This window comes from Pseudonocardia xishanensis (genome assembly GCF_039541715.1).
GTDB lineage: Bacteria > Actinomycetota > Actinomycetes > Mycobacteriales > Pseudonocardiaceae > Pseudonocardia > Pseudonocardia xishanensis.
Genome location: NZ_BAABGT010000069.1, coordinates 1 through 113,642 on the forward strand (window position 1 = coordinate 1; position 113,642 = coordinate 113,642).

The following is a 113,642-nucleotide window of genomic DNA, read 5'->3' on the forward strand; positions in this document are numbered from 1 at the left end:
TCGCGCGCAGGGCGTCGGCCGCGTCCGCCGTGCGCCGGGCGGCCGGGTCCGGCGTCGACGGCGGCCGGACGTCCGCGGGCTCGACGGCCGCGCCCGGGGGCGGTACCGGGTGCGGTACCGGCTGCAGTACCGGGGGCGGGCCCGCCCAGGTCGGCCCGGTCTCCCGGACCTCGGCGAGCAGCGCGGGCACCCGCTCGGGCGGGAGCGGACCGTCGGCGCACCGCGCGTCCAGCAGCCGGAAGCGCGCGAGCACCGCCGGATCCCCGATCTTCACGCGCCTGCCGCTGACCAGCTGCGACAGCATCGCCGGGCTCACCCCGACGGCCGCGGCCAGCTGCGCCTGGGTCAGGCCGAGCGCACGGACCATCCGGTGCACCTTCTCGCCGATCGGCGCACCGTAGAGCGCGCGCTGCCGCGCCCGGCTCTCGGCCAGCCGCCGTTCGGGATCCACACCGGCGATGCTGACATCCGGACCCCCGTGCGCGGGGCGGAACGGAGAAACCGCTCAGGCCCCGAGCAGCTTCCGGGTCTGCGCCACGTCGTCCTTCATCTGCGCGATCAGCGGCTCGATGCCGTCGTAGCGCTCCATCCCGCGCAGCCGGTGGGCGAACTCGATGCCGACCTCGTGGCCGTAGAAGTCCTCGTTCACGTCCAGCACGAAGGCCTCCACGGTCCGGACCCGGCCGGAGAACGTCGGGTTCGAGCCGACCGACACCGCCGATGGCAGCCGCCGGTCCCCCAGCAGGAACCAGGCCGCGTACACGCCGTCCGCCGGGAGCGCGGTGTGCGCCGCGCAGGACACGTTCGCGGTGGGGAAGCCCAGCTCACGGCCGCGCTTGTCGCCGTGCACGACCACGCCGTCCACCCGGTGCAGGCGGCCCAGGGCGGCCGCGGCGGCGTCCATGTCCCCCGCGTCGATGCACGAGCGGATGTAGGTCGAGGAGAAGGTGACCCCGTCGTCCGTGATGAGGTCCAGCCCGTCCACCGCGAAGCCGAAGCGGGTGCCGAGCTCGCGCAGCGTGTCCAGGTCCCCCGCGGCCTTGTAGCCGAAGGTGAAGTTGGTCCCGACGACCACGACCGCGGCGTGCAGGGTGTCCACCAGCACCTCGTGGGCGAACTCCGCGGGATCCATCCGGGCCAGCTCGCCGGTGAAGGGCAGCACGCAGAAGGCGTCCGCGCCGATCTCGGCGACCAGGTCCGCGCGCCGCTCGAGGGTGGTCAGCGCGGCCGGGTGGGAGCCCGGGCGGACCAGCTCGGCGGGGTGCGGGTCGAAGGTGACGACGACGCTGCGCAGGCCGCGCTCGCGCCCGACCTCCACCGCCCGCTCGATGAGCTGCCGGTGCCCGCGGTGCACGCCGTCGAAGACCCCGATGGTCACGACGCTGCGGCCCCATCCCGAGGGCACCGCCTCGAGTCCACGCCACCGTTCCACGATCGCCAAGCCTACGGAACGGGCCGGCTCACGACCCCGCGGGGGCGAGGACGACGACCGGCTTGGCCGCCTCGCCCGCGTCCGCCATCAGGGCGAGCACCCGGCCGTCCGGCGCGAAGACCCCGTACGTGCCCGGCAGGCCGGCCGCCACCAGCCGCTTCCCGTGCGAGACGTCCGTGGCGCCCGCGGCGTCGACGTCCCGCCGCGGGAAGGCGGTCGCCACCGCCCCGGCCAGGTCCAGCGACAGCGAGGGATCGGCCTCCAGCTGCTCGAGCGTACGGGCGTGGGTGAGGTCGAAGGGCCCGACCCGGGTGCGGCGCAGCGCGGTCAGGTGCCCCCCGACGCCCAGCGCCGCGCCGAGATCGCGGGCGAGCGCGCGGACGTAGGTCCCCGACGAGCACTCCACGACGACGTCCAGGTCGGCGCCGCGGCGCTCGAGCAGGGTGAACGCGGAGACGGTGACCGGACGGGCCGGGATCACCACGTCCTCCCCCGCGCGCACCCGGGCGTAGGCCCGCTGCCCGTCGATCTTCACCGCGCTCACGCTCGACGGGACCTGCCGGATGTCGCCGGTCAGGGCGGCGATCCCGGCCGCGACCGCCTCGTCCGTGACGCCCGCCGGATCGGTCTCGTGGACCGGTGAGCCCTCGGCGTCGTCCGTCGTCGTGGACACGCCGAGCCGGATGGTCGCGGTGTACGCCTTGGTGTCCAGCGCGAGGTGCCCGAGCAGCTTGGTGCCGCGGTCCACCCCGCAGACCAGCACGCCGGTGGCCATCGGGTCGAGCGTGCCCGCGTGGCCGACCTTGCGGGTGCGCAGGATGCGGCGCAGCCGCGAGACGACGTCGTGCGAGGTCATCCCGCCGGGCTTGTCGACGACGACGAGTCCACCTGCGACGAGATCACGGTCCGGCACAGGGGGAGGCTACTTCCCGAGCCGGTACCCCACCCCACGCGCCGTCACGATGACCTCGGGCCGCCCCAGCTTGGACCGGACCAGCCCGACGTGCGCCTCCAGGGTCCGCCGCGCCGAGGCGTCCGCCGAGCCCCACACCTCGTCGAGCAGCTCGTCTCGGGCCACCACGGCGCCCTCCCGCCGGGCGAGTGCCGCCAGCAGGTCGAACTCCTTGCGCGCCAACGCGATCTCGGCCCCCGCGACGGCGACCGACCGGCGCGCCAGGTCGATCTCGACGTCCCCCGCGACGACGGACGGCGCCACCCCGAGCCCCCGCGTGCGGCGCAGCACCGCGTCGATCCGGGCCAGCAGCTCCTCGATCAGGAAGGGCTTGACGATGTAGTCGTCCGCCCCGTTGCGCAGCCCGGCCACCCGCGCCTCCACGGCCCCGCGCCCGGTGACGGCGAGGATCGGCACCCGCGAGACCTCGCGGATCCCGCGGCACACCCCGATCCCGTCCCGGTCCGGCAGGCCCATGTCCAGCAGCACGACGTCCGGCGCGGACTCCCCGACCGCCGCGAGGGCCGCCGCCCCACTGGTCACGTGGTGGACCCGGAAGCCGTTCGCACCCAGCGCCTTCGCCACGGCGGCGCCCAGCACGGGATCGTCCTCCACCAGCAGTGCCCGCACGTCCGATTGCTCCCGTCCCGCGCCGAGGGTCTCTCCGCAGGCCCTGATCCTGCGAAACCTCAACGCCCGCCCAATTATGGACGCGCACACCCTGACATGGCGGGCGTCACGTTCCTACCGTGCCGAGGAGCAGCGGACGTCGAGGAGGACGAGTGGCTACCACCGAAGCAGTGCAGGGAACCCCGCGGAAGAAGCGCTTCTACACCCAACTCTGGTTCTGGGTGATCGTCGGCATTCTCGGCGGCGTCCTGTTCGGCATGATCGCACCCGACGCGGCCAAGGGCGCCAAGTGGCTGGCCGACGGCTTCATCCAGATGATCAAGGTGATCGTCGCGCCGGTGATCTTCTGCACCGTCGTCGTCGGGATCGCGTCGATCGGCAACCTGGCCCGCGCGGGCGGGCTGGCCCTGAAGGCCCTGTTCTACTTCCTCGTCGCGACGGTCGTGGCGCTGACCATCGGGCTGCTCGCCGCGAACGTCTTCGACGTCGGCGGGGGCTTCACCGGGCAGCCGTCGGAGTCGGCGCTGGCCTCGGCGGCCAAGCAGGTGGAGAGCGGCTCGAGCGCCGACCAGGGCGGCCTGACCGGCTTCCTGCTCAACGACCTGCTCCCGACCAGCTTCCTCGGCCCGTTCGTCGAGAACGAGGTGCTGCGCGTCCTGGTGCTGGCCATCCTCACCGCCTGCTCCGTCTCGCTGCTCGCCGCGCCGCTGCGCAAGCGGGTGGTCGGCTCGATCGAGACCATCGCCAAGGTCATCTTCGGCATCATCAAGCTGATCATGTGGGCCGCGCCGGTCGCCGCGTTCGGCGGCATGGCCTACACCGTCGCGCAGTTCGGCACCCAGTCGCTCGGTGAGCTGCTGAAGCTGATGGGCGTGTTCTGGGGCACCTGCGCGTTCTTCATCTTCGCGGTGCTCGGCCTGGTGTCCCGGTGGGCCGGGTTCAACATCTTCAAGGTCATCCGGCTGATCAAGGACGAGCTGCTGATCATCGTCGGCACGTCGTCGTCGGAGTCGGTGCTGCCGCGGCTGCTCACCAAGCTGGAGGCGGCGGGGGCGTCGAAGCAGACCGTCGGCCTGGTCATCCCGACCGGCTACTCGTTCAACCTCGACGGCACCTGCATCTACCTCACCCTCGGCGCGCTGTTCATCATCCACGCGGGTGGCGAGACGCTCCCGATCGGCCTGCAGATCGGCCTCGCCCTGCTCATGGTCCTGACGTCGAAGGGCGCGGCGGGCATCACCGGCGCCGGCCTGGTGACCCTCGCGGCCTCGCTGCAGGCCTTCGGCGGCCAGTTCTTCACGGCCGAGGCCATCGCCGTCGGGATCGCGCTGATCATCGGCATCGACCGCGTGATGAGCGAGGGCCGAGCCATCACCAACTGCATCGGCAACGTGGTGGCCACGCTGGTCATCGCCCGCTGGAACGGCGAGCTCGACCGCGAGCGGCTCGCCGCGGTGCTGGACGACCCGTCGCTGGTCGACGCGGCGATGGAGCTGGAGCACGGGTCCGGTACGGACGTCGAGCCGTCGACGGACAAGGAGCTGGTCGCCGCCGGATCCGACACCGCGCGCTAGCCGGCACGGGCGACAATCCCGCCATGCCCCGCCGATCCTCCCAGCGCAGAAGGTCGGACCCTGCGAGCAGGTCCTCCGGCCGACGGTCGGACCCTGCGAGCAGGTCCTCCGGCCGACGGTCGGACCCTGCGAGCAGGTCCTCCGGCCGCCGATGGCCGGACCCTGCGAGCAGGTCCTCCGGCCTGGTCCGCCGCCTCCTGCTCCTGCAGGTGGTGACGGTGCTGGTGACGGTCGGCGGGGCTGCGGCGTTGGCGGTGGTCGGCGCCCAGCGGCTGGAGACCGACGCCGCCGAGCGGCTCACCGCCGCGACCGCGCAGACCGTCGCGACGGACCCGGCGGTGGTCGCCGCGGTGACCGCGGGCGGGGACCCGCTCGTCGTCGGGCGGAGCATGCAGCCGCTCGCCCTGCGGGTGCAGGCCGCGACGAACACGGCGTTCGTCGTGGTGATGAGCCCGGACGGGATCCGCTACAGCCACGCGGAGCCGGACCGGATCGGGCAGCGGTACGTCGGCACGATCGCCGAGGCCCGCGCCGGGCGGGTCTACTCCGAGCACTACCTCGGCACCCTCGGCCCCTCGGTCCGCACCGTCGTCCCCGTGTGGTCCGCGCCGACCGTCGGCCCCGCAGGCTCCGTCTCCGGAGGCCGGGTGGTCGGGCTGGTCAGCGTCGGCGTCCTGGAGACGCGGATCAGCGAGCTCGTGGCGCGCGAGCTGCCGTGGATCGTGGCCGTCGCGCTGGTCGCGTTCGCGGTCGGGTCCGTGCTCGCGTGGCTGCTCGCCCGCCGTGTCCGCAGGCAGACCCTGGGCCTGGAGCCCGAGGAGATCGCCGCCGCGTACACCCACCACGACGCCGTGCTCCGGGCCGTCCGCGAGGGCCTGATGGTGCTGGACGCCGACGGGCGGATCGTGGTGCTCAACGCCGAGGCGCGCAGGCTCCTCGGCTTCGCCCCCGACCAGCCGGTGGAGGGCAGGCGGCTGGTGGAGCTGGGCGTCGACCCGGCGCTGCGGGCGGTCACCCGGCTGGCGACGGGCGGCGCCGCGGACGTCCGGGACGCGCTCGCCCTCGCCGGCGAGCGGGTGCTGCTGCTGTCCCGCAGCTCCGCCGGGCCCCGCGCGGGCGAGGGGACCCGCGTCGTCACCCTGCGGGACCGGACCGAGCTGGCCGAGATCCTGCGGGAGCGAGACGCCGCGCGCGACCGGGCCCGGGCGCTGTCGAGCCAGGCGCACGAGTTCGCGAACCGGATGCAGACCGTGCTGACCCTGGTCCAGCTCGGCGACACCGAGGACGCCCTGCGGGCGGGCACGGCCGCCGTCGACCGGGCGCGCGGGCCGTCCGACCTCGTCGTGCAGGACCCCGTGCTCGCGGCGCTGCTGCTGGACAAGGTCTGGACCGCGGCCGAGCGGCAGATCGCGTTCACCGTCGCGGACGAGACCACCCGGGACGCCCCCGTCGGTGCGGACGACCTGGTGTCGCTGCTGGGCAACCTCGTCGACAACGCGCTCGACGCGGCCGCCGACGGCGGGCCCGACCCGGCCGTCCGGGTCACCCTGCAGGACGGCGCCGACGGCGGCTGGGTGGTCGAGGTGGCGGACACCGGGCCGGGCATCCCCGCCGCGGCCGCCGACGACGTCTTCGAGCACGGCTTCTCCACCAAGCCCGCCGCCCCGGACCGCCCCCGCGGCATCGGCCTCGCCCTGGTGGCCCGCATCCTGCGCAGGCTCGGCGGCGCGATCGAGGTCCGCCCGGCCGACCCCGGCACGGTCTTCCGGCTCACCCTCCCGGCCGCGGTGACCGGCGCGGTCCCGGTCAGCCCCGCACCGCGCCGGTGACGGCCCAGCGGCCGGAGCGGGCGCGCAGGCCCACCGCCACGAACCGGACCAGCATGAACATCGCCAGGCCCGTCCAGATCCCGACCAGTCCCCAGCCCGCGACCAGCGAGATCCAGATCAGCGGCAGGAACCCCAGGAGCGCGGCGGCCAGGGTCGTGGTGCGCAGGAACGCGGCGTCCCCGGCGCCGAGCAGTACGCCGTCGATCGCGAAGACCACCCCCGCGACCGGCTGCAGCGCCACGAAGAACCACCAGGCCTGCGGGACGGTCGCGAGGATCTCGGGATCGGCCGTGAACACCGCGGGCAGCACCGGGTAGAGGGCCGCGAACAGCACGCCGAACCCGATCCCCAGCCACAGCCCGTACCGCGTGACCTGCGCTCCGACGACCTTCGCGCGGTCCGCCCCGCCCGCCCCCAGCGCCGCGCCGACCAGCGCCTGTGCGGCGATGGCGACGGCGTCGAGCACGAGGGCCTGGAAGTTCCACAGCTGCAGGACGATCTGGTGCGCGGCCACGCTGGACGCCCCGAACCGGGCCGCCACGGCCGTCGCGGAGAGGAAGCAGGCCTGGAAGCCCGCGGTGCGCAGGATGAGATCGCGGCCCATGGACAGCTGGGCGCGGATGAGGTCGAACCGCGGCCGCAGCGGCACACCCTCGCGCAGCAGCGCCCGCAGGAACAGCGCGGCCACGATCACCTGCGCCGCGACGTTCGCGACGGCCGACCCCTCCAGCCCCCAACCGACGACGTGCACCAGGACCGGACAGAGGACGGCGGAGAAGGCGTTGCCCGCCAGCACGTACCGCAGCGGGCGGGCGGTGTCCTGCACGCCGCGCATCCAGCCGTTGCCCGCGAGGGTGACCAGGATCAGCGGCGCGCCGAACAGGGCGATCCGCAGCCAGCCGACGGCGGCGTCCGCGACGGGCCCGCCGTCCCCCAGCGCGTCCGCGACCGGCCGCGCCACCAGCTGCCCCACGCCCAGCACCAGCAGCCCGACCGCGAGCGCGACCCAGGTCGCCTGCACGCCCTCGACCACGGCCTCCGACCGGCGACCGGCCCCGTGCAGCCGGGCGGAGCGGGCGGTGGTCCCGTAGGACAGGAAGTTCAGCGCGGTCGTGACCTGCGCGAACAACACCCCGGCGACGGCGAGCCCGGCGAGCGGCACCGCCCCCAACCGCCCGACGACGGCGGTGTCCACCAGCACGTACAGCGGCTCGGCCGCCAGCACGGGCAGGGCCTGCAGCGCCAGCCGCCCCACGTCCCGTGGCGACGCCCCCGATCTCACGGGGTCATGCTGTCACGGGCCGCCTGCACACGTAGGCGTAGGCGGGCGGCACGTTGCGCCACACCGTGCGGGTGATGACGACCTCGTCGAACGCCTCGTGCAACAGCCTGCGGAAGCGGCGCGCGGAGCTCATCGCCAGCGTGTGGGTGTAGGCGAAGGTGGTGAACGCGCCCTCACCGCCGATCACCGCGCTGACCTGCGCCAGGATCGCGCGCTGGTCGGCCTGGCCGAACAACGACCACGGCAGCCCGGAGACCACCGCGTCCACCCGGCCCGCCTCGCGCGCGGCCAGCAGCGAGGTGAGCTCGCGGGCGTCCCCGTCCACGACCTCCATGCCGGGGCGGGACCGGCGCAGGTAGGCCGCCAGCGCGGGGTCCAGCTCCACCGCCAGGTGCCTGCCGCCCGCCGGCAGCCGGTCGGCGATCGGGGCGGAGACCGACCCGCTGCCCGGGCCCAGCTCGACGACGACGGGTGCCCCGTGCGAGGGGACCACGGACGCCAGGAGCCCGGCCAGCCGCGGCGAGCTCGGGAAGACGGCGCCGATCTGTCCGGGGCGGCGGACGGCGGCGGCCAGGAAGGCCCGTCGGGCGCCGGTGGTCGGGGTGCTCCCGGCCACGCCCGGATGGGCGGGGGCGGGAAGGGCGTGCTCAGAAGTCAAGCTGTCCTCCTCGTCACCCTCACCGTACGCACCGACGGGCGTGGTCGGGGTGAACACGGGGTGTCAGGTTCGTCCGGTATCGCCCAAAGCGGTGCGGATCGCCGCGAGGATCTCGGTCCGGCTGCCGGAGCGGGAGAACCCGGCCGCCCGGGGATGGCCGCCCCCGCCCAGCGCGACGGCCGCGGCCGCCACGTCCACGGCACCGCGCGAGCGCAGCGACACCGTCCACCGGTCCCCCGCCACCTGCTTGAGCACGGCGGTGACCTCGGCCTCGGTCGCCGTCCGGACGTGGTCGACGACGCTCTCGACCTCCTCGGGCCGGAACGCCTCGACCACCGCGCGCGGCACGGTCGCGTGCACCAGCCCGTGGCCGGCCCGAAGCCCGGGCTCCAGCTCGGCGGCCTGCAGGATCGCGCCGAGCGCGTGCAGCCAGGCGAACGGGTGGGAGTCGACGAGCCCGCGCATCAGCGGCTCGACCTCCACCCCCGCCTCGACGAGCTCCGCCGCGAGCCGGTGCGGCCCGGGCCCGCCGATCCGGAAGCCGACGGTGTCCGTGGCGAGCCCCGCGTACAGGCACGCGCCGACGGCCGGGTCCAGGTCCACGTCCATGAGGTCGAGGATGCGGTGCACCAGCACCACGGTGGCCTCGACGGTCGGGTCGAGGACCTGCACGTCCCCGAACCCGGGGTTCGACGCGTGGTGGTCCACCAGGATCGTGGTCTCCGCCGCGTCCACCCGGTCGGCCAGGATGCCGAGCCTGCGGCGGTCCGCGGTGTCGCAGCAGACCAGCACCTCGGGGGCCTCCGGGACGTCCGAGGGCCGGTGCAGCAGGCCCGCCACGTCCAGCGCCCGCAGGCTCTCCGGCGGGAGCTCGTCCGGTTCCGCGGCGCCGTAGGACACCATGACCTGGACCCCGCGTCGGTGCAGCGCCAGCCCCAGGGCCAGCGCCGAGCCGAGCGAGTCCGCATCCGGGTTCACGTGGCCGAGCAGGACGACCTGGGTGGCGGCGTCGAGGACGTCCGCGGCGGTCTCCACGGCCTCGTCCACGTCGCGGGCCCGGTCCGCGGCCAGCGCCCGCGCGACCTCGCGGGCACGGTCCGCGGCGCGGGCGCGAGCCCACACGGTCTCCCGCCCGGTGCTCACTCGTCGCCGTCGTCCGCGGCCTCGCGAGGGGCGCGGTAGGGGTCGGGGTCACCCGCCGGGCGCGCACCGGCTGCGAGCCGGGCCACCTCGGCGTCCGACGCGCGGGTGCGCGCCAGCAGCTCCTCCATGCGGCGGGCCTCGTCCGGGACCTCGTCGGTCACGAACGCCAGGCTGGGGGTGTGCCGGATCCCGGTGGCCTGGCCGACCATCGTGCGCAGCACGCCCTTGGCGCTCTCCAGCGCCGCGGCGGCGCCCGCGTTGTCCGGCGCCTCGTCGACGGTGCGGCCCAGCACCGTGTAGTACACGGTGGCCTCGCGCAGGTCCCCGGTCACCCTGGTGTCGGTGATGGTCACCATCTTCAGGCGCGGGTCCTTCACCTCGTGCTCCAGCGCCTCCGCGACGATCTGCGAGATCCGCTTCGACAGCCGTCGGGCACGGGCCTGGTCCACCATGACGCGCTCCTTACTCGTCCTCGGGTCCGAGCATCCGGTGCCGGGCCGACAGTAGTTCCAGCTCGGGGCGGCCTGCCACCAGGCGCTCGCACGCGGCGAGCACCTCGATGACATGGCCGTGGTCCGCCGCCACGCACGCGACCCCGATCAGGGCACGGCGGTGCAGGTCGAGATGCCCCGCCTCGGCGACGGACACCTCGAAGCGACGACGCAGCTCGGCCACGACGGGCCGCACCACGGAGCGCTTCTGCTTGAGCGAATGGACGTCCCCGAGCAGGACGTCACACTCCAGTGCTCCTACATACATGGGCGAGATGCGGCGGGGGCGGCCCGGGCTCGATCTCCCGGGCCGCCCCGCCGACTTGCTCAGGCGCGAGGCTTCTCGCGCATCTCGAACGTCTCGATGACGTCGCCGACCTTGATGTCGCTGTACGTGCCCAGGGTCAGACCGCACTCGAAGCCCTCGCGGACCTCGACCACGTCGTCCTTGAACCGGCGCAGCGAGCTGATCGGCAGGTTCTCCGCGATGACCACGGAGTCCCGCAGCAGGCGCCCGCGGGCGTTGCGGCGGATCTCCCCGCTCATCACGAGGCAACCGGCGATCGTGCCGAACTTCGAGGACTTGAACACGTCCCGCACCTCGGCGCGGCCCAGCTCGACCTCTTCGAACTCCGGCTTGAGCATGCCCTTGAGGGCCTGCTCGATCTCCTCGATCGCCTGATAGATCACCGAGTAGTAGCGGATCTCGACGCCCTCGCGGTTGGCCAGCTCCGTGGCCTTGCCCTCGGCACGGACGTTGAAGCCCATGACGATGACGTTGTCCGCGATGGCGAGGTTGATGTCGCCCTCGGTGATGCCACCGACGCCGCGGTGGATGACCCGCAGCTCGACGTCGTCTCCCACGTCCAGCTTCATCAGGGCGTCCTCGAGGGCCTCGACGGTACCCGAGTTGTCACCCTTGATGATCAGGTTGAGGGTGCTGGTCTCCCGCAGCGCGGCATCGAGGTCCTCGAGCGACACGCGCTTGCGGCGGCTGGCCAGCTCGGCGTTGCGCTCGCGCGCCCGCCGACGGTCCGCGATCTGCCTGGCCACCCGGTCCTCGTCCACGACGAGGAACGTGTCGCCCGCACCCGGGACCGAGGTCAGGCCGATGACCTGCACCGGACGCGACGGGAGCGCCTCGGTGACGTCGTCGCCGTGCTCGTCGACCATCCGCCGGACACGCCCGGAGGCGTCTCCCGCGACGATCGAGTCGCCGACCCGCAGCGTGCCGCGCTGGACCAGCACGGTCGCCACCGGGCCGCGGCCGCGGTCGAGGTGGCCCTCGATCGTGACGCCCTGGGCCTCCATGGACGGGTTGGCCCGCAGGTCGAGCGCCGCGTCCGCGGTGAGCAGCACGGCCTCGAGCAGCGCGTCGATGTTCGTCCCCTGCTTCGCGGAGATGTCGACGAACATCGTGTCGCCGCCGTACTCCTCGGCGACCAGGTTGTACTCGGTGAGCTGCTGGCGGATCTTGGCCGGGTTGGCGCCCTCGACGTCGATCTTGTTCACCGCGACCACGATCGGCACGTCGGCCGCCTGGGCGTGGTTCACCGCCTCGATCGTCTGGGGCATGACGCCGTCGTCCGCCGCGACCACGATCACCGCGATGTCCGTGGACTTCGCGCCGCGGGCACGCATGGCGGTGAACGCCTCGTGACCCGGGGTGTCGATGAAGGTGATCGGCCGGATGTTGCCGTCCAGCTCGGTCTGCACCTGGTAGGCGCCGATGTGCTGGGTGATCCCGCCTGCCTCGCCCTCGCGGACGTTCGCCTTCCGGATCGTGTCCAGCAGTCGGGTCTTACCGTGGTCGACGTGACCCATGATGGTCACGACCGGCGGCCGGACGACCCAGTCCTCCTCGTCCCCGTCGTCGCCGAAGGAGATGTCGAAGCTGTCGAGCAGCGCACGGTCCTCCTCCTCGGGGCTGACGACCTGGACGTTGTAGTTCATCTCGGTGCCGAGCATCTCGAGGATCTCGTCCGCGACCGAGGCCGTGGCCGTGACCATCTCGCCCAGGTGGAACAGCACCTGGACCAGGGCGGCCGGGTTGGCGTTGATCTTGTCCGCGAAGTCGGTCAGCGAGGCGCCGCGGGCCAGCCGGATCGTCTCGCCCTGGCCCTTGGGCAGGCGGACGCCACCGACCGAGGGGGCCTGCATCGAGTCGAACTCCTGGCGCTTCTGCCGCTTCGACTTGCGACCCTTGCGCGCCGGACCGCCGGGACGCCCGAAGGCACCCGCCGTGCCGCCGCGACCACGACCGCCGCCGCCACCGGGACGACCGCGGAAACCGCCGGCCGCGGGGGCACCGCCACCGCCGCCACCGGGACCGCCGCCACCGGGACGGAAACCGCCGCCACCGCCGCCGGGACGACCGCCCGGGCCGCCGGGACGACCACCGGGACCGCCACGACCCGCACCGGGGCCACCACGGCCACCGGGCGCGGGACGACCGCCCGCCGGGCGGGCGGGCATCATGCCGGGGTTCGGCCGCGGGGGCATGTTGCCCGGGTTCGGGCGCGGGCCACCGCGAGGAGCGTCACCGGAGCGCTGCGGCGGACGGGGTCCGCCGGGCGCACCGCCACCGGGCGCACCCGGACGCGGGGCGCCACCGGCCTGACCGCCACCGGTCTGGCCACCCTGGGCGGGCGGCGGGCCGGGACGCGGGGCCGCCGGACGCGGCGGGGCGCCGGAACCGACGCCGAACGGGTTGTTGCCGACGCGCGGCTGGCGCGGGCCGGGCCGCGGACCCGCGGAACGCGGGGGCACGGTGCCTGCACCGGAGCCGGTCGACGCGGCCGCCGGGCGCGCACCCTCGGTGCGCGGGCCTGGACGACCGCCCTCGGGACGGCCGCCCTGCTGACCACCCTGACCACCCTGCTGGCCGCCCTGGGGCGACTGCGGGCGCTGGGCCGGGCCGGGACGCGGTGCGGAGCCCGGACGGGGTCCGGGTGCCGCGGCGGGTCGCTCCTCGCGAGCGGGGGCCGCCGGAGCGGCACCGGCCGCCGGGGCCGCGGGCTGCGCGGGGGGCTCGGGGGTCGCCTGCTCGGGCTGGCGCGGACCGGGCCGCGGGCCTGGCGTGGCACCCGGGACGGGCGCCGGGCCCGGACGGGACGGGCCGGGGGTGGGCACGCCGGAACGCGGACCCGGCTTGGGGCCGGGACCGGGCGCACCGCCGGTGGGACGCGGACGGCCGCCACTGCCGGGGACACCCCGGGGCTTGCCGCCGCCGTTGCCCGCGACCGAGTCGCGCAGCTTGCGCGCGACGGGGGCCTCGACGGTGGAGGAGGGGGACTTCACGTACTCCCCCAGGTCCTGGAGCTTGCTCAGGACCTGCTTGCTGCTGATGCCGAGCTCTTTCGCGAGCTCATGCACGCGGGCCTTGCCTGCCACTGCTCTCCTTAGTCTGGATCAAGGAGGCCGGGCGGCAGGATCCGCTCGACCTCGAACCTAGAGTCGATGCACGTTCATGGTGCGATCTTCACGACTGGCTCATGACGGGTCGACCTTGTCTTCTGTGAGTGCCGGAGCCGGGACTGTCCCGACCCCCTGCTGTCGCTCGATGTGCGCCCGGACCGCCGCTCCGACCAACGGTCCCGGGACACGCAGTGCCCGTGGGAACGCCGACCGACGCTCGGCCCGGTCGAGACACTCCGACCGGAGGTGCAGCCAGGCACCCCGACCGGGGAGGCGTCCGCGCGGATCCGGGACCAGGGCCCCGTTCACCGCGACGACACGCAACAGACCGGTGGCCAGCTCCCGGGAACGACACCCGACGCATGTGCGAACGGGTCCCGCCGCCCGAGTGCGGGCCGCGGTCGAGTGTAGCGCGTCGTCCCTCAGCCGACCGACTCCGTCCCGGACGTCCCCGTCACGTCCGCCGCGACGGGACCGTCGTGCGCGTCGGAGTCGGCGGGCCTCTCCCGCGGGTCGGCGTCGCTGCGGATGTCGATCCGCCAGCCGGTCAACCGGGCGGCGAGGCGGGCGTTCTGCCCCTCCTTGCCGATGGCCAGGGACAGCTGGAAGTCCGGCACGACGACGCGGGCGGTGCGGGTCTTGGCGTCCACGACCGTGACGGACACCACCTTCGACGGCGACAGCGCGTTGCCGACGAACGTCGCCGGGTCGGCCGCCCAGTCGATGATGTCGATCTTCTCGTCGTGCAGCTCGCTCATCACGTTGCGCACCCGCTGGCCCATCGGGCCGATGCACGCGCCCTTGGGGTTGACCCCGGAGACCGTGGACCGCACGGCGATCTTGGACCGGTGCCCGGCCTCCCGGGCCACCGCGACGATCTCCACGGACCCGTCGACGAGCTCGGGCACCTCGAGGGCGAACAGCTTGCGGACGAGGTTCGGGTGCGTGCGGGACAACGTGATCTGCGTCCCGCGCATTCCCCGGCTGACGCCGACCACGTAGCAGCGGATCCGATCGCCGTGCTGGTAGGACTCGCCGGGGACCTGCTCGGTCTGCGGCAGCACGCCCTCGGTCTTTCCCGCCCCGCGGCGCGAGCCGTCCTCGAGCTGGACCACCACGACCCCGCGGGCGTTCGCCCGGGCGTCCCGCTGGATGACCCCGGAGACGATCTCGCCCTCCTGCGCCGCGAACTCGCCGTAGGTGCGCTCGTGCTCGGCGTCCCGCAGGCGCTGCACGATCACCTGGCGCGCGGTGGTGGCGGCGATCCGGCCGAAGCCCTCGGGGGTGTCGTCGAACTCGACGCCCGCCGTGCCGTCCTCGCCCACCTCGTGGGCCATCACCCGGACCAGGCCGGACTTGCGGTCGATGTCGATGCGGGCCAGCGGCTGGTGGCCCTCGGTGTGCTTGTAGGCGGTGAGCAGAGCGGTCTCGATGGCCTCGATCACGGTGTCGAACGGGATCTCCTTCTCCCGCTCGATCGCCCGTAGGGCGGCGATGTCGACGTTCACGCGTGCTCTCCGTTCCCGGCGCCCAGCGCCTCGACCTCCGCCGCGGGCGGCGGGTTGAACTCGACCTGCACCACCGCGCGCCGCACGTCGGCGTAGCGCAGCTCGCGGGCCTGCGGCCGCCTGGCCCCCGCGTCGACCACCGTGGCCGACTCCGGGCCCGCCGCACCCACCCGGACCTCGACGGTCTCACCGGACTCCAGCGTGACGCGGACCAGCCGCCGGTGCGCCCGCCGCCAGTGCAGTGGGCGGGTGAGCGGACGGTCCACCCCGGGCGAGGTGACCTCCAGTGTGTACGACCCGGCGATCAGGTGCTCGTGGCGGTCCAGCTCGGCGGCGGCCGAGCGGGAGACCACCGCGATGGCGTCCAGCGGGACGGCCGTGGCCTCGCCCTGCTCGGGCACGTCCACCACGACCTTCACCGTGTGCTTGCGACCGGCTGCCCGGACCTCGAGCTCGTCGAGCTCGAGCCCGGCGTCGGCGACGACGGGCTCCAGCACGCCGCGCAACGAGCCGGCGAGCTGCTCGGGTACTCCGGGGGGCATGGGTCTCCTCGGTCGGGGGTCGTGGCGAGATCAGGTCGGACGGCCGTCCAGCCTATCGCGCGCGGCCGGGCGGAGGGTCGGACCCGTCGCGCCGGCGGTGAGCCCCCGTACGGCAGGATGGCTGGCCGTGTCCCCCGTCGGTGTCGCCCCCCGCCTGTCCCGGCGGCGGGCGCTCGTGCTCCTGGGGGCCGCCGTCCCGGCCCTCGCGGCCTGCAGCACCTCCGCGGCGGACGCCGGGCCGGACCCGCTGATCCCCCTGGCCGAGCGCGCCCGCACGGACGTCGCGCTGGTCACGGCCGCGATCACCGCCGACCCGGGGCTCACCGGCGTCCTGGACCCCCTGCGCTCGGCGCGGGTCGACCACGCCGACGCGCTGCAGAAGGAGATCGACCGGCTCGCGGGCGCCACCACGCCGACGGCGGCCCCGCAGGCCGCGGCCCCCTCGGGCGCCGCGGACATGGCGGCGGTCCGGCAGGCGGTGGACGCGGCGGCCCGCGAGGCCACCGGGCTGATCGGGGGCCTGCCCGTTGAGCGGGTCGGGCTCGTCGGCTCCGTCGCCGCGTGCTGCTCCGCGTACGCGACCGTCCTGGGGAGCCCGGCGTGAGCGGCACCCAGCTGGACGCGGGGGCCGTCTCGGCCCTGCAGGGCGCGCTCGCCGCCGAGCACGCGGCGCTGTGGTCCTACACGCTGATCCTGGCGTTCGTCCCGGCCGACCAGGCCGCGGTGGCGCGCACGGACATCATCGCGCACCGCACGCTGCGCAGCCAGATCGAGCAGACCCTGACGGACGTCGGGGCCCGCCCGGTGTCCGCGCAGCCCGCCTACACGACCCCGGTCCCGGTCACGGACGTGCTGTCCGCGGGCAGGCTGGCCGTCACCGCGGAGGCGGACGCGCTCGGCGCATGGCGGTCGGTGCTGGAGCACACCACGAACGTCCAGCTGCGTGCCGCGGCCTTCAAGGCGCTGGCCGAGGGCACCGCCCGCGCGGCCCGCTGGCGGCTGGCCACCGGCACCACCCCGGTGATCCCGAGCCTGCCCGGCATCACCCGCTGAGCGCCCCCAGGGCGCGGTCCACGTCCTCCTCGGTCGAGTAGAGCGCGAAGGACAGCCGCGCGCCCCCGCCCCGGGTCGTCGCCGCGACGCCCGCCTCGGCCAGTCGCGCGGCCGCGTCCGGCACGGTGACGTGCACGATCGCCGAGCCCGCCTGCTCCAGACCCAGCCCCGCCCGGAACCGGTCCGCCAACCCGACGCAGTGCTCGCGGACCTTCTCCCGGTCCAGCTCGGCGAGCCACCCGAGCGACTCCGCGGCGCCGACGTGGCAGTACCAGGCGGGCGAGGCGTCCAGGCCGCGCGCGGTGGCGGCGAGCACCGGCGGCAGGCCCGACGTGCTGCCCCAGGCGTCCTCGGCGGCGTACCAGTTCGCGGCGTGCGGCACGAGCTCCAGATCCGGCCGCACGGCCATCCAGGCGGCTCCGCGCGGCGCGAACAGCCACTTGTAGCAGGCCCCGACGACGGCGTCCGCCCAGTCCAGGCTCAGCGGCAGCCAGCCCGCGGCCTGCGTGACGTCCAGCAGGACGGTGGTGTCCCGCCGGGCCCGCAGCGCGTCCAGGTCCACCAGCCGCCCGTCGAGGGACTGGACGACGCTCACCGCGATCACGTCCGCGTCCGCCTCGGGCAGCCGCTCCAGCGGCACCTCCGTCACCGTGATCCCACGCTGCTGCACCGCGAACGGGAACGAGACGCTGGCGAACTCACCCTCCGCGACCGCGACCCGCGACCCCGCCGGGGTGGCCGCCGCGACCAGCCCCACCAGGGGCGACACCGACCCGCCGACCGCGACCCGGTCCGCGGACACGCCGACCAGCTCGGCGAAGGCCGCCCGGGCGCGGGTGACCACGCCGTCGAAGTCCGTCGCGCGGCCCACCCCGGTGCGCCACTCCTGCAGGGCCGCGGAGACGGCGTCCGCCGCCTGCCGGGGCGGGACACCCACGCTCGCGGTGTTCAGGTAGCCGTCGCCCACATCGAAGGACTGTCCGAAAGCCTCGCGCACGGATCGACCCTACGCTCGGGCCCATGCACACCGAGCTGATCGAGATCCGGACCGGCGGCACGGAGCGGGTGGTCGACCTGACCCGGCGGATCGAGGAGTTCCTCGGCGGGCTCGGCGACGGTCTGGTGAACGTCTGGGTCCCGCACGCCACCGCGGGCGTCGCCGTGATCGAGACCGGCGCGGGCAGCGACACCGACCTGCTGGAGGCGCTGCGCTCGCTGCTGCCCGCGGACGACCGCTGGTCCCACCGGCACGGCTCCCCCGGCCACGGGCGCGACCACGTGCTGCCCGCGATCATCGCCCCGTCCATGTCCGTGCCGGTGCTCGACGGCCGGATGGCGCTGGGTACCTGGCAGTCCGTCTGCCTGGTGGACACCAACGTCGACAACGCGGTCCGCACGGTGCGGCTGTCGTTCCTGGCCGGATAGTGATCACGCCGAGACCCGGCCGGGTTAACCTCCCAGCGTGACCGACCCGGCAGGACCAGAGGGGGACGAGACCCGTGTGGTCCCCGCCGGCGACCCGACTTCCGTCGGGGTGCCGCAGTACCCCGGGCAGGCCCACGCGGGGCAGCCGACCGACACCTCCTGGCGGCCCCCGCCCCCGCCGCCGGCCCCGGTCCGCGCCGAGCACACCGGCCGCTGGATCGCCGCGCTGTCCGCGGTGGTCGTGGTGGTCGCTGGGCTGCTCGGCGCCGGGATCTGGCTGGTCACCCGCTCGCTCGGGCCGTCGGTGCCCGCCGGGTACCGGGCCGTCGACACCCCGTACCTGAGCTACGCGGTGCCCGAGGACTGGGCGCCGGTCGAGGGGGAGGCCTCGCGGATACTGGGCGTCACGTTCACCGGCGGCGCGGACGGGCCGCCCTACACCTGCCGCGGGGACGGCTACCGGCGCGGGCTGGTCACCAGCACGCTGGTCCGCAGCGACTCGGACCCGGCCTCCGTCGCCACCCGGTTCGCCACCCAGCTCGGCCGGACGTTCTACACCGACACCGCCGGTCAGGCGCCGCAGGTCGAGCTGTCCCCGCCCCGCACGACGGCGGCGGGAACCGTCGTCGAGGCCACCGTCACCACCGCCGTCGACGACGGCTGCCTGGCCACCCGCGGCGTCGTCGCGGTGCTGGCCGCCCCCGTCGAGGAGGCGGGCGGGACGGCCGTCCTCGTCGCGAACGTGGACACCGTCGGCGGGCCCGCGGACTCGCCGCTGCCGGACCCCGCCATCGTCACCGAGGTCGTGGACAGTGCCGGCTGAGCGTCGGCACGGGTAACACCGGTGCGCGATCGGCCGAGAGCCGGGGAGGGAGGCGGTGTGGAGGGCAGCACGTTCGGCCCGTACACGATCGAGGAGCTGCTCGGTCGCGGCGGGATGGGGGAGGTCTACCGGGCCTTCGACACCGAGACCGACCGCGAGGTCGCGCTGAAGGTGCTACCCCCGCACCTCGCGGACGACCCCGAGTACACGGAGCGGTTCCGCCGCGAGTGCCGCTCGGCGGCGAAGCTGCGGGACCCGCATGTCGTGCCGATCCACCGGTACGGCGAGATCGACGGCCGGCTCTACCTGGATATGCGGCTGGTCTCCGGCAGTGACCTCGGCACCCGGCTGGCCGAGCGCGGTCCGCTCTCCCCCGCCGCCGCGGTGTCGGTCGTCTCGCAGATCGCCTCGGCGCTGGACTCCGCGCACGCCGAGGGCATGGTGCACCGGGACGTCAAGCCGTCGAACATCCTGCTGACGGGGCCCGAGGACAACCCCGTCGAGCTGTTCGCCTACCTGTTCGACTTCGGCATCGCCAGCTCGACGGGTGTGTCGGCGGGCGACGAGCAGCTCACCCGCAGCGGCACCGTCCCCGGGTCGGTCGCCTACCTGGCCCCGGAACGCTTCCACGGCGTTCCCGCCGACCCGCGGGTCGACGTGTACGCGCTGGCCTGCGTGCTCCACCAGTCGCTCACCGGCAAGCCCCCCTTCGCCGGCGACCTGCCCACGCTGATGCACGCGCACCTGCACCTGCCGGTGCCGCTGATCGACCGGGCGGACGTGCCCGCCGGGCTGGACGACGTCGTCGCGCGCGGGATGGCCAAGGACCCCGCCCACCGCTACCCGACGGCGGGGGCGCTGGCCGCCGCCGCCCGCGCCGCCGTCGACACGGGGCCGGTCGCCCTGGCGCCGCCCACCGCGACCGACACCCCGCGGCCGTCCACCTTCGGCGCCGGCACCTGGACCCCGGGCGCCCAGGGCCCCTCGGACCCGCGGGGCTCGGCCGGGTCGAACCCGCAGGGCGCCTGGGCGGGCTCGGACCCGCAGGGGCGCGCGCCCTCCGGTCCCGGGTGGGGACAGCAGAGCGGGTCCGGCTGGGGCGGCCCGTCCGATCCCCGGTGGTCCTCGCCGCAGAACCCGGTGGAGACCCGCCGCTCCGGGATGTCGACGGCGGCGCTGGTGGTCCTGGTCGTCGCGCTGGTCGTGCTGCTCGGCGGGCTCGGCACCGCGGGCTGGTTGCTGATCGGGCGGGTGAGCGGCGGGGGCACCCCCGCGACCCCCACGGCGCCCCCCACACCGACCCCCACGCCGACCCCGCAGACCGTCCCCGGCGCGGAGCCCGGCTCCGGGGACGCCGCACTGCTGGCCGCCCTCCCTGCCGGTTTCTCCGCGACCAACTGCACCCCGGACGTCGGCGTGGCCGCGAGCATCGGCGGCACGTCCTACCTGGCCTGCGAGAACGGACCCGCGGACGGCCCGGACGGCGCCACCTTCAGCCGCTACGACCAGCAGAGCCTGCTCGACGCCGGGTTCGACGGCGCCGCCACCGCCGCGAACGTCCCGCAGAAGCAGGACGCCCAGCACGCGGACTGCCGCACCGGCGTCTCGCTCGCCACGGGGTACGCGGTGAACGACAAGTTCGCCGGGCGGGTGGGCTGCTACCTGGACCCGAGCGGCGCCGCCTACCTGTTCTGGTCGGACAACGCCGCCCTGTCCTTCGGCTACCTGCGCCGCACGGACGGCAACGCGGCCGTCCTCTACGACTGGTGGGTCGCCCACGACTTCGCCCGCTGACCCACGGGGTCAGGCGCTGCGGGACAGCTCCGCGATCTCCCCGATCCGCTTCCGCTCGTGCTCGTCCCTCCGCAGCCGGCCCTCCCCCGTCGTGTAGTCCACGCCGCGCTCCGCCAGCAGCTCGACGACGGCGGCCGGGTCCGGGACGGGGGCCGGGGCGAGGGTGTCGGCCAGCAGCGACCCGACAGTCTCCTGCACACAGCCCCTGGTGTGCCCGATCAGCCCGCGCTTGATCCGGCCGACCGCGTACACCCCGGGAACGGGCTGCCCGTCGAAGTCCCGGACGCGCCCGGCCGAGTGCGGCAGCGTGCCGGTGAGCCGGTCGAACGGCAACTCGGGCAGCTCCGAGCCGATGTACCCGACGGCCCGGTAGACGGCCTGCAGCGGGTGGTCGGTGACGACGCCGGTGCCACGGACTCCCCCGCTGCCGTCGAGTTGCATGCGCTCGGTCCGCAGCCCGGTCACCCGGTCCGTGCCCAGGACCGCGACCGGGTCGGCCAGGAGGTGCAGGTGCAGCCGGCGCGGGGCGGGCCTGCGGTCCCGCAGGGTCCTCCCGACCGTCAGGGGCTGCGTCGACTCGCGCAGCGCGGCCGGGCACCCCTCGTCGAACTCGACGTCCTCGGGGTCGACCACGACCTCCACCCCGGGCACGTGGTCCAGCTCGCGCAGCTCCCTCGGCGTGAACCCGGCCTGCGACAACCCGCGCCGGGCGAAGACGTGCACGGTGTCCGGGAGCTCGGCGTCCGGGAGCTCGGTGCGGAGCCGGTCGTCGGCGTGCGTGGCGAGCACCCGGGCCACGTCCAGCACCACGTTCCCGGCGCCGATCACACCGACGTGGGCGGCGTCGAGCGTCCGGTTCCGCGGGAAGACCGGGAGCCCCCCGAACCCCGACGCGAACTCGGCGGCGCCATGGCTGCCGGGCAGGTCGATCCCCGGGATGTCGAGGTCCCGGTCCCCCTCGCACCCGGTCGCGACGATCACCGCGTCGTAGAGCATGCGGACGTCGGACAGCGACAGGTCGCGCCCGTACTCGACGTTGCCGAACAGCCGTACGCCCGGCCTGCTCAGCACGGTGCGCAGCCCCTCGACCCCGAAGCGGACCAGCCCGAACGGCGCGGGCAGCCGGTCGAACAGGTCGACCGAACACGGTGTGCCGGACGTCGTCAGCGTGTCGGCGGCCGAGATCCCCGCCGGTCCCGCCCCGATGATCGCGATCCGCAGCGCGCGCATGATCACACCGTAGCGGAAAGGTGAGCCTTACCTAATGACTCACTCACACCCCACCCTTCACCCCACAAACGGCACTCTTGTGCGGACCTAGCGCACAAAAGTGCCGTTCGTGCGGAAGGGGGTCAGGCGCGGACGAGGGCGGCGATGGTCTGCGCGGCACCGTCGCGATCGATCTCCGACCGCTCCCCGGTGGCCCGGTCCTTGAGCTCGAGCTTCCCGTCGACCAGCCCGCGCCCCACGACGACGATCGTGGGCACGCCGAGCAGCTCGGCGTCGGCGAACTTCACGCCGGGGCTGGCCTTGCGGTCGTCCAGGATCACCGACAGGCCCGCGGCCTCCAGCTCCGCCGCGAGGGCCTCGCCGCCCGCGAACAGCTCCGGGTTGTTCTTGTGCGCGATGACCACGTGCACGTCGAACGGCGCGACGGCGCGGGGCCAGACCAGGCCCGACTCGTCGTGCGACTGCTCGGCGATGGCCGCGACCAGCCGCGAGACGCCGATCCCGTACGAGCCCATGGTGATCCGGACGGGCTTGGAGTCCGGGCCCAGGGCGTCGAGTGAGAAGGCGTCCGCGTACTTGCGGCCCAGCTGGAAGATGTGCCCGATCTCGATGCCGCGCGCGGCCTCCAGGACCCCGGTCCCGTCCGGCGAGGGGTCCCCGGCGCGGACCTCGGCCGCCTCGATGGTGCCGTCCGGCGTGAAGTCCCGGCCGACCACGAGGTCGACGACGTGGTGGTCGGCCTTGTCCGCGCCCGTCACCCAGGCGGTGCCGGTGACGATCCGGGGATCGACGACGTACCGGACCCCGTTCGACTGCAGGGCGGAAGGCCCGATGTACCCCTTCACCAGGAAGGGGTTGGCGGCGAAGTCCTCGTCCTCCAGCAGCGCGACCTCGGCGGGCTCCAGCCCGGCCTCGACCCGCTTCATGTCGACCTCGCGGTCCCCGGGCACGCCGATCGCCAGCAGCTCCCAGTCCGCCGAGCCGGGCTGCCGGGTCTTGAGCAGCACGTTCTTCAGCGTGTCCGCCGCGGTGAACTTGCGATCGGTGTGGGTGTTGAGGAAGTCCACCAGCGTCTCGATGGTGGGGGTGTCCGGCGTGTGGTGCACGACGGCGGCGGGCTTGTCCTCGACCGACTGCGCGGGGGGCGCGGGGGTCGTCACGGCCTCGACGTTCGCCGCGTACCCGCCGGGGCCGCGCACGAAGGTGTCCTCACCCGTCTCGGACTCGGCCAGGAACTCCTCGGAGGCGGACCCGCCCATCGCGCCGGACGTCGCCGCCACGATGACGTACTTCAGCCCGAGCCGGTCGAAGGTCCTGATGTACGCCCCGCGGTGCTTGGCGTAGGACTCCGACAGCCCCTCGTCGGTGAGGTCGAAGGAGTACGAGTCCTTCATCAGGAACTCGCGGCCGCGCAGGATGCCCGCGCGGGGCCGCTCCTCGTCCCGGTACTTGGTCTGGATCTGGTACAGGATGACGGGGTAGTCCTTGTAGGACGCGTACTCGCCCTTCACGGTGAGCGTGAACAGCTCCTCGTGGGTGGGGCCGAGCAGGTAGTCGCCGCCCTTGCGGTCCTTGAGCCGGAAGATGTTGGGCCCGTACTCGGTCCAGCGGTTCGTGGCCTCGTAGGGCTCGCGGGGCAGCAGCGCGGGGAACTGGATCTCCTGGGCGCCGATGGCGTCCATCTCCTCGCGCACGATCTCCTCGATGCGCCGCAGCACCTTCAGCCCGAGCGGCAGCCAGGAGTAGACGCCCGGAGCAACGCGCCGGACGTAACCGGCGCGGACCAGCAGCTTGTGGCTGGGCACCTCCGCGTCGGCCGGGTCCTCGCGGAGGGTGCGGAGGAACAGCGACGACATCCTGGTCAACACCCTGGGCAGCGTACTGAGGGGCGTCGGGCGGCTTCATCCCGGTTACGCGATCGGCGGTGTAGCGCGCTCGTCGCGTCCGACATCCCGGTTCGCCTCGGCCCGACCGGGACGCCGCCGTGACCGACGTCCACACCCGGCCCGACGTCGTCGGGCGTGCGGGCGAGCTCGCCCGGATCGGGTCCGCGGTCGCCGACGCGGCGGCGGGTCGAGGCGGGTTGCTGCTGGTCGCCGAGGAGCCGGGGATCGGCGAGACCACCCTCCTCGGCGTCGCCGCGGACCGGGCCCGGGCCGCCGGGTTCGACGCCGTGCGCTGCCGGTGATGCGCGACGGCGGCGGCATCGTCATCGCCTCGAGCGGGGGGTCTCACCGGTCTCCCCTCTGAGACCTCGCGGCGCGGGTCGGTGGCGGTCTGGGACGAGAGATCGCCGACCTCACCGGGCAGCTGCTCCACCTGCTGGGCGCGACGTGGAACAGCCGGGACCCGACGGCGGTTGGGCAGGACGTGACCGACACCACCGACCTGCACGCTCTGTTGGCCGAGGCCCGGCTCGGCGTCCTCGCGACCATCAAGGCGGACGGCCTGCCCCAGCTCTCCCCCGTCACCCCGTTCTACGACCGGGACTCCGGCTCGATCCTCGTCTCGATGACCGAGGGCCGCGCGAAGACCGCGAACCTGCGCCGCGACCCCCGCGCCGCCCTCGAGGTCACCAGCCCCGACGGCGGCACCTGGGCCACCGCCGAGGGCACCGTGGCCCTCGTCGGCCCCGGCGCTGCCGAGGACTCCCCCGAGGTCGAGGCGCTCGTCGACTACTACCGCAAGGCGGCGGGGGAGCACCCCGACTGGGCGGAGTACCGGCAGGTCATGGTGGCCGACCGCCGGGTGCTGATGACGCTGACCGTCACGAGGGTCTACGGGGCGAAGATCTTCTAGGTCCTCCTCCGGGCTCGACGACCACCCGGAACCGGCCGAGCGCGCGCGGCTCGTCGAGCGGGTGGACCATCCGCAATGGGACCGGAGCGGTCCCCGCGGGCGTCCGGACCGGGATCGTGTGCGTGACCCGTCCGGGGCTCACCCGACCGGGCCGCACCGCGTCCCCGACGGGTGACATCGGCCCCCCACTCTCGCTCACTGTGGTCACATCCGCCCCGACAGTCACATTCCTCGGGGGGACGAATGCGGGTCGGACGACTGGCCGTGACGGTCGGTGCGGCGCTGACGCTGATGGCGCCCGCGGCGCACGCGGCGGCGCCCGAGATCCCGGAACCGATCATCGAGTCGATCGGCGCGGCGGCCGAGGTCGCCCCGGGGATCACCCACCGCGAGCTCACCACGAGCACCGCGGCGGGCCAGGTGATGGCGGACGTGGTGGAGGTGGACCTGGCCGATCCCGCCGTGCGCGTGGACCTGCTGTGGCCCGGGTCGGTGGCGGCCCGCGGGCCGGTGAAGGGCATGGCCGACCGGATCGGCGCCGTGGCCGCGATCAACGGGGACTTCTTCGACATCGGGCGGACCAACGCCCCCGCCGGACCGGCCGTGCTGGCCGGGCGACCGCTCAAGGGGGCCGTGCCCCAGGGCCGCCGCGCCGCGCCCGCGGTGCCGGGCGCGGAGACGGACTACGTCTTCGCCGTCGACTCGACCGGGGTCGCCCGGGTGGACCGGCTGCCGCTGCGGGGTGAGGTGCGGCGGACCGGGATCGTCGCGGCGTCCACGCAGCCCCCGCTGCCGATCGTCGCGCTCAACCAGCACGCGGTGCCGCAGAACGGGATCGGGGTGTTCACCGCCGACTGGGGCGAGGCCGACCGCGCCCGCACGCTCTGCGGCTCCGACGTCGACCGGGACGCGCAGTGCGCGATCGACCAGATCGAGCTCGCCGTCCGGGACGGCAGGGTCGCCGAGATCCGCCCGCCCGGCGGCGGGGTGATCCCGCCCGGGGAGACCGTGGTCGTGGGGCGCGACATGGGCGCGGTGTTCCTGCGCTCGCTCGCGGTCGGTGACGAGGTCTCCGTGGACTACCGGCTCGAGCCCGCGAGCGGCGTGGCCCCGTTCATGGCGGTCGGCGGCAGCCCGATCCTGCGCGACACCCGCCCCACCGAGGGGCTGAACGACTCGGCGCGGGCGCCGCGCAGCGGTGTCGGCGTGACCCCGGACGGCCACCGCATGGTCCTGGTGACCGTCGACGGGCGGCAGTCGGACAGCGTCGGCGCCACCCTGCTGCAGTTCGCGCGGCTGCTCGGCGAGCTCGGCCTCGACGACGCCCTCAACCTCGACGGCGGCGGCTCCTCCACCCTCGCCTTCCGCCCCCCGGGCGCCCCGTCGACGACGATCGTCAACGACCCCTCCGACCCCTCCCCCCGCCTCGTCCCCAACGGCATCGCCGTCTGGACCGTCTGACCCCAGTCCCGCGAGTCCCCCACTCCCGACACGCGAGCCGACCATGGCCGGGTCGCTCCTGCGGCTATCATTCGGGCAAACCGGACACGCCTGCGAGGAGCCCGCATGCGCACCGCCCGCCGCCCGACCCTCGCCCTGGTCGCGGCGGTGCTCCTGATCGGCGCGGTCGTGGTCGGCGCGGTCGTGGCGGCGGTGCGGTTCGAGGCCCTCGACCGGATCCGGGAGCGGGTCGCACCCGAGCCGTCCCCCGGCTGCATCGCCGACGACCGGGACGGCTGGGGTCGCGCCCGTACGACGGCGGCGGCGTCTACGACCCCGAGGACGCGACGGGCGGCCACTTCGACCACGTCCACATGTCCGTGCGCCGCTGATCCGCGGCTCGGGGGCACGAGGGCCCCGTGACGCTCGTGCCCACGGGCGTCACGCCTCGAGCAGCTCGCCCACCAGCCGCGAGACGGTCTCCCACTCGACGAGGAACCCGTCGTGCCCGTAGGGCGACTCGATCACCTCGAGCCGGGCGCCGGGGATGCCCGCCGCCAGCTCCTCCTGATGCTCGACCGGGTAGAGCCGGTCCGAGCTGATCCCCACGACCGTCGTGCGCGCGGTGATCCCGGCGAGGGCCGCGCCGACCCCGCCGCGCCCCCGCCCGACATCGTGCGCGTTCATCAGCTCGGTCAGCCGGACGTAGGACCCGGCGTCGAAGCGGCGCACCAGCTTCGCCGCGTGATGGTCCAGATAGGACTCGACGGAGTAGCGGCCGCCGTGGAAGGGGTCCTCGCCCTCCTGGGGCTCGCGGCCGAAGCGGGTGGCCAGCTCGAACCCGCTGCGGTACGACAGGTGGGCGATCCGGCGCGCCACACCGAGGCCGAGGTGCGGCCCCTGTCCGGCGGGCAGGTGGTGGTAGTCCCCGCCGTGCCAGCCGGGGTCGGCGCGGATCGCGGCGATCTGCGGGGCGGCCCACCCGATCTGGTCCGCCGCGGACGCCGCGGGCGCGGCGAGCAGCATCAGCCGCTCCACGCGCGCGGGCTCCGACGCCGCCCACTCGAGCGCGCGCATCCCGCCCATCGAGCCGCCCACGACCAGGGCCCACCGGCCCACCCCCAGGGTGTCCGCGAGCAGGGCCTCGGCTCGGACCACGTCCCGCGCGGTGACCAGCGGGAACCGGCTCCCCCACGGCCGTCCGTCCGGCGCCGTGGACGACGGGCCGGTGCTCCCCTGGCACCCGCCGATCACGTTGGGCGCCACGACGAAGTACCGCGACGGGTCCAGCGCCCGGCCGGGACCGATCAGGTCCCCCCACCAGCCGGGTGTGGGATGACCGGGCCCGGCCGGGCCGGTGACGTGCGTGTCCCCGGTCAGGGCGTGCAGGACCAGGACCGCCGGGGAGTCCGGCGAGCCCCAGGTCTCGTAGGCCAGCCGCACGCCGGGCAGCTCCCCGCCCCCCTCCAACGGGAGGGGCGCGGGGAGCGGGAGGAACCGGCGTCGACCCGGGTCCGAGCCCTCCCGCCACGCTCCGGTGACCGGAGGGGTGTCCACCAGGGTCAAGACTTGGCGGCCCGGAACCCGGCGTCGAGGTCCGCCTTGATGTCCTCGATGCCCTCGAGCCCGACCGACAGGCGGATCAGGCCCGGCCCGACACCCGTCGACAGCTGCTCCTCGCCGGAGAGCTGGCTGTGGGTGGTCGACGCCGGGTGGATCACCAGGCTGCGGACGTCCCCGATGTTGGCCAGGTGGCTGTGCAGCTCCAGGGCGTCGACGAACCGCTTGCCCGCCTCGACCCCGCCGCGGATGTCGAACGCGACGATCGCGCCCGCGCCCTTGGGCAGGTACTTCTGCTGCAGCGCGTGCCACGGGCTGGACGGCAGGCCCGCGTAGTAGACCTGCTCGACCTCGTCCCGCGCCTCGAGCCACTCGGCCACGGCCAGCGCGTTCTGCACGTGCCGCTCGATCCGCAGCGACAGCGTCTCGATGCCCTGGATCAGCAGGAACGAGTTCAGCGGGGCGATCGCCGGGCCGAGGTCGCGCAGCAGCTGGACCCGGAACTTGATCAGGAACGCCAGCGGGCCGAGCGCCTCGTGGTAGTTCAGCCCGTGGTAGCTCGGGTCCGGGGTGGTGAGGCCCGGGAACTTCGCGGCCTGCGAGCCCCAGTCGAAGTTGCCGGAGTCGACCACGACGCCGCCGATGCTGGTGCCGTGCCCGCCGAGGAACTTCGTGGCCGAGTGGATCACGATGTCGGCGCCGTGCTCGAAGGGCCGCACCAGGTACGGGGTGGGCACGGTGTTGTCGATCAGCAGCGGGACGCCGGTCTCGTGCGCGATGTCCGCGACGAGCCGGATGTCCAGCACGTTGGACCGCGGGTTGCCGATCGTCTCGGCGTAGAAGGCCTTGGTGTTCGGCCGGACCGCGGCGCGCCACTCGTCCGCGTCGTCCGGGTTCTCGACGAACGTGACCTCGATGCCGAGCTTCGGCAGCGTGTAGTGGAACAGGTTGTAGGTGCCGCCGTAGAGCGACGCCGACGACACGAAGTGGTCCCCGGCCTGCGCGAGGTTGAGGATCGCCAGGGTCTGCGCGGCCTGCCCGGACGCGACGGCGACCGCCCCGATGCCGCCCTCGAGCGCGGCGACCCGCTGCTCCAGGACGTCCTGCGTCGGGTTCATGATCCGGGTGTAGATGTTGCCCAGCTCGGCCAGCCCGAACAGCGCGGCGGCGTGGTCGGTGTCCCGGAAGGTGTAGGACGTCGTCTGGTAGATCGGGGTCGCGCGGGCGCCCGTCGCGGTGTCGGGGGCGGCGCCGGCGTGGACCTGCTTGGTCTCGAAGGACCAGGCGGCGGTGGGGTCAACGGGGTCGGACACGGTGGTCTCCAGAGTGTGATCTTCGATGGGTGCGGGGTGGGTCAGCGCGCGGGACACGCGGCGCTGGTCACGCGCAGGAGGTCGACGTGCCTGCGTGACACGAGACGGATCACGAGGGCGACCGTAACGGGGCCGTCATACGGAGACAACTACCCTCGGCCCGTGCTCGTCCTGCTTCCCCCGTCGGAGACCAAGTCGGCCGCCGGGGACGGTCCCCCGCTCGACCTCGCCGCCCTCTCGCACCCGGAGCTGGACGGGGTGCGCAAGGGCCTGCTGGACGAGCTGGTGGAGCTGGCGGGCGACCTGCCCGCCTCCCGCGCGGCGCTCGGGGTGTCGGAGCGGCAGGACGCCGAGATCGCCCGCAACGCCGCGCTCTGGACCTCCCCCACGGCCCCCGCGATCACCCGCTACACCGGCGTGCTCTACGACGCGCTGGACGTGCGGTCGCTGCGGGGCGCGGCCGCGGCCCGCGCGCGCGAGCGCCTCGCGATCGGCTCGGCGCTGTTCGGCCTCGTGCACGCGGGCGACCCCATCCCCGCCTACCGGCTCTCCGCGGGCTCGTCCCTGCCGAGCGGCGGGACGCTGGCGGCGCGGTGGCGACCGGCGCTGGAACCGGTCCTCGCCGGGGTGGACGACCTGGTCGTCGACCTGCGCTCCGGCTCCTACGCCGCCCTCGCCCGCGTCCCCGGCGCGGTGACGGTCAACGTCCTCGCCGAGCGCCCCGACGGGTCGCGCTCGGTGGTGAGCCACCACAACAAGTCCCACAAGGGCGCCCTGGCCCGACTGCTCGTGCAGTCCCGCGCCGAACCGCAGGACGCGGGCGGCGTGGCCCGCATCGCCCGCAAGGCGGGCCTGACGGTCGAGCGCAGGGGCGCCCACCTCGACCTCGTCCTCCCCGCCTGACGCCCGACTCGCCCGCCAGGACCCGCGAGTCCCCCACTTCAGGTCATCGCAGCCGGGTCACCGCCCGCGACGAGCGTCGAGGGTTCTGCGACGCCCTGCTCCCCGCCCGGTGGCTCACGCGCCCCACTCGCAACGATCATCGCGGCACGAGCGGCCGCCTCACCGGCCCGCCGCATATCCCTGCGCCCCGCGGGGGTTCGCCGCCGCGCCCAGCGCCCCGGTCGCGGGGTCGCGTGTCACCACCGAGAGCCGACCCAGGCTCCACGGTCCCGCGTCGGTGACCGCGTGCCCCCGCGCCCGCAGCCCGTCGAGCACCGCCGCCCCCAGCCGCGACTCCGCGACGACGCCGAACGGCGTCCAGGTCCGCGGGTGGAAGGAGCCCGGCATCGCAGTGGTGTGCAGCGCCGGCGCGTCGATCGCCTCCTGGGGGCTCAATCCCCCGACGAGTGTGCGCAGCAGGTAGAGCAGCTGCCACTGGTCCTGCTGGTCCCCACCGGGCGTGCCGAGCGCCGCCACCGCCTCGCCGTCGCGCAGCAGCAGCGTCGGGCTCAGCGTGGTCCGCGGCCGGTGGCCGGGGGTCAGCGCGGCCGGGGACCGCGGGTCCAGCCAGGTCATCTGCAACCGGGTGCCGAGACAGAACCCGTACCCCGGGACCGTCGGCGAGGACTGCAACCAGCCGCCCGACGGCGTCGCGGAGACCATGGTCCCCCAGCGGTCGACGACGTCCAGATGACACGTGTCACCGCGCGTCTCCCCATCCCTCGCGACGGTCGGCTCCCCCGTCCCCGGTGCCGCCACACCGTCCGTGACCAGCGGCGGGAGGTACCCGCCCGCGCTCACCCGGTAGTCCGCGGCACGCTCGCCGACCAGGGCCGCGCGGGCGCCGTCGACCGCGAAGGAGCGCCCCTCCCCGTAGAACCCCTCGCGGTCCGCGAGCGCGAGTTTCAGCACCTCGAGGACCGTGTGCGCACCCTCCACCGTGGACGGATCGAGGTGCGTGTCCGGGAAGGTGTCCAGCATCGCCAGGCTGTGCAACAGCACGGGTCCCTGGCTCCACGGCCCCGCCTTCACGACGGTCGTCCCGCGGAAGTCCAGCGTCTGCGGCTCCTCCAGGGCGGGCCGGAACGCCGCGACGTCCGCGGCCGTCAGGACGCCGGCGTGGTCGCGGCCGTCGGAGTGCCGGTGGGCCTTCCCCGCGGCCGCCGCCATGGCCTCCGCGAGCTCGCCCTCCTGCCAGACCCGGCGGGCGGCCTCGATGCGGCCCTCCCGGTCGGACCCGCCCGCGTCCCGCAGCAGCCGCAGGGACCGCGCCCAGTCCGGGTTGGTGAAGGTGCCGCCGTGCTGCGCGAGCCACAGCGCGGCGGAGGACGTCCAGTGCTCGCGGAACAGGTCCTCGACGGCCGCGATGGTCTGCACGAGCTTGGGCAGTGCCGGGAACCCGGTCTCGGCGTAGTGGATCGCGTAGTCCAGGACGTCCGCGAGCTCCCAGGTGCCGTGCTCGGCGAGCAGCCACAGCCAGGTCGCCGTCGCCCCGGGGACGGCCGCGGCCAGCGCTCCGGCGCCGGGGACGTGGTCGAGCCCCTCCCGCGCGAAGTGCTCCCTGCTCGCTCCCGCGGGCGCGACCCCCTGCCCACAGATCACCTTCGGGTCCCGGCCGCCGGGCGCGAAGAGCGCGACCATGTCCCCGCCGGGCCCGTTGAGGTGGGGCTCGACGACCTGCAGGACGAACCCGCCCGCCACCGCCGCGTCCACCGCGGTTCCGCCGCGCTCGAGCACGGACTGGGCCGTGGCCGTCGCGAGCCAGTGGGTGGAGGCGGACATGCCGAAGGAGCCGCGCAGGGTCGGACGGGTGGTCTCGCTCATCCCCCGACCGTAATTCGCTGGACGCGGTTCGTAATCTCGGAGCCGAGACGTGGAGAGAAGGTGTGCCCGCTATGACGACCGCCGCCCGGGTGGCGGCGCGCTCCGGCGCGCCCTTCCGCCCCCACACCCCGCGCTGAGGTGCTCTCGCGTGGGGTGATCACCCACGCTTCTTCGGAGATACCTTCCATGCGCGAGCGCATCCCCCGTCGCCGTCCCCGTTTCGACGACGACGAGCCCATCCGTCCCGTCCCACGCCCCGACCACCAGGTCGACCCCGCCCTGGACGGGCGCGCGGGCACCGACATCGACGGCCCGCCCACGGGCGACCGCTGGTCCACCTGGACCGGCGCGCAGCACGGACCCGAACCCCGCCCGGACTGGGTGGTCACCGCGCACGCCGCGGTGGACACCGAGCTGGGCGTGCTCAAGACCGGCAAGGAGGCCGACGTCCACCTGATCGACCGGTCCGGCGTCGTCCTGGCCGCCAAGCGGTACCGGGTGCACAAGTCCTTCCACCGCGACGGCGCCTACCAGGAGGGGCGCCGGGTCCGCCGTTCCCGCGAGACGCGGGCCATGGCGAACCGGACCACCTTCGGCCGCGAGCTGCTCGCCGGGCGATGGGCGGCGGCGGAGTTCGCGGCGCTGGGCACGCTGTGGTCGGCGGGGCTGCCCGTCCCCTACCCCGTCCAGCTCGACGGTACGGAGCTGCTGCTCGAGTTCGTCGGGCACGGGGAACGGGCCGCACCCCGGCTCGCCCAGGTCCGCCCGACGGCGTCGGAACTGGGCGAGCTGTGGGACCAGCTCGGTGAGGCCCTACGCGGCCTCGCGCGGCTGGGCTGGGCCCACGGCGACCTGTCCGCCTACAATCTGCTGGTGCACGAGGGGCGGCTGGTCCTGATCGACCTCCCGCAGGTGGTGGACCTGGTCGGCAACCCGCACGGTGCCGAGTTCCTGGTCCGGGACGTCCGGCGGGTCGCGGAGTGGTTCACCGCGCGCGGCCTGGACGCCGACGCGGGCGAACGCCTCTTCCACGACCTCGTGGCGGAGGCGGGCCTGGCGTGACGCCCGGGTGGCACGAGCGCCGCTCCGACCTCGCGGAGCGCGCTCGTGCCACCCGAGCCCGCGAACGTCACAGGCCCCGGGGCGGCCGCTCACCGAGACGGTGGCCTAGACTGAGTCGGAACGCCCGGGCAGAGGCCCGGCGTACCCGTACTCATTCGTCGGGCGCACTCCCCATCCGCGCCCGGGCTCGTCCTCCAGGTCCCGACCGCGCAGCGTCGCCGTGTCGCTCCGTGTGACGTGCCATCGTCCCGGAGGTCTCGTGACCAGTCCGTCCCGCCGTCCTGCCCAGAGCTCGTCCCGTGGCAGCCGGCCCCGCCGTTCCACCGGCGGCGCCCCGCGCCGCACCGGCGGCACCCCCCAGCGCAACCTGGCGTCCGCCATGCCGACCGAGGTCCTGTGGACCCTGCCGGAGTCGGGCCTGCCCACCTTCGCCGAGCTCGGCCTGCCCGAGCCCGTGCTGCGTGCCCTGGAGTCCGAGGGCTTCACCGAGCCCCGGCCGATCCAGGCCGCCACCCTGCCCGAGACCCTGCGGGGCCAGGACCTGCTCGGCCGCGGCCAGACCGGTTCGGGCAAGACCCTCGCGTTCGGCCTCGCCATCGTCTCCCGGCTCGCCGGCGGCCGGTCGCAGCCGAAGCGCCCCCGCGGGCTGGTCCTCGTCCCCACGCGCGAGCTCGCGCAGCAGGTCGTCGACGCCGTGGAGCCGTTCGCGAAGGCGTTGGGGCTCAAGCAGACCGTCGTCGTCGGCGGGCTGTCGATGAACCGCCAGATCGACGCGCTCGCCCGCGGTGTGGACCTGCTCGTGGCCACCCCCGGCCGGCTCGCCGACCACCTGGCCGAGGGCACCTGCGACCTGTCCGCCGTCGAGGTCACCGCGCTGGACGAGGCCGACCGCATGTCGGACATGGGCTTCCTGCCCCAGGTCAAGCGGATCCTCGACCGCACCCCGACCGACGGCCAGCGGCTGCTGTTCTCCGCCACCCTCGACAACGAGGTGGCCACCCTCGTCGACCGCTACCTGCACGACCCGGTGACCCGGGCCGTCGCGTCGGCGACCGCGCCCGTCGAGACCATGGACCACCACGTGCTGCTGGTCGACCGGGACGACAAGAACCGGATCGTCCAGGAGATCGCGGCCCGCGAGGGCCGCACGCTGTTCTTCGTGCGCACCAAGCACGGCGCCGACCGCGTGGTGAAGCAGCTGCGCCGCGAGGGTGTCCAGGCCAGCGCGCTGCACGGCGGCAAGGCCCAGAACGCCCGCAACCGCGCGATCGACGCGTTCAAGGACGGCAGCATCCCGGTGCTGGTGGCCACGGACGTCGCGGCCCGCGGGATCCACGTGGACGACGTCAGCCTCGTCGTGCACGTCGACCCGCCCGCGGACCCCAAGGACTACCTGCACCGCGCGGGCCGCACGGCCCGCGGTGGCGAGTCCGGTGTGGTCGTCACGCTGGTGACCTCGGACGAGCGCCGAGACGTCGACACGCTGATGCGCCAGGCCGGTGTCCGGCCGGAGATCGCGAACGCCCGGCCGGGCTCGCCCGCGCTGGTCGAGGTGACCGGGGCGCGCCAGCCCAGCGGCGTCCCCGTCGCCGCCCCCACTCCCCCGGTGCAGCAGCCCTCCGCGGGCAGGCGCAGGCGCAGCGGTGGCGGTGCCGGCGGCGCGGGCCGCAGCCAGGGTGCGCCCGCCGGGGGTCGCCGCGGCGGGGGTGGCGGCGGAGGCCGCCGCCGCGCCGCCTGACCCACCCGCAGTCCCGACACGGCCGCACCCGGTATTCCCGGGTGCGGCCGTCGGTCGTGTGCAGGCCGTCGTCGTGTGCAGGCCGTCGACGTGGCACGTTTCGTGCGCTCAGCGCGGCATGATCGTCGGTTCCGTGCTCACAGCGCGACCGTCACCGCGCTGCCGGCACGAAACGTGCGCCCAGCGCAGCCGCCACCACCCCACCAGCAGCACGAAACGTGCGCTCAGCGCAGCCGCTTCGCCTCGCGCTTCGCCGTCCGGCGCAGCTGCACGATCCGCGCACTGCCCGGGATCGCGACCAGCAGGATCCCGGCGATCGCGCCGAGCAGCAGGGCCACACCCGTGGGCAGCGTGCCGGTCGCGCCGAGGAAGTAGATCCGGACCGGGTCGAGGTTCTGCAGGATGAAGATCAGCAGGAACAGCAGGACCACCGCGGACAGGATCAGCCCCACCCACACCCCGCTCACCCGCGACCGCGAGGGCGCAGGCGCGTGTCGGGTCGGCGCGGTCGGCGGTGCCGCGGGTGGCGCCGTATCGGCCGGGACCGCGACGGTCGCCCCCGGCTCCGTCGACCCCACCGGCTCCGCCGGACCCGCCGCGCCCGTCCCGACCGCCCCGGTCCCGACGCCACCCGCCACGGCCCCGGGCTCCGCCCGCCCGTTCGACGCCCCGTGCTGGTCGCTCATCCCAGGAACCCCCCTCCGCGCCCGGCCCACTCGCCCGGCGTGCGCGCAGTATCGCGCAGCACGCGCCCCCGCGCGTGTGGTGAACGGTCACCGGAGCGGGTGGTGTCGCACCCGATTAGCCTCGTCCCCGTGGCTCATCACGATCTCGTCGTCATCGGCACCGGTTCCGGCAACACCTTCGTCGACGAGCGGTTCGCCGACTGGGACGTGGCGATCGTCGAGCACGGGGTGTTCGGCGGCACCTGCCTGAACGTCGGCTGCATCCCCACGAAGATGTACGTCTACGCGGCGGACGTCGCCGACGCCGTGCGCGGCGCCGCGCGGTACGGGATCGACGCGAGCCTGGACAAGGTGCGCTGGGGAGACATCCGGGACCGCGTCTTCGGCCGGATCGACCCGATCTCCGAGGGCGGCAGGGAGTACCGCGTCGAGCGCAGCCCGAACGTGACCGTCTACTTCGGCCACGCCACGTTCACCGGCCACCGCACCCTGGACGTCGACGGGCGGGAGCTCACCGCCGACCACGTCGTCGTCGCCGCGGGCGGGCGCCCGATGATCCCGAGGGCCGTCGCGGAGTCCGGCGCGCCGTACGAGACCTCCGACACGATCATGCGGATGGACGAGCGCCCGGAGCGGCTGGTGATCATCGGCGGCGGCTACATCGCGGCCGAGTTCGCCCACGTCTTCTCGGCGCTGGGCACCGAGGTCACCGTCGTCGTGCGCGGCAGCAGGCTGCTCCGCTCGCACGACGAGACGATCTCCGCGGCCTACACCGACCTGGCCTCGCAGCGGTTCGACGTGCGGCTGGCCACCCAGGTCACCGACGTCGCAGGCACCACGGGCGACCTCACCGTCACCCTCGACGACGGCAGCTCCCTCGCCGCGGACGCGCTGCTCGTCGCGGCGGGCCGGATCCCCAACGGGGACCGGATGAACCTCGGCGCGGCCGGGATCGCCACGCACTCGGACGGGCGCATCGAGGTGGACCGCTTCCAGCGCACCAGCGCGGAGGGGGTGTTCGCGCTGGGCGACGTCAGCTCGCCGTGGGCGCTCAAGCACGTCGCGAACCGGGAGGCGAAGGTGGTGGGGTACAACCTGATCAACCCCGAGGCGCCGATCGAGACCGACCACCGGTTCGTCCCGTCGGCGGTGTTCACCGAGCCGCAGGTCGCGTCCGTGGGCAAGACCGAGGAGATGGTCCGGATGATGGGCCTGGACTACACGGTCAAGGTGCAGCGCTTCGGGGACGTGGCGTTCGGTTGGGCCATGGAGGACACCACCGGCCTCTGCAAGATCATCGCAGAGAAGGGCACCGGGCGGCTGCTCGGCGCGCACCTGATGGGCCCGCAGGCGTCCACCCTGATCCAGCCGCTGATCCAGGCCATGTCCTTCGGCCTCGGCGCCCGCGAGATGGCCACCGGGCAGTACTGGATCCACCCGGCCCTGCCCGAGGTCGTGGAGAACGCCCTGCTGGGGCTGGAGATCACCTAAGCTGGTCGGGCCGATCCGCCGCGGGCCCGCCGGACGAACGTGAGGGTGGACCCGCCGACCGACCCGCGAGGTGGACCCGCATGACCCTGGCCGCCGACCGCCCGGGCGCCAAGCCCGTCCTCGCCGGAACCCGCGGGCTCCCCCAGCAGCTCGGCGTGTACGTCTTCGTGTTCGTGCCGCTCGCGGCCCTGCTGGCCGCGATCCCGCTGGCCGTGACCGTCGGCTTCCTCGGCTGGGCGGACGTCGCGGTCGGCGCGGTGTTCTACGCGGTCAGCTGCCTCGGGATCACCGTCGGCTACCACCGGTACTTCACCCACGGCTCGTTCAAGGCCGCCCGCGGGCTGAAGATCGCGCTGGCGGTCGCGGGCAGCCTGGCCATGCAGGGTCCGGTGATCAAGTGGGTCGCCGACCACCGCCGCCACCACGCCTTCTCCGACAAGGCGGGCGACCCGCACTCGCCCTGGCTGTTCGGCACGGGCACGAGGGCGCTGGCCAGGGGTTTCTGGCACTCGCACACCGGCTGGCTGTTCGACCGCGACCTCACCAACGAAGAACGCTTCACCCCGGACCTCCTCGCGGACGCCGACCTCCGCCGCGTCGACTCGCTGTTCGGGCTGTGGAGCGCGTTGACCCTGCTCCTCCCGGCGCTGGTCGGCGGGCTGGTCACCTGGTCCTGGTGGGGGGCGCTGACCGCGCTGTTCTGGGCGGGGCTCGTCCGGGTGGCGCTGCTGCACCACGTCACGTGGTCGATCAACTCGATCTGCCACATGTGGGGCGAGCGCCCCTTCGCCGCCCGCGACCGCTCGGCCAACGTCTGGTGGCTGGCCGTCCTGTCCGCGGGCGAGTCCTGGCACAACCTCCACCACGCCGACCCCACCTGCGCGCGGCACGGCGTCGGGAAGGGCCAGATCGACCTCTCCGCGGTCACCATCCGCGTCTTCGAGAAGCTGGGCTGGGCGACGCGGGTCCGGTGGCCCACCACCAAGCGCCTGGAGCGCCTGGAGCGCCTGGCCGGGGAATGACCCCGGCGGTCCTGCGGGCGAGTATCAGCCCGCCAGCGGCTCCGGCGGGCCCTCCGGGAGGGCGGGCCGGGCGGCGGGGTCGAAGGGGACCGCGGGCGGTGTCTCGCCGCGCAGGTCCGCGACCAGGTCCGTCACCGCGACCATGATGGCGGCGGTGGCGGCGTCGAGGTTGCTGCGGGTGCGCGGCTTGCCGACGAACTCCGAGAGGTCGATGGGCGGTCCCGCCACCACGCTGACCCGCTTGAACAGGCCGATCCTGCCCTTCGGTGAGAGGAAGTCCTGGGTGCCCCAGTTCGCCAGGGGGATGACCGGCACGCCGGACTGCACCGCGATCCGCCCGATGCCGTTCTTCGCCTTCATCGGCCAGCCCGCGGGATCGGCGGTGTACGTGGCCTCCGGGTAGAAGACCACCACCTCGCCGCGCTCCAGGGCCTCGACGGCGCCGCGGAAGGCGTCCATGGCCTTCGCGGACTCCCGGTAGACGGGGATGTGTCCCCCCTTGCCCAGCACGGACCGCACGATCGGCACGTTCCACAGCTCCGACTTGGCCAGGTAGCGGGGCATTCGCCGGTGCGAGGTGACGAAGGCCGTGTCGAAGATCGGGTCCGCGGACGACACGTGGTTCGCCGCGATGAGCAGGCCGCCGGTCGGGGGGATGTGCTCGCCGCCCCGCCAGCCGATCTTCGTGAAGGCCATCACGATCGGCCAGATCAGCTCGATGGCCAGGCCGAACCAGAAGCCGGAGGTGCGCCGCCTGCGGCGCAGGGTGAGCAGCAGCTTCTGCCGCGCACCGAGCGCCGGGGGAAGGTCGGGTGTGGGCACGGCGCTCCTCCAACGGTCGGACGTCACCCCCGATCCTCGCCCACGATCGACGAGCGGAGTACGGCGGGTGGCGCGATGATCCCGTCGGTGTGACATGACGGACAGCTCACCATCCGCGGGCGGCCTGCGGATCGGAGGTTCTACGGAGAGTCCGCGACGAGGAGTGAGGTGGTCCGTGGCGCAGAGCCTGCCCCGACTCGAACCGGTGGGTCGAGCACCCGCACAGCTCCGCGCGCTCGTCGTCGTGGCGCACGGCGGCCGTTCGCAGTCCACCGAGTCCGGCGAGCGTCGTCGCCTCACGTACTGGCGGATGCTGCCCTTCGCCCAGCTCCTCGCGCTGACCGACGGCCTCGCCGTGGCGATGGTCCGCTACCGCCACCGCGGCTGGAACGGGTCCGCCCGCGACGCCGCCCGGGACGTCTCCGCGCTACTGACCGCCGAGCTGCCGACCGTGCTCGTCGGGCACTCCATGGGAGGTCGGGCTGTGCTGCACTCCGCCGGTGCCCCGCAGGTCAAGGCGGTCGCCGCGCTCGCCCCCTGGCTCGACGGCAGCGATCCCGTCGCGCAGCTGGCCGGGCGCAGCGTGCTCATCGCCCACGGGGACCGGGAGCGGATGACCGATCCGCGCCAGTCCCTCGCCTACGCCGTGCGGGCCAAGGCCGTCACCGACCGGGTCGCGCGCTTCGACGTGCACGGGGACGGGCACGCGATGCTCCGGCACGCCGCGACGTGGCACGACCTCGTCCGCCGGTTCGTGCTCGGCGAGCTCGGCTTCGAACCGGAGGACCCGGCGATCACGAACGCCATGCGGCAGCCCATCCCGGGCGGCCTCGAGGTTCCCCTGGGGAGTGTCTAGATGACCAGTGTCGCCGTGATCGGGAGCGGGGTGTCCGGCCTGACGGCCGCCTACCTGCTGCGCCGCACGCACGACGTCACCCTGTTCGAGGCGGACGACCGGCTCGGCGGGCACGCCCACACCCACGATCTCGCCGGCACCTTCGTGGACTCCGGGTTCATCGTCCACAACGACCGGACGTACCCGAACCTGCTGCGGCTGTTCGCCGAGCTCGGCGTGGCCACCCAGGACTCGGACATGTCGATGAGCGTGCGGTGCGAGGGCTGCGGCCTGGAGTACGCGGGCGGCCGCAGGTTCGGTGGCCTGTTCCCCACCGCCGCGAACGCCCGCAACCCCCGCTACCTGCGGATGCTCGCCGAGGTCGTCCGCTTCCACCGCCACGCCCGACGGGTGCTGGCGGAGGCGGAGCGTGCGGAGCCGACCCGCGGCGGGGTCCCCCGCGCCGGGGACGTCACCCTGGGCGCGTTCCTGGCCATCGGGGGCTACTCGCAGTACTTCGTGGACCACTTCATGATCCCGGTCGTGTCCTGTGTGTGGTCCGCGGGCGCGGCGCTGTCGCTGGAGTACCCGGCGCGGTACCTGTTCACCTTCCTCGACCACCACGGGATGCTCGCGATCGGCGGCTCGCCGCAGTGGCGCACGGTCGTGGGCGGATCACGGTCCTATGTGGAGCGGATCGCCAAGGAGCTCCCTGTGGTGCGCACCGGCACCCCGGTCCGCTCCGTCGTCCGCGGGGCGACCGGCGTCGAGGTCGACGGCGAGCGGTTCGACAGGGTCGTCGTCGCGACCCACCCCGACCAGGCCCTGCGCCTGCTGGCCGATCCCACCGACGCCGAGCGCGCGACCCTCGGCGCCTTCGCCTACTCCCGCAACGAGACCCGGCTGCACGGGGACGACTCGCTCCTCCCCCGCGCCACGGGTGCCAGGGCCAGCTGGAACTACCTCAAGCCGGGCTGCGCGAGCGAGCAGGAGGTGCTGGTCAGCTACGACATGAACCGGTTGCAGCACCTGGACGGCGGGCCGTACGTCGTCACGCTCAACGGCGCCGGGTACCTCGCCGAGGACCGGGTGATCGCCCGGATGTCCTACGAGCACCCGATCTACACCCCCGCGTCGGTGGCCGCGCAGCGGGCGCTGCCCGGGCTCAACACCGGGGTCACGGCCTTCGCCGGGGCCTACCACGGCTGGGGCTTCCACGAGGACGGCTGCCTGTCCGGAGTGAAGGCCGCCGAGTCCCTGGGGTCCGCGTGGTGACCGTGCGCGGCGAGTCACGGCAGAGCACCACGTCCCGCGCACAGCTGTTCGACGCCGAGGTGCGCCACCGCCGTCGGGAGGCGCTGGACTACGGCTTCGCGCACCGGACCTACCTCTGGCTCGTCGACCTGGACGCCCTGCCCCGCTGGGCCGGGGTGTTCGGCCGCTTCGCGGCACGGGACCACCTCGGCGACCCGGACCGCTCGATCCGCGAGAACGTGGACGCGTACCTGGCCACGCAGGGCGTCGACCTGCGCGGCGGCCGGATCCTGATGCTGGCCAACGCCCGCGTGGCCGGGTACGTGTTCAACCCGCTGTCGGTCTTCTGGTGCCACCGGGACACCGGCGAGCTGGCGTGCGTCGTCGCGGAGGTGCACAACACCTACGGCGAGCGGCACTGCTACCTGCTGCGGTCCGAGCGGGCCGAGCTGGAGAAGGACTTCTACGTCTCGCCGTTCTTCACCGTCGACGGCGGCTACCGCATGTCCCTGCCCGAACCCACCGACCGCCTCGCGCTGGCCATCGCGCTGGAGCGCGGCGGCACCACCGCGTTCACCGCCACCCTCACCGGCACCCGCCGGGAGGCGACCCCGCGGGCGCTCGCCGGGATGCTGCTGCGCCGCCCGTTCGTCACCCAGCGGACCTCGGCACTCATCCGTCTCCACGGCATCCGGCTGTGGCTTCGGCGGCTGCCGGTCGTGCCGCGCCCACAGCACCACCCGCAGGAGGGGGTCTGAGTGACCGTCCAGCAGCCGATTCCGCACGAGCACACCGCGAGCCGGGTGATCCCGCGCCCGAGCGAGGGCGTGTGGCCCGGCCTGGCCGCGGTGCCGCACACCCGGGTCAAGGGCCGGATCGCCGAGGGCCTGTTCCGGCGCGCGGTGCGGTCCCTCCCGGTGCGCGTCGAGCTGGGTGAGGAGGTGCTCGGGCTCGGGGGTCCCACGATGCGGATCGTCCGGCCGGACGCCTTCTTCCGCCGCCTCGGCAACGACTCGAAGATCGGGTTCGGCGAGGCCTACATGGTCGGCGACTGGACCACCGACGACCTCCCCGGCCTGCTCACGCCCTTCGCGGCCACGCTGTCGACGCTGATCCCGCCCTCGCTGCAGCGCCTGGCGCGGCGGTGGGTGGAGGCCCGGCAGCCCACGGAGGAGATGAACACGGTCGAGGGGGCGCGGGAGAACATCCACCGCCACTACGACCTGTCCAACGACCTCTTCCAGATCTTCCTCGACGACACCATGTCCTACTCCGCGGCGTGGTTCGCCCCCGGCTCCGACGACCTCGTCGAGGCCCAGGAGCGCAAGATCGACGGCATCCTGGACATGGCCGGGGTGACCGCCGGGCAGCACGTCCTCGAGATCGGGACCGGCTGGGGCGGGCTCGCCATCCGGGCCGCGCAGCGCGGCGCGCGGGTGACCACGCTGACCATCTCCGCCGAACAGGCCTCACTGGCCGAGCGGCGGATCGCCGAGGCCGGTGTGGCGGACCAGGTCCAGGTGCTGCTGCGGGACTACCGCGAGGCGCAGGGCTCCTACGACGCCGTCGTGTCCGTGGAGATGATCGAGGCCGTGGGCGAGAGGTACTGGCCCACCTACTTCGAGGCCCTGGACCGGCTGCTCAAGCCCGGCGGCAGGGTGGGCCTGCAGGCCATCACCATGCCGGACGACCGGATGCGGGTGGCCAAGAACGACTACACCTGGATCCACAAGTACGTCTTCCCCGGCGGACTGATCCCGAGCGTCGAGTCGATCGAGCGCAGCCTCGCCGACCACGCCACCCTGCGGATCGCCGAGCGCCGCTCGCTCGGTCAGGACTACGCCCGCACGCTCAACCACTGGAACCGGCGCTTCCAGGAGCGCTGGGCGGAGGTCTCGGCGCTGGGGTTCGACGAGACCTTCCGCCGGATGTGGGAGTTCTACCTCGGTTACTGCGAGGCCGGCTTCCGGGTCGGCTACCTCGACGTCTTCCAGCTCGCGCTCACCAGGGAGAACCACTGATGGCCCCCGCCGCACCCCGTCTCGCCGCGTTGCTCGAAGGCGTGCTCGGCGCCGCGCTGCCCGTCCGGATCCAAGCCTGGGACGGGTCCGTCGCCGGGCCCTCGGGCCCCGGACCGACCGTGCTCGTCCACAACCGACGGGTGCTGCGCAGGCTCCTGTGGAACCCGGGCGAGCTCGGGCTGGCCCGCGCCTTCGTCGCGGGCGACCTGGGGTTCGAGGGCGACATCGCGGACGGGCTCTCCCGCTTCTGGAAGCTCGGCCGGTCCTCGCCCGTGTCGCTGGACCGGCGCCAGAAGCTGTCCGCGCTGCGCACCGCCGCCGCGCTCGGCGCCATCGGGCCGCGGCCGCGCCCGCCCGCGTCGGAGGCCCGGCTGTCCGGAGGGCTGCACACCCGCCGCCGGGACCGGCAGGCGATCGCGCACCACTACGACCTGTCCAACGAGTTCTACGAGTTCCTGCTGGACCCGCGGATGGCCTACTCCTGCGGGTACTGGACCCAGGAGGCGTCGGCGGACTACGGGCTGGTCGACGCGCAGCGGGACAAGCTGGACCTGATCTGCCGCAAGCTGGACCTCGAGCCCGGCATGCGGCTGCTGGACGTCGGCTGCGGCTGGGCGTCGCTGCTGATCCACGCCGCGCAGCACTACGGCGTGGACGCGGTCGGGGTCACGCTCTCGGCCGAGCAGCGCGCCCTGGGCCTGCGCCGGGTCCGCGAGCTCGGCCTGGAGGACCGGGTCGAGATCCGCCTGCAGGACTACCGCGAGATCCCGGACGAGCCGTTCGACGCGATCAGCTCCATCGAGATGGGCGAGCACGTCGGCCAGGACAACTACCCCGTCTACGCCGGACAGCTGCAGAAGCTGCTCGTCCCCCACGGGCGGCTGCTGCTGCAGCAGATGTCGCGCGGGGCCTCCGGCGAGAACACCGCACCCGGCGGCGGGGCGTTCATGGAGTCCTACGTGGCGCCGGACATGTACATGCGCCCGCTCGGGGACACACTGAACCTCCTGGAGGCCGCGGGCCTGGAGGTGGTGGACGTGCACTCGCTGCGCGAGCACTACGTCTGGACGGTGCGGCCGTGGCTGGACACGTTGCAGGACAACAAGTCCGAGGCGATCTCACTGATCGGTGAGGAGCAGTACCGGGTCTGGCTGCTCTACCTCGCGGGGGCGGCGCTGGCCTTCGAGGAGAACCGGATGGGCGTGCACCAGATGCTGCTCGTCCGGCCCTCGGAGGACGGCCGGTCCGGGCTCCCGCGCAGCCGCGCGGCCACCCTGGGCGCGGATCCCGCGCTGGACCGGCTGCGGCCCGACGTGCCCGCCGAGGACACTGTGGACCCGGCTCGCGAGTCCGTGCCCGCTGTCGGAGACTGATCGGCGTGAGCTTCCCCTGGGGTGCCTTCGCCACCAACCTCTGGATCACCGCGGTCGCGGTGCTGGTCGTGATGCTCGGCGCGCTCGCGGTGGCCTTCGTCCGCAAGCGCCATGACGGCATCGACGTGGTGTGGGGCAGCGGGTTCGGCGTGATCGCGATCGTCACGCTGGTCGCCGCGCAGGGGTCGGGGGACGCCTGGCGGCAGTGGCTGATCACCGCGCTCACGGTGGTCTGGGGCGCCCGGCTGGCCATTCACATCGGGCGCCGCAACCACGGGCAGCCCGAGGACCAGCGGTACGTGGAGCTGATGATCCGGGCCCGCGGCAACCCCTGGCTGTACGCCTTTCGCAAGGTCTACCTCACCCAGGGCGTGGTGATGTGGTTCGTGTCCCTGCCGGTGCAGGTGGGGCAGTACGGCTCGGCCTCGGGCGTCTGGTCCACGGTGATCACCGTGCTCGGCGTGCTGGTGTGGGCCGTCGGCATGTTCTTCGAGTCGGTCGGGGACGCCCAGCTGTCCGCGTTCAAGGCCGACCCGGCGAACAAGGGCCGGGTCATGGACCGCGGCCTGTGGCGGTACACCCGCCATCCGAACTACTTCGGCGACGCCTGCGTCTGGTGGGGCCTGGCCCTCCTCGCCCTGCACCATCCGGCGGGCCTGATCGGGCTGGCCGGGGCGCTCGCGATCACCGTCAACCTGGCCGAGGGCACCGGCGCGAAGCTGCTGGAGAGCACCATCGGCGAGCGCCGCCCCGGCTACGCCGAGTACGTCAAGCGCACCAGCGGGTTCCTCCCGCTCCCCCCGAAGAAGGAGGTCGACGCATGAAGGTCGGCACGGAAGTCAGCGACTTCGAGCTCGAGGACGAGACCCGCACCCCGCGGAAGCTCTCGACCCTGCTGGGGTCCGGTCCCGTGGTGCTGTTCTTCTACCCGATGGCGAGCTCGGGCGGCTGCACGCAGGAGGCCTGCCACTTCCGCGACCTCGCGGGCGAGTTCGCCGCGGTGGGCGCGCAGCCGGTCGGGATCAGCTCGGACAACGTGACCAAGCAGAGCGTGTTCTCCTCCGCGCACTCGCTCGGGTATCCCCTGCTCTCGGACCCCGACCACGCGGTGTCCAAGGAGTTCGGCGCCTATCGGGCCTGGCTGCCGGGCGGGCTGCACACCCGTCGTCGGACGTACGTGATCGGGCAGGACCGCCGGATCGTCGCGGAGTTCGCCGGCGAGTCCAAGTTCGACCAGCACGCCGACCAGGCCCTCGAGGCCGTGAAGAGGCACGCCGCGGCATGAGGGCCGCCATCGCCGACGGGCGGCTGAGGGCCTCCGCGGTCGTCACCGCTCCCCCCGGCGGAGGTGTTCGCGCTGCTCGCGAACCCGCACCGACACCACGAGTTCGACGGCTCCGGCACCGTGCGGTCCGCGGTCTCCGGGCCCCGGCGGCTCGCCCTCGGGGACACCTCCGGCGCGCAGATGAGGATCACGCTGCCGTACCGGATCACCGACCGCGTGGTGGAGTTCGAGCCGGACCGGCGGATCGCGTGGTGTCACTGGGCACGGGCGGTGTGGCGCTACGAGCTGGAGCCCGTCCCCGCCGGGGAGCGGCAGCCGTCGGGGAGCGGCAGCCGTCGGGGACGGCGGCTACGGGCACCCGGCTCACGGAGACCTCTTCCTCGCACGGGACGTCGCGCGGGTCGTGATGCTCGTCGGGCGCTACCCCCGCAGTCCCGGGAGGCCGTCGAGGCTCGTGCCGTTGCGCTCCCGGTGGTAGGTGGCCATGACCTCGGGAGACTTCTTCGCCAGCGCGAGATCCAGGACGTCCCGCTCCTCGCGGAGGTCCATGCGCGGCACCGCGAACCCGCACGAGTCCGACACCCGGTCCAGCGCGACCGTGATCACCGAGCGGGCGCCGTGCCTGCGCGAGGTGCCGGGCTCGCCGAAGGCGGCCAGCGCCTCGTCGAACCCCGGCTCGCCGAGCGCCAGCACCGAGCCGGTGCCGTGCAGGCGGACGATGGTCGGCCTGCCGTCGAAGGCACAGAACATCACGCAGATCCGGCCGTTCTCCCGCAGGTGCGCGACGGTCTCGATGCCGCTGCCGGTGAGGTCGAGATAGGCGACCGTGTGCTCGTCGACCACCCGGAACGTGCCGCGTGTGCCCTTCGGGGAGAGGTTCACCAGCCCGTCGGCGGCCAGCGGTGCGGTGGCGACGAAGAACACCGGCTGCTCCTCGAGCCACCTGCCGAGCTTCCCCGAGACGCCGTCGTAGACCTTGCTCATGCTATCGAGCGTAGGCGTGACACTCGGGCGGCCCAAGAGTCGCCGAGGGGCACTCGGGCCGCCCGGGAGTCACCAGGCCCGGCGCCCGATCGCGGCCAGGAGGCGGGTCTGTGCATCCGCGTCCGCGGGCGGCTCGAGGGCCGGGCCGAACACCTTTCCGGACGCCCGCGCCTCGGCGGGCATCTGCTCGACGAACCCGGCGATCCGGGCGATCTCGTCCGGCGGGATCTCGATGTCCAGGCCCGCGGCGGTGCCCAGGTCCCAGCGGTGCAGCACGAGGTCCTGGGTGACGAACCCGTCGACCGACCACTCGAAGGTCTGGGTGCCGAACATGCCGTCGTAGGTGGCCTTCGCCCGCTCCGGGTCCTCCAGGTCCGCCTGCACGAGTGACCTGACGTGCGCGAACGCCCCGGCGGGATCCGTCGGGCCCGGCTCCGGCGGCCTGCCGACCATGCCGAGGAACATCCCGTGCACCTCGACGACGTGGTCGACGACCTGGCGTGCCGTCCACTCGCTGCACGGCGACGGCGCGGACCACCGGTCCTCCGGGACGGCCGCGATCGTCGCGGCGAAGGCGTCGGCGTGCCGGGCGTAGCGCTCTGCGATGTCGCTCATCGCCCCATTCTGGCGGGCCCGTGCCGCGGCGCCTTGGAGAAATCCGACAGAACATCAGGTCCGCGGGGGTGGGCGGGAGTACTCCACGCCGATCAGCACCAGTGCTGATCTCGCCTGCGCGCGGGAGCTGATGGACTGACCCGCGAGGTCGGGTCTCCCCGCCCCTCAGGGCAGGGTGAGGATCTCGGCGCCCGAGTCGGTGACCAGGATCGTGTGCTCGAACTGCGCGGTGCGCTTGCGGTCCTTGGTCACCACGGTCCAGCCGTCCGGCCAGATGTCGTAGTCGATCGTGCCCAGGGTGATCATGGGCTCGATGGTGAAGGTCATCCCGGGCTCGAGGACGGTGTGCACGTCCGGCTGGTCGTAGTGCAGCACCACCAGGCCGCTGTGGAAGGCGCGGCCGATGCCGTGCCCGGTGAAGTCGCGGACCACGCCGTAGCCGAACCGCTTGGCGTAGGATTCGATGACCCGCCCGACGACGTTGAGCTCGCGGCCGGGCCGGACCGCCCTGATCGCGCGCATGGTCGCCTCGTGGGTGCGCTCGACGAGCAGCCGGTCCTCCTCGGACACCTCGCCCGCGAGGAAGGTCGCGTTGGTGTCCCCGTGGACGCCGCCGATGAACGCGGTGACGTCGATGTTCACGATGTCGCCGTCCGAGATCACCGTGGTGTCCGGGATGCCGTGGCAGATGACCTCGTTGAGGCTGGTGCAGCAGGACTTGGGGAAGCCGCGGTAGCCCAGCGTCGACGGGTAGGCGTCGTGGTCCAGCAGGTACTCGTGGACGACGGCGTCCACCTCGTCCGTGGTGACGCCCGGCTTCACGGCCTCGCCGCCCGCCTGCAGCGCCCGGGCGGCGATCCGGCTCGCGACACGCATGGCCTCGATGACCTCGGGGGTCTGGACATCCGAGTCGCGGCTCGGCGTCGGCGCCTTCCTCCCGACGTACTCCGGGCGCGGGATGTGCGCCGGCACGTCGCGGATCGGGGTGGGCGTACCGGGGGCGAGAACTGCGGTCACGCCCTCAGCGTACGGAAGTGCGCCGGTGCGAGAGGTGGGCGGTGAGGGCGGACACCCCGCGCCAGCCGAGCAGGAACACCGCCAGGCTCACGGTCGCCACGATCGCGAAGCTCAGCGGCAGGCGCCCGGTGAACGCCGCGCGCAGCACCAGCCCGATGCCCGCGGTGCCCACCACGACCAGCGCACCCGCCTTGAACCCGGACGGCTGGGCTCGCACCCACGGGGTCGCCCATGCCGCGGCCAGGCCCACGAGGAAGGGCGCGGCCGTGCCGACGAGGCCGAGGATGCCGCCCGCCTCCTCGTGGCTCGCGCGGCCGATCGCCGCGAAGACGACGACGGCGACCGCGTCGGCGGCCAGGGCGAGACTGGCGATCCGGGGAGGGCGCACGAGTCCAGAGCGTACGCGCTGCGACAACCCGGGGCCGCACGCCGACGCCTGTGCGACCCCGGAGTCACTCAGCGGCTCCCGGGCCACACGAGTGGCCGCCCGGGTGGCACGGGCGCGGGCTCAGAAGCCGGCGAGGAAGCGTTGGGCGATGCCGACCGCGGGGCTGGAGGAGCCCGCGTCGACCGCCAACACCGCGAAGGCGACGTCTCCCCGGTAGCCCACGAACCACCCGTGCGCCCGGTTCCGCCCGCCCTGGCTGAACTCCGCGGTGCCGGTCTTGCCGAACACCTCCCCGGAGCCGCGCAGCGCCGTCGCGGTCCCGTCGGTGACGACCTGGCGCATCATCGGGCGCAGCTGTTCCAGCGCCGCGGGGTCCGGGGCGGTGGCGGCGGTCGTCGTCTCGGTCCGCTGCCCGCGGATCAGCTGCGGCACGACGGGCCCGCCGTGCGCCACCGACGCCGCCACCAGCGCCATCCCGAACGGCGTGGCCACGACCTGCCCCTGGCCGAACCCGTCCTCCGCGCGCTGCACCGGATCGTCGGCGGGCGGGACGTCACCGGTCACGGTGGTCAGGCCGGGTACGGCGTAGTCCGCGCCGAAGCCGAGCTGTAGGCCCGCGGCGGGCAGGGCGTCGGCGCCGAGCTGTGTGGCCAGGGTGGCGAAGGTGGTGTTGCACGAGCGCGCGAACGTCTGGGCCAGCGGCACCGTGCCGAGTGCGAACTCGTTCTCGTTCGGCACCATCCGGCCGCCGATCACGGTCGTGCCCGGGCAGGGCTCGGGGGTCGCGGCCGTCACCCCGAGGTCCTGCAGCGCGGCGTTGGCCGTGACGATCTTGAAGGTCGAGCCGGGCGGGTAGCGCCCGGTGAAGGAGATGGCGCCTGCGGCGTCCGCGGCGTCGTTCTGCGCCGCGGCCAGGATGTCCCCGGTGGAGGGCTGCACGGCGACGATCGCGACCTGGTTGGGCAGCGCGTTCACGGCGTCCTCGGCCGCGGCCTGGATCTGCCGGTCCAGACTGATCTGCACGGTGGTCCCGGGGGTGACGGGCACCTCGGTCAGGGTCTTCTGGGGATTGCCGAGCGCGTCGACGGCGTCGACCTCCCAGCCGTTGCGCCCGTTGACCTGCGCGGCGACGTGGGTCCGAACGGCGGGCAGCACCTGGCTGGCGAACCCCGCGTCCGGGCCGAGCAGCCGGGTGGAGGTCGTGAACCGGACGCCGGGCAGGTCGTAGACCGCGGAGCGGATCGTGTTGTAGTCGCCCTCCCGCAGCACGGCGACGGTGTAGGCCTGCCCCTCCGGCGTGGCGGTGGCGCCCGCGGCGACGGACTGCGCGGTGATCTCCGGGTCGATCGGCCCGAGCGAGCGGGCCAGCGCGGCGGCCACGGCCCCCAGGTCCCCGGCGGCCCTGCGGTCCAGCAGGATCGTGACGACGGGGGTGGCCGCCAGCAGCGGCGATCCGGCCCGGTCGGTCACCGGGGCCGGGTCGGGGCTGGTGGTGCGCAGGGCGAGGGACTGGCCCGCCTGCAGGTCCGGGTGCACCGAGGCGGAGCTCCAGTCGATGACCCAGCCGGTGTCGGCGGCGTCGTCCGGGCGCAGGTCCAGCGGCACCAGGTAGGTCCAGCGGCGGTCCTCGCCGAGGTCCCAGGTGAGGTTCACCGAGGCGGCGGACCGCTCACCCGCCGTGCGGACCTGCGCGACCTCGCCGGTGACCGCGGTGGGCCGCAGGGCGGTGCGCACCCCGGCGAGGGTCTCCCGGGCCTGGTCCGGGGTGTCCGTGCGGGCGGCGGCGCCGGCGTCGTCCCCCGCGGCCAGGGCGGCGAGGTAGGCGGTGACGGTGTCCTCGGGCCCGCTGTCGCCGAACAGGCCGCACCCGGCGGTGGCCAGCACGGTAGCTAGGGCGGCGAGCAGGGCCGGGATCCGGGGAGCGGGTCGGGGCACCGCCCGAGTATGCCGGGCGGCCCCCCGCACCCCGGGTATGGGCGCGCCCAGCACCCCCCGCGGCACGAACGCACACCCCTGGTCGCACGAACGCACACCCCTGGTCGCACGAACGGCACTCTTGTGCGGACCTACCGCACAAGAGTGCCGTTCGTGCAGTTCACGGGGCGGACGCGAGCAGCGAACCCGAGGCGTCGATCACGTCCAGGACCTCCACGGTGGGCTCGGTGCCCGGCCGGTTCCCGCCGAACGCCCGGTCCACCGCGGGGTGGATGCGCTCGTCGAAGGCCCGCGCGCACGCCTCCTTCGACTCCCACACGTCGATGTAGCGCAGCCCGCCCTCCCGCCGGACGCAGAGGTGCAGCAGCGAGCCCGCGACGGGCTCCGGGCCGATCTCCTCGACGATCCGCCGGTAGAGGGGCTCGCCGATCGGGACGTCCTGGACGAACACGTACATCATGGCCCCCTGGTAGATTGATCCGAAAGCACTTCGGATGAAATGAAGGTAGGGCCGATGACGGACGAGGTCAAGCCCCGCCGCTACCACTCCCCGCGGCGCGCGCGACAGGCCGCGGACACCCGCGCGGCGATCCTGGCGGCGGCCCGCGAGCTGCTGGCGGCGCAGGGGTGGGCGGCGACGACCGTCGCGCAGGTCGCGCGCCGGGCGGAGGTGTCGGTGGACACCGTGTACGCGAGCGTCGGGCGCAAGCCGCAGGTGCTGCGGGCGCTCGTCGAGACCGCGCTGTCCGGCACGGACGAGCCGGTGCCGGGCGAGCAGCGGGACTACGTCCAGCGCGTGCTGGCGGCGTCCGGCGCGCGCGCGAAGCTCCGGCTCTACGCCGCGGGGATCGGGGCGCTGCAGCAGCGGCTGGCGCCGATCTTCCTGGCCCTGCGGGACGCGGCGATGACCGACCCGGACTGCGCGGCACTGTGGCGGGAGATCGCGGAGCGGCGGCGGGTCAACATGCTGCGCTTCGCCGCGGACCTGCGGGCGACCGGCGAGCTGCGCGCGGACCTGTCCGACGAGCACGTGGCGGACGTGGTCTGGAGCATGAACGCCGCCGAGTACTGGGTGCTGCTGGTCCACGAGCGGGCGTGGACGCCGGAGCGGTTCGTCGAGCACCTGGCGGACACGTGGAGCCGCACCCTGCTCGGGTGATCGGGTCGGGACAGGTCGGAACAGGTCAGAACAGGATGGTGGCGAAGCTCGCGACCTGGGTGAAGCCGATGCGGTCGTAGGTGCGGCGGGCCGCGGTGTTGAAGCCGTTGACGTACAGGCTCGCGATCCGGCCCATCCCCCCGAGCCGCTCGACGACCGCGGCGGTGCCGATCGCGCCCAGCCCGCGGCCCCGCCGGGACGGGTTGACCCACACGCCCTGGATCTGGCCGACCCGCGCGGACATGGCGCCGATCTCGGCCTTGAACACGACCTCGCCGTCTTCGAACCGGGCGAACGCCCGGCCCGCGGAGATCAGCTCGGCGACGCGCGCGCGGTAGCCGGCGCCGCCGTCCCCCGCCCGGGGGTCGACGCCGACCTCCTCGGTGAACATCGCGATCGCCGCGGGCAGGTAGCGGTCCAGCTCCTCGAGCCGCACGGGCCGCACGAGCGGGTCCGGCGCGATCGTGGGCGGGCCCGCGAGCACCATCAGCGGCTGGTCGGCGCGCACCTCGCGGGCGGGCGCCCACGACGGGGCGAGCTCCTCCCACAGCGGCAGCACCAGCTCGGCCCGCCCGACCAGCGACGAGCACGAGCGCCCGTGCCGGCGCGCCCGGTCGGCGAAGGCGCGGATCGCGGGCCGCTCGCCGCGCAGCGGGACGAGGTTGGCACCGGAGAAGCACAGCCCCTCCAGCCGGGAGCCGGAGGCCCAGACCTCGCCGCCGAGGCGCCACGGGTCCAGCCCCGCCGCCTCGACTCGGGCGGCCACCATGCACGCCGCGACGGGATCGGCATCGAGGGCGGCACGGACACCACCACGGTCCCGATCATCGAGCAACCGCGCACCGGCGACCCTCAGCACTCCCCTACGGTGCCACAACCGCGGCGAGCTGCCTATGCCGGGCTCGTCGGAACCCCGCAGCACGTTCACCCCACCGACACCGAGGGCTCGCCCGCCTCCTCCATCGTCTCGGCGATCTTCAGCGCCTCCTCGATGAGGGTCTCGACGATCGCGTGCTCGGGGACGGTCTTGATGACCTCGCCCTTGACGAAGATCTGGCCCTTGCCGTTGCCCGACGCGACCCCGAGGTCGGCCTCGCGCGCCTCGCCCGGCCCGTTCACCACGCAACCCATGACGGCGACGCGCAGCGGCACCTCCATGCCCGTGAGACCGGCCGTGACCTGCTCGGCAAGGGTGTACACGTCCACCTGGGCGCGCCCGCACGAGGGGCAGGAGACGATCTCGAGCCTGCGCGGCTTGAGGTTGAGCGACTCCAGGATCTGCCGCCCGACCTTGATCTCCTCGACCGGCGGGGCGGACAGCGAGACCCGGATGGTGTCCCCGATCCCCTGCGACAGCAGCGCCCCGAACGCGACGGCGGACTTGATGGTGCCCTGGAACGCGGGCCCGGCCTCGGTCACTCCGAGGTGCAGCGGGTAGTCGCACTGCGCGGCCAGCAGCTCGTAGGCGCGGACCATGACGACCGGGTCGTTGTGCTTGACCGAGATCTTGATGTCGTGGAAGTCGTGCTCGGCGAACAGGCTCGCCTCCCACATCGCGGACTCCGCGAGCGCCTCGGGCGTGGCCTTGCCGTACTTCTGCAGCAGCCGCTTGTCCAGCGACCCCGCGTTGACGCCGATCCGGATCGGGGTGCCGTGGTCCTTCGCGGCCTTCGCGATCTCCTTGACCTGGTCGTCGAACTTGCGGATGTTGCCGGGGTTGACCCGCACCGCCGCGCAGCCCGCCTCGATCGCCGCGAACACGTACTTCGGCTGGAAGTGGATGTCCGCGATGACGGGGATCTGCGACTTGCGCGCGATCGCGGGCAGCGCGTCCGCGTCGTCCTGGCTCGGGCACGCCACGCGCACGATGTCGCAGCCCGCCGCGGTCAGCTCGGCGATCTGCTGGAGCGTGGAGTTGACGTCCGAGGTCAGGGTGGTGGTCATCGACTGCACCGAGATCGGGTGGTCACTGCCCACGCCGACGGCACCGACCTGCAGCTGCCGCGTCTGCCGGCGCGGGGCCAGGGTCGGGGCGGGTGCGGACGGCATTCCCAGGGAGACGCTCACGACCCCCAGTATGCGCCTGTTCGCGCCGGAGATCCGTGTGACCCGAGACGGTTCACCCGGCGTTCAGCTCCGGCGCCCGGACCGCCGCGGGCTGGGGTGCACTCCACCGCCGGAGTCACGACCGGCTCCGGCGACGCGCCCGGGCGCAGCGGCCGCGATCACGTGCGGCCCTTGTTCTCCTGCGCGTCCTGCAGCGTGGAGGAGTGCGGGAGCCAGGTCGCCAGCTCGATCGGCCAGCCGTCCGCCTCCAGGACGCGGAAGACGGCGGGATCGTCGTCCAGCACCGACGCGATCTCGTGCTCCTCGGCCAGCCACCGGAGCACCTCGCGCTTCATCTCGCGCGCGGGCCGGTAGTCGTAGTCGTCTCGCATGTGCAGCGGGCCGGTCGGCAGGTCGTGCCGGGCGAGCCAGCGCTCGGTCAGCCGCCGGTTCCGCTCGGGGCGGCCGGTGAGGTAGACGACGTCGTGGTCCACCTGCGCCTTGCGCAGCCGGTTCGCGCCCTCCTCCAGCAGCGGGTCCACGTCCGCGGCCGCGAAGAACCGCTCCCACCGCTGCGGACGGGCGCGCAGGTGGTGCAGTCGGTGCGTGACGTCCGCCAGGACACCGTCGATGTCGAAGACGGCCAGGGAGCGGGAGAGCACCTCGACAGTATGGCTAACCGAGTTTCACGGGGTTGATGACGTCCGCCACGAACACCAGCGCACTCCACCCGATGAAGATCAGCGCGACGGTCATGGCCACCGGCATCAGCTTCGCCGCATCCACCGGGCCGGGGTCCGGCCGCCCGCGCAGCGCCGCGAACCGCCGCCGGATCGCCTCCCAGATCGCCGGGAAGATCTGCCCGCCGTCCAGCGGCGGGATGGGCAGCAGGTTGAACAGGAACAGCGAGATGTTGACCAGCGCCAGCAGCATCAGGAACGCGGAGATCTCCTGGCCGGGCGGGGCGTCCGAGGCGAGGATCTCGCCGCCGATCCGCGAGGCCCCGACGATCCCGACGGGCGAGTCCTGGTCCCGCTCCTGGCCGAGGAACACCGCGCCGAACAGGTTCGGCACGCGCTGCGGCATCTCGACGAGCTTCTGCCCGACCTGGCCCACGATGTCCACCATCGTGCTGCCGACGGCGCCGATCCCCTGCCGCTGCACCTCCTGCAGCGGGGAGAGGCCCAGGAAGGAGGCCTGCACGGTCGTGTTCTGGTCGTCCAGCGAGGGCAGCTCGGTGGTGATCAGCGTGGGGGTCAGGGTGACCTGCTGCCCGCCCCGGTCCACGACGACGGACACGGTGCCGGTCGCCGCGCGGATGGCCCGCTGCATGTCCGCCCACGTGTCGTAGGTCCGCCCGTCGAACGAGACGATCCGGTCCCCCGGCTGGAACCCGGCCGCCGCGGCGGGGGTCAGCGGGGCGCCGGGCGGACAGACGTCCGTGCGCGCGGCGGTGGCCGGGAGCACGCACTGGCTGACCGAGCTGACCGTGGACGTGGCCGTGAGCCGGCCGAAGCCCATGAGCACGATGGCGAACAGCACGACCGCGAGGATCAGGTTCATGACCGGGCCCGCGGCCATCACGATGATCCGCTTCCACGGCCGCCGCGTGTAGAACTGCCGCTCCGCGTCCTCCGGTCCGACGTCCATCGCCGAGGCCTGCCGGGCGTCGTCGATCAGGCCCTGGAACGGGCCGGTGCGCCTGCTGCGGCCGTACAGCTCGCCGCGGGCGGGCGGGAGCATGCCGATCATCCGGATGTAGCCGCCGAGCGGGATCGCCTTGAACCCGAACTCGGTCTCGCCGACCCGGCGTGACCAGATCGTCCTCCCGAAGCCGACGAAGAACTCGGGCACCTTGATCCCGAACCACTTCGCCGTGGCGAAGTGGCCGAGCTCGTGCCAGGCGACCGAGAACAGGATGCCGAGGAAGAACACGACGATCCCGACGATCGTCCAGACGACAGTCATGCGATTCGCTCCTGTGCATGGGCGCGCGCCCACTGCTCCGCGGCCAGGACGTCGGCCACGGTAGCGGGGTCCGCCGACCAGCCGTCGGCGGCCTGCAGGACGCGCTCCAGCTCGTCGGTGATGGCGGTGTAGCCGATGCGGCCCGCGACGAACCCCGCCACGAGCTCCTCGTTGGCCGCGTTGAACACCGCGGGCAGACAGCCCCCGGTCTCCCCCGCGTACCGGGCCAGCCGCACGCCGGGGAACGCCTCGTGGTCCAGCGGCTCGAAGGTCCAGCTCTGCGCCGTGTCCCAGGTGCACTGCGGGGCCGCGCCGGGCACCCGCTCCGGCCAGCCCAGCGCCAGGGCGATCGGCAGCCGCATGTCCGGTGGGCTGGCCTGGGCGATCGTGGCGCCGTCGGCGAAGGTGACCATGGAGTGCACGATGGACTGCGGGTGCACGACGACGTCGATCCGGTCGTAGGGCACCGCGAACAGCAGGTGAGCCTCGATCAGCTCCAGGCCCTTGTTGACCAGCGTGGCCGAGTTGATCGTGACGACCGGGCCCATGTCCCAGGTCGGGTGCTTGAGCGCGTCGGCGACCGAGACGTGCTCCAGGTCGGTGCGCGGTCTGCCGCGGAAGGGCCCGCCGGACGCGGTGAGCACCAGCCGGGCGACCTCGTCCCGGGTGCCCGACCGGAGGCACTGGGCCAGCGCCGAGTGCTCGGAGTCGACCGGGACGATCTGGTCCGCCTTCGCCGCCTTCGTGACGAGCGGGCCGCCCGCGACCAGGGACTCCTTGTTGGCCAGCGCCAGCGTGGCGCCGGACTCCAGCGCCGCCAGCGTCGGGCCGAGACCACGCGATCCGGTGATCCCGTTCAGCACGACGTCCGCGGGGGTGGTGGCGACCAGCTCGGCCGCCGCGCCCGGCCCGTCGAGCACCTCGACGCCCGACACCTCCGCGCGCAGGCGGGCGGCGGCGCCCCCGTCCGCGACGGCGACCCGGCGCACGCCGGTGGCCCTGACCTGGGCGGCGAGCAGCGCGACGTCGCCGCCGCCCGCGGCGAGCCCGGCCACGACGAAGCGCCCGGACGCGTGCTCGACGACGTCCAACGCCTGGGTGCCGATGGAGCCGGTCGAGCCCAGGACCAGCACCGACCGCGGAGAGAACTCGTTCATCACGCCCCATCATCCTCGTCTCGGTGTTGTGCGAGGATGAGCCCCGGGTTTCACGTCTTCAGGAGGAACGCATGGCAGGCCGCGAGCTGGCGAAGGTCGATCCCGCGGACGAGCCGTCGGCCGAGTGGGGCTGGCACGGGGAGTTCCCGAAGGCCACGTCGATCGCGGGCGTCATCGTCGCGATCCTGCTGCCCGTCGTGCTCATCGGCCACCACGTCAGCTGGACCGAGATCCTCTTCGCCGTGGTCCCCGCCGTCGGGATCCTGGCCGCCGTGGTGTGGGGCAACCTGCGCAAGCGGAACGACTGGCGACGCTGAGCGCCTGATGGCGGACGCCGTCGAGCTGGAGGTCGGGGACCGCACGGTCCGCCTCTCCAGCCCCGATCGCGTCTACTTCTCCGCGCGCGGGGAGACCAAGCTGGACCTCGCGCACTACTACATGGCCGTCGGGGACGGGATCGTCCGGGCGCTGCGGGACCGGCCGTGCATGCTGCACCGCTTCCCCAAGGGCACCGACGGGGACAAGGTGCACCAGAAGCGGCTGCCGCGCGGGGCTCCGGACTGGGTCCCGACCGTGCGGGTGCACTTCCCCCGCTACCACCGGCACGCGGACGAGCTGGCCGTCGCGCACCTCGCGGACGTGGTCTGGGCCGTGCAGATGTCCACGGTGGAGTTCCATCCGTGGAACTCGCGTGCGGCGGACACGGAGTCGCCGGACGAGTGGCGGATCGACCTGGACCCCATGCCGGACGCGACGTACGCGGACGTCCGCCGGGTGGCGGGGGTCGTGCGGGAGGTGCTCGACGAGCTGGGGGCGGTGGGCTACCCGAAGACGTCCGGCGGCAAGGGGCTGCACGTGTACGTGCGGATCCCGCCCACCCACGGGTTCGGTGAGGTGCGACGCGCTGCGCACGCGTTCGCGGTGGAGGTCGGACGGCGCTGCGCGCTGGTGGACCTGAACTGGTGGCGCAAGGACCGCGACCCGAATTCGATCTTCGTGGACTACAACCAGAACGCCCGCGACCACACCATCGCCTGCGCCTACTCCGTGCGCGGCACCCCGGAGGGGCGGGTGTCGGCGCCCCTGGCCTGGGACGAGATCGACTCCGCCGAGCCCGGAGACTTCACGATCGCGACCATGCCCGCGCGGTTCGCCGAGCTGGGGGACCTGCACGCGGAGATCGACGACTCGGTCTTCGACATCGCTCCGCTGCTGGGGTGGGCGGAGCGGGACGCCGCGGACACCGGCGCGGAGATCCCGGACCTCGACGAGGTCTGACCTGCCCGAGGGTCTCCTGACCGAGCCCGGTGGAGATCAACGGGGTTCTGCAGCCCGACATCCTGCGCGAGGGTCTGCTGATCTCCAGGAGGCTGGATCGGGTGGGCCCGCGTCAGAGGGCCGCGGCGCGGAGCCGGGCGAACTCCTCGACGAGCCGCTGTTTCGGGTAGTGGGCGTTGAGCCCGCTGGGGTTCGGGAGCACCCAGATCCGCGTGGGGCCGATGGTGGGCTCCTGCGCCCCGACGATCGCGGCCCGGTCCCCGAAGGCCGTCCGGTACGCCCCCATCCCGACGACCGCGAGCCAGAGGGGCACGTACCGCTCGACCAGGTCGTGCAGGATGCGACCGCCCTCGACGAGCTCGGCGTCGGTCAGCTCGTCCGCGCGGGCGGTCGGCCGGGCCGCCATGTTGGTGATCCCCATCCCCCACCTCGGGAGCTCGCCCTGCTCGGCGGGCAGCAGCAGCCGGGGCGTGAACCCGGCCTCGTGCAGCACCGGCCAGAACCGGTTGCCGGGCCGGGCGAAGTGGTGCCCGGTCGCGGCGGAGACGAGACCGGGGTTGATCCCGCAGAACAGCAGGCGCAACGGCGGGTCGGCCGGCCCGGGCAGGACGTCCGGCAGCAGGCGCGCGCGGGCCGCCTCCAGCTCGGCGGCGGTCGGCAGGGCCACGCGCGCATCATCCCCCCGCGACGATCACCGCGCGCGCTCAGGTCAGGTTGCGGGCGATCCGCTGCAGCGTCTCCACGGTGGTGCGGTAGTCCGCCTCGGACACGCCCTCGGTGATCCGCGCGCGGTAGTCCCGGATCGCCACGACCAGCCTTCCGCGCGCGGCGGAACCGGTGGGCGTCACCGTGATCCGCCCCGCCGCCTGCTGCACCCAGTGCCGGGCCAGCAGCTGGTCCAGCACCAGCCGAGCCGCCGGGCCGGAGCCCGCGAAGGGGGCGAGCGCGGCGTCCAGTGCCGCCGCGGTGTCCGCCCCACCCGCGATCGCGTTGAGCGCCTGCCAGTGCCGCCGCCCGATCCCCTCGTCCGCCAGGACCCGGTCCATGGACGACTCGATCAGCCCGTCCACGCGTCTGAGCCACCACCCGATCGGCTTGTCCGCCGAATGGTCGCAGTTCGGCCCGTGTACGTGGGCGGGAGCGGGGTCCACGAGATCAGGATGCCCCAACCGCGCCCGTCCTACCAGGTCAGACGCCCAGCACGTCCGCGAGGTCGAAGCTCACGGGGCGCTCGAGCTGGTCGTAGGTGCACGACTCGGGGGTGCGGTCGGGGCGCCAGCGGACGAACTGCGCGGTGTGCCGGAACCGCGCCCCCTCCATGTAGTCGTAGCGCACCTCGACGACCCGCTCGGGCCGCAGCGGCGTGAACGACAGGTCCTTGCCGTTGTTCCAGCGGCTGCCCTCATTCTTGCGCGGGGTCCGCTCCCCCTCCATGTGAGCGCCCCAGTTCCACGGATGCCCCTCGAACTCGGTGACCAGCGGCTGGAGCTCGGTGAACAGCTCCTTGCGCCGGGCCATGGGGAACGCCCCGATGACGCCGACGGACGCGAGCACCCCGCGCTCGTCGTACAGCCCGAGCAGCAACGAGCCGATCGTGTCCGGCCCGGACTTGTGCACCCGGTACCCGGCGACCACGCAGTCGCAGGTCCGCTCGTGCTTGATCTTGGTCATCACGCGCTTGTCCGGCTGGTAGGTCTGGTCGGCCCGCTTGGCGATCAGACCGTCCAGCCCCGCGCCCTCGAACTGCTCGAACCAGCGCCGCGCCTCGGCGACGTCCCGGGTGAGCGGGGTGATGTGGATCGGCGCCTTCGCCTCGGCCAACGCCTCCTCCAGCCGCGCCCGCCGGACCTCGAACGGCTCACCGGTCAGGTCCTCGTCCCCCAGCGCGAGCAGGTCGAACGCGACGAAGCTGGCGGGCGTCTGCTCGGACAGCAGCGTGACCCGGGACGCGGCCGGGTGGATGCGCTGCTGGAGGGCCTCGAAGTCCAGTGCGTTGCCCTCGACGTCCGCGACGATCACCTCGCCGTCGATCACCGCGCGCTCGGGGAAGTTCGCCCGCACCGCCTCGACGACCTCGGGGAAGTACCGGGTCATCGGCTTCTCGTTGCGGCTGCCGATCTCGACCTCGGCACCGTCCCGGAAGACGATCGAGCGGAAGCCGTCCCACTTGGGCTCGTACAGCTGTCCGGCGGGGATGTCCTTCACCGGCTTGGCCAGCATCGGCTTGACGGGCGGCATCACGGGCAGGTCCACGCGGGACAGTCTGCCCGGCGTGGCAAGGGTCGGCCTCAGCAGCCGCAGGAGTCGCGGTGCACGAACCGCGGGGGGAGACGGACCGTCCGGGGCGGCGCGTCCGGCTCGGCCATGCGGCGCAGGAGCAACCGCACCGCCTCCCGGCCGATCTCGGCGAACGGCTGCGCGACGACCGTGAGCCGCGGGGCGAACAGGTCCGCCCAGGGGAAGTCGTCGAAGCAGGCGAGGGCCATGTCGCCCGGCACGCTCACCCCGGCCTCGCGCAGGGCCTGCATCGCCCCGATGGTCATCGAGTTGTTCGCGGTGATCACCGCGGTGGGCGGGTGCTCCCGGGCGAGCAGGGCGTGCACGGCGACCCGCGCGGGCTCCTCGGCCGAGCGCCCGTCGACGAGCAGCTCGTCGGACAGGCCCGCCCGCGCCAGGCCGAGCCGGTACCCGGCGACGCGCTCGACGGTCGTCTGCAGCCCGGGCTGCCCGGCGACCAGCGCGATGCGGCGGTGACCGGCCCCGGCCACGTGCGCGACGAGTCCGGCGACGGCCTCGATGTTCTCGCTGCCGACCTGGTCCATCCGCTCGTCGATCAGCCGGTCGACCAGCACCGTCGGAATCCCCTGGGCGGTCAGGAAGCTCAGCGCCGCACCGGGTTCGGCCGACGGGGCGAACAGGACGCCGTCCACCCGGCGGGCGTGCAGGCGCCGGACGACGGTGTGCTCGTACTCCGGGTCCTCGTGCGGGTCGACGAGCAGCAGCGTGTAGCCGCGGCGCGCCGACTCCGCCTCGATCGCGTGGATCAGCTCGCCGAGGAACGGGTTGGAGATGGCGGGCAGCGCGAGGCCGATCGTCGTGGTGCGCGCGGTGGCGAGCGCCTGCGCGACCGTGTTGGGGGTGTAGTCGGCGGCCCGCACGGCGTCGAGCACCAGGTCCCGGGTCTGCGGGCGCACCGTGCGGGTGCCGTTGAGAACGTGGGAGACCGTGGCGATCGACACCCCGGCGAGCCGGGCCACATCGGCCATCGTCGCCACGGCCGCCTCCGTCCTGCCGGATGTCCGGCGCGCTGTCATGATCCCGGGACGAACTCACGACGAGTGAGTTGCGTCACCGACGACTAGCAAACCACAGGAGTTAAGCGGTTGCGCAAGCGCTTAACTTGGCCTTACCGTGCTAGGCGACGTGACATGGAACACGCCAACGCCGGGAACTCGTACGACGACACCCGAGGAGGAGGGCACCGTGGCCCCACCGCCGAGCAGGTCGCCCGACCGACCCCACCGCCGACTCCGCAGGATCGCCCGGTCGGGGCCCCTCGCCCTGCTGGCCGGGTTGGCCGTGACCCTCTCGGGTTGCGCCGGGGCGGGCGCCCTGGGCGGCGGCGGCGAAGGACAGCAGACGATCACGATCGCGATCGTCTCCAACCCGCAGATGAAGGACGCGATCGAGCTCTCGCCGCAGTTCGAGGCGGCGAACCCGGACATCCGGCTGAAGTTCGTCAGCCTGTCCGAGAACGAGGCCCGTGCGAAGATCACCGCCTCGGTGGCGACGAACAGCAGTGAGTTCGACGCGGTGATGATCTCCAACTACGAGACGCCGCAGTGGGCCGCGAACGGCTGGCTGACCGACCTGGACCCGCTGATGGCGCAGACGCCCGGCTACGACGAGAACGACTTCATCCCCGCCGTCCGCGGGGCGCTCTCCGGGCCGGACGGGCACATGTACGCGGTGCCGTTCTACGGCGAGTCCTCGTTCCTCATGTACCGCAAGGACCTGTTCGAGCAGGCCGGGATCGTCATGCCCGCCCAGCCGACCTGGCAGGACGTCGCGGCGGCGGCCCGGAAGCTGCACGACCCGGCGAACGGGATGTCCGGCATCTGCCTGCGCGGCAAGCCCGGCTGGGGCGAGGTGATGGCCCCGTTCGACACCGTGGCCAACACGTTCGGCGCCCGCTGGTTCGACCCGCAGTGGAACGCGCAGCTGACCTCGCCGGAGTTCAAGGCGGCCGCGAACTTCTACGTCGACCTGGTGCGCGACTACGGCACCCCGGGCGCGGCCACCAGCGGCTTCTCCGAGTGCGGCACGCAGTTCAGCCAGGGGAACGCGGCCATGTGGTACGACGCCACGGTCGCCGCGGGCATCGTCGAGAACCCGGAGGAGTCCCGCGTCTCGGGCAAGGTCGGGTACGCGCCCGCCCCGGTCGTGGAGAAGCAGGACGCGGGCTGGCTCTACACCTGGTCGCTGGCCATCCCGAAGACCTCCGAGGAGAAGGGCACCTCCGCGGCCGCGTGGAGGTTCCTGTCCTGGATGACCAGCAAGGAGTACGGCCCGATGGTCGGCAGGCAGCTCGGGTGGGAACACGTCCCGCCGGGCGCGCGCCAGTCGACCTACCAGATCCCGGAGTACGTCGAGGCCTCCAAGGCCTACGCCAAGCCGACGCTCGACGCGATCGAGGCCGCCGACCAGAAGAAGCCGACCGTCCAGCCGGTGCCCTACACGGGGATCCAGTTCCTCGCGATCCCCGAGTTCCAGGACCTGGGGACGCGGGTGAGCCAACAGCTCTCGGCGGCCGTCGCCGGGCAGCAGACCGCGGACGAGGCGCTGGAACAGGCCCAGGTCTACGCCGAGACCGTCGGCCAGTCCTACCAGAGGGAGGGACAGTGACCACGACCGTCGAGAGGCCGGCGGAGATCGTTCCCCGGCAACCCGCGAGTGCGGGTCGTGAGGGCTGGGTCCGACGGGCCCCGCTGCTCCCGGCGCTGATCTTCACGATCATCGTCACGCAGCTGCCCTTCATGTTCACCATCTACTACTCCCTGCAGAGCTGGAACCTCGTCCGGCCGGGCGGGCCCCAGTTCGTCGGGCTCGACAACTACGTCAAGGTCTTCACCGACAGCGCCTTCCGCGGCGTCGCGGTCAACACCGTGGTGCTCACCGCGGGCGCGGTGCTGATCTCGATGGTGCTGGGCCTCGCGTTCGCGCTGCTGCTGGACCGGCAGTTCCGCGGCCGCGGCTTCGTGCGGACGCTGCTGATCACGCCGTTCCTCATCACGCCGGTCGCGGCCGCGCTGCTGTGGAAGACGGTGCTGTTCGACCCGACCTACGGCCTGATCAACTTCGTGCTCTCGCCGTTCGGGGTGGGCCAGACGGACTGGATCTCGACCTTCCCGCTGACCTCGGTCATGGTCGCGCTGATCTGGCAGTGGACGCCGTTCATGATGCTGCTGACCCTCGCGGGCCTGCAGAGCCAGCCGCACGACGTGCTCGAGGCCGCCCGCGTGGACGGCGCAGGCAGCTTCGCGATCTTCCGCGAGGTCACCCTGCCGCACCTGCGCCGGTTCATCGAGCTGGGCATCGTGCTCGGCGCGATCTACCTGGTCAACACGTTCGACGCGATCTACATGATGACCCAGGGCGGCCCGGGCACCGCCAGCGCGAACCTGCCCTTCTACATCTACCAGCGCGCGTTCCTGGGCTTCGACGTCGGACAGTCCGCGGCGATGGGCGTGGTGGTCGTCATCGCCACGATCATCGTCTCCACGTTCGCCCTGCGGCTGATCTTCCGCAGCTTCCAGACCGAGGAGGGATGATGGCCGCACCGACCACGGAACGCCCGGCCTCCACGAGCGAGACCCGGGAGCTCGCGCCCGCGCACCGCGGCAACCGCGCCGGGCCCGCGCTGCTCACGGTCCTGACCTGGATCCTCGGGATCGGGTTCTTCTTCCCGATCCTGTGGATGGTCCTGTCGGCCTTCAAGAAGGAGACCGACGCCTACACCAGCCCGCCGACGCTGTTCTTCACGCCGACCCTGGAGCAGTTCCAGACGGTGTTCAGCTCGGGCATCGGGCCGTACCTGCTGAACTCGCTGTTCGCCACGGTCATGTCCACCGTGTTCGTGCTGCTGTTCGCGGTGCCCGCCGCCTACGCGGTGTCGCTGCGGCCGGTGAAGAAGACCCAGGACGTCCTGTTCTTCTTCATCTCGACGAAGATGCTGCCGGTCGTGGCGGCCATCGTGCCGATCTACGTCGTCGTCAACAACATCGGCATGCTGGACAACATCTGGACGCTCGTCGTCCTCTACACGGCGATGAACCTGCCCATCGCGGTGTGGATGATGCGGTCGTTCTTCCAGGAGGTCCCCAAGGAGCTCCTCGAGGCGGCGTCGATGGACGGGGCGTCGCTGTGGCGCTCCATGCGGGAGGTCGTGCTGCCGGTGGTCTCCCCCGGCATCGCCGCCACCTCGCTGATCTGCGTGATCTTCGCGTGGAACGAGTTCTTCTTCGCCGTCAACCTCACCGCCGCGACCGCCGCGACGGTGCCGGTGTTCCTCGTCGGGTTCATCACCTCCGAGGGGCTGTACTTCGCCAAGCTCTGCGCCGCGGCCACGATGTGTGCGCTGCCGGTCGTGATCGCGGGCTGGATCGCCCAGAACAAGCTCGTCCAGGGCCTCTCCTTCGGGGCCGTCAAGTGAAGGGGGCCCTTCGTGGCTGACGTCGTGTTCGACCATGCGTCCCGGGTGTACACCGTCGGGGCCAAGCCCGCTGTGAACCGGCTGGACCTCGAGATCGCCGAGGGCGAGTTCGTCGTCCTCGTCGGCCCGTCCGGGTCCGGCAAGTCCACCGCGCTGCGCATGCTCGCCGGCCTCGAGGAGATCGACGACGGCGAGATCAGGATCGGCGGCCGCAACATGGTCGGCGTGCCGTCGCGGGACCGGGACATCGCGATGGTGTTCCAGAACTACGCGCTGTACCCGAACAAGACCGTCGGGGACAACATGGCGTTCCCGCTGAAGATGCGGGGGGTGGACAAGGCGACCCAGCAGGAGAAGGTCAGGGCAGCCGCGGACATCCTCGGCCTGACCGATTACCTCGACCGCAAGCCCAAGGCGCTGTCCGGCGGGCAGCGCCAGCGCGTGGCGATGGGGCGGGCGATCGTGCGGGAGCCGCAGGTCTTCCTCATGGACGAGCCGCTGTCCAACCTCGACGCCAAGATGCGCGTGTCGACCCGCACCGAGATCGCCGCCATGCAGCGGCGGCTCGGGGTCACCACGGTCTACGTCACGCACGACCAGGTCGAGGCCATGACCATGGGCGACCGGGTGGCGCTGCTGGCGGACGGGAAGCTCCAGCAGTTCGCCACCCCCTCGGAGCTCTACGACAAGCCGGCGAACGCGTTCGTGGCCGGGTTCATCGGCTCGCCCGCGATGAACCTGTTCACTCTGCCGGTGTCCGCGGAGGGTGTCCGGATGGGCTCGTCGGAGCTGCGGCTGCCGCGCGAGGTGCTCTCGCGCATCGGCGGGCACGAGCGGGTCACCCTGGGCATCCGGCCGGAGCAGTGGGCGGTGGCCGACGGGGTGGGTGGACACGGCTCGTCGTCGGGGGTCAAGGCACAGGTGGACGTCGTCGAGGAGCTCGGCAGCGACGCCTACCTCTACGCCCACCTGGACGACGAGGCCCAGACCGCGGTCGTGGTCCGCACCGCGGGCCGGTCGGGGGCGCACCGGGGCGACCAGATCGTCCTGACCCCGACGAGCGAGGAGCTGCACCTGTTCGACGCGGACTCGGGCGACCGCCTGTAGCGGCGCTCACGAGGGCCTGTCGACCACCCCCAATCGGTGATCAACAGGCCCTCACGCGTGTCGGGTCGAGGTGAGACCCTGGAGTCAGGGCAGACCGCGGTGCAGGCTCAGGCCTCGCGGGCGGAGGCGGCGAGCTGGCCGCAGGCCGCGTCGATCTCCTGGCCGCGGGTGTCCCGGACGGTGCAGGAGACGCCTGCGGCCTCGACCCGGCGCACGAACTCGCGCTCGACGGGCTTGGGGCTCGCGTCCCACTCGCTGCCCGGGGTGGGGTTGAGCGGGATCAGGTTCACGTGCACCCGCTTGGTGCCGATCCGCTGCCGCAGGAGCTTGCCGAGCAGGTCGGCGCGCCACGGCTGGTCGTTGACGTCCCGGATCAGGGCGTACTCGATGCTGACCCGTCTGCCGGTCGTCGTGGCGTAGCGGCGGCCTGCGTCGAGGACCTCCGCGACCTTCCACCGGTTGTTGACGGGGACCAGGGTGTCGCGGAGCTCGTCGTCCGGGGTGTGCAGCGAGATCGCCAGCGTGACGGGCAGGCCCTCCGCGGCCAGCTTGTCGATGGCCGGGACCAGGCCCACCGTGGAGACGGTGATGCCCCGCGGGGAGATGCCGAAGCCGTTCGGCGCGGGTTCGGTGATGCGGCGCAGGGCCGCGACCACGCGCTTGTAGTTCGCCAGCGGCTCGCCCATGCCCATGAAGACGATGTTGGAGAGCCTGCGGGACTCCCCCAGCGCGCCGTCCTGCGCGGCCTTCGCGGCCTGGCGCACCTGGTCGACGATCTCGCCGGTCGAGAGGTTGCGCTGCAGCCCGCCCTGGCCGGTGGCGCAGAACGGACAGGCCATGCCGCAGCCGGCCTGGCTGGAGATGCAGACGGTGGCGCGGTCCGGATAGCCCATGAGGACCATCTCCGACAGCGTGCCGTCGTGGCCCTTCCAGAGGGTCTTGCGGGTCTGCCCCGCGTCGCAGACCTGCTCCTTGATGCTGGTCACCAGCGACGGGAGCAGGGTCTTCGCCAGTTCGCGGGCGGCGGCGGGTAGATCGGACATCTCCGCGACGTCCGCGGTCAGCCTGCCGAAGTAGTGCCGGGCCAGCTGGTCGGCGCGGAAGCCGGGCAGGCCGAGCTCGCCGACGGCCGCCTTGCGCTCGGCGGGATCGAGGTCGGCGAGATGGCGGGGCGGGGTGGCGCGCTTGGGTGCGTCGAAGACGAGCGGCAGGGGTGTGGACATCGCGTCGTCCAGGCTACCTGCCGACCCGCTCCCGCAGCTCACCGAGCACACCCGTGCGACGGGCGGCCGCCGCCCAGAGGACGACCGCGCCGCCGAGCCCGACGACCCCGTAGGGCACCGAGGTGCCCACGGTGTCCAGCGCGAGCAGCGCGCCCGCCGCGCCCAGCACGACCAACGCCCCGCCCGCGGCGAGGAACGAACGGTCCACCAGCACGGACGATAGCGCGATCAGCCCGGCCCCGATCACCGCCCCGCCGAGCGGCACGGTCAGCTCGCCCCAGCCGTTGCCGATCAGCGGCAGCCCGATCCCCAGCCCGACGAGCAGCACCGCGACGATCACGGCGATCCGGATCAGGCGCGTCCGCAGGTCCCGTGGCGGCCTCGCGCCGCGCCCGTGCCTGCGCCGGACGGTGGTGAACAGCCAGCCCGTGCCCAGCAGCCCGGCAGCCATGAGCAGCGTCCCGCCGCCCGTCCCGAGCCCGAGCGACCCGGCGACCCACGCCGCGCCGGCGAACAGGACCTCGAGCTGCGGCAGCGGGATCCCGGCGGGGGCACGCAGGGTACGGCTCATGGCTTCACGGTAGCGAGGTCGTCACCCGGTGGGGTGTGTGGGGCGCCCGGGCCGCACGTTTCGTGCGCTCGGGCCGCACGTGTGGGGCGCTCGGGCCGCACGTTTCGTGCGCTCAGGCCGCACGTTTCGTGCGCTCAACGCTGCATGATCGCCGAGAGTGTGGGCTCAGAGCGGTCACGCCAACTCTGGAAGCACGAAACGTGCGCATTGGACGCGCCTCAGCCGACCGGTTCGAGCTCCCGGACGTGCCCGACCTCGTGGCGGCCCTGCGGAACCTCGCGACGGGCGCGGGCCCACGCGGTGAGCAGGGCGACCGCGACCCCGCCCACCGCCCACGCGCCCGCGACCAGCAGTGGGCCCGTCGTCCCGGCCGCGTCGAAGTAGACGATCCGGCGCAGCGCGTCGACGCCCGCGCCGTTGGGCAGCCGGGACCCGATCTCGCTCCAGAACGCAGGCAGCACCCCTGCCTGGTACGCCCCGCCGGCGCTGGGGTTGCCGAGGATCACGAAGAGCAGGATGGTCACGCCGATCCCGACCACCCCCAGCAGCGCCGACAACGCCACGGTGACCGCCGCGGCGGCGAACGTGAGCAGGGTGCCGAGCCCCCAGAGCGCGAGGACGTGCCCGGTGAGCGCGCCGAGCACCGGCCCCGCGATCAGCGCGCCGCCCAGCCCGCCGAGGACGGCGAAGCCCAGGGCGACACCCAGTCGTCGAGCGGTCGTGCGCAGGTCCGGCCGGGCCGCATCGGTCAGGCCGAGCAGCGCAGCGAGCAGATATCCCCCGACGATCCAGCCGGTGACCAGGTAGAACCCGCTCAGCCCGCGCGCGTCTCCGTCCTGCGGGGCGACCAGGTCGGTCACGGTGAGCGTCCGCCCCTGACCCGCCTCGGCCCGTCCGACGACGGCCTCGACGGCGCTCGCCTCGGACGTCCCCGCCGCGCTCGCGACCAGCAGGGTGTCCCGCGTGCCGGTGGGGTCCACGATCAGCACGCCCGCCGTCTCGTCCGCCGCGAGCGCCGCCCGGGCCGACGACTCGTCCGCGCCGGTGACCGTGAGGGTCCCGTCCAGGCCTGCCGCCAGCCGGTCGACGACCGCCGCGGGCGCCACCACCTGCACCGGGATCTCGTGCGGGGCGGGGTCGTGGAAGGCTCCGACGTAGCTGAGCACGAAGCCGAGCTGCAGCCCCAGCACCGCGAGCACCAGGCCCAGGGTCCGGCCGATCCGTCCCACGACGTCCTCCTCGATGTACTCCTGTATCCGATGCATGACTGTATTCGATGCATTCATGTATCGTCACTGTTCAGGAGGTCACATGACGACCAGGCGGCGGGCTGAGACCCGGACACGACTGCTGGACGCGGCGGCGGCGGTGTTCGCCGAACGCGGGTTCGGCGCCACGAGCGTGGAACAGGTGTGCGAGGCGGCGGGCTACACGCGCGGCGCGTTCTACTCGAACTTCTCCACGCTGGACGAGCTGCTCCTCGCCCTGTTCGCCCGCAGGCACACCGAGGTGGTCGCGGGGCTGACGGCCGCGCTGGACCGGTTGACCGGGCCGACCCCCGTCGGCGACCTGGCCGATGTCGTGGACGACCTGGTGGCGGCCCACCTCGCCGACCGGCGGTGGCAGGTCCTGCAGACCGAGCTGGCCCTGCACGCCCTGCGCACCCCCGCCATCGCGCCTGCCGTCGCGACGCAACGCGCGGAGCTGCGCGGACGGGTGGGCGAGCTGATCGAGCACGCCGCGACACGCGCGGGGCGGCGCATCACGGTGCCGGCGGACGAGCTGGCCCGTGCGGTACTCGCGCTCGTCGAGGGCAGCAGGCTGCAGGCCTACCTGGACCCGGAGCCCGTCCGGACCGACCGGCTGCTGCTCACCGCGCTGCTGGAGCAGGTGACCGAAGCCGTGTGAGCGCCGCAGCAGTGCGTCAGGGGTGGAGCAGGCCGGTGGGTCGGCGGCGGGTGTGGAGACGGTATCCGACGGGGATGGTCAGGCCCGGGGTCGCGGCGATCGCGCGCTCGGCGGTGGCCGGGGCGAACTCGATCCGCAGGACCGCCTCCAGGGTGGCTCGCTCGGCGAACCGCCAGGTGGAGGTGATCCGCCGCTGGTCGAAGCCCTGCCGGGCGAAGAACCGTTCGACCCCGGCCGGGTCGTAGCGGGGCAGATCGGCACGCAGCCAGTCGCCGTAGGGCGGGACCGTGAAGTCCAGGTCGATGATCGCGAGGATCCCGCCGGGCCGCAGCACCCGGTCGGCCTCGGCGAGACCCGGCTCGCAGCCCGCACCGAAGAAGTAGGCGGTGCGGGCGTGCACGACGTCCGCCGAGCCGTCCGGCAGCGGCAGCGCCTCCGCTCCCCCGCGCCGGACGTCCAGCCCGCGGGCCCGCGCCCGAACGACCAGCGGCGGGTGCGGCTCCACGCCGACGACCGAGCGGGCCTGCTCGGCGAAGCGCGGGAGGTGGAACCCGTCCCCGCAGCCGACGTCGACGACGTCCAGCCCGGCCCACGGCGCCGCCTCGGCGAGCGCGGCCCAGAGCACGCCGTCCGCGTCCTGCGCGCGGTTCTCCTGCTCGTAGACCTCGGGCCAGTGCCAGATGTTGGGGCTCGGCAGCGCGGGCCCGGACTTCAGCTGCCCGCCGAAACCCGGGTACCTCACGGGAGGGGGACGAAGGCGCTGAGCAGCGCCCACGAGACGAACGCGGCGGGCAGCATGGAGTCCATGCGATCCATCAGCCCGCCGTGGCCGGGCAGCAGCGTGCCCATGTCCTTGAGACCCAGGTCCCGCTTGATCATCGACTCGGTGAGGTCGCCCAGGGTCGCGGTGACCACCAGGACGACGCCGAGGATCGCCCCGAGCCACCACCTGCCGTCGAGCAGGAGCAGCACCGACAGCGCACCGGCGACGCCGCCCGCGACCAGCGATCCACCGAAGCCCTCCCAGGACTTCTTCGGGCTGATCCGGGGGGCCATGGGGTGGCGGCCTGCGAGGACGCCCGCCGCGTACCCGCCGACGTCCGACGCGACGACGCAGATCATGAAGGTCAGGACCCGACCGACGCCGTCCTCCGGCATGACCAGCAGCACCGCGAAGGAGACGAAGAACGGCACGTAGGCGGCGGTGAACACGCCCGAGCCGACGTCCCGGACGAAGCCGTCCGCCGCGGTGGCCCCGCTCGTCCCGCTCGATCCGCCCATCCGCCAGAGCAGCGAGACCAGCACGGTGACGGCGAACGCGATGGCGGACCCCCGCAACCCGAACGGCCACGCCAGCCACACCATCGCCTGACCGCCCACCAGGAGCACCGGCAGCGGGATCTTGATCGACTGGTTGCTGCGGCGCAGCGCGCCGCCGAGCTCCCAGGTCCCGACGGCCGCGGCCGCGGCGAGCACGATCACGAACGCCTGCCGCTGGATCAGCAGCGACGCCAGGATGACCGCGCCCATGGACAACCCGACCGCGATCGCGGCGATCAGGTTGCGGCCCAGCCGGCCCTGCTGCGCGGGCGGGGCGGACGGCGTGCCGGGAAGCCCCGACCCGGGGAGGTCGGAGGTCACCGGGGGCTCGTCCTGCGGCCCGGAGGAACCGGCAGCGGGATCGGCGGTGGGTTCGGTGCCGTGGGAGGTGGTCATTCAGACCTCGAGGAGCTCGGCTTCCTTGTGCTTGACGAGCTCGTCCACCTGCGCGACGTACCTGTCGGTGGTGCCCTGCAGCTCCTTCTCGGCGCGGGTCACCTCGTCCTCGCCCGCCTCGCCCTCCTTGACGATGCGGTGCAGCTCGTCCATCGCCTTACGGCGCAGGCTGCGGATGGTGACGCGGGCGTCCTCGCCCTTGCTACGGGCGACCTTGACCATCTCGCGGCGCCGCTCCTCGGACAGCTGCGGGATGATGCAGCGGATGATCTGCCCGTCGTTGCTCGGGTTCAGGCCCAGGTCGGAGTCCCGGATGGCCTTCTCCATGGCCTTGAGCGACGCGGCGTCGTACGGCTTGATGACCGCCATCCGCGCCTCGGGGATGTTCACCGAGGCGAGCTGGTTGAGCGGGGTGTACGCGCCGTAGTACTCGACGACGACCTTCGAGAACATCGACGGGGTCGCCCGGCCGGTGCGCACGCTCGCCAGGTCGTCCTTGGCCACCTCGACGGCCTTCTCCATCTTCTCCTCGGCGTCGAAGAGGGTTTCGTCGATCACGGCTGCTCCCAGGCTCGTACTCAGTTCTCGGGCGTGCTGACCAGCGTGCCGATCCTCTCACCCCGCACCGCGCGGGCGATGTTGCCCTCGCTGAGCAGGTTGAACACGACGATCGGCATCTTGTTGTCCATGCAGAGGCTGAACGCGGTCGCGTCCGCGACCTTGAGCCCGCGTTCGAGCACCTCGCGGTGGGTGATCTCGTGGAACATCTCGGCCGACGGGTCCGTCTTCGGGTCGGCCGTGTAGACCCCGTCCACGCCCTTGGCCAGCAGCAGGGCCTCGCAGCCGATCTCCAGGGCGCGCTGGGCGCCCGCGGTGTCGGTGGAGAAGAACGGCATCCCGACACCCGCGCCGAAGATCACCACGCGGCCCTTCTCGAGATGCCGGATGGCGCGCCGCGGAATGTAGGCCTCGGCGACCTGGCCCATGGTGATCGCCGTCTGCACCCGCGTGTCCAGGTGGTGCTCGCGCTCCAGGAAGTCCTGCAGCGCGAGGCAGTTCATCACGGTGGCGAGCATGCCCATGTAGTCCGCGCGGGACCGGTCCATCCCGCGCTGCTGCAGCTCGCTGCCGCGGAAGAAGTTGCCGCCGCCGATCACGATCGCGATCTGCGCGCCGCTGGCGACGACCTCCGCGACCTGCCGCGAGACCGTCTCCACGACCTTGGGATCGACGCCGAGGCCGCCCCCGCCGAACATCTCGCCGCCGAGCTTGAGCAGCACGCGGCGAAAGCCCGTCCGGGGGCCCTTCTCGACGTCGATCCCGTGGTCGTCCATCAGGCCTGGCCGACCTCGAAGCGGACGAAGTCCTTGACGGTCAGCCCGGCCTCGTCGACCAGGGCCTTGACGGTCTTCTTCGAGTCGATCACCGACGCCTGCTCCAGGAGCACGACGTCTTTGTAGAAGCCGGTGATCCGACCCTCGACGATGCGGTCGAGGATCTTCTCCGGCTTGCCCTCCTCGCGCGCGGTCGCCTCGGCGATGCGCTTCTCGTTCTCCACGACCTCGGCCGGGACCTGGTCACGCGTGGTGAACTGCGGGCGGGCGGCGGCGATGTGCATCGCCACGTTGCGCGCGGCGTCGGCGTCCTCGCCCTCGTAGGCGACGAGCGCGCCGATGGCAGGCGGCAGGTCGTTCGACCGGCGGTGCAGGTAGATCGCGACCGGGCCGTCGACGTGGATGTAGCGCTTGAGCTCGAGCTTCTCGCCGATCCGGGCGCTGAGTGCCTGGATGGCGTCCGCCACGGTCCCGCCGTCCAGCGGGGCCTTGGCCAGCGCCTCGACGTCCGCGGGCTTCTGGTCCACGGCCACGCCGAGGATCTTGGTGGCGAGCCCGATGAAGTCGTCGCTCTTCGCGACGAAGTCCGTCTCGCAGTTCAGCTCGACCATGGTGCCGCCCTCGGCGACGACCAGGCCGTTCGACGTGGCGCGCTCGGCGCGCTTGCCCACGTCCTTGGCGCCCTTGATGCGGAGCAGCTCGACGGCCTTGTCCAGCTCGCCGTCGGACTCCTCGAGCGCCTTCTTGCAGTCCATCATCCCGGAGCCGGTGAGCTCACGGAGCCGCTTGACGTCGGCGGCGGTGTAGTTCGCCATCTCGGTGTCTTCTCGTCCTTCGCGGAAGTGGGACCGAACCGGCGGCCGGAGCGCGCGCTGCGCGCCCCGGCCGCCCGGGGTTCGGAGGGTCAGCCTGCGGTCTGCTGGGTGCCGTTGCTGGTGGTCGCAGGAGCGGCGGCCGCAGCCTCGGGAGCGGGCTCGGCGGCGGGTTCGGCCGCGGGCTCGGCGGCCGCGGTCGGCAGGCTCGCACCGTCCGACCCGCCGCCGGTCAGGAGCTCCTGCTCCCACTCGGCGAGCGGCTCGTCCGCCGGCTTCTCGCTGTCGTTCCGGTTGCCGCCGGAACGGGCCAGCAGGCCGTCCGCCGCCGCCTTCGCGATCACCTTGGTGAGCAGCGCGGCGGAGCGGATCGCGTCGTCGTTGCCCGGGATCGGGTAGTCGACCTCGTCCGGGTCGCAGTTGGTGTCCAGGATGGAGACGACCGGGATGTGCAGCTTCCGGGCCTCGCCGACGGCGATGTGCTCCTTCTTGGTGTCCACGATCCAGACCGCGCTCGGGACCTTCGACATGTCACGGATGCCGCCGAGGGTCTTCTCGAGCTTGTCCTTCTCGCGGGTGAGCATGAGGATCTCCTTCTTGGTGCGACCCTCGAAGCCCCCCGTCTGCTCCATCGCCTCGAGCTCCTTGAGGCGCTGCAGGCGCTTGTGCACGGTCTGGAAGTTGGTGAGCATGCCGCCCAGCCAGCGCTGGTTGACGTACGGCATGTTGACCCGGCCCGCCTCCTCGGCGATGGCCTCCTGGGCCTGCTTCTTCGTGCCGACGAACATGATCGTGCCGCCGTGCGCCACGGTCTCGCGGACGAACTCGTAGGCGCGGTCGATGTACGACAGCGTCTGCTGCAGGTCGATGATGTAGATGCCGTTGCGCTCGGTCAGGATGTAGCGCTTCATCTTCGGGTTCCAGCGCCTGGTCTGGTGCCCGAAGTGCACGCCGCTGTCGAGCAGCTGCTTCATGGTGACGACGGCCATGGCCGGTGTACACCTCTCCGTAGGGCGCGGGGGGCTCCCGCGCGGGCGGTTACTCGCGGGACCGCCGGTGGAGGCCCCGCCCTGGCGCCGCGTCGGCTCCCGGACCCGCTCCCCCGACGTGAGATCGTGGGATCGGGACCGCCCGGTCACCGTGGGCCCCGTTCGACACGAGGCACGCGAGCGCGCGAAGTCACCTCGATCGCTCGAGGTGCGGTGTCGAGTGTACGCCCGGCCCGTGGGACGGCTCACCCGGGATCACCCGCGTGACCGGTGGTTGTCCACCGTTTCGCGCGCCTGTGGACGGATCCGCCGCCCCCGCGCCGCACACCCCCGTCCGCGGGCACGCTCCCGGCATGAGGCGGTGGCGGGTGGGGCGCTCGACGGGAGTCCGGACGGTCGTCGCGGTGCTGGCCCTCACCGCCGAGCTCGGTGGGGTGGAGGCGGTCGCGGCGGCCCCGGCGGCTCCCGCGGCTCCGGCGGTCGAGTACGGGTGGCCGCTCGTGCCCGCGCCCGGCATCGCGCGTCGGTTCGAGGAGCCGCCCTTCCGCTACGGCCGCGGGCACCGCGGGGCGGACCTGGTCGGAGCACCCGGGCAGGCGGTCGTGGCGGCGCGGGGCGGGGAGGTGGTGTTCGTGGGGCCGGTGGCCGGGCGCGGCGTGGTGTCCGTGCTGCACGCCGACGGGCTGCGCACGACCTACGAGCCGGTCACCGCGACCGTCGCGCCCGGGACCCGGGTGCTCCGCGGCGACCCGATCGGCACGTTGGACCCGGGGCACCCGGGATGCCCGGCCGCAGCGTGCCTGCACTGGGGCGTACGCCGCGGCTCGGGATCGAGCTCGGACTACCTCGATCCGCTGGTCCTGCTGCGACCACGGTTCGTCCGGCTCCTCCCACTCCCGTGACCGCTACCCCGCGACGGTCTCGCGGAGCCTGCTGCGCAACCGCGTGACCAGCCGGGAGTGCAGCTGGCAGACCCGGGACTCGGTCACCCCGAGCAGCCTGCCGATCTCGGCGAGGGTGCGGTTCTCCAGGTAGTACAGCCGGACCACCTCCTGGTCCCGCTCGCCCAGGCCGCCCACCGCGACGACGAGCTCGCGCACGGTCTCGGCGTGCTCGGCGACCTCGGCCGGATCCGGGGCGGTGTCGTCCGGTACCAGCTCGGCCAGCGACACCGGGCCGGTCCAGCCCGTCTCCAGCGCCTCGACGCTCACGAGCTGGCGGTGCAGTAGCGATCCGCGCAGCTCGCGCAGACCCAGGCGGAGCTCCTCGGCCACCTCCCGGTCGCTGACGGTCCGGCCGCGGACGCTCTCCAGCCGTTCCCGGGTCCGCTCGATCTCGCGGTGCCGGGAGCGGGCGCTGCGCGGCACCCAGTCCTGGGCGCGCAGCTCGTCCAGCATGGCGCCGCGGATGCGCTGGGCGGCATAGCTCTCGAAACGCACCTCGCGCTCGGGATCGAACCGCTCGACGGCGTCGAGCAGACCGAACATGCCGACCTGCACCAGGTCGGACACGTCCACGTGGTTCGGCAGGCCGCCCGCGAGCTTGCCCGCGACCCCGCGGACCAGGCCGCGGTAGTGCACGACGAGCCGGTCCCGCCCGGACCGGGAGCGGGTGGTGAGGTAGTCCGCCCACAGCGTGGAGGTGATGTCCGCGGCGTCCGCGAGATCCGCCGGGTGGACGGGGGTTGCGCTCTCGGCGTCCGCGGGCGACGCGATCGGCACCTCCTGCGACGGATGGGACGACCCGCCACTCGGCGCACCGTCTGGCCCGATCGGGCGAACGACGACGGCCTCGGGCGTGTCGGCCCACCTCGCGAGGGCCGTCGGGGGGATGTCGGCGACCGCGGAGACCGCGGCGGGGGCGCACGTCGGCTCGTCCCACTCGGGCGCCACCCCGGACCCGACCGGGACCGAGCGCAGTGACACCCTGTTGTCGGGGACGACGGCCCCCGACGGGTCCTCCAACGCCCTGGCGAGGGCACGGGCAAGGGCCCCGGCTGATGCTACGGCCGAGGCCGCGACCTGCGAGGACTCGACGTCAGGAGCGTCATGCCCGGGGATGAGCCTGGTCATGGACCACCTTCAGACGGTCGACTGTCACGTGCGTGTAGAGCTGAGTGGTCGACAGCGTAGCGTGACCAAGCAACTCCTGTACGTGACGAAGGTCGGCGCCGCCGTTCAACAGATGGGTGGCCGCCGCGTGCCGCAGACCGTGCGGTCCGATGTCCGGCGCACCCGGGACGGCGGTCATCGCGCGGTGCACGACCGTGCGGGCGACCCGCGGGTCGATCCGACCGCCGCGCACCCCGAGGAACAGCGCGGGCGGGGTCTGCGGACCGACCAGTGCGGGCCTGCCGAGCCTGCGCCAGCGATCCAGCGCCCGGGCCGCGGGCACGCCGAACACCACGGTGCGCTCCCGGTCGCCCTTGCCGACCACGCGCAGGGTCCGACGGGAGTCGTCGACGTCCGCGAGATCCAGCCCGCAGGCCTCGGCCACCCGGATGCCCGTGGCGTACAGGACCTCCAGCAGCGCGAGGTCCCGCAACGCTTCGGGGTGCTCCTCGGCGGCCCCGGAGACGGCGGCGTCGAGGACGGCGGCGGCCTGGTCGGCGCGGACGACCTCGGGCAGCGCGGGCCGTCCCCGCGGTGAGCTGAGCCGGGCGCCGGGGTCGGTCCCCAGCACCCCGACGCGCACCGCCCAGGCCGTGAAGCTGCGCACGGCCGCGGCGCGCCGGGCGAGCGTGGTGCGGGCGGCACCTGCCGAGTGCGCTTCGGCGAGCCGTCGCCGCAGGTGCGCGAGATCGAGCTCGGCGGGCTCGCCCAGCCCGTCGAGCATCGACCGCAGGTCCGAGCGGTAGGCCCGGACGGTGTGGGGTGAGCGACCGCGCTCGAGGCTGAGGTGGCGCAGGAACCGTTCAAGCGGCTCGGCCAGCGCGGGAACGAGCCCGCCTCCTCCCCCCGCGTCCCCCTCCACCCCGGACCCCGCGTCGGAGGACCCCGGCGCGGCCGAAGGCCCCGACCCGTCGGGCCCCGACACGGGAGACCCGGACCGGGCAGGCCCCGACTCCGCAGGCCCCGACCCACCGACCGCTGTCCGGCCGGGCGGCGTCTCGGCGGGCTGCGGCGAGCGCGAGCGGTGGTCCGTGGCCATCCGCCGACCGTGCGGGCTCGCTCGGGCCCGGTCAACCCGCCACGCCGCCCGGTGCCCCACACGGTCCCCTGCACTCGCCGCGACCACACGGGCTCGAGCCGGGAGGTGCTGGGCCGATTCCACCCGAGTGACGGTCAGAGATCTCGACGCCCGGCCCAGTCCCACCCCGGCGGCAGCCGACGGTCCCCGCGCCCGGCCTCCCACCCGGGCGGCAGCCGGAGATCCGGCGCCCGGCGCGATCCGGCGGCCGGGGCGCGCCCGGACCGTCCGAGGCGGACACGGTCCTGGCCGCGGCACCCCTCACTCGGGCTCCTCCGGTCGACCCCGCTGCCACCGACCCTCCCGGTACTGCGCCAGCCCGCGGTGCTCGAGCTGGACGAGCGCGGCGCGGACCGTGTCCTGCTCCAGGCCCGCCTCCTCGGCCAACCAGCGGACGTCTCGCGCCGCGCGCGGTGGCAGCGCGTCGTGCACCCGGGTCTGGTCGGGGTCGAGCTCGTCCGTGGGCCGCCGGGGGCGGTCCGGCTCGCGGGCGAGCTCGATGCCCAGCCTGCCGGTGGCCTCCGCGATCTCCTCGGCTCGGGTGACCAGCAGCGCCCCGGCCCGGATCAGCTCGTGGCAGCCCGCCGACACGGCGGACCCGACCGGGCCGGGCACGGCCATGAGGACGGTGCCCAGCCTGAGGGCGTCGCTCGCCGTGCGCTGGGCCCCGCTGCGCCGGGCGGCCTCGACCACCACGGTGCCCGCGGACAGCGCCGCGATCAGCCGGTTCCGCACCAGGAAGCGGTGGCGGGCCGGGACGGCGCCCGGCGGGTACTCGGACACCACCAGGCCCTGCTCGGCGATCCGCCGGATCAGACCGGCGTGGGACCCCGGGTAAGCCCGGTCGATGCCGCACGCCAACACCGCCAACGTGGGTCCGCCCGCGGCGAGCGCCCCGCGGTGCGCGGCCCCGTCGATGCCCAGGGCCGCCCCCGACACCACGGTGAAACCGGAGACGCCCAGCCCGCCTGCCAGATCGGCCGCCGTGTGCGTGCCGTACCCGGTGGCCGCCCGGGCCCCGACCACGGCCACGGCCCGTTCGACCAGCCCGGCCAGCGGGCCCCGGCCGCGGACCCAGAGCGCCAGCGGCGGGACCAGGTCGTCGCTTCGGGCGAGAGCGAAGGCGGCGAACGGCCAGTGCGGCCACTCGGGGTCCTCGGGGCACACCAGCCGGGCGCCGCACGCGGCGGCCGCGTCCAGGTCCGCGTCCACCCGGTCCGCGGTGCGCCGAGCCGACGTCTCGCCGGACACCTCCCGCGAAACGTCCCCGCGGCGGATGGCGGCTGCGGCCTCGACCGGCCCGACCAGCTCGACTAACCGTCCGGTGTGCGCCGCGGGCGGCTCCGCGACCCGGAGCAGGTAGGCGCGTGCCCGCACGACCTCGTCGGCCAAGGCGGTTCCGCCCACCATCGACCCCGTCGCCGGCGGCTCCGCCGACACGGCGGCTCCGCGGGCCACCACCGGCGACGACACCGCCCGTGCGGACACCGCATTCCGCGACATCGCGGACTGCGACCCCCCGGGTCGCACCACCTCCGGCCGCACCGCCTCCGGTCGCACCACCTCCGACTGCACCACCTCCGACTGCACCACCTCCGACTGCAGCGGCGTCGACTGCAGCGGCGCCGACTGCATTGCAGGCTGCGTCGACCCCGGCACCACTGCGGCGGACGGCGGCCCTCCGGACCCCGGTCCCGGCCTCATGCCGCACCCCGTTCCCGGAAGTAGAGGGCGCTGTCGACCGTGTCACGGTCCGGCGAGGTCGCCCCGGCCAGGTCGGCGAGCGTCCACGCGACGCGCAGTGCCCGGTCCGCTCCGCGCGCCGAGAGGTCTCCGGTCCGCATCCGCTGTTCCAGTGGCCGCACCGCGGACCGCCCCAGGCCGGAGAGGCGGCGCAGGTCCGGGCCCGGGATCTCGGCGTTCGTGCGCCAGCCGTGAGCGGCCCAGCGCGCCGCGGCGGCCTCGCGGGCGGCGAGCACCCGGGCGCGCACGCGGGCCGTGTCCTCACCCCGCACGGCCGGGTCGCCGAGCTCGGTGATCGGGACCATCCGGGCCCGGATGTCCACCCGGTCCATGAGCGGGCCGGACAACCGCGCCCGGTAGCGCCTGCGGTCGACCGAGGTGCAGCAGCAATCCTGCTCCCGCGGTTTCGCGCAGGGGCACGGGTTCGCGGCGAGGATCAGCTGGAAGCGCGAGGGGTACCGCATCGCCCCGTCGGCGCGGGCCAGCCTGACCTCGCCCTCCTCCAGCGGGGTGCGGAGGGCGTCCAGCACGTGCCGGGGGAACTCGGTGCACTCGTCCAGGAACAGCACACCGCGGTGCGCCAGGGAGACCGCCCCCGGACGCGGGACGCCGCTGCCCCCGCCGACCAGGGCCGCCATCGACGCGGAGTGGTGCGGCGCCTCGAACGGCGCGATCCGGGACAGCGGGTCGGGCGGCAGCTCGCCCGCGACGGACCGGACGGTGGCCAGCTGCAGGGCCTCCTCCCGGTCCAGCTCGGGGAGCAGGCCCACGATCCGCCGCGCGAGCATCGTCTTGCCGGTGCCCGGCGGGCCGACCAGCAGGAGGTGGTGCCCGCCCGCGGCGGCCACCTCGAGCGCCCGCCGCGCGTCCACCTGGCCGACCACCTCGGCCAGCTCCGGGACCGCCTGCGGCGGGCTCGGCGGCACCTCACCGGGCGGGTCCAGCAGCCGGTCACCCGCGAGCCACCCCACGACCTGCTCCAGCGACCCCGCACCGAGGACCTCGATCTCCTCGACGAGTGCCGCTTCGGCCAGTGCCGCCGCCGGCACCACCACCCGGCGCAGCCCCGCCTTCCGGGCCGCCAGCACGCTGGGCAGGACGCCGCGGACCGGGCGGACCCGCCCGTCCAGCGCCAGCTCGCCGATGAGCACGGTGTCGGCCAGCGGGGCGGGGTCCACCACGCCGGCACCGGCCAGCACGCAGGCCGCGAGCGCGAGGTCGAACCGCGACCCGGACTTGCGCAGCGTGGCGGGTGAGAGGGCCAGCAGGATCCGCACCGCGGGCCACTCCCGCCCCGAGTTGACCACGGCCGACCGCATGCGGTGCACGGACTCCTGCAGCGCCGTATCCGCCAGCCCGACGATCTGCACGCCGGGGATCCCGCCCCCGACCTGGGCCTCGATCTCGACGGCCACGCCCTCGACCCCGTGGAGCGCGACCGACCATCCGCGCGCGAGGCCCATCAGAACGCGTCCTCGTAGTGTCGGAGTGTGATCTCGGCGCCGGGCCGCATCACGACCGCCACGACGTCGAACCGGATCTCGCACCAGTCGACGGCGTGGGCGGCCAGCCAGGCCCGGGTGACCTGCCGGATCCGCGACGCCTTGAGCGCCGTCACCGACTCCGCGGGCTCGCCGTACCGGGTGCCGGACCGGGTCTTGATCTCGCACACCACGAGCCGCGCCGGGTCCCGGCCGCGCTCGGTGGCGACGACGTCGATCTCCCCCGCCCGGCACCGCCAGTTGCGGTCCAGCACCACGAGGCCCTTGCGTGTGAGGTACTCGACCGCGACCGCCTCGCCGCGGCGGCCCAGCTCGTCCTTCGCTGCCATGCCGGCAACGATGACCGAGGGCCACGACCACCGGAGCGGAACGACGGAATCCGTCCACAGGTGCCGGAACCGGTGGACAACCCTGCTCGGAACGGCCCCGCGCGCCGGGATCCCGTCCGGCCCCCGTGCTAGGGCGCGGCAGGCCTCAGAACCGGTCGTTCTCCGGCAGCCGCAGGTCCGGCTTGTCCAGCTCCTCGATGTTCACGTCCTTGAACGTGACCACCCGGACGTTCTTCACGAACCGCGCCGGTCGGTACATGTCCCAGACCCACGCGTCGGACATCCGGACCTCGAAGTAGACCTCGCCGTCGCTGTTGCGCGGCGCGACGTCCACGGAGTTCGCCAGGTAGAACCGGCGCTCGGTCTCCACCACGTACGAGAACTGGGAGACGATGTCCCGGTACTCCTTGTAGAGCGTGAGCTCCATCTCGGTCTCGTACTTCTCGAGATCCTCGGCGCTCACGACAGCTCTCCCCCGGCATCGACCTCCACGTCGGGGATCCCGTCCGTGGCCGACCCATTCTGGACCACCCCGACCCGCCCCCCGACGCGGGCCACCGAGGCGACGTTCACGAACGAGAAACGGTGCTCCGGGCAGGGCCCGTGCTCGGCGAGCGCGGCCTCGTGGACCGGGGTGTTGTAGCCCTTGTGCTCGGCGAAGCGGTACTGCGGGAAACGGGCGTCGAGCTCGACCATCATCCGGTCCCTGGTCACCTTGGCCAGCACCGACGCCGCGGCGACGCACGCCGCCGTCAGGTCGCCCTTCGGCACGGCCAGCGAGGGCCTGCCGAAGCCGCGGACCGGGAAACCGTCGGTCAGCACGTACCCGGGCGGCGAGCCCAGGCCTGCGACCGCGCGGCGCATCCCCTCGATGTTCGCGATGTGCACGCCCCGCCGGTCCACCTCGGCCGGAGGGATCACCACGACCGCGAAGTCCTCGGCCCGCCGCAGGATGCGGTAGTAGAACTCCTCGCGCATCGCCGCGGTGAGCAGCTTGGAGTCGGTCAGGCCCTCCAGCCGCCGCGCATCCCCCGACCGGAGCACGCAGGCGGCCACGACGAGCGGGCCGGCGCAGGCGCCGCGGCCCGCCTCGTCCACGCCCGCGACCGGGCCGAGCCCGTGGCGCTGCAGCGTGCTCTGCAGCGTCCAGGTGCCTGCGGAGGCGCGCACGGTGGCCCGGGTGGGCTTCCACTCGGGCGGGAGGATCTGGGCGGGACGCCGACGGCGCGGCCGCCGCTGTGCCGGGGCGACCACCTAGCGACGGCGCCGGGTCGGCCGGGGGAGGAACTCCTCCTCCTGCTCGAGCATCCGCCGCCTGATCAGCGCGAACGGCAGCACACCGATCGCACCGAGGGCCACCGGCAGCCCGCCTTCGGCGAGCGCGGCGGCCGCTCCCTGCGGGTTGGTGTCGTCGATGAACCCGAAACGGCCGACCGGCAGCACCTTGAGCCGGGCCTTGCCGATCACGTTCTCCACCGGGATCGGGCCGTGCCCGTCGATCCGCGAGTCCGACGAGTTGTTGCGGCTGTCCCCCATCACCCACAGCTCACCCTGCGGCACCGTGATCGGGCCGAAGGGGATCTGCCGGGCCGGGCCTGCCTCGGGCAGGTAGTAGATGTAGGGCTCGTCCAGCGGCTGGTCGTTCACCAGGACGCGGTTGCGGGAGTCGCAGCACGCCACGGTCTGCCCGCCCACGGCGATGACCCGCTTGACGAAGTCCTTCTCGTCCGGCGGGGCGAGCCCGATCAGCGACAGGAACTGCTGGCTGATCTCGCCGAGGGTGCTGGTCGGCTCGGCGACCGTGAACTCGGTGTTCACCCACGAGTCCGGCCCGCGGAACACCACGACGTCCCCGGGCTGCGGGTCACCGAACCGGTAGGTGACCTTGTCGACGAGCACGCGGTCGTTGTTGCAGCCGGTGCAGCCGTGCAGCGTGGTCTCCATCGAGCCCGACGGGATCACGTACACCTTGGCGAGGAAGGCCTGGATCACGATCGTGAGGACCAGCGCGACCCCGATCAGGATCGGCAGCTCCTTCCAGAACGTGGAGCGGCGGCGCCTGCCGGACTTCGGCTTGCGGGTGCCCGGCGCGCGCTTCGGCACGTAGCTGGAGGCGGGGTTGGCGTCCGGCGAGGCCCCCGCCCGACGGCGGTGCCTCCCGGGAATGCCGTCCGGTCCCGTGGCCGTGGGGTCGACACGCAGCTGGGGATCGACCTCGCCCGCCGGGCGGGCGTCGGCCACCGGCTCGACGACGTCCGTGGGCCGGTCGTCCGGCGACGGCGCGCGGGGCGGCAGCCGGCGCGGACCCGAGCGGTCCGGGACCGGGGGTCGGACGGGACGGGCGACGGGTGGCGGCCCGAACCCCGGCGGCGGGCCGAGCGGCCTGCCCTGCGGCGGACCGGCGACGCCCTGTCCGTGGGTCGCGGCCCTGTCCCCGTCGAGCATCGGGCCGGGCCTGCCGTTCCGGGCCGGGCCACCCCCGTTGAGGGCGGCGCCGTGCGGACCGTTCAGAACAGGGCCGGGCCGACCGTTCCCCATCGCGCCCAGACGCTGCGGCGCGGAGGGCGGGTACTCACTCGGCCCGGGGAACGGCGCGCCGTTCGCCCCGGTGCCGGGGACCCGACCCTGCGGTCGCTCGCCCGTCACCGAACCCGCACCGTCCGCCGGGGTGCCGGCCGCGGGCCGGGAGCGACGGTCGTCGGGGAGCTCGGAGGACGCCACGGGATGAGGCTACGGCAGGGCCGTGTCACGAGGGGGTGACGGGCTCAGCTCGCGGTCGGGGTCTCGCGCTTCTCCTTGATCTTCGCGGCCTTGCCGCGCAGGTCACGGAGGTAGTAGAGCTTCGCGCGGCGCACGTCGCCCCGGGTGAAGACCTCGATCTTGTCGATGTTCGGGGTGTGTACCGGGAAGGTGCGCTCCACGCCGACACCGAAGGACACCTTGCGGACCGTGAAGGTCTCGCGGGCGCCCGAGCCCTGGCGGCGGATGACGACACCCTGGAACACCTGGACACGGGAGCGGCTGCCCTCGATGACCTTCACGTGCACCTTGAGCGTGTCACCCGGCCGGAAGGCGGGGATATCGGAGCGCAGGATCTGTGCGTCCAGGTCGTCCAGGGTGTTCATCGCTCGGGTCCGTCCTCGTCCTGATCATCGACTGCAAGCTCACGTGCCGGGGCGCCGGTCCTCGCACTCGGGGGGCGCCGACGCGCACGTCCGGCGCGCGGCAACTCGTCCATAGTGCCAGACCGGTTTCCGGAACCCTCATCCAGGGCGTCCAGCACGGCCCGGTCGGCGGCGTCCAGACTACTCGGCGGCAGGGCGGCGAGCAGATCCGGCCTGCGCGCCGCGGTGCGCTCCAGCGCCCGGTCACGGCGCCAGCGGTCGACGGCCGCGTGGTCGCCACTGCGCAGCACCGGCGGCACCGGCAGGTCCCGCCAGACCTCCGGCCGGGTGTAGGACGGCCCCTCGAGCAGCCCGTCGGAGAACGAGTCCTCCGCCGCCGAGCGCGGGTTGCCGAGCACTCCCGGCAGCAGCCGGACCACCGCCTCGACCATGACCAGCACCGCGACCTCGCCGCCCACCAGCACGTAGTCGCCGATGCTGACCTCGTCCACGGGCATCCGCTGCGCGTAGTGGTCGACCACCCGCTGGTCGATGCCCTCGTAGCGGCCGCACGCGAAGACCAGCCGCTCCTCACCCGCCCAGTCGTGGGCGGTGGCCTGGGTGAAGGGCCTGCCCGCCGGCGTCGGGACGACCAGCCGGGCCTGCGAGTCGCCGATCACGCCGTCCAGGGCCTCGCCCCACACCTGCGGCTTCATGACCATCCCCGGCCCGCCGCCGTACGGGGAGTCGTCCACCGCGCCGTGGACGTCGTGCGTCCAGGCCCGCAGGTCGTGGACGGCGACGTCGATCAGCCCCTTCTCGATCGCCCGACCCAGCAGCGCCTCGCGCAGCGGGGCGAGGTACCCGGGGAAAATCGTCACGACGTCGATCCGCACCGCGCGGATCCTGTCAGAGGCGGCCGGAGGCACCCGCGGTGGTCCTCCGACGGCCGGTGCCCGATCGAGGGTCAGCCGGGCTCGCCGAGATCCGCCACGGCCGCGCGCATCCCGTCGAGCGTGACGCCCTTCGCCGCGAGGATGTGGTGCGCCGCGCCGCCTTCTGCGTGGAGCAGTCCCAGCAGCACGTGCTCGCTGCGGATCTCCTTCTGCTTCAACCGCAGCGCCTCGCGCAGCGACAGCTCCAACGCCTTCTTCGAGGGGGCGTCGAAGGGGATGTGGCCGAACATCCGCCGCTGCTTGCCCGCCTGGGTGCGTTCCAGCGCCCCGGGGCCGAAGGTCTCCTCGGCGGCGCGCCGCACCTCGTCGAGGTCGATGCCGAGCGTGGCCAGCTTGCCCGCGTCCGGCGTGGACTCCGCCTCCGCCAGCCGCTCCACCTCCGCCTCCACGTCGTCGAGGGAGACCCCGGCCTCCCGCAGCAGCGCCACCGCCGCCGACTCCTGGTCCCGGTACAGGCTGACCAACAGGTTCTCGGTCCGGATCTTCGCCTGCCTGCGCTCCCGCGCGTCCTCCTGCGCCGCCACGACGACCGTGCGCGCCCCCACCGTGAACTTCTCGAACATCGCCGCTCCCCTCTAGTTCCCGAGCCGCCGGTACTTCTTGTGCACGGCCTGTTTGCTCACCTGCAGCACCCCCGCGATCTGGGCCCAGGACCAGCCCTGGGCGCGGGCGTTGCCCACCTGGAGCTCCTCCAGGGCCTCCTGCAGACCGCGCAGGGCCGCCACCGCGGCCAGCCCGACGTGCGGGTCCTTGCTGGACGCCGCCGCCGCCACCGATGTCGCATCCGCCATGACCGTCAACCTACGTTGACGATAGCGGGTCGTCAACCCACGTTGACGGACGGGGCGCGAAAAAGGGCCCCACCAGCGGTGGGGCCCTCTCTCAGACGTCCAGGTCGAGCAGTCCCTCAGGGGGTTCGAGCACCACCCGGCCGCCTGCCAGGTCGATCGTCGGGACGATCTCGGTGACGAAGGGGACGAGTGCGTCCGGCCTACCCTCGCGGGACACGGCCAGCAGGTCACCGCCCGGCCCGAGCACGACCTCCCGGACGATCCCGACGAGCGACCCGTCCGCCAGCTCGGCCCGCAGGCCCTCGAGCTGGTGGGGGTGGAACTCGTCCGGGTCCTCCGGCGGGGCCAGGTCGGCGGCCGGGACCAGCAGCTGCACGCCGCGCAGCCCCTCGGCCGCGGTCCGGTCCGGAGCCTCGGTGAAACGGACGAGCAGCCGCCCCGAGTGGGGACGGCTGCTCTCCACGGTCAGCGTGGTGTCCGGCGCGCCGCGCCTGCGGGCCCGCAGCACGGAGCCCGCCGCGAAGCGCTCCTCGGGCGAGTCCGTGCGGATCTCCACGGCGAGCTCGCCGCGCAGCCCGTGGACCTTCGCCACGATCCCCACCAGCACGTCCCCCGCAGGCGCAACGGCCTGCGGGGTCGGCGCGGCGGGTCGCCGCAAACCGGCCGACGACGCCCGCCGCGGAGCCCGACCGGGCCTGCCCGGCGACGCTCCAACGGCCCGACCCGAGGACGATCCCTCGGGCCGTCCCGACGACGACCTATCGGTCGGTGTCGACGACATCGACCCGCACGCCCCGACCGCCGATGCCGCCCATCACGGTGCGCAGCGCCGTCGCGGTGCGCCCGCCGCGGCCGATGACCTTACCGAGGTCCTCGGGGTGCACCCGGACCTCCAGCGTGCGGCCCCGCCGGTTGGTGACGAGCTCGACCCGCACCTCTTCCGGGTGGTCGACGATGCCCCGGACCAGGTGCTCCAGGGCGTCCGCCAGCACGCTCACGACTCGGTCGACTCAGCGGCGGTGTCGTCGGAGTCGGCCTTCTCGGCCTTCGGGGCCTTCTTCTTCGGGGTGGTCGCCTCGGTGGCGGGCTCCTCGCCCGCCGCCGCCAGCGCCGCGTTGAAGCGGGCCAGCTTGTCGACCTTCTCCGGCTGCGGCTTCAGGGTGCCCTCGGTGCCGGGCAGGCCCTTGAACTTCTGCCAGTCCCCGGTGATCTCGAGCAGGTGCTGCACCGGCTCGGTCGGCAGCGCGCCGACACCCAGCCAGTACTGCGCGCGCTCCGAGTCGATCTCGATGAGGCTCGGCTCGTTCTTGGGGTGGTACTTGCCGATGGTCTCGATCGCGCGCCCGTTGCGGCGGGTGCGCGAGTCGGCGACGACGACGCGGTAGTACGGCTGACGGATCTTGCCCAGACGCATCAGCTTGATCTTGACGGCCACGCTCTTCGGTGCTCCTCGCGGATCGTGTGTGCTGCTCGTGAGTCAGCGCAGGACCGCGTGGGGGTACGGCTCGCTCACTCGTGTTACTGGATCGGCCGCGGCGACGGTAGAGGGCCGGCCACGGACCTGACGCCCCATTCTGCCAGACCCGCTACACGCCGAGCGGGATCCCCCCGGTCAGCGCCAGCGCCAGGGCCAGCGCGGGGACCAGGTTGTTCACCTGGTGCGCCACGATACTGGCGGGCAGCCGCCCGGTGACGACCCGCGCGAGGCCGATCGGCAGCGCCACGACCAGCAACAACGGCGTGCGGGTCAGCTCCAGGTGGGCCACCGCGAACAGCACGGTGGTGATCGCGAACGCCACCCACCGGTTCGCGCCGTGCTTGGTCACCGCCCCCCAGAGCAGGCCGCGGTACACGATCTCCTCGCAGGCGGGTGCCACGAACGCGACGAGGACGAACACAAGCAGCGCGACGGGCCAGCCCACCTCCAGGCCGCTGAACGCCTGCCCGACGGCGGTCGTCGCGTTCTCCTCGCCCACGACCGCGACGAACACCAGCGACGCCGGGATGCTCAGGATCAGCCCGCCGAACCCGAACAGCAGACCGATCCCGACGTCCCGGGCCGTCCAGTGCAGGCCCAGGTCGATCCGCGGCCCGTTGCCCCGGACCCGCGTGATCAGCAGCGCGACGCCCGCGGCGAGCAGGGTCGGCACGGAGAGGCCGAGGATCACACCCGTGGCGGTGGGGCCGTCGGGCCCGACGAGCAGCCGGCCGATCGCGAACGAGACGGCGAGGAACAGCACCTCGACCAGGACGTACGACCAGATCCCCCACCGGTGCGGCAGCTCCCCCGCCACCAGCGGGCGGGGCGGACCGGGCTCACCTGGACCGGGCGGACACGAATCGAGCGGAGACGAATCGGGCGGTGACGAGTCGGGCAGGGCTCGACCGGCGACCGGTCGACCGGGCTCGCTCGGGCCGGGGACGACGGACCCGGCGGACGGCTCCCCTGTCGGGGTGGCGGTGCGCGGGTCGGGAGAGTCGGGCTGGCCCACACGGACGACGCTACCGGCGCCGTGCGGGGGCCGCCCCATCGCCCGCGGTCTCAGTAGGCGCGGCCGCCGAGCAGGACGAGCGCCGGGTCCCGCAGGATCGCCGGGTCGACACGCGGGTCCTCGCGGTACACCACCAGGTCGGCGGGTGCGCCCGGGTCCAGCAGCGGACGGCCGAGCCACACCCGCGCCGCCCAGCAGGCGGCACCGACGGCGTCCGGGTGCCCGGCCCGGTGCAGCGCCTCGACCTCCTCCGCGATCCGGCCGTGCCGGATCCCGCCGCCCGCGTCCGTGCCCGCGAAGACGGGCACCCCGGCGTCGAGCGCCTTGCCGACGGTGTCCCGCACGGTCCGGTGCAGGTCCCGCATGTGCTCGGCGTAGACGGGGTACCGGCTCGCGCCCGCGGCGATGTCCGGGAAGTTGTCGATGTTGATCAGTGTGGGGACCAGCGCGGTGCCCCGCGAGGCCATCTCGGCGATCAGCTCGTCCGTGAGGCCCGTGCCGTGTTCGATGCAGTCGATCCCGGCCTCGATCAGGCCGGGAAGGGCGTCCGTGCCGAAGACGTGCGCGGTCACGCGGGCGCCCGCGGCGTGCGCGGCGTCGATGGCGGCCTCGAGCACGTCGTCCGGCCAGAGCGGGGCCAGGTCCCCGACGCCCCGGTCGATCCAGTCCCCCACGAGCTTGACCCACCCGTCGCCCGCCGCGGCCTGCGCGGCGACGGCGTCCGGCAGCAGGGCGGGGTCGTCCAGGTCGATCGCCAGGCCGGGGATGTAGCGCTTGGGCCGGGCCAGGTGCCGCGCGGCCCGGATGATCTCCGGCAGGTCCGGGCGGCCGCGCAGCGCGGTCGTGTCCGTGGGCGAACCGCAGTCCCGCAGCAGCAGGGCGCCCGCCCCGCGCTCGGTGACCGCCTGCTCCTCGCACTCCTCCAGGGTCGCGGCCGATCCGCCGGTCGCGATGCCGACGTGGCAGTGCGCGTCCACCAGCCCTGGCAGGATGAACGGGGCGTCGACCGCGTCCGCCCCGGGTACGGGCGAGGCGCTGACCAGTCCGGCGTCGTCGACGTACAGGTCGCGGCCCCCGTCCGGCAGGACGGTGCCGCGCAGGTGCAGGGCCACCTACTTGCCCTTCTTGTCCCCGAAGTTCAGTTTGCTGATGTCGAAGTCCGCGGGCAGCCCGTCCAGGCCCGGGGGCATCTGTTGCAGGCTCGGCGGCATCTGCGACAGATCGGCACCGAACGGGTTCGCGGGGGCCCGGTTCGGCCGCCCGCCCTTCTTGGCCTGCTTGGCCTTGCGCTTGTTCTTGACCTGCTTGCGCGTGGCCGAGCGGCCCGCGCCGCCGAAGCCGAACTGACCCGCCATCGCCTTCATCTGCTTGCGGGCCTCGAAGAACCGGTTGACCAGGTCGTTCACGTCCGAGACGGTGACCCCGGAGCCGTTGGCGATGCGCAGTCTGCGCGACCCGTTGATGATCTTCGGGTCGGCGCGCTCCGCGGGCGTCATGCCGCGGATGATCGCCTGCAGCTTGTCCAGCTGCTTGTCGTCGACCTGGGCGAGCGCCTCCTTCATCTGCGCGGAGTTCGCGCCGGGGAGCATGCCCAGGATGTTGCCGATCGGGCCCATCTTGCGGATGGCGAGCATCTGCTCGAGGAAGTCCTCCAGCGACAGCTCGCCGGAGGAGATCTTCTGCGCGGCCTTCTGCGACTGCTCGGCGTCGAAGACGTGCTCGGCCTGCTCGATCAGGGTGAGCAGGTCCCCCATGCCCAGGATCCGCGACGCCATGCGGTCCGGGTGGAAGACGTCGAAGTCCTCGAGCTTCTCGCCGTTGGACGCGAAGAGGATCGGCTGGCCGGTGACCTCGCGGACCGACAGCGCCGCACCACCGCGGGCGTCCCCGTCCAGCTTGGTGAGGACCACGCCGCTGAACCCGACGCCGTCCCGGAACGCCTCGGCCGTGGCCACCGCGTCCTGACCGATCATCGCATCGACGACGAACAGGGTCTCGTTCGGCTGGACCGCCGCCTTGATGTCCGACGCCTGCCGCATCAGCTCCGCGTCCACACCGAGACGACCCGCGGTGTCGACGATGACGATGTCGTACTGCTTCTCGCGGGCGAACGCGATGCCGCGCCGCGCCACGTCGACCGGGTCGCCGACGCCGTTGCCGGGCTCGGGCGCGAACGTGGGCACCCCGGCCCGCTCGCCGACGATCTGCAGCTGGTTGACGGCGTTCGGACGCTGCAGGTCACAGGCCACGAGCAGCGGGGTGTGCCCCTGCCCGCCCAGGAACTTGGCGAGCTTGCCCGCGAGCGTGGTCTTGCCGGAACCCTGGAGGCCGGCGAGCATGATCACGCTCGGCGGCTCCTTGGCCAGCGCGAGCCGCCGCGTCTCGCCGCCGAGGATCCCGACGAGCTCCTCGTTGACGATCTTGACGACCTGCTGGGCCGGGTTCAGCGCCTGGCTGACCTCGACGCCCTTGGCCCGCTCCTTGATCCGGGTGATGAACGCGCGCACCACGGGCAGCGCGACGTCGGCCTCGAGCAGCGCGATGCGGATCTCGCGCGCCGTGGTGTCGATGTCGGCGTCGGACAGCCGGCCCTTGCCGCGCAGGTCACGCAGCGCTCCGGACAGGCGGTCGCTCAGGGTGTCGAACACGCAGGCGAGTCTACGGGCCGATCGCGGGGGTATGCAGGCGGTCCGGTGCGGCTCAGCGCCGCGGATCCGCCGACGCCGCGGACCGGGCGAGCGCGAGGCCCGCCGCGGCCTCGCGGCGCTCCAGCGCGGTCTCCCCGACCCAACCCTCGCCCAGGCCGTCCCCCCGGATCCTCGACGCCACGCCCTCGGCACGCGCCACGTGCCGGGCGAACGAGCCCCGCTCCACGACCCGGCCGCGTTCGGCCTGCCCCCGCAGCGCCTCCCCGGCGGGCGCCTCGATCCACAGCAGGTGCGGGGTGCGGCCGGTCAGCCGGGCGAGGACGACCACGGCCGAGCGCAGGCCGCGCCCGGTGGCGGGCAGGTGCACGACGACCGTCGGCGCCGCCCCGCACGCCGCCGCGACGACCGCGAGCCGGTGCAGCAGGTGGACCCACGGCCGCAGCCGCGGGTACGGCATCCCCGGGAACACCCGCCCGAGTACGGCCCGCTGAACCTCGGAGTCGAGGACCCGCACCCCGTCCCCCGGCGGAAGCCTGCGCAGCAGCGTGCTCTTCCCCGCCCCCGGCACCCCCGCGACCAGCAGCAACGCCCGACCGGGGACGTCGAGGCACACCGGGCCGCCGGGCACGGGGAGGGCGCGGCGGGGGGTGTCGCCGGGAGCGGGAAGTGCGCGGGTCATGGGCGGCCAACGTCCGATCGGTCCCGTTCGTTCCGTCCGCCCGGACGTTCACAGCGGGCCTCAGCGGGTGGGCACCGGGCGATCGCCCGCGGCCACCAGGACCGCCTGTTCGATGCGTGTGCGGTCGGGGCGGGGGATGTGGCCCTCGGGGCCGGAACCCGAGACGCCGAAGGAGTCGACGACCGAGGCGCCCAGGGTCTCCACGCGCGCCCAGCGGGTGTCGATCCCCTCCTTCTCCAGCGCGCCCGCCACCCGGTGCAGCAGCCCGATCCGGTTGCGGCCCCTCAGCTCGAGGACGACGGCGCCGGTCGCCTCGTCGTCGAACCACAGGACCCGTGGCGGAGCGGTCCGCTCGGCCACCTCCGAGGTCGGCGCGTAGTCGCGTTCCTTGCGCGCCAACGCCTCCCCCAGCTCCAGGGTCCCGTCGAGCACCCGGACCAGCTCGCTGCGCAGCAGCATCGGGTCCGGCAGGCCGCCGAAGCGCGGCGACACCGCGAAGCTGGCCACGGCCACCCCGCGGTCGACGTGCACCTCCGCGGCGTGGACGTCCAGCGAGTGCAGCGCCAGTACCCCGGCCGCGGCGGACAGTGCGCCCGGACGGTCCGGGACCACCGACACCACGGTCGCGAGGTCGTCCTCGGCGAGTAGCCGCAGCTGGGCGGTGCCGTCCGCGACCACCAACGCGACGAGCTCCTCCGCCGCCTTGGCCGCGGAGTCCGCGAGCTGCACCGGTCCCGGCGGCGGCTCGCCGATCATCTCCGCCCGCACCCGGGCGGTCAGGTCCCGGATCAGCGCGCGCTTCCACGGCGTCCACACCCCCGGGCCGGTGGCCAGGGAGTCCGCCTCGGCGAGCGCGTCGAGCAGGTCCAGCAGCAGCGGGCTGCCGCCGAGGGTGTCCGCGATCCGGCGCAGCGTGGACGGGTCGTCCAGGTCCCGGCGGGTGGCGGTGTGCGGCAGCAGCAGATGGTGGCGGACCATCGCGCCGAGGGTCTCGACGTCGTGCGGGCCGAAGCCGAGCCTGCGCCCGATCTGCAGCGCCAGCGACTCCCCGACCTCCGAGTGGTCCCCGCCGCGGCCCTTGCCGATGTCGTGCAGCAGCGCCCCGACCAGCAGCAGGTCCGGCCGCGAGACCCGGGTGGTCAGCTTCGCCGACTGCGCGCACGTCTCGACGAGGTGGCGGTCCACGGTCCAGACGTGCGCTCGGTCCCGCGGCGGGAGGTCCCGCACCGCGCCCCACTCGGGGAAGAGCCTGCCCCACAGACCGGTGCGGTCCAGCGCCTCGATCACGTCGACCATGCCCTCGCCGGTGCCGAGCAGCGACAGCAGCTCGCCCAGCGCGGCTCGCGGCCACGGTTCGCGCAGCTCGGGCGCGGTCTCGGCGAGCCGCGCCAGCGTGCCCGCGGCCACCGGCAGCCCGGTCCGCGCGGCCACCGCGGCGACCCGGAGGACCAGCGCGGGATCCCGGTTCGCGGTGGCGTCTCGCGCCAGCGAGACCTCCCCCGCGTGCTCGACGACACCGGAGTCCAGCGGCCTGCGCACCGGCGCCCGCCGCAGGGCGGACAGTCCGCGGCGCGGCAGCGCGGCCTTCGCGGCGCGCAACCCCACCTCCGCGGCGAACGCGACGGCGCGAGCGGCCCCGGAGATCGCCCTGGCGAGGTCGAACCGGTCCCCCAGCTCGAGGATCGTCGCGATCTCGTCCGCCTCCTGCGCGCGCAGCACGTCCCGCGCGCGGCCGGAGAGGCGGTGCAGCTCGGTGCGCACGTCCAGCAGCAGCATCCGCGCCTCGAGCACCTCACCCGACGGCCGGTCCACCAGCTGCGCGACGGCGAGATGGTCCAGCAGCTGGATGTCCCGCAGCCCGCCGTGCCCGGACTTGAGGTCCGGCTCGACCCGGTGCGCGACGTCCCCGACCTTGGCCCACCGGTCCCGCGCGGAGTCCGCGATCTCGTCGAAGCGGTTGCGCATGCCGGCCCGCCAGGCCTGGCGGACCGCCTGCGCGACCTTCTCCGACAGTGCCGGGTCGCCCGCGATGTGGCGCAGCTCCAGCAACCCGTAGGCGGCGCGCAGGTCCGTGGCCGCGACCTGGACGGCCTGCCCGGGGGTGCGCACCGAGTGGTCCAGGCCCACGCCCGCGTCCCACAGCGGGTACCAGAGCTGCTCGGCGAGCCGGTCGACGTCCTTGCGGCCGTCGTGCAGCAGCACGAGGTCCAGGTCCGAGTAGGGGCAGAGCTCGCGCCTGCCGAGCGCGCCGACGGCGACCAGTGCCGCGCGGTCGGTGATCCCGATCGCGGCGCAGCGCGAGGAGAGCCAGAAGTCGTGCAGGTCGACCAGCGCCGTCCGCAGTGCGTCCGGTGCGAGCCGACGTCGTCCGCCGTGCTGGTCGAGCAGGACCGCCTTCGCCCTGACCAGGTCGTCCGCGGACCCCGAGGCGGGCCCCGATCCCACCGCCGTCACCGACCCGCTCGACCGTCGGTGCAGTTCAGATGGCTCACAGCGCGTCCGGGCCCCGCTCCCCGGTCCGCACCCGCACGACGGTCTCCAACGGGACCACCCAGACCTTCCCGTCACCGATCTTCCCGGTCCGGGAGGCCTGCACGACGGTGTCGATCGTCTTCTCCAGCACCGCGTCGTCCACGACGATCTCGATCCGCACCTTCGGCACGAAGTCCACCTGGTAGTCCGCGCCGCGGTAGACCTCGGTGTGGCCGCGCTGACGGCCGTAGCCGGTCACCTCGCTGACCGTCATGCCTGCCACGTCGAGCCGCTCCAGTCCGGCCCGGACGTCGTCCAGGGCGAAGGGCTTAACGATCGCCGTCACGAGCATCATCGCGTATGTTCTCCGATCGATGGTGGGCGCGTCGCCCCGTCGCGAAGCGGGACGAACGGGAGGAATCCGGCATCCGGTGGGGAGACGCCGGAGGCCCGCCGTGCCGAGATCGACACGACGGGCCCCAGCGGCCTCACGACGGAGGGGACGTCAGATCGCGTCGGTCCCGCGCTCGCCGGTCCGGACCCGGACGACGGTCTCGACCGGGGAGACCCAGACCTTCCCGTCGCCGATCTTGCCGGTGCGCGCGGCCTCGACGACCGCGTCGACCACCTTGTCCGCGAGGGTGTCGTCCGCGACGACCTCCACCCGGACCTTGGGCACGAAGTCCACCGAGTACTCCGCGCCGCGGTAGACCTCGGTGTGACCCTTCTGCCTGCCGTAGCCCTGGACCTCGGAGACGGTCATTCCGAGGACCCCGATCTGCTCGAGGGCGCCCTTGACGTCCTCCAGCACGAACGGCTTGACGATCGCGGTGATGAGCTTCATGCGGGTCAGCCTTCCTTACCTGCGACGACCGACTGGGCACCCACCGTGGCGGCGTCGGGACGCGGGGTCCCCGCGTTGCCCGGCAGCCCGCGGTGGCTCGAGAAGTCGTAGCTCGTCTCGGCGTGCTCCGACTCGTCGATGCCCGTGGTCTCGTCCTCCTCGCTGAGCCGGATCCTCCCACCGAAGATCGCCTTGACGATCAGCGCGATGACGAAGGTCAGGATGCCCGAGTAGAACAGGACCGCGAGCGCACCGACGACCTGGCGCCAGAGCTGGTCGACGCCACCGCCGTAGAACAGGCCCGCGACCGCGGCCGGGGAGCCCGGGTCGGCCAGGAAGCCGACCAGGATGGTGCCGGCGAGACCACCGACGAGGTGGACGCCGACGACGTCGAGCGAGTCGTCGTAGCCGAAGCGGAACTTCAGGCCGACAGCCAGGGCGCAGAGGACACCACAGATCGCGCCGAGCAGGATCGCGCCCAACGGCGAGACCGAGGAACAGGACGGCGTGATGCCGACCAGACCCGCGACGATGCCGGAGGCGGCGCCGAGGCTGGTGGCCTTGCCGTCCCGGATGCGCTCGGTGACGAGCCAGCCGAGCATCGCGGCACAGGTCGCGACGATCGTGTTGATCATCGCGAAGGCGGCGGTGCCGTTGGCGCCCAGGGCCGAACCGGCGTTGAAGCCGAACCAGCCGAACCACAGGATGCCCGCGCCCAACATGACCAGGGTCAGGTTGTGCGGCCGCATGGGCTCACGCGGCCAGCCCTTGCGCTTGCCGACGACGATGGCCAGCGCGAGCGCCGCGACACCGGCGTTGATGTGGACCGCGGTACCACCGGCGAAGTCGATCGCCTTGAGCTGGTTGGCGATCCAGCCACCGGTCACGGTGTCGCTGTCGAAGGCGAACACCCAGTGCGCGACCGGGAAGTAGACGATGGTCGCCCAGAGGCCCGCGAAGAGCATCCACGCGCCGAACTTCATGCGGTCCGCGACGGCGCCCGAGATGAGGGCGACGGTGATGATGGCGAACGTGGCCTGGAAGCCCACGAACACCAGCGCCGGGATCGAGCCGGACAGCACGTAGGACGACTCGGCGACGTCGGCCGAGTACGTGCCCACGAACAGACCCTTCAGGCCCCAGGCCTCGAAGGGGTTGCCCAGCAGGCCGCCGCCGACGTCGTTCCCGAAGGCGATGGAGTAGCCGTAGAGCACCCACAGGACGCCGACGAGCCCCATCGAGGAGAGGCTCATCATCATCATGTTCAGGACGCTCTTGCTACGAACCATGCCCCCGTAGAAGAACGCAAGACCGGGCGTCATGAACAGCACCAACGCAGTGCTCGCGAGCATCCACGCGGTATCGCCGCTGTCGAAGCCTTCCACGGAACTCCCTCCCGTTCGTCACCGCACCGTCGGCGCGGCAGGTGCCGAGAGAATCCAAGCGGGATGTTTCCGGGAAGATGGCCCTATGTTTCAGCGCCGTGAACCCCGTTCCTCGGCGAGTTACATCCAGGTTTCGTAACCGTCCTGCGACCGACCGTGAGCACTCCGTGACCGGAAATGTGACCGTTTCGTGCTGTTCGCTGCCGCGTCACCGACCGTGGGTGATCATCCGAGGAGGGCGTCGACGAACGCTCCGGGCTCGAAGGGCGCCAGGTCGTCCGGCCCCTCACCGAGCCCGACGAGCTTCACGGGCACCCCGAGCTCGCGCTGCACGCGGAAGACGATGCCGCCCTTCGCCGTGCCGTCCAGCTTGGTCAGCGCGATCCCCGTGACCTTGACCACCTCGCCGAAGACCCGGGCCTGGATCATGCCGTTCTGACCGGTCGTCGCGTCCAGGACGAGGATGACCTCGTCCACCTCGGCCTGCTTCTCGACGACCCGCTTCACCTTGCCCAGCTCGTCCATCAGGCCGGTCTTGGTGTGCAGCCTGCCCGCGGTGTCCAGCAGCACGACGTCCGCGCCGTCCGCGGTCCCGCGCTTCACCGCGTCGAACGCGACGGCGGCCGGGTCGGCCCCCTCGGCACCCCGGACGACGACGGCGCCCGCCCGCTCCCCCCAGGTCTGCAGCTGCTCGGCGGCGGCCGCGCGGAAGGTGTCGGCGGCGCCGAGGACGACGTGCCTGCCCCCGGCGACGAGCACCCGGGCCAGCTTGCCGGTGGTGGTGGTCTTGCCCGTGCCGTTCACCCCGACGACGAGCAGCACCCCGGGCCGCCCGTCGTGCGGCAGTGCGCGGATCGAGCGGTCCATGTCGGTACGCAGGGCGTCGGTCAGGACCTGGCGGAGCAGGGCCTTCGCCTCGGCGGGGGTGCGGACCGCCTTGCGGGCCAGCTCGGTGCGCAGCGTTTCGACGATCTCGCCGGTCGTCTCGGGGCCGAGGTCCGCCTGCAGCAGCGTGGCCTCGACGTCCTCCCACGACTCCTCGTCCAGCTCACCGCCGCCCAACAGCCCGAGCAGGCTCTGCCCGAACGCCGAGCGGGATCGGGCGAGGTTGCCGCGCAGCCGCTCGATCCGCCCCTCGGCCGGGGCGATCTGCTCGGTGGGGGTGGGCGGCGCGGTGGTCGGGGGCGCGGTGGTCGGGGGCGCGGTGGTCGGGGGCGCGGTGGTCGGGGGCGCAGTGGTCGGGGGCGCGGTCGTGGTGTCCGCGGCCGGGGTGGCCGGGAGGCCGTCCGGCGGGGTGGCGGTGTCCGGCTCCCGGACCACCGCGATGCCCTCCGGGGGCGTGCGCGCCTCGGTGGCGGTGCCGCCCGTCGGCAGGCCGCGGGGCGGGGTGCGGACGTCGTCCGCAGTGCCGGTCAGCTCGTCCCCGGGCGGGCGGGTCCTGGTCGGCTCGTCGGTTCCGGTGACCTGCGTCGGGCCGGTCACGACGGTGCCGGACGCGGTCCCCGCGGCGGCCGGGGTCTCCAGGTCGGGGGACTCGGGAGTGGTGGTCTCCGGTGCGACGGACCGCGGGACGGCGGTCTCGGTGGCGGACTCGGTGGCGGCGGTCTCGGTGGCGGCGGTCTCAGTGGCGGCGGACTCGGTGGCGGCGGACTCGGTGGCGGCGGACTCGGTGGCGGCGGACTCGGTGGCGGCGGACTCGGGCGCGACGGTGGCGGCGGTGTCGCTCGCCGGTTCCGGGGTGGTGGGGCGCTCGGCCGTCGCCGTCTCGCCGCCCGCCGAGAAGTCGAAGGCGCCGGTGGGCTTGTACACGTTGCCCTGGCGGGGTTTCGGCTGCTCGGCGGCCTCGAGCTCCTCGGCCTCGCGCAGACTGATCTTCCGGCGGCGGCTGATGGTGAGGCCCGCGACCAGCGCGATCAGCACGATCACCGCGACCACTGCTACGAGGATCCAGAGGGTCTGCGTCGTCACACCCCCAGCCTTCCACGCCGCCGGGAGCGCCGCGCCGCGGGTTACGAGGCGGGGCGGAGGCGCTGGGAGATGACGGTGGTGATGCCATCTCCGCGCATGGAGACGCCGTAGAGCGCGTCGGCGACCTCCATCGTGGGCTTCTGGTGGGTGATCACGATCAGCTGCGAGGTCTCGCGCAGCTCCTCCATCAGCGAGATGAGCCTGCGGAGGTTCGCGTCGTCCAGGGCGGCCTCGATCTCGTCCAGCACGTAGAAGGGCGAGGGCCGGGCGCGGAAGATCGCGACCAGCAGCGCCATGGCGGTGAGCGAGCGCTCGCCGCCGGAGAGCAGCGACAGCCGCTTGACCTTCTTGCCCGGAGGTCGGGCCTCCACCTCGATGCCCGTCGTCAGCATGTCGTCCGGGTCGGTGAGCACGAGCCGTCCGTCGCCGCCCGGGAAGAGCGTGGCGAACACCGTCTCGAACTCCCGCGCGACGTCCGTGTACGCCTGCGTGAACACCTCGAGGATCTTGTCGTCCACCTCGCGGACGACGGTGAGCAGGTCACGGCGGGTGTTCTTGAGGTCCTCGAGCTGCGTGGAGAGGAACGTGTAGCGCTCCTCGAGCGCCGCGAACTCCTCCAGCGCCAGCGGGTTGACCTTGCCCAGCAGCGAGAGGTCCCGTTCGGCGCGCTTCGCCCGGCGCTCCTGGGTCGGCCGGTCGAACGGCATCGCGGGCGGCGCGACGACGTCCTCGCCGCGCTCCTTGGCCGCCTCGTACTCCGCCATCTCCGCGGGCGAGGGCGGCACCCCGACCGCGGGGCCGTACTCGGCGACCAGGTCGTCCACGCCGATCCCGAAGTCCCCCAGCGCCTTCTCGACGAGCTGCTCCAACCGCAGCCGCGACTGGGCGCGCGCGACCTCGTCCCGGTGGACGGCGTCGACGAGCTTGTCCAGCAGCCCGGACAGCCGACCGCTGGTCGCGCGCGCCTCGGTGAGCGCGGCCTCCCGGTCCGCCCGGGCGGCGGCGACCTCGTCCCGCTCGGCGGCGGCCGAGGCGAGCGAGACCTCCATGCGCTCCAGCGCCCTCGCCCCGGCGCCGGTCACCAGCTCGGCGACGGCGGCACCCCGCTCCCGTTCCCGGCGGGCCGCCTCGGCCCGTGCCCTCGCCTGCCGCTCCGACGCGGCCTGCCTGCGCAGGGAGTCCGCGCGCCCGGCGATCGCGCGCGCCCGCTCCTCCGCGGTGCGCAGCGCGAGCCTGCACTCGACCTCCTCGGACCGGGCGGCGGCGAGGTTGTCCGCGGCGGTGTCCCGGACCTCGGTGTCCGGCTCGTCGTCCACCGGCTCGCCCTCCGCCACGGACAGCTGCTGCTCGGCGGCCTCCAGGGCAAGCAGCGAGTCCGACCGCCGGGACTCGACGGCATCGCGCCGCTGCCGCAGCCGCTGCGCCTCCTGCTCGGCCGAACGGACGACCTGCTCCAGCCGCCCCAGCTGGCTGCCCGCCGCGGACCGCCGCTGCTCGGCGGTCCGCCGCGCGGCGGTCGCGGCCTCGACCTCCTGCTTGCGAGCCGCCTCCTCGGCCCGGGCCCCGTCGAGCGCGGGGCGCAGCCGGGCGAGCTCGGCGTCGGTGGCGTCCCGTGCGGCGACGGCCTCGTCGACGGCGGCCTGCACCTCCAGCGCGCCCCCGCCCCCACCCGACCCGCCACGGGCACGGTGCAGCTCGAGCACGTCCCCCTCGGCGGTGACGGCCACCAGCCCGGCCTCGGCGACCACCCGCGCGTCGTCCAGCGACCCGACCAGCACGACCCGCTCCAGCACCACCGCGACCGCCGCGGCCAGTCCGCCGGGCGCGCGCACGGCCTCGGCCGCCCAGCGCCCCGCGGGCGGGGCCGCGTCGGCGACGGGCAGCGCGACCCGCCCGCCCGCACCCACCGCGCCACCGGTGCCCGGCGTGCCACTCGCGTGCCCTGCTGTCGCACTCGCGGGCCGTGCTGTCGCACTCGCGGGCTGTCCTGTCGCACTCGTGGGCTGCTGGGTCGCACTCGCGGGGTCTCGGGGCGGGGTCGTGGGGGCGGGGGTGCCGACCAGGAGGGTCGCGGCGCCGTGGTCGCCTGCGCGCAGGTCGCGGAGGGCCTCGACGGCGGCGCCCGGCCCCGCGACCGCGACACCCTCGGCCAGCTCCCCGAGCACCGCGGCGATCGCGGTCCTCGCCTCCGGCGCGACCTCGATCAACTCGGCGACCGCGCCGAGCACGCCCGCCGACCCGGACTCCAGCAGCGCGCCGGTGCCGTCCTTGCGCGCCAACCCGACCGACAACGCGTCCACCCGGGCCCGCCAGTGCGCCCGCTGCTTCTCCAGCTCCCGCTCCTGTGCGACCAGCTCCCGCACCCGCGCCGCGGCCGACTCGTGGCCCTCCCCCGCCGACTCGACCCGCTCGGCCAGGTCGCCGGCGTCCGCCTCCGCGAGCACCCCGAGCTCCTCGCGCGCGGCCTCCAGCTCCTCGGCGGCCTCGCCGATCCGGGCCTCGGCCTCGCCGAGTGCCTCCGAGAGCCGCTCGATCTCCTCCGCCGTCGCCGCAGCCGAGGACCGCAGCGCCTCGGCCTTGCCCGCCAGGGTGGCCAGGCCCGTCCTCCGGTCGGCGATGGCCCGCACCGCCGCCAGGTGCGCCCGTTCGGCGGCCTGCAGGGTGCGCTCGTGCTCGGCGCGCTCCTCCAGCACCTCGGCCAGCCGCTGCCGGGCCTCCAGGACCCCCGCGACCAGCTCGTCCTCCTGCTCGGCGACCAGGTCCGCCTCGGCGTCCAGCTCGTCCGGGTCCCGGCCGGGCGGGCGCGCCTCGCCCGCGGAGGCGAGGTGTCGGGCACGCTCCTCGGCCAGCCGGACGGTGCCCCGCAGCCGCTCGGCCAGCGCGGACAGCGCGTACCAGGTGTCCTGCGCGGCCTGCAGGCGCGGCGCGTCCGCCGCGAGGGCCTCCTCCAGCTCGGACTGGACCGCGCGGGCCTCGTCCAGCTGTGCCGCCACCTCGGCCCGCCGTGCCCGGGCCTGCTGCTCGTCCGCCTCCTCGCGGGCGAGGGAGTCCCGCAGCGTGACGATGTCGTCCGCCGCGAGCCGGATGCGCGAGTCCCGCAGCTCGGACTGCACCTGCTGCGCCTTGCGCGCGATCTCCGCCTGGCGGCCCAGCGGCTTCAGCTGGCGCCGCAGCTCGGTGGTCAGGTCCGTGAGCCGGGTGAGGTTGGCCTGCATCGCGTCCAGCTTCCGCAGCGCCTTCTCCTTGCGCTTGCGGTGCTTGAGGACGCCCGCCGCCTCCTCGATGTAGGCGCGCCGCTCCTCGGGCTTGGACCGCAGGATCGTGTCGAGCTGGCCCTGCCCGACCACGACGTGCATCTCCCGGCCGATGCCGGAGTCCGACAGCAGCTCCTGGATGTCCAGCAGCCGACAGGAGCTGCCGTTGATCTCGTACTCGCCCGCCCCGTCCCGGAACATCCGCCGGGTGATCGAGACCTCGGAGTACTCGATGGGGAGCGCGCCGTCGGAGTTGTCGATGGTCAGCGTGACCTCGGCACGTCCGAGCGGCTGCCGCCCGGACGTGCCCGCGAAGATCACGTCCTCCATCTTCCCGCCACGCAGCGCCTTGGCGCCCTGCTCGCCGAGGACCCAGGAGATGGCGTCGACGACGTTGGACTTCCCGGACCCGTTCGGCCCGACGACGGCGGTGATCCCGGGTTCGAGGCGCAGCGTCGTGGCCGAGGCGAAGGACTTGAAGCCCTTCAGCGTCAGGCTCTTGAGATGCACGGGTCCCCCGGGTCGAGTGCGATCCGCGGAACTCTACCCGGCGGCGTTGAGCAGCCAGCGGACGCCGAACCGGTCCGTGACCTGGCCGAAGTGGTCTCCCCACATCTGCTTCTCGAAGGGGACGTCCACCACCCCGCCCTCCGCGAGCGCGGTGAACCAGCCCGCGATCTTGTCCGACTCGTCCCCCGAGATGCTCACCGACACGTTCCCGGTGCTCCCGGCGGGGTGGTCCGGGTCCCCGTCCGACGCCATGAGCACGAACCCGTCCTGGGTGGTGAGCTGCCCGTGCATGACGCCCTCGGGCGGCGGGACCGGCCCGGGCGAGCCCATGTCGCCGAAGGTCATGATCTCCAGCGAGCCGCCGAGCACGGACTGGTAGAACTCCAGCGCCGCGCGCGAGGTGGTGTCGAAGTGCAGGTAGGGGTTGAGCCGAACGGACATCTCGGGCCTCCACGGAGCCGTGTGTTGGATGTGGGACGCACCGTAGACCCGGGGACCGACGAGAACTCACCGCTCGGCGAAGTCCGTCCACTCCCCCGTCGGCGCGACCCACTGCTCGGCCACGGAGTCCACCCGGCCCGGGGCCCCGGCACCCCGCAGCAGCTCCAGCAGGGCCACGCACGCCGCCCGGTCGCCGACCGCGGCGACGGCCACCCGCCCGTCCGGCAGGTTCCGCGCCTCGCCGACCAGGCCCAACTCCAGCGCACGGGCCCGCGTCCACCAGCGGAACCCGACCCCCTGCACATGGCCGCTCACCCAGGCGTTGAGCCGAACGGTCGCCTCCTCGTTGCTCCTCATCGCTCGGCTACGTTACCGGACCGTGATCGGTCCGAACGCTCGCCGGCGAGCGCTCCCCCTCCTCGCCGCGCTCGCCGCCGGGGCGCTGCTCGCGGGGCTCGGGGTGCTCGCCGTCCTTCCCGCGAGCTGGTCGGTCGCACTCGCCGGGCAGAGCACCCCGGCGCAGACCGCGGACCCCGTCCCGATCCGCGTGGTCGCGCCGTCGCCCACGACGCGGTCACCCGCGCCGCGACCCGTTCCCGCCCCGGTCGCGGCGCCCGTCGCGGAGGCGGTCGCAGCCGTGCAGGCCCCGACCATCACCCCCACGTCCACCACGCGTCCGGCCCCGGCCCCGCCCACCACGGACATCCCGGTCGCGACGGGACCGGCGGCCCGGGTCGTCGCGCTGACGAACGTCGCCCGGGAGCGGGCGGGCTGTGACCCGCTGCAGCCCGACGACCGGGTCACCGCCGCCGCCCAGGCGCACAGCGCGGACATGGCGGCGCGGGGATACTTCGCCCACGACTCGCTGGACGGGCGGGACTTCAGCGACCGGCTGCGCGCGGCAGGCTACCCCGAGCCCGGCGCCGAGAACATCGCGATGGGCCAGGAGACCGCGGACGACGTCGTCGCCGCGTGGCTGGACTCCCCCGGCCACCGTCGCAACATCGAGGACTGCTCGCTGCGGACCATCGGGGTGGGCTACGACCCGGACGGGGCCTACTGGACCCAGGACTTCGGCCGGTAGGCGTCTACGCTGCGCACATGACGGTGGTCGACAACGCGGTGTACGTCGACGGGCGGCGCGCGCGGGAGCCGGAGTCGCTCGATCAGACCATCGAGACGTTGCGGCAGTGCGACGAGCAGCCGGACTCCTTCTGCTGGATCGGGATGCTGCGGCCGACCGAGTCGGACATCGCGGAGGTCGAGAAGGAGTTCGGCCTGCACGAGTTGGCCGTGGAGGACACCCTGCACGGCCACCAGCGCCCCAAGCTGGAGCGCTACGGCGACACCGACTTCGTGGTGCTGCGCCCGGCGCGGTACCTGGACGACAAGGAGGAGGTCGAGCTCGGGGAGATCCACCTGTTCCTCGGCCCGTCGTTCGTCGTCACGGTGCGGCATGCCGCGGAACCGGACCTCAGCGCCGTCCGGCAGCGTCTGGAGGGCGACCCTGAGCTGCTGTCCCACGGCCCGTTCGCGGTGTTCTACGGGGTGCTGGACAAGATCGTCGACGACTACGGGCCGGTGCTCGACGGCCTCCAGGACGACGTCGACCAGATCGAGTCCCAGGTCTGGGGCGGCGACCCTGCGGTCTCGCAGCGGATCTACGAGCTCTCCCGCGAGGTCATCGAGTTCCAGCGCGCCGTGGAGCCGCTGGCGGAGGTCTTCGAGGAGCTGCGGATGCGGCTGTCGAAGAAGAGCGACGAACCGGACCTCGAGCTGCACCGCCTCTTCCGGGACGTCAACGACCACGCCACCCGGGTCCGCGAGCGCACCCAGGGGCTGCGGGACCTGCTGGCGAACATCCTCACCGTGAACTCCACGCTCGTCGGGCAGCGGCAGAACGAGGAGATGACCCGGTTGACCGAGGCCGGGTTCGACCAGAACGAGCAGATGAAGAAGGTGTCGTCCTGGGCGGCGATCCTCTTCACGCCGACGCTGGTCGCGGGGATCTACGGGATGAACTTCGACCACATGCCCGAGCTGCACTGGGCCTGGGGCTACCCGTTCGCCGTGGGGCTGATGTTCGTGCTCGGCGGGGGGCTGTACCTGATCTTCAAAAGACGCGGCTGGCTCTAGGTCGAGGCCGGGGCTGACAGCGGGGACACGAGTACGAGCTGCGGTTCATGAACGGCTCCCGGACGATCGGGGTGCCGCAGCGGCGGCAGGCCCGGTCGCCCTGGCCGTAGACGTTCAGGGAGCGGTCGAAGTAGCCCGAGGCCCCGTTGACGTTGACGTAGAGCGCGTCGAAGCTCGTGCCGCCCTGGGCGAGCGCCTCGACCATCACCTCGGAGGCCGCCTCCAGCACGGCGACGCCCTGCCTGCGGGTCAGCTTCTCGGTGGGGCGCAGGCCGTGCAGCCGGGCACGCCAGAGCGCCTCGTCCGCGTAGATGTTGCCGATCCCGGAGACGATCGTCTGGTCCAGCAGCGCCCGCTTGAGCTCGGTGCGGCGCCGACGCATCCCGGCGACGGCGGCGTCGAGATCGAAGAGCGGGTCCATCGGGTCCCGGCCGATGTGCGCGACGGGCTCCGGGACCCCGTCGACGAGCGGGTGGATCGACAGGCCGCCGAACGTGCGCTGGTCGACGAACCGCAGCTCGGGACCCGCATCGGCGAAGGAGAAGCGGATCCGGAGGTGCTTCTCGACGGGACGCTCGGCGTCCGCGACGAGCATCTGCCCGGACATGCCGAGGTGGGCGATGACCGCCTCGTCCTCGCCGATCTCCAGCCAGAGGTACTTGCCTCGGCGGGAGACGGCCGTGATCGTGCGGCCCTTCAGCCGCGCGGCGAAGTCCTCGCCGCCCGCGGCGTGCCTGCGCACGGCCCGCGGGTGGTCGACGCGGACCTCGGTGATCGTGCGGTCCAGGACGTGCTCGGCGAGCCCGCGCCGGACGACCTCGACCTCGGGAAGCTCGGGCACTGCTCAGGCGCTCGACGCGGCGGACTTCTCGTCCGTGAGGGTGCGCCAGGCGAGCGCGGCGGCCTTCTGCTCGGCCTCCTTCTTCGTGCGCCCCTCCCCGGACCCCAGCTCCCGCCCGCCGACGACGGCCGTGGCGGTGAACGTCTTGAGGTGGTCCGGGCCCTCCTCCTCGATGCGGTACTCGGGCACACCGAGGTTCTCCGACGCCGTCAGCTCCTGGAGGCTGGTCTTCCAGTCCAGGCCGGCGCCGAGCAGCGGAGCGGTCTGCAACAGCCCCTCGAACAGCCGGTGCACCAGGCCCCGGGTCGTCTCCAACCCGTGCTGCAGGTAGACCGCGCCGATCAGGGCCTCGGTCGCGTCCGCCAGGATGCTGGCCTTCTCCCGACCGCCGGTGAGCTCCTCGCCGCGGCCCAGGGACACGTACACCCCGAGCCCGCCGTCCGACAGCGTCGCCGCCACCCCGGCCAGCGCGTGCATGTTCACCACGCTGGCGCGGAGCTTGGCGAGCTGCCCCTCCGGCAGGTCGGGGTGGTCGCGGTAGAGCCGCTCGGTGACGATCACGCCGAGCACCGAGTCACCCAGGAACTCCAGGCGCTCGTTGGTCGGCAGGCCCCCGTTCTCGTACGCGTACGAGCGGTGGGTCAGGGCGAGGGTGAGCAGCTCGGCGCCGATCTCGACGCCGAGTGCCTCCAGCAGCGGGGCCCGGTCGGTACGCGGCCCCGTGACGCTCTTCTCGCCCACCGATCGAGGATCAGGCGGGGCGGACGACCTGGCGGCCGTCGTACTGCCCGCAGACGGGGCACGCGATGTGCTGGAGCTTCGGCTCCCGGCAGGCGCGGTTGCTGCAGGCGACGAGGGACGGCGCGGTGGCCTTCCACTGCGCCCGGCGAGAGCGCGTGTTGGACCGCGACATCCGGCGCTTGGGTACGGCCACGGCGAATCTCCTAGCTCAGTTCAATGGGGTTTCTCAGGTCAGGCGCTCACGGAGAGCGGCCCACCGAGGATCCAGTGTCTCATGCCGGTGGTCGGGCCCGAGATCGGCCCGCCTCTCCCCGCATTCGGGGCACAGACCCGGGCAGTCCTCGCGGCACAGCGGGGCCAGCGGGAGGTCGAGTGCGATGGCGTCCCGGACGGTCTGCTCGAGGTCGACGTTGTCGTCGGTGACCCGCGGGATCTCGTCCGCGTCCGTGGTCTCCTCGGTGAGCGAGTCCGGGTAGGCGAAGAGCTCCTCGATGCGCTCGACGACGTCCTCGGACAGGTCGTCCAGGCAGCGCGAACACTCCCCGGCCAGGTGCGCCGAGGCCGTCCCGGAGACGTACACGCCCTCGCTCACGGACTCGAACCGCAGGTCGAGCGCGATGTCGCTGCCCGGGGGGACGGCGAGGATGCCGGGGATCCCGATGGCGGCGTCCGGGACGTCGGAACCGGGGGCCGGGATGGTGCGGGTGGCGGTCCGCATGATGCCGGGGCGGCGGCCCAGCTCGCGGGTGGAGAAGAGCCAGGGATTGGGCTGTGTGCTCATGTCGCGGTCGAGCTTACGCGCGCCGGGAACGCCTCCGCGACGGCGGCGGCCAGGGCCAGGAAGGCCTCCCGCGTGGCGGGGCGCAGCCGGGCCGGGTCGATCCGGCCGCCGGTGCCCAGGTGGGGGTCGTGCGGAATCTCGACGACGGCCCGGGTCCGGGTGCGGAAGTGCTCCTGCAGGGCCGCCGCGTCGATCTCGCGGCTGCCCCGCCCGACGAGCACCACGACCGCCTCGCGCACCAGCCGCTCGTGCCCGTGCGCGACCAGCCAGTCCAGCGTCTTGCTCGCCCGGCCCGCGCCGTCGACGGTCGGGGCGCCGACCACGACCAGGGAGTCGGCGACGTCGAGCGTCCCGGACATCGCGGAGTGGACCATGCCGGTGCCGGAGTCGGTGAGCATCACGCTGAAGAACCGGGCCAGCACGGCGTCGACGCGCAGGTACTCGTCCCGGGTGAAGGCCTCCCCCGCCGCCGGGTCCTGCTCGGAGGCGAGGACCTGCAGCCGCCCGGCGAGGCTCGTGTAGCGGGACACCGCCGTCCAGGAGTCGATGCGGTCCAGGTCGTCCAGCAGGTCGCGGACGGTGCGGTCGGTGTGGCCGGTCAGCCGGTCGGCGAGGGTGCCCGCGTCGGGGTTGGCGTCCAGGGCGAGGATCCGGTCGCCGCGGTGCTCGGCGAGCGCGAGCCCGAGGCAGGCGGTGACGGTGGTCTTCCCGACCCCGCCCTTGAGCGACGTGATGGCGACGCGGTGCGTCCCGGCGAGCCTGCTGCGGACCCGCGCGAGCCGGTCCTGCTCGGCGAGCTGCGCAGCACTGGGCCCGGGATCGACCCGTCCGAGCGTGACCACGTGCAGCCACCGCCGCCATCCGCGGTCGGGCACGGGCCCGCGGGCGCGCAGGAGCAGATCGGGCTCGAAGGGGGCGGGAGCAGGGCTGGGGTCCTCGGACACGGGCTCTCCAACGTGGTCGGCCGCGACGGGATCGCCGCCCAACCGGTGGCCGTAACGCTCCCACCAGGTCGTGGGATCCGGCTCGTCACGGGGCTCCATGCGCGAGGACCGTAGCCCGAATACACCGTTTCGCTACGTTGTTTGATCGAATAGTGATCTTCGAGTTCGCGCCCGGCCTCCCCGATCGCACGTTTCGTGCTGTCAGCGCGGCAAGATCACCAGTTGCGTGCGCGGAGCGCTGCGCGGACCGCGCTGACACCACGTCATCGACGATCTTGTGGCGTGTGCATGGGCCGTGGAACCGGGTGCGCCCGAGATCCGTCGGAGTGCGCATGGATCTCACCGCCCTCTCCGCACCCTTCAACGGCACCCTCATGCGCGCCGCGGGCGCCGTCACCGCGGCCGAGCTCCGCGGGCCCCGCCTCCGCAGGCTGTTCCCCGACACCTTCGTCCGAGCCGACGCGACCGTCGATCTCGCGCTGCGCGCCAGGGCCGCCGGTGTCTGGGCGGGTGGCGACGGCGTCGTCGCCGGGTGGGCCGCCGCGGAACTGCTCGGAGCCTCCTGCGGCCCGCTCGACGCCCCGGTCGACCTGATCCTGCCCGGCCCCCGCGGGCGGACCCGGACGCCCCCGGGCATCCGCCCCCGCCGGGTCCTCCTGCATCCCGACGAGGTGTTCCTGCGCGCGGGCGTGCCGGTCACCCTGCCCGCGCGCACCGCGTTCGACATCGCGCGGTGGGCGCCGACCCCGACCGAGCGGGTCGCGGGCGCCGAGGCCGTCGCCCATGCGTGCTCGCTCCGCGTCGCCGACATCCGAGCCGTCTGGCGGCGTCACCCGGGCGCCCACGGCACGGCCGGGCTCCCCGCGCTGCTCGACCTGGTGAACCCGCTCGTCGAGTCGCCGATGGAGACCCGCATCCGGATGGCGCTGGTCCTCGCAGGCCTCCCGATGCCGCGCGTGCAGCACTGGTCCGGCGGCCACCGCCTGGACATGGCCTACCCCGAGGTGCTGCTCGGCGTCGAGCACAACGGGAGCCACCATCGCGAGCCCGAGCAGGCGCGTCGCGACCTCGTCCGGGAGGCCGAGCTCACCCGAGCGGGATGGCGGCTGCTCCGCTACCCCGCCCGTACCGTGCTGGGCTCGCCGGAGGCCATCGCGGCCGAGGTCCGCTCGGTGTTGGCCGGCGTCGCGGGAGGCCGAGCTCTCCTGAGTTCATGATCGGCGTTTCCGTGCTCTCAGCGCTGTCCGCACCACGCTCGGAGCACGCAACCGACGATCTTCCCGCGCTGAGCGCACGAAACGTGCAAAGCCGGGGCGGTCAGTCGATCAGGTCCATCCCCGTGCCCGTGCGGCCGTGCATGGCGGGAGCGGGGGTGCCGTTCGGGGAGCCGCCCTTCCACAGCTGGCTCCGGCCCCGCGACACCGTGCGCAGGGCCTTGGTCAGGGTGTCCTCGAACTCCGCGAGCTTGGCGTCCACGTACCCGTCGCACTCCTGGCGCAGCCGGTCCGCCTCGCCCTCGGCGGCGTCGATCAGCCGCGCGGACTCGGCGTGGGCCGCGCGCACGATCTCGGTCTGCGAGACCAGCCGCGCCTGCTCCAGCTGCCCGTCCGCGACGTACCGGTCGTGCGCCGCCCGGCCCGCCTCCACGGTCCGTTCGGCGTCGTGTCGGGCGCGGGCGCTGAGCTCCTCGTACTCCTGACGCCCCTCGGCGATCATCTCGTCCGCCGCGTGCCGGGCCTCGGCGAGGGTCCGCTCGGCCTCCTCGCGGGCCTCGGCGACCAGGCGCTCGGCCTCGGCGCGGGCGTCCGCGAGCAGCTCGTCGGACTCGGTCGTCGCGGCCGAGCGGGTCTCCTCGGCCTCGCGGTCCGCCTCCCCGACGATCTCGTCCCGGCGGTCCAGGACGTCCTGCGCGTCGTCCAGCTCGCCGGGGATGGCCTCGCGGACGTCGTCGAGCAGGTCGAGCACGTCGCCGCGCGGGACCACGCAGTTGCTCGTCATGGGGACGCCGCGCGCCTCCTCCACGACGGTCACCAGCGCGTCGAGTGACTCGAAGACCCTGTACACGAGGCGGATCCTCTCACCGGGCCGGCCCGGTCGCCCGTATTCGGCCCGGCCAGGCGTGTCAAGTCCGCCACGCATGACCCACCGGGGGATCGGGTACCCCTCAGGCCCGCTCCGCGATCCGGTCCAGCAGCTGCCGGTGCACCGACGGCGTCAGCAGGTGCGCCACGTCGCCCCCGTAGGTCGCGACCTCCTTGACCAGCGAGCTGGACACGAAGCTGTACTCCGGGCTGGTCGACATGAACAGCGTGTCCACACCGGACAGCCGCTGGTTCATCTGCGCCATCTGCAGCTCGTAGTCGAAGTCCGTGACCGCGCGCAGGCCCTTCACGATCGCCTTGACGTCGTGGTCGCGGCAGTAGTCCACGAGCAGGCCGTGGAAGGAGTCCGTCCGGACGTTCGGCAGGTCGGCCGTGACCTCGTCGAGCATGGCGATGCGCTCCTCGACGGAGAACAGGCCCTGCTTCTTCTTGTTGATCAGCACGGCGACGACGACCTCGTCGAACAGGCCGGAGACCCGCCCGATCACGTCCAGGTGGCCCAGCGTCACGGGATCGAACGAACCGGGACAGACCGCGCGCCTCATCGCACCTCACCAGGCATGTCCGGACCGTAACAGCCGCCCACGTGCAGCACGGTGTCCCCGTAACGCCGCTCACGCACCCCCGTGAACCCTTCGGGCCACGGGAACGCGGCCCCGCGCTCGCGCTCCACGACCACCACCGCGTCGGGGGCGATCCAGCCGGAGAGCCGCCCGGTGTGCAGCCACCGCGCGATCGCCTCGTCCGGCTCGGCGTAGGGCGGGTCGACGAACACGAGGTCGTGCGCGTGCGCCGGCTCCGACTCCAGCACGGTGCCCGCCGGCCCGTACCGCACGTCCCCACCCAGCCCGACGGCGGCGACGTTCTTCCGCAGCACCGCCACCGCCCGCCTGTCCAGCTCGACGAACGTCGCGTGCGCGGCCCCGCGGGACAACGCCTCCAGCCCCAGCGCCCCGGACCCCGCACAGAGGTCCAGCACCACGGCCCCGTCCACACCGGGATCGTGGGTGAGCGACGAGAACAGCGCCTCCCGCACCCGGTCCGAGGTGGGCCGCGTCCCCTCCGCGGGCACGGTCAGCCGCCGCCCGCCTGCCGCCCCGGCGATGATGCGCGTCACCGGGGCAGCCTCTCATCCACGGGTCACTCGATCTCCAGGAGCAGGTCCCCGCCCTCGACCTGCTGGACCTTGCCGATGGCCAGCCGGGACACCGTGCCGCCGCGCTGCGCGGAGATCGACGCCTCCATCTTCATCGCCTCGATCGTCGCGACGGTCTGCCCCACGGAGACGGAGTCGCCCTCGTCGACCTGCAGCGTGACGACCCCGCCGAACGGCGCCGCGACGTGGTGGTCGTTGCCCCGGTCGGCCCGCTCGGCCGCCTTGACGTCGGTCTTCACCGACCGGTCGCGCACCGACACCGGTCGCAGCTGCCCGTTGAGCGTGGTCAGCACCGAGCGGTAGCCGCGCTCGTCGGCGTCCCCGATCGCCTCGAGCTCGATCAGCAGCGTGACACCCTGCTCCAGGGTCACGGTGTGCTCGAGGTCCTGCTCCAGGCCGTAGAAGAAGTCCTTCGACGACAGCACGCTGGTATCGCCGTAGGCCTCCCGGTGTGCGTCGTAGTCCTTCGTCGGGCCGGGGAACAACAGGCGGTTGAGCGTGCGGCGGGTGTCGTCCCGCAGGCCCCGACGGTCGTCGATGGACAGCTCCGGCTGCGCGGCCTCGGGCGAACGGCCCTCCAGCGCGCGGGTGCGGAACGGCTCCGGCCAGCCGCCGGGCGGGTCGCCCAGCTCGCCGCGCAGGAACCCGATCACCGAGTCCGGCACGTCGAACTTGCCAGGGTCCGACTCGAAGTCCGCGGCGGTCACCCCCGCACCGACCAGGTGCAGGGCCAGGTCCCCCACCACCTTCGACGACGGCGTGACCTTCACCAGGCGGCCGAGCATCCGGTCCGCCGCGGCGTAGCAGTCCTCGATCAGCTCGAACCGGTCCCCCAGCCCCAGCGCGATGGCCTGCTGTCGCAGGTTGGACAGCTGCCCACCGGGGATCTCGTGGTGATAGACCCGCCCGGTCGGCGAGGCCAGCCCGGACTCGAAGGGCGCGTAGACCTTCCGCACCGCCTCCCAGTACGGCTCCAGGTCCCCGACGGCCTGCAACGACAGCCCGGTCTCCCGCGGAGTGTGGTCCGTGGCCGCCACCAGCGCCGACAACGACGGCTGCGAGGTCGTCCCGGCCATCGACGCCACCGCGGCGTCCACCGCGTCCACCCCGGCGTCGATCGCCGCGATCAGCGTGGCCAGCTGCCCGCCCGCGGTGTCGTGGGTGTGCAGGTGGACGGGGAGGTCGAACCGCTCCCGCAGCGCCGTGACCAGCGTGCGCGCCGCGGGCGGACGCAGCAGCCCGGCCATGTCCTTGATCGCCAGCACGTGCGCGCCCGCGTCGACGATCTGCTCGGCCAACCGCAGGTAGTAGTCCAGGGTGTAGAGCCGCTCGGCCGGGTCGGACAGGTCGGCGGTGTAGCAGAGCGCCACCTCCGCGACCGCCGTCCCGGTCTCCCGCACCGCGTCGATGGCCGGGCGCATCTGCGCGACGTCGTTGAGCGCGTCGAAGATCCGGAACACGTCCATGCCGGTCTTCGCCGCCTCGGCGACGAACGCGTCCGTCACCTCGGTCGGGTACGGCGTGTAGCCGACGGTGTTGCGGCCGCGCAGCAGCATCTGCGTGCAGATGTTCGGCACCGCCTCCTTCAACGCCGCCAGCCGCTCCCACGGGTCCTCGGCCAGGAACCGCAGCGCCACGTCGTAGGTCGCGCCACCCCAGCACTCCAGGCTGAGCAGCTCCGGCGCGGTCCGTGCCACGTACGGCGCCACCGCCAACAGGTCCCGCGTGCGGATCCGGGTCGCCAGCAGCGACTGGTGGGCGTCGCGGAAGGTGGTGTCGGTGACGGCGACGGCGGTCTGCGCCCGCAGCCGTCGGGCGAACTCCTCGGGCCCGACCTCGCGCAGCAGCTGCGCCGACCCGGCGGGCGCCTCGGCGTTCAGGTCCACCGACGGCAGCTTCTCGACGGGCTCGACGACCGCCGGGCGCGGACCGTTCGGCTTGTTCACCGTGGTCTCGGCCAGGTACGCCAGCACCCGCGACCCGCGGTCCGCCGAGGGCCGCGCCCTGAGCAGCTCCGGGCGCTCCTCGATGAAGCTGGTGGTGATGTTGCCTGCGGCGAAGTCCGGGTCGTCCAGCACCGCGGCCAGGAACGGCAGGTTCGTGGAGACCCCGCGGATCCGGAACTCGGCGATCGCGCGGCGGGCGCGGCGCACGGCGTTGGGGAAGTCGTGGCCGTGGCAGGTCAGCTTGACCAGCATCGAGTCGAAGTGCGCGGAGACCTCGGCGCCGGTGTGCACGGTGCCGCCGTCCAGCCGCACGCCCGGGCCGCCCGGGGAGCGGTAGGCGCCGATCACGCCGGTGTCCGGGCGGAAGCCGTTGGCCGGGTCCTCGGTGGTCACCCGGCACTGCAGCGCCGCGCCGGAGATCGTCACCTCGTCCTGGGTGAGGTGCAGCTCCGGCAGCGTGAGGCCGGAGGCGATGCGCAGCTGCGCGATGACCAGGTCCCGGTCCGTGACCTGCTCGGT

At 73.6% G+C, this 113,642-nt stretch carries 116 protein-coding genes (1 of these 116 running past the window's edge); 34 read left to right on the plus strand and 82 right to left on the minus strand.

What is annotated here, in order from left to right:
* From ABD993_RS21855 to ABD993_RS21870, 4 genes are all read right to left on the minus strand, one after another.
* A partial coding sequence (locus tag ABD993_RS21855) for a helix-turn-helix domain-containing protein (protein ID WP_345421508.1) occupies positions 1–451 on the minus strand: 451 nt, incomplete at its 3' end.
* A gap of 54 nt (positions 452–505) precedes the next feature.
* Positions 506–1,432, minus strand: coding sequence for a bifunctional riboflavin kinase/FAD synthetase (locus ABD993_RS21860; protein ID WP_345421511.1), 927 nt, complete (start codon positions 1,430–1,432; stop codon positions 506–508).
* 28 nt (positions 1,433–1,460) lie between these two features.
* On the minus strand, positions 1,461–2,345 hold the full coding sequence (gene truB, locus ABD993_RS21865; protein ID WP_345421516.1) for a tRNA pseudouridine(55) synthase TruB: 885 nt from the start codon (positions 2,343–2,345) through the stop codon (positions 1,461–1,463).
* 9 nt (positions 2,346–2,354) lie between these two features.
* Entirely contained in the window at positions 2,355–3,014 is a 660-nt protein-coding gene (locus tag ABD993_RS21870; RefSeq protein WP_345421519.1) for a response regulator transcription factor, read from the minus strand.
* Between the two features lie 152 nt (positions 3,015–3,166).
* On the opposite strand from ABD993_RS21870, the gene ABD993_RS21875 reads away from it, so the two are divergent.
* Positions 3,167–4,588, plus strand: a complete 1,422-nt coding sequence (locus ABD993_RS21875) for a cation:dicarboxylate symporter family transporter (RefSeq protein WP_345421522.1) — start codon at positions 3,167–3,169, stop codon at positions 4,586–4,588.
* A 218-nt stretch (positions 4,589–4,806) separates the two neighbouring features.
* Complete coding sequence (locus tag ABD993_RS21880) at positions 4,807–6,417, plus strand: sensor histidine kinase (protein ID WP_345421525.1); 1,611 nt, start codon at positions 4,807–4,809, stop codon at positions 6,415–6,417.
* Here ABD993_RS21880 and ABD993_RS21885 read toward each other — a convergent pair.
* The 9 genes from ABD993_RS21885 to rimP all read right to left on the minus strand — a co-directional run bounded on the left by ABD993_RS21885 (position 6,395) and on the right by rimP (position 15,458).
* Positions 6,395–7,699 (minus strand): MATE family efflux transporter, encoded by a 1,305-nt coding sequence (locus ABD993_RS21885; RefSeq protein WP_345421528.1) that lies wholly within the window; start codon positions 7,697–7,699, stop codon positions 6,395–6,397. The genes ABD993_RS21880 and ABD993_RS21885 overlap by 23 nt on opposite strands.
* Before the next feature lie 4 nt (positions 7,700–7,703).
* A complete protein-coding gene (locus ABD993_RS21890; protein WP_345421924.1) occupies positions 7,704–8,315 on the minus strand; it encodes a class I SAM-dependent methyltransferase in 612 nt (203 codons plus the stop codon).
* Between the two features lie 105 nt (positions 8,316–8,420).
* A complete protein-coding gene (locus tag ABD993_RS21895; protein WP_425569102.1) occupies positions 8,421–9,404 on the minus strand; it encodes a DHH family phosphoesterase in 984 nt (327 codons plus the stop codon).
* 92 nt (positions 9,405–9,496) lie between these two features.
* Complete coding sequence (gene rbfA, locus ABD993_RS21900) at positions 9,497–9,952, minus strand: 30S ribosome-binding factor RbfA (RefSeq protein WP_345421534.1); 456 nt, start codon at positions 9,950–9,952, stop codon at positions 9,497–9,499.
* Between the two features lie 10 nt (positions 9,953–9,962).
* A complete protein-coding gene (locus tag ABD993_RS21905; protein WP_345421537.1) occupies positions 9,963–10,259 on the minus strand; it encodes a DUF503 domain-containing protein in 297 nt (98 codons plus the stop codon).
* A 59-nt stretch (positions 10,260–10,318) separates the two neighbouring features.
* The gene (infB, locus tag ABD993_RS21910; RefSeq protein WP_345421540.1) at positions 10,319–13,384 is read right to left on the minus strand and encodes a translation initiation factor IF-2; all 3,066 of its coding nucleotides are present in this window, start codon (positions 13,382–13,384) and stop codon (positions 10,319–10,321) included.
* A 99-nt stretch (positions 13,385–13,483) separates the two neighbouring features.
* Positions 13,484–13,834, minus strand: coding sequence for a YlxR family protein (locus ABD993_RS21915; protein ID WP_345421927.1), 351 nt, complete (start codon positions 13,832–13,834; stop codon positions 13,484–13,486).
* On the minus strand, positions 13,831–14,916 hold the full coding sequence (gene nusA / locus ABD993_RS21920) for a transcription termination factor NusA (protein WP_345421543.1): 1,086 nt from the start codon (positions 14,914–14,916) through the stop codon (positions 13,831–13,833). The genes ABD993_RS21915 and nusA overlap by 4 nt, the downstream gene beginning before the upstream one ends.
* Entirely contained in the window at positions 14,913–15,458 is a 546-nt protein-coding gene (rimP, locus tag ABD993_RS21925) for a ribosome maturation factor RimP (RefSeq protein WP_345421546.1), read from the minus strand. The genes nusA and rimP overlap by 4 nt, the downstream gene beginning before the upstream one ends.
* Before the next feature lie 127 nt (positions 15,459–15,585).
* On the opposite strand from rimP, the gene ABD993_RS21930 reads away from it, so the two are divergent.
* The gene (locus ABD993_RS21930; RefSeq protein WP_345421549.1) at positions 15,586–16,062 is read left to right on the plus strand and encodes a hypothetical protein; all 477 of its coding nucleotides are present in this window, start codon (positions 15,586–15,588) and stop codon (positions 16,060–16,062) included.
* Positions 16,059–16,511, plus strand: a complete 453-nt coding sequence (locus ABD993_RS21935) for a ferritin-like domain-containing protein (RefSeq protein WP_345421552.1) — start codon at positions 16,059–16,061, stop codon at positions 16,509–16,511. Before ABD993_RS21930 ends, ABD993_RS21935 begins: the two co-directional genes overlap by 4 nt.
* On the opposite strand, the gene ABD993_RS21940 is transcribed toward ABD993_RS21935, so the two are convergent.
* Positions 16,501–17,508 (minus strand): aminotransferase class V-fold PLP-dependent enzyme, encoded by a 1,008-nt coding sequence (locus ABD993_RS21940; RefSeq protein ID WP_345421555.1) that lies wholly within the window; start codon positions 17,506–17,508, stop codon positions 16,501–16,503. The two genes, ABD993_RS21935 and ABD993_RS21940, sit on opposite strands and share 11 nt — an antisense overlap.
* 23 nt (positions 17,509–17,531) lie before the next feature.
* Between ABD993_RS21940 and ABD993_RS21945 the strand changes: the two genes are divergently transcribed.
* Genes ABD993_RS21945 through ABD993_RS21955 form a run of 3 tightly spaced genes read left to right on the plus strand, consistent with a single transcriptional unit; the run spans position 17,532 to position 20,553 of the window.
* Positions 17,532–17,936 (plus strand): secondary thiamine-phosphate synthase enzyme YjbQ, encoded by a 405-nt coding sequence (locus ABD993_RS21945; RefSeq protein ID WP_345421558.1) that lies wholly within the window; start codon positions 17,532–17,534, stop codon positions 17,934–17,936.
* Between the two features lie 37 nt (positions 17,937–17,973).
* Positions 17,974–18,759, plus strand: coding sequence for a DUF8017 domain-containing protein (locus ABD993_RS21950; protein WP_345421560.1), 786 nt, complete (start codon positions 17,974–17,976; stop codon positions 18,757–18,759).
* A gap of 57 nt (positions 18,760–18,816) precedes the next feature.
* Positions 18,817–20,553 carry a serine/threonine-protein kinase gene (locus ABD993_RS21955; protein WP_345421563.1) on the plus strand — a complete coding sequence of 579 codons (1,737 nt, stop codon included), beginning with the start codon at positions 18,817–18,819 and terminating at the stop codon, positions 20,551–20,553.
* Positions 20,554–20,562: 9 nt separating this feature from the next.
* On the opposite strand, the gene ABD993_RS21960 is transcribed toward ABD993_RS21955, so the two are convergent.
* A complete protein-coding gene (locus ABD993_RS21960; RefSeq protein ID WP_345421566.1) occupies positions 20,563–21,783 on the minus strand; it encodes a ferredoxin--NADP reductase domain-containing protein in 1,221 nt (406 codons plus the stop codon).
* Between the two features lie 122 nt (positions 21,784–21,905).
* On the minus strand, positions 21,906–23,651 hold the full coding sequence (locus ABD993_RS21965) for a proline--tRNA ligase (protein WP_345421569.1): 1,746 nt from the start codon (positions 23,649–23,651) through the stop codon (positions 21,906–21,908).
* 116 nt (positions 23,652–23,767) lie between these two features.
* On the opposite strand from ABD993_RS21965, the gene ABD993_RS21970 reads away from it, so the two are divergent.
* From ABD993_RS21970 to ABD993_RS21980, 3 genes are all read left to right on the plus strand, one after another.
* Positions 23,768–23,971, plus strand: a complete 204-nt coding sequence (locus ABD993_RS21970; protein ID WP_345421572.1) for an ATP-binding protein — start codon at positions 23,768–23,770, stop codon at positions 23,969–23,971.
* Positions 23,972–24,153: 182 nt separating this feature from the next.
* Positions 24,154–24,582 (plus strand): PPOX class F420-dependent oxidoreductase, encoded by a 429-nt coding sequence (locus ABD993_RS21975; protein WP_345421575.1) that lies wholly within the window; start codon positions 24,154–24,156, stop codon positions 24,580–24,582.
* A 264-nt stretch (positions 24,583–24,846) separates the two neighbouring features.
* The gene (locus ABD993_RS21980; RefSeq protein WP_345421578.1) at positions 24,847–26,043 is read left to right on the plus strand and encodes a phosphodiester glycosidase family protein; all 1,197 of its coding nucleotides are present in this window, start codon (positions 24,847–24,849) and stop codon (positions 26,041–26,043) included.
* Between the two features lie 420 nt (positions 26,044–26,463).
* Here the strand turns inward: ABD993_RS21980 and metX are convergent, their stop codons facing one another.
* Genes metX through ABD993_RS36855 form a run of 3 tightly spaced genes read right to left on the minus strand, consistent with a single transcriptional unit; the run spans position 26,464 to position 29,008 of the window.
* Positions 26,464–27,579 (minus strand): homoserine O-acetyltransferase MetX, encoded by a 1,116-nt coding sequence (metX, locus tag ABD993_RS21985; RefSeq protein WP_345421581.1) that lies wholly within the window; start codon positions 27,577–27,579, stop codon positions 26,464–26,466.
* A 5-nt stretch (positions 27,580–27,584) separates the two neighbouring features.
* On the minus strand, positions 27,585–28,895 hold the full coding sequence (locus ABD993_RS21990) for a bifunctional o-acetylhomoserine/o-acetylserine sulfhydrylase (protein ID WP_345421584.1): 1,311 nt from the start codon (positions 28,893–28,895) through the stop codon (positions 27,585–27,587).
* Between the two features lie 41 nt (positions 28,896–28,936).
* Entirely contained in the window at positions 28,937–29,008 is a 72-nt protein-coding gene (locus ABD993_RS36855) for a putative leader peptide (protein ID WP_425569103.1), read from the minus strand.
* 49 nt (positions 29,009–29,057) lie between these two features.
* On the opposite strand from ABD993_RS36855, the gene yaaA reads away from it, so the two are divergent.
* Positions 29,058–29,798 carry a peroxide stress protein YaaA gene (gene yaaA / locus ABD993_RS21995; RefSeq protein ID WP_345421587.1) on the plus strand — a complete coding sequence of 247 codons (741 nt, stop codon included), beginning with the start codon at positions 29,058–29,060 and terminating at the stop codon, positions 29,796–29,798.
* Between the two features lie 159 nt (positions 29,799–29,957).
* Here the strand turns inward: yaaA and ABD993_RS22000 are convergent, their stop codons facing one another.
* Positions 29,958–31,661, minus strand: a complete 1,704-nt coding sequence (locus ABD993_RS22000; protein ID WP_345421590.1) for a gamma-glutamyltransferase family protein — start codon at positions 31,659–31,661, stop codon at positions 29,958–29,960.
* A 186-nt stretch (positions 31,662–31,847) separates the two neighbouring features.
* Between ABD993_RS22000 and ABD993_RS22005 the strand changes: the two genes are divergently transcribed.
* Both ABD993_RS22005 and ABD993_RS22010 read left to right on the plus strand, forming a co-directional pair.
* Positions 31,848–32,723 carry a serine protein kinase RIO gene (locus ABD993_RS22005; protein ID WP_345421593.1) on the plus strand — a complete coding sequence of 292 codons (876 nt, stop codon included), beginning with the start codon at positions 31,848–31,850 and terminating at the stop codon, positions 32,721–32,723.
* 379 nt (positions 32,724–33,102) lie between these two features.
* On the plus strand, positions 33,103–34,461 hold the full coding sequence (locus tag ABD993_RS22010; protein ID WP_345421930.1) for a DEAD/DEAH box helicase: 1,359 nt from the start codon (positions 33,103–33,105) through the stop codon (positions 34,459–34,461).
* A gap of 224 nt (positions 34,462–34,685) precedes the next feature.
* Here the strand turns inward: ABD993_RS22010 and ABD993_RS22015 are convergent, their stop codons facing one another.
* Positions 34,686–35,147 (minus strand): LapA family protein, encoded by a 462-nt coding sequence (locus ABD993_RS22015; RefSeq protein ID WP_345421596.1) that lies wholly within the window; start codon positions 35,145–35,147, stop codon positions 34,686–34,688.
* Positions 35,148–35,276: 129 nt separating this feature from the next.
* On the opposite strand from ABD993_RS22015, the gene ABD993_RS22020 reads away from it, so the two are divergent.
* Positions 35,277–36,638: a mycothione reductase gene (locus ABD993_RS22020; protein ID WP_345421599.1), complete on the plus strand. Its 1,362-nt coding sequence runs from the start codon at positions 35,277–35,279 to the stop codon at positions 36,636–36,638.
* A gap of 80 nt (positions 36,639–36,718) precedes the next feature.
* Positions 36,719–37,660, plus strand: a complete 942-nt coding sequence (locus tag ABD993_RS22025) for an acyl-CoA desaturase (RefSeq protein ID WP_345421602.1) — start codon at positions 36,719–36,721, stop codon at positions 37,658–37,660.
* 24 nt (positions 37,661–37,684) lie between these two features.
* Here the strand turns inward: ABD993_RS22025 and ABD993_RS22030 are convergent, their stop codons facing one another.
* Positions 37,685–38,482 carry a lysophospholipid acyltransferase family protein gene (locus ABD993_RS22030; protein ID WP_345421605.1) on the minus strand — a complete coding sequence of 266 codons (798 nt, stop codon included), beginning with the start codon at positions 38,480–38,482 and terminating at the stop codon, positions 37,685–37,687.
* A gap of 175 nt (positions 38,483–38,657) precedes the next feature.
* Here ABD993_RS22030 and ABD993_RS22035 point away from each other — a divergent pair, with 175 nt between their 5' ends.
* The 7 genes from ABD993_RS22035 to ABD993_RS22065 are packed head-to-tail and all read left to right on the plus strand — an operon-like array spanning position 38,658 to position 45,250.
* Positions 38,658–39,338, plus strand: a complete 681-nt coding sequence (locus ABD993_RS22035; protein WP_345421608.1) for an alpha/beta hydrolase — start codon at positions 38,658–38,660, stop codon at positions 39,336–39,338.
* Positions 39,339–40,592 carry an NAD(P)/FAD-dependent oxidoreductase gene (locus ABD993_RS22040; RefSeq protein ID WP_345421611.1) on the plus strand — a complete coding sequence of 418 codons (1,254 nt, stop codon included), beginning with the start codon at positions 39,339–39,341 and terminating at the stop codon, positions 40,590–40,592.
* Positions 40,589–41,329, plus strand: coding sequence for a DUF1365 domain-containing protein (locus ABD993_RS22045; protein ID WP_345421613.1), 741 nt, complete (start codon positions 40,589–40,591; stop codon positions 41,327–41,329). The genes ABD993_RS22040 and ABD993_RS22045 overlap by 4 nt, the downstream gene beginning before the upstream one ends.
* The gene (locus ABD993_RS22050; RefSeq protein WP_345421616.1) at positions 41,330–42,592 is read left to right on the plus strand and encodes a class I SAM-dependent methyltransferase; all 1,263 of its coding nucleotides are present in this window, start codon (positions 41,330–41,332) and stop codon (positions 42,590–42,592) included.
* On the plus strand, positions 42,592–43,965 hold the full coding sequence (locus tag ABD993_RS22055) for a class I SAM-dependent methyltransferase (RefSeq protein WP_345421619.1): 1,374 nt from the start codon (positions 42,592–42,594) through the stop codon (positions 43,963–43,965). Before ABD993_RS22050 ends, ABD993_RS22055 begins: the two co-directional genes overlap by 1 nt.
* 5 nt (positions 43,966–43,970) lie before the next feature.
* Complete coding sequence (locus ABD993_RS22060; RefSeq protein ID WP_345421622.1) at positions 43,971–44,789, plus strand: DUF1295 domain-containing protein; 819 nt, start codon at positions 43,971–43,973, stop codon at positions 44,787–44,789.
* Positions 44,786–45,250, plus strand: coding sequence for a peroxiredoxin (locus tag ABD993_RS22065; protein WP_345421624.1), 465 nt, complete (start codon positions 44,786–44,788; stop codon positions 45,248–45,250). The genes ABD993_RS22060 and ABD993_RS22065 overlap by 4 nt, the downstream gene beginning before the upstream one ends.
* A 420-nt stretch (positions 45,251–45,670) precedes the next feature.
* On the opposite strand, the gene ABD993_RS22070 is transcribed toward ABD993_RS22065, so the two are convergent.
* From ABD993_RS22070 to ABD993_RS22095, 6 genes are all read right to left on the minus strand, one after another.
* Positions 45,671–46,234 carry a pyridoxamine 5'-phosphate oxidase family protein gene (locus ABD993_RS22070; protein ID WP_345421627.1) on the minus strand — a complete coding sequence of 188 codons (564 nt, stop codon included), beginning with the start codon at positions 46,232–46,234 and terminating at the stop codon, positions 45,671–45,673.
* Positions 46,235–46,303: 69 nt separating this feature from the next.
* Positions 46,304–46,849: a TIGR03086 family metal-binding protein gene (locus ABD993_RS22075; RefSeq protein WP_345421630.1), complete on the minus strand. Its 546-nt coding sequence runs from the start codon at positions 46,847–46,849 to the stop codon at positions 46,304–46,306.
* Between the two features lie 165 nt (positions 46,850–47,014).
* Positions 47,015–47,866, minus strand: coding sequence for a type I methionyl aminopeptidase (gene map / locus ABD993_RS22080; RefSeq protein WP_345421633.1), 852 nt, complete (start codon positions 47,864–47,866; stop codon positions 47,015–47,017).
* Between the two features lie 4 nt (positions 47,867–47,870).
* On the minus strand, positions 47,871–48,254 hold the full coding sequence (locus ABD993_RS22085) for a DUF3054 domain-containing protein (protein WP_345421636.1): 384 nt from the start codon (positions 48,252–48,254) through the stop codon (positions 47,871–47,873).
* A gap of 120 nt (positions 48,255–48,374) precedes the next feature.
* Positions 48,375–50,189 carry a penicillin-binding transpeptidase domain-containing protein gene (locus tag ABD993_RS22090; RefSeq protein ID WP_345421639.1) on the minus strand — a complete coding sequence of 605 codons (1,815 nt, stop codon included), beginning with the start codon at positions 50,187–50,189 and terminating at the stop codon, positions 48,375–48,377.
* A 160-nt stretch (positions 50,190–50,349) separates the two neighbouring features.
* Complete coding sequence (locus tag ABD993_RS22095; RefSeq protein WP_345421642.1) at positions 50,350–50,649, minus strand: hypothetical protein; 300 nt, start codon at positions 50,647–50,649, stop codon at positions 50,350–50,352.
* 54 nt (positions 50,650–50,703) lie between these two features.
* Between ABD993_RS22095 and ABD993_RS22100 the strand changes: the two genes are divergently transcribed.
* Complete coding sequence (locus ABD993_RS22100; RefSeq protein WP_345421645.1) at positions 50,704–51,348, plus strand: TetR/AcrR family transcriptional regulator; 645 nt, start codon at positions 50,704–50,706, stop codon at positions 51,346–51,348.
* A 25-nt stretch (positions 51,349–51,373) separates the two neighbouring features.
* Here the strand turns inward: ABD993_RS22100 and ABD993_RS22105 are convergent, their stop codons facing one another.
* The 5 genes from ABD993_RS22105 to dxr all read right to left on the minus strand — a co-directional run bounded on the left by ABD993_RS22105 (position 51,374) and on the right by dxr (position 56,519).
* Positions 51,374–52,207 (minus strand): GNAT family N-acetyltransferase, encoded by an 834-nt coding sequence (locus ABD993_RS22105; RefSeq protein ID WP_345421647.1) that lies wholly within the window; start codon positions 52,205–52,207, stop codon positions 51,374–51,376.
* A gap of 65 nt (positions 52,208–52,272) precedes the next feature.
* Positions 52,273–53,397, minus strand: coding sequence for a flavodoxin-dependent (E)-4-hydroxy-3-methylbut-2-enyl-diphosphate synthase (ispG, locus tag ABD993_RS22110; RefSeq protein ID WP_345421933.1), 1,125 nt, complete (start codon positions 53,395–53,397; stop codon positions 52,273–52,275).
* A gap of 176 nt (positions 53,398–53,573) precedes the next feature.
* A complete protein-coding gene (locus ABD993_RS22115) occupies positions 53,574–54,056 on the minus strand; it encodes a phosphatase domain-containing protein (protein WP_345421650.1) in 483 nt (160 codons plus the stop codon).
* A gap of 13 nt (positions 54,057–54,069) precedes the next feature.
* Positions 54,070–55,362, minus strand: a complete 1,293-nt coding sequence (locus ABD993_RS22120; protein ID WP_345421653.1) for a M50 family metallopeptidase — start codon at positions 55,360–55,362, stop codon at positions 54,070–54,072.
* Entirely contained in the window at positions 55,359–56,519 is a 1,161-nt protein-coding gene (gene dxr / locus ABD993_RS22125; protein ID WP_345421656.1) for a 1-deoxy-D-xylulose-5-phosphate reductoisomerase, read from the minus strand. Before dxr ends, ABD993_RS22120 begins: the two co-directional genes overlap by 4 nt.
* Before the next feature lie 71 nt (positions 56,520–56,590).
* Here dxr and ABD993_RS22130 point away from each other — a divergent pair, with 71 nt between their 5' ends.
* Entirely contained in the window at positions 56,591–56,836 is a 246-nt protein-coding gene (locus ABD993_RS22130) for a DUF2631 domain-containing protein (protein ID WP_345421659.1), read from the plus strand.
* A gap of 7 nt (positions 56,837–56,843) precedes the next feature.
* Positions 56,844–57,797 carry a non-homologous end-joining DNA ligase gene (ligD, locus tag ABD993_RS22135; protein ID WP_345421662.1) on the plus strand — a complete coding sequence of 318 codons (954 nt, stop codon included), beginning with the start codon at positions 56,844–56,846 and terminating at the stop codon, positions 57,795–57,797.
* A 112-nt stretch (positions 57,798–57,909) separates the two neighbouring features.
* Here ligD and mug read toward each other — a convergent pair whose 3' ends face one another.
* Genes mug through ABD993_RS22155 form a run of 4 tightly spaced genes read right to left on the minus strand, consistent with a single transcriptional unit; the run spans position 57,910 to position 61,063 of the window.
* Positions 57,910–58,464 carry a G/U mismatch-specific DNA glycosylase gene (gene mug, locus ABD993_RS22140; protein WP_345421665.1) on the minus strand — a complete coding sequence of 185 codons (555 nt, stop codon included), beginning with the start codon at positions 58,462–58,464 and terminating at the stop codon, positions 57,910–57,912.
* A gap of 37 nt (positions 58,465–58,501) precedes the next feature.
* Entirely contained in the window at positions 58,502–58,948 is a 447-nt protein-coding gene (locus tag ABD993_RS22145; protein ID WP_345421668.1) for a MarR family transcriptional regulator, read from the minus strand.
* Between the two features lie 37 nt (positions 58,949–58,985).
* Complete coding sequence (locus tag ABD993_RS22150; RefSeq protein ID WP_345421670.1) at positions 58,986–60,050, minus strand: ATP-dependent DNA ligase; 1,065 nt, start codon at positions 60,048–60,050, stop codon at positions 58,986–58,988.
* A gap of 35 nt (positions 60,051–60,085) precedes the next feature.
* Positions 60,086–61,063: a LacI family DNA-binding transcriptional regulator gene (locus ABD993_RS22155; RefSeq protein WP_345421936.1), complete on the minus strand. Its 978-nt coding sequence runs from the start codon at positions 61,061–61,063 to the stop codon at positions 60,086–60,088.
* Positions 61,064–61,334: 271 nt separating this feature from the next.
* Between ABD993_RS22155 and ABD993_RS22160 the strand changes: the two genes are divergently transcribed.
* Genes ABD993_RS22160 through ABD993_RS22175 form a run of 4 tightly spaced genes read left to right on the plus strand, consistent with a single transcriptional unit; the run spans position 61,335 to position 65,616 of the window.
* Complete coding sequence (locus ABD993_RS22160; protein ID WP_345421939.1) at positions 61,335–62,702, plus strand: ABC transporter substrate-binding protein; 1,368 nt, start codon at positions 61,335–61,337, stop codon at positions 62,700–62,702.
* The gene (locus tag ABD993_RS22165) at positions 62,699–63,628 is read left to right on the plus strand and encodes a carbohydrate ABC transporter permease (RefSeq protein WP_425569091.1); all 930 of its coding nucleotides are present in this window, start codon (positions 62,699–62,701) and stop codon (positions 63,626–63,628) included. The genes ABD993_RS22160 and ABD993_RS22165 overlap by 4 nt, the downstream gene beginning before the upstream one ends.
* Positions 63,628–64,509, plus strand: coding sequence for a carbohydrate ABC transporter permease (locus ABD993_RS22170; protein WP_345421673.1), 882 nt, complete (start codon positions 63,628–63,630; stop codon positions 64,507–64,509). Before ABD993_RS22165 ends, ABD993_RS22170 begins: the two co-directional genes overlap by 1 nt.
* A 12-nt stretch (positions 64,510–64,521) precedes the next feature.
* Entirely contained in the window at positions 64,522–65,616 is a 1,095-nt protein-coding gene (locus tag ABD993_RS22175) for an ABC transporter ATP-binding protein (RefSeq protein WP_345421676.1), read from the plus strand.
* 107 nt (positions 65,617–65,723) lie between these two features.
* Here ABD993_RS22175 and rlmN read toward each other — a convergent pair whose 3' ends face one another.
* From rlmN to ABD993_RS22190, 3 genes are all read right to left on the minus strand, one after another.
* The gene (rlmN, locus tag ABD993_RS22180; RefSeq protein ID WP_345421679.1) at positions 65,724–66,839 is read right to left on the minus strand and encodes a dual-specificity RNA methyltransferase RlmN; all 1,116 of its coding nucleotides are present in this window, start codon (positions 66,837–66,839) and stop codon (positions 65,724–65,726) included.
* Between the two features lie 13 nt (positions 66,840–66,852).
* Complete coding sequence (locus ABD993_RS22185) at positions 66,853–67,410, minus strand: hypothetical protein (protein WP_345421682.1); 558 nt, start codon at positions 67,408–67,410, stop codon at positions 66,853–66,855.
* A 218-nt stretch (positions 67,411–67,628) separates the two neighbouring features.
* Positions 67,629–68,675 carry a DUF3533 domain-containing protein gene (locus tag ABD993_RS22190; protein ID WP_345421685.1) on the minus strand — a complete coding sequence of 349 codons (1,047 nt, stop codon included), beginning with the start codon at positions 68,673–68,675 and terminating at the stop codon, positions 67,629–67,631.
* 46 nt (positions 68,676–68,721) lie between these two features.
* Between ABD993_RS22190 and ABD993_RS22195 the strand changes: the two genes are divergently transcribed.
* Positions 68,722–69,318, plus strand: a complete 597-nt coding sequence (locus ABD993_RS22195) for a TetR/AcrR family transcriptional regulator (protein WP_345421688.1) — start codon at positions 68,722–68,724, stop codon at positions 69,316–69,318.
* 16 nt (positions 69,319–69,334) lie between these two features.
* Here the strand turns inward: ABD993_RS22195 and ABD993_RS22200 are convergent, their stop codons facing one another.
* From ABD993_RS22200 to rpsB, 6 genes are all read right to left on the minus strand, one after another.
* Positions 69,335–70,060 (minus strand): class I SAM-dependent methyltransferase, encoded by a 726-nt coding sequence (locus tag ABD993_RS22200; RefSeq protein ID WP_345421691.1) that lies wholly within the window; start codon positions 70,058–70,060, stop codon positions 69,335–69,337.
* A complete protein-coding gene (locus ABD993_RS22205; RefSeq protein ID WP_345421694.1) occupies positions 70,057–71,034 on the minus strand; it encodes a phosphatidate cytidylyltransferase in 978 nt (325 codons plus the stop codon). Before ABD993_RS22205 ends, ABD993_RS22200 begins: the two co-directional genes overlap by 4 nt.
* A complete protein-coding gene (frr, locus tag ABD993_RS22210) occupies positions 71,035–71,592 on the minus strand; it encodes a ribosome recycling factor (protein WP_345421697.1) in 558 nt (185 codons plus the stop codon).
* Between the two features lie 20 nt (positions 71,593–71,612).
* On the minus strand, positions 71,613–72,368 hold the full coding sequence (gene pyrH, locus ABD993_RS22215) for a UMP kinase (protein ID WP_345421700.1): 756 nt from the start codon (positions 72,366–72,368) through the stop codon (positions 71,613–71,615).
* On the minus strand, positions 72,368–73,183 hold the full coding sequence (gene tsf / locus ABD993_RS22220) for a translation elongation factor Ts (protein ID WP_345421703.1): 816 nt from the start codon (positions 73,181–73,183) through the stop codon (positions 72,368–72,370). Before tsf ends, pyrH begins: the two co-directional genes overlap by 1 nt.
* Before the next feature lie 89 nt (positions 73,184–73,272).
* Positions 73,273–74,169 (minus strand): 30S ribosomal protein S2, encoded by an 897-nt coding sequence (rpsB, locus tag ABD993_RS22225; RefSeq protein ID WP_345421706.1) that lies wholly within the window; start codon positions 74,167–74,169, stop codon positions 73,273–73,275.
* 353 nt (positions 74,170–74,522) lie between these two features.
* Here rpsB and ABD993_RS22230 point away from each other — a divergent pair, with 353 nt between their 5' ends.
* Positions 74,523–75,071, plus strand: coding sequence for a murein hydrolase activator EnvC family protein (locus ABD993_RS22230; protein ID WP_345421709.1), 549 nt, complete (start codon positions 74,523–74,525; stop codon positions 75,069–75,071).
* A 3-nt stretch (positions 75,072–75,074) separates the two neighbouring features.
* On the opposite strand, the gene ABD993_RS22235 is transcribed toward ABD993_RS22230, so the two are convergent.
* From ABD993_RS22235 to ABD993_RS22365, 27 genes are all read right to left on the minus strand, one after another.
* Positions 75,075–76,241, minus strand: coding sequence for a FliA/WhiG family RNA polymerase sigma factor (locus ABD993_RS22235; RefSeq protein ID WP_345421712.1), 1,167 nt, complete (start codon positions 76,239–76,241; stop codon positions 75,075–75,077).
* Entirely contained in the window at positions 76,216–77,142 is a 927-nt protein-coding gene (locus tag ABD993_RS22240) for a tyrosine recombinase XerC (RefSeq protein ID WP_425569093.1), read from the minus strand. Before ABD993_RS22240 ends, ABD993_RS22235 begins: the two co-directional genes overlap by 26 nt.
* Positions 77,143–77,619: 477 nt before the next feature.
* On the minus strand, positions 77,620–78,768 hold the full coding sequence (gene dprA / locus ABD993_RS22245; RefSeq protein ID WP_425569104.1) for a DNA-processing protein DprA: 1,149 nt from the start codon (positions 78,766–78,768) through the stop codon (positions 77,620–77,622).
* 290 nt (positions 78,769–79,058) lie between these two features.
* Positions 79,059–80,564, minus strand: a complete 1,506-nt coding sequence (locus tag ABD993_RS22250) for a YifB family Mg chelatase-like AAA ATPase (protein WP_345421718.1) — start codon at positions 80,562–80,564, stop codon at positions 79,059–79,061.
* Positions 80,564–80,932: a YraN family protein gene (locus tag ABD993_RS22255; protein ID WP_345421721.1), complete on the minus strand. Its 369-nt coding sequence runs from the start codon at positions 80,930–80,932 to the stop codon at positions 80,564–80,566. Before ABD993_RS22255 ends, ABD993_RS22250 begins: the two co-directional genes overlap by 1 nt.
* Before the next feature lie 145 nt (positions 80,933–81,077).
* A complete protein-coding gene (locus ABD993_RS22260; RefSeq protein ID WP_345421723.1) occupies positions 81,078–81,395 on the minus strand; it encodes a DUF2469 domain-containing protein in 318 nt (105 codons plus the stop codon).
* On the minus strand, positions 81,392–82,138 hold the full coding sequence (locus tag ABD993_RS22265) for a ribonuclease HII (RefSeq protein WP_345421946.1): 747 nt from the start codon (positions 82,136–82,138) through the stop codon (positions 81,392–81,394). The genes ABD993_RS22260 and ABD993_RS22265 overlap by 4 nt, the downstream gene beginning before the upstream one ends.
* A gap of 48 nt (positions 82,139–82,186) precedes the next feature.
* Entirely contained in the window at positions 82,187–83,653 is a 1,467-nt protein-coding gene (gene lepB / locus ABD993_RS22270) for a signal peptidase I (RefSeq protein ID WP_425569094.1), read from the minus strand.
* Between the two features lie 44 nt (positions 83,654–83,697).
* Positions 83,698–84,057, minus strand: coding sequence for a 50S ribosomal protein L19 (rplS, locus tag ABD993_RS22275; protein ID WP_345421725.1), 360 nt, complete (start codon positions 84,055–84,057; stop codon positions 83,698–83,700).
* The gene (gene trmD / locus ABD993_RS22280) at positions 84,054–84,932 is read right to left on the minus strand and encodes a tRNA (guanosine(37)-N1)-methyltransferase TrmD (protein WP_345421727.1); all 879 of its coding nucleotides are present in this window, start codon (positions 84,930–84,932) and stop codon (positions 84,054–84,056) included. The genes rplS and trmD overlap by 4 nt, the downstream gene beginning before the upstream one ends.
* Positions 84,933–85,003: 71 nt before the next feature.
* Entirely contained in the window at positions 85,004–85,555 is a 552-nt protein-coding gene (locus tag ABD993_RS22285) for a Clp protease N-terminal domain-containing protein (protein ID WP_345421730.1), read from the minus strand.
* 12 nt (positions 85,556–85,567) lie between these two features.
* Positions 85,568–85,783 carry a helix-turn-helix domain-containing protein gene (locus ABD993_RS22290; RefSeq protein WP_345421733.1) on the minus strand — a complete coding sequence of 72 codons (216 nt, stop codon included), beginning with the start codon at positions 85,781–85,783 and terminating at the stop codon, positions 85,568–85,570.
* Positions 85,784–85,874: 91 nt separating this feature from the next.
* On the minus strand, positions 85,875–86,441 hold the full coding sequence (gene rimM / locus ABD993_RS22295; RefSeq protein ID WP_345421736.1) for a ribosome maturation factor RimM: 567 nt from the start codon (positions 86,439–86,441) through the stop codon (positions 85,875–85,877).
* A 100-nt stretch (positions 86,442–86,541) separates the two neighbouring features.
* Entirely contained in the window at positions 86,542–86,781 is a 240-nt protein-coding gene (locus tag ABD993_RS22300; RefSeq protein WP_093079585.1) for an RNA-binding protein, read from the minus strand.
* Positions 86,778–87,218 (minus strand): 30S ribosomal protein S16, encoded by a 441-nt coding sequence (rpsP, locus tag ABD993_RS22305; protein ID WP_345421742.1) that lies wholly within the window; start codon positions 87,216–87,218, stop codon positions 86,778–86,780. Before rpsP ends, ABD993_RS22300 begins: the two co-directional genes overlap by 4 nt.
* A 151-nt stretch (positions 87,219–87,369) precedes the next feature.
* Positions 87,370–88,077: a CPBP family intramembrane glutamic endopeptidase gene (locus ABD993_RS22310; RefSeq protein ID WP_345421745.1), complete on the minus strand. Its 708-nt coding sequence runs from the start codon at positions 88,075–88,077 to the stop codon at positions 87,370–87,372.
* 248 nt (positions 88,078–88,325) lie between these two features.
* Complete coding sequence (locus ABD993_RS22315) at positions 88,326–89,381, minus strand: amidohydrolase family protein (protein WP_345421952.1); 1,056 nt, start codon at positions 89,379–89,381, stop codon at positions 88,326–88,328.
* 6 nt (positions 89,382–89,387) lie between these two features.
* Positions 89,388–90,923, minus strand: a complete 1,536-nt coding sequence (gene ffh, locus ABD993_RS22320) for a signal recognition particle protein (protein WP_345421748.1) — start codon at positions 90,921–90,923, stop codon at positions 89,388–89,390.
* Positions 90,924–90,975: 52 nt separating this feature from the next.
* Positions 90,976–91,602, minus strand: coding sequence for an AAA family ATPase (locus ABD993_RS22325; protein WP_345421751.1), 627 nt, complete (start codon positions 91,600–91,602; stop codon positions 90,976–90,978).
* 60 nt (positions 91,603–91,662) lie between these two features.
* On the minus strand, positions 91,663–94,056 hold the full coding sequence (locus ABD993_RS22330; RefSeq protein WP_345421754.1) for a [protein-PII] uridylyltransferase: 2,394 nt from the start codon (positions 94,054–94,056) through the stop codon (positions 91,663–91,665).
* Between the two features lie 34 nt (positions 94,057–94,090).
* Positions 94,091–94,429 carry a P-II family nitrogen regulator gene (locus ABD993_RS22335; RefSeq protein ID WP_345421757.1) on the minus strand — a complete coding sequence of 113 codons (339 nt, stop codon included), beginning with the start codon at positions 94,427–94,429 and terminating at the stop codon, positions 94,091–94,093.
* A gap of 150 nt (positions 94,430–94,579) precedes the next feature.
* Positions 94,580–94,918: a P-II family nitrogen regulator gene (locus ABD993_RS22340; protein ID WP_093079604.1), complete on the minus strand. Its 339-nt coding sequence runs from the start codon at positions 94,916–94,918 to the stop codon at positions 94,580–94,582.
* A gap of 5 nt (positions 94,919–94,923) precedes the next feature.
* A complete protein-coding gene (locus tag ABD993_RS22345) occupies positions 94,924–96,270 on the minus strand; it encodes an ammonium transporter (protein WP_345421761.1) in 1,347 nt (448 codons plus the stop codon).
* 258 nt (positions 96,271–96,528) lie between these two features.
* Positions 96,529–97,785, minus strand: coding sequence for a signal recognition particle-docking protein FtsY (gene ftsY, locus ABD993_RS22350; protein ID WP_425569105.1), 1,257 nt, complete (start codon positions 97,783–97,785; stop codon positions 96,529–96,531).
* A 527-nt stretch (positions 97,786–98,312) separates the two neighbouring features.
* Positions 98,313–102,035 (minus strand): AAA family ATPase, encoded by a 3,723-nt coding sequence (locus ABD993_RS22355; protein ID WP_345421767.1) that lies wholly within the window; start codon positions 102,033–102,035, stop codon positions 98,313–98,315.
* 33 nt (positions 102,036–102,068) lie between these two features.
* Positions 102,069–102,476: a VOC family protein gene (locus ABD993_RS22360; protein WP_345421770.1), complete on the minus strand. Its 408-nt coding sequence runs from the start codon at positions 102,474–102,476 to the stop codon at positions 102,069–102,071.
* Between the two features lie 66 nt (positions 102,477–102,542).
* Positions 102,543–102,833: an acylphosphatase gene (locus tag ABD993_RS22365; RefSeq protein ID WP_345421772.1), complete on the minus strand. Its 291-nt coding sequence runs from the start codon at positions 102,831–102,833 to the stop codon at positions 102,543–102,545.
* A 22-nt stretch (positions 102,834–102,855) separates the two neighbouring features.
* Between ABD993_RS22365 and ABD993_RS22370 the strand changes: the two genes are divergently transcribed.
* Both ABD993_RS22370 and ABD993_RS22375 read left to right on the plus strand, forming a co-directional pair.
* Entirely contained in the window at positions 102,856–103,560 is a 705-nt protein-coding gene (locus ABD993_RS22370; protein WP_345421775.1) for a CAP domain-containing protein, read from the plus strand.
* 17 nt (positions 103,561–103,577) lie between these two features.
* Positions 103,578–104,612, plus strand: coding sequence for a magnesium and cobalt transport protein CorA (locus ABD993_RS22375; RefSeq protein ID WP_345421777.1), 1,035 nt, complete (start codon positions 103,578–103,580; stop codon positions 104,610–104,612).
* On the opposite strand, the gene mutM is transcribed toward ABD993_RS22375, so the two are convergent.
* The 5 genes from mutM to ABD993_RS22400 are packed head-to-tail and all read right to left on the minus strand — an operon-like array spanning position 104,590 to position 108,018.
* A complete protein-coding gene (gene mutM, locus ABD993_RS22380; protein ID WP_345421779.1) occupies positions 104,590–105,453 on the minus strand; it encodes a bifunctional DNA-formamidopyrimidine glycosylase/DNA-(apurinic or apyrimidinic site) lyase in 864 nt (287 codons plus the stop codon). The two genes, ABD993_RS22375 and mutM, sit on opposite strands and share 23 nt — an antisense overlap.
* Before the next feature lie 3 nt (positions 105,454–105,456).
* Positions 105,457–106,194, minus strand: a complete 738-nt coding sequence (gene rnc / locus ABD993_RS22385; RefSeq protein ID WP_345421782.1) for a ribonuclease III — start codon at positions 106,192–106,194, stop codon at positions 105,457–105,459.
* Between the two features lie 10 nt (positions 106,195–106,204).
* Positions 106,205–106,387 (minus strand): 50S ribosomal protein L32, encoded by a 183-nt coding sequence (gene rpmF, locus ABD993_RS22390; RefSeq protein ID WP_093079637.1) that lies wholly within the window; start codon positions 106,385–106,387, stop codon positions 106,205–106,207.
* Positions 106,388–106,420: 33 nt separating this feature from the next.
* Positions 106,421–106,975 carry a YceD family protein gene (locus tag ABD993_RS22395; RefSeq protein WP_345421784.1) on the minus strand — a complete coding sequence of 185 codons (555 nt, stop codon included), beginning with the start codon at positions 106,973–106,975 and terminating at the stop codon, positions 106,421–106,423.
* Positions 106,972–108,018: a MinD/ParA family ATP-binding protein gene (locus ABD993_RS22400; protein ID WP_345421787.1), complete on the minus strand. Its 1,047-nt coding sequence runs from the start codon at positions 108,016–108,018 to the stop codon at positions 106,972–106,974. The genes ABD993_RS22395 and ABD993_RS22400 overlap by 4 nt, the downstream gene beginning before the upstream one ends.
* A gap of 233 nt (positions 108,019–108,251) precedes the next feature.
* On the opposite strand from ABD993_RS22400, the gene ABD993_RS22405 reads away from it, so the two are divergent.
* Positions 108,252–109,136 (plus strand): endonuclease domain-containing protein, encoded by an 885-nt coding sequence (locus ABD993_RS22405; protein WP_345421790.1) that lies wholly within the window; start codon positions 108,252–108,254, stop codon positions 109,134–109,136.
* A gap of 100 nt (positions 109,137–109,236) precedes the next feature.
* Here ABD993_RS22405 and ABD993_RS22410 read toward each other — a convergent pair whose 3' ends face one another.
* The 4 genes from ABD993_RS22410 to ABD993_RS22425 all read right to left on the minus strand — a co-directional run.
* Positions 109,237–109,983, minus strand: a complete 747-nt coding sequence (locus ABD993_RS22410; RefSeq protein ID WP_345421792.1) for a DivIVA domain-containing protein — start codon at positions 109,981–109,983, stop codon at positions 109,237–109,239.
* Positions 109,984–110,083: 100 nt separating this feature from the next.
* Complete coding sequence (coaD, locus tag ABD993_RS22415; protein WP_345421794.1) at positions 110,084–110,566, minus strand: pantetheine-phosphate adenylyltransferase; 483 nt, start codon at positions 110,564–110,566, stop codon at positions 110,084–110,086.
* Positions 110,563–111,138: a 16S rRNA (guanine(966)-N(2))-methyltransferase RsmD gene (gene rsmD, locus ABD993_RS22420; protein ID WP_345421797.1), complete on the minus strand. Its 576-nt coding sequence runs from the start codon at positions 111,136–111,138 to the stop codon at positions 110,563–110,565. The genes coaD and rsmD overlap by 4 nt, the downstream gene beginning before the upstream one ends.
* A gap of 23 nt (positions 111,139–111,161) precedes the next feature.
* Positions 111,162–113,642 carry the 3' portion of a pyruvate carboxylase gene (locus ABD993_RS22425; RefSeq protein ID WP_345421800.1) on the minus strand. 897 nt of this gene lie beyond the right edge of the window, so 2,481 of the gene's 3,378 nt are visible here — the last part of the coding sequence; the start codon falls outside the window, past its right edge — the gene reads right to left on this strand; the stop codon is at positions 111,162–111,164.

Coding starts and splice junctions, on each gene's coding strand:
- ABD993_RS22195 (WP_345421688.1), top strand. CDS start 68,722: ATGACGACCAGGCGGCGGGCTGAGACCCGGACACGACTGCTGGACGCG.
- ABD993_RS22205 (WP_345421694.1), bottom strand. CDS start 71,034: ATGACCACCTCCCACGGCACCGAACCCACCGCCGATCCCGCTGCCGGT.
- ABD993_RS22000 (WP_345421590.1), bottom strand. CDS start 31,661: ATGAGCGAGACCACCCGTCCGACCCTGCGCGGCTCCTTCGGCATGTCC.
- ABD993_RS22095 (WP_345421642.1), bottom strand. CDS start 50,649: ATGATGTACGTGTTCGTCCAGGACGTCCCGATCGGCGAGCCCCTCTAC.
- ABD993_RS22325 (WP_345421751.1), bottom strand. CDS start 91,602: ATGACCCGCGCACTTCCCGCTCCCGGCGACACCCCCCGCCGCGCCCTC.
- ABD993_RS21905 (WP_345421537.1), bottom strand. CDS start 10,259: ATGTATGTAGGAGCACTGGAGTGTGACGTCCTGCTCGGGGACGTCCAT.
- ABD993_RS22405 (WP_345421790.1), top strand. CDS start 108,252: ATGGATCTCACCGCCCTCTCCGCACCCTTCAACGGCACCCTCATGCGC.
- ABD993_RS22070 (WP_345421627.1), bottom strand. CDS start 46,234: ATGAGCAAGGTCTACGACGGCGTCTCGGGGAAGCTCGGCAGGTGGCTC.
- ABD993_RS22375 (WP_345421777.1), top strand. CDS start 103,578: ATGACGGTGGTCGACAACGCGGTGTACGTCGACGGGCGGCGCGCGCGG.
- rbfA (WP_345421534.1), bottom strand. CDS start 9,952: ATGGTGGACCAGGCCCGTGCCCGACGGCTGTCGAAGCGGATCTCGCAG.
- ABD993_RS22130 (WP_345421659.1), top strand. CDS start 56,591: ATGGCAGGCCGCGAGCTGGCGAAGGTCGATCCCGCGGACGAGCCGTCG.
- ABD993_RS21945 (WP_345421558.1), top strand. CDS start 17,532: ATGCACACCGAGCTGATCGAGATCCGGACCGGCGGCACGGAGCGGGTG.
- ABD993_RS22345 (WP_345421761.1), bottom strand. CDS start 96,270: ATGCTCGCGAGCACTGCGTTGGTGCTGTTCATGACGCCCGGTCTTGCG.
- pyrH (WP_345421700.1), bottom strand. CDS start 72,368: ATGGACGACCACGGGATCGACGTCGAGAAGGGCCCCCGGACGGGCTTT.
- ABD993_RS22120 (WP_345421653.1), bottom strand. CDS start 55,362: ATGACTGTCGTCTGGACGATCGTCGGGATCGTCGTGTTCTTCCTCGGC.
- ABD993_RS22340 (WP_093079604.1), bottom strand. CDS start 94,918: ATGAAGCTCATCACCGCGATCGTCAAGCCGTTCGTGCTGGAGGACGTC.
- ABD993_RS22335 (WP_345421757.1), bottom strand. CDS start 94,429: ATGATGCTCGTGACGGCGATCGTTAAGCCCTTCGCCCTGGACGACGTC.
- ABD993_RS22155 (WP_345421936.1), bottom strand. CDS start 61,063: ATGGCCGATGTGGCCCGGCTCGCCGGGGTGTCGATCGCCACGGTCTCC.
- ABD993_RS22235 (WP_345421712.1), bottom strand. CDS start 76,241: ATGACCAGGCTCATCCCCGGGCATGACGCTCCTGACGTCGAGTCCTCG.
- ABD993_RS22040 (WP_345421611.1), top strand. CDS start 39,339: ATGACCAGTGTCGCCGTGATCGGGAGCGGGGTGTCCGGCCTGACGGCC.
- ABD993_RS22065 (WP_345421624.1), top strand. CDS start 44,786: ATGAAGGTCGGCACGGAAGTCAGCGACTTCGAGCTCGAGGACGAGACC.
- ABD993_RS22360 (WP_345421770.1), bottom strand. CDS start 102,476: ATGTCCGTTCGGCTCAACCCCTACCTGCACTTCGACACCACCTCGCGC.
- tsf (WP_345421703.1), bottom strand. CDS start 73,183: ATGGCGAACTACACCGCCGCCGACGTCAAGCGGCTCCGTGAGCTCACC.
- rlmN (WP_345421679.1), bottom strand. CDS start 66,839: ATGTCCACACCCCTGCCGCTCGTCTTCGACGCACCCAAGCGCGCCACC.
- ABD993_RS22250 (WP_345421718.1), bottom strand. CDS start 80,564: ATGGGCCTCGCGCGCGGATGGTCGGTCGCGCTCCACGGGGTCGAGGGC.
- ABD993_RS22395 (WP_345421784.1), bottom strand. CDS start 106,975: ATGAGCACACAGCCCAATCCCTGGCTCTTCTCCACCCGCGAGCTGGGC.
- coaD (WP_345421794.1), bottom strand. CDS start 110,566: ATGAGGCGCGCGGTCTGTCCCGGTTCGTTCGATCCCGTGACGCTGGGC.
- ABD993_RS22075 (WP_345421630.1), bottom strand. CDS start 46,849: ATGAGCGACATCGCAGAGCGCTACGCCCGGCACGCCGACGCCTTCGCC.
- ABD993_RS22365 (WP_345421772.1), bottom strand. CDS start 102,833: ATGAGGAGCAACGAGGAGGCGACCGTTCGGCTCAACGCCTGGGTGAGC.
- rpsB (WP_345421706.1), bottom strand. CDS start 74,169: ATGGCCGTCGTCACCATGAAGCAGCTGCTCGACAGCGGCGTGCACTTC.
- ABD993_RS22015 (WP_345421596.1), bottom strand. CDS start 35,147: ATGAGCGACCAGCACGGGGCGTCGAACGGGCGGGCGGAGCCCGGGGCC.
- ABD993_RS22255 (WP_345421721.1), bottom strand. CDS start 80,932: ATGGCAGCGAAGGACGAGCTGGGCCGCCGCGGCGAGGCGGTCGCGGTC.
- ABD993_RS22230 (WP_345421709.1), top strand. CDS start 74,523: ATGAGGCGGTGGCGGGTGGGGCGCTCGACGGGAGTCCGGACGGTCGTC.
- ABD993_RS22100 (WP_345421645.1), top strand. CDS start 50,704: ATGACGGACGAGGTCAAGCCCCGCCGCTACCACTCCCCGCGGCGCGCG.
- ABD993_RS22005 (WP_345421593.1), top strand. CDS start 31,848: ATGCGCGAGCGCATCCCCCGTCGCCGTCCCCGTTTCGACGACGACGAG.
- rimP (WP_345421546.1), bottom strand. CDS start 15,458: ATGCCCCCCGGAGTACCCGAGCAGCTCGCCGGCTCGTTGCGCGGCGTG.
- ABD993_RS22285 (WP_345421730.1), bottom strand. CDS start 85,555: ATGTTCGAGAAGTTCACGGTGGGGGCGCGCACGGTCGTCGTGGCGGCG.
- ispG (WP_345421933.1), bottom strand. CDS start 53,397: ATGCCGTCCGCACCCGCCCCGACCCTGGCCCCGCGCCGGCAGACGCGG.
- ABD993_RS22170 (WP_345421673.1), top strand. CDS start 63,628: ATGGCCGCACCGACCACGGAACGCCCGGCCTCCACGAGCGAGACCCGG.
- ABD993_RS22025 (WP_345421602.1), top strand. CDS start 36,719: ATGACCCTGGCCGCCGACCGCCCGGGCGCCAAGCCCGTCCTCGCCGGA.
- ABD993_RS22290 (WP_345421733.1), bottom strand. CDS start 85,783: ATGGCGGATGCGACATCGGTGGCGGCGGCGGCGTCCAGCAAGGACCCG.
- ABD993_RS21960 (WP_345421566.1), bottom strand. CDS start 21,783: ATGCGCGCGCTGCGGATCGCGATCATCGGGGCGGGACCGGCGGGGATC.
- ABD993_RS22190 (WP_345421685.1), bottom strand. CDS start 68,675: ATGCATCGGATACAGGAGTACATCGAGGAGGACGTCGTGGGACGGATC.
- ABD993_RS22185 (WP_345421682.1), bottom strand. CDS start 67,410: ATGAGCCGTACCCTGCGTGCCCCCGCCGGGATCCCGCTGCCGCAGCTC.
- ABD993_RS22055 (WP_345421619.1), top strand. CDS start 42,592: ATGGCCCCCGCCGCACCCCGTCTCGCCGCGTTGCTCGAAGGCGTGCTC.
- rplS (WP_345421725.1), bottom strand. CDS start 84,057: ATGAACACCCTGGACGACCTGGACGCACAGATCCTGCGCTCCGATATC.
- ligD (WP_345421662.1), top strand. CDS start 56,844: ATGGCGGACGCCGTCGAGCTGGAGGTCGGGGACCGCACGGTCCGCCTC.
- ABD993_RS22400 (WP_345421787.1), bottom strand. CDS start 108,018: ATGGAGCCCCGTGACGAGCCGGATCCCACGACCTGGTGGGAGCGTTAC.
- dprA (WP_425569104.1), bottom strand. CDS start 78,768: ATGGTGGGCGGAACCGCCTTGGCCGACGAGGTCGTGCGGGCACGCGCC.
- ABD993_RS22010 (WP_345421930.1), top strand. CDS start 33,103: ATGCCGACCGAGGTCCTGTGGACCCTGCCGGAGTCGGGCCTGCCCACC.
- dxr (WP_345421656.1), bottom strand. CDS start 56,519: ATGAACGAGTTCTCTCCGCGGTCGGTGCTGGTCCTGGGCTCGACCGGC.